Source organism: Bacillus sp. EB106-04-02-XG92 (assembly GCF_058791995.1).
The window spans coordinates 1-115,343 of the sequence record NZ_JBYTEA010000009.1; the positions used below are offsets into that span (position 1 = coordinate 1).

Sequence of the window (115,343 nt, forward strand, 5' to 3'; positions counted from 1 at the left end):
CTAGTAAACACCTTCCACACAATGAAGTGTATGAACTGTATTCTTTACGGTGGCAAATTGAAATTATATTTAAAACATGGAAGTCTATTTTTAAAATTCATGAAGTGAAACCTGTGAAACTGGAACGATTTCAATGTCATTTATATGGGCAATTAATTGGTTTGTGTTTGGTAGCTAGCATTACATATCGAATGAGAAGACTTATATGGGAGAAAAAACAAAAAGAGGTTAGTGAGTATAAGTGTACATATATCGTCAAAATTTACTTCTCTAGTATACACGACGTGCTTTTCACAACCTTTCAACATCCTGTATCAGTGCTAACCAGGCTCTTTCAGGATCTTGTCAAAAACGGACGAAAAGCACGAAGGTATAAGTGTCGTACACCGTTCGATATCCTTAGTATCACTCAAGAATGTACGAAAAGACTTCACAAAGCCGTATAAAAAATACGAAATCCAGAGAGTCTTATTTGAGTATGTCCAAAACCGTACGCTTCTACTCCCTATTGTAAAAAAATGAGTCCGATGCCAAAAAGCATCGGACTCATTTTTTAAACTTGATGGCTATGGCCCATATAGGCAGCTTATTTACATAATTATCGTTATTGGAAGTTGCTTTTACGTAGTAATTTTCTCTAATTTGGATCATAAAGTATTTTTTGGGATGATTATATCATTAAACATTCTTTCAAATAGTTCTAAAGGGATTGTAAATTTCGTTGTCTTTTCATTTTTCCAATATGTTACAATTTCTACTTGGTTTCCCTTTTTTTCAACTTCTAATAGAGCATTTTCTCCTTTATTTCTGACTGAGACAAAACGGTTTCCATTGTTCTTTTCCTTGTTTTTGTAGTCGTAATTTATCAAAATAGCCCCACCTTTTTTTCTTTATTTTATCATTTTAATAACGCGTTGATGAGAAAAAATTACTGTATATGGTATTCATGTAAAGTTAACATAACGTCCTATTATCGGTAGCAAACTTTTACTAGAATCCTTGTCTATACAGGTATTCTTCTTTTTTGTCTGTTTATTTGGTATACACGATTTTATACATTGTTGATATAGCGGGGATCCTGGGGATCCGCGCTCTTCTTTTTTTGCATAAAATCTTGTATAAATTTGATTATGATTGTTTTAAATCATAGTATATGTTGATGTGAAAAAAAGACGAGTATATGCTTAATTTGTCTAAATTTTTTTATGTATTTTTGTTTATTTTTTGTTATGTTTATTTTAAGTGTTTTTTATTTATATTATATCGCCGATATATCGCTTATAAAAATAGAAAGAGGTGGTAGCGATGGCCGATATGGGTGATACAGAAATTGAATTGTTAGAGGGAATTCCTAAGGAATTAAAAAGTCATGATATTGCTAAAACATTTGGAATTGCTGAAAGTACAGTTAGGAAATATGCCCAATCTCTTGAGAAAGCAGGGTATGTTTTTCGAAAAAATGAAAATAACACAAGGATTTTTACGGATATAGATGAGTTAACGTTTAGAGATTTGATTCAAGCTAGAAAAGAAGCTGGAGTAAACCTTGATATGGCGGCTTCCGTAGCAGTGATACGAAGACAGAAGCAAAAATCACCGATACAAATCGTGCAACCATTGATAAATAAGGAATCAAAAGATGATTTGATTTCGCACAAAATGCGATATGAGATTCAGAAATTAGCAAATTCATTTCAAAAGCAAATAGAACAAATTGAAGAACAAAATCAAATGATAATTTCTAAGTTGCAAGCATCTGCAGAAACTGAAGTTGAAATAAAAAAACAGTTATTGGAATCTCAAAAAAGGGAAAAAGAAAAAGATCAACAAATTGAAGATATGCAAAAAATGATTGAATATATTTCAGAGAGAGATATAGCTTTTGATAAAAAGATTGAAGAAATTTATCAAGAAGCTAAAAAACCTTGGTGGAAGAGATGGTAAGACACAAGGTTTAATATTTGTTGTATTTTACTCTTTTTAACAAGTTGTTTTGAATAGCAGAAAAACAAAAAAGTTTATCTTTTTTTATAAAATGGAAGTAAAAAGAAATGTGTGTATCTATGGATAATAAAGGAGATGATTATACTGAAGATCTTTTTCTATTTCTTAATTATTCTGTTATTTCTTGTGGTTGATTACTTTTGGTTAGAAGATGAGAGTAAAAGATGGGGATGGTTTAAAAATAGAAGTAAAAAGCAAAAAACAATCATTTTTACTCTTGTTCTTCTCTTAACTTTCATAGGATACATACTTCTTGATGCTAAATACTTCCTTTCGTAAGTTAAAAGAACCCAATTTTTTTGAGAATTTAATAGTTTATATCATCCACTTTAATAAGTGGGGTTATGGTAATTAGTGAAGTATATATTTTGAATAGAAACCTATACCTAATATTGATAATATATAATTACAATTAGAACTGAGTAATTTTTTGTTTATAAAATAGGGAGGTTTATTATAAGGAATGGATCATATTATTGCAAATAGTAATTTTGATTTAAAAATATATTATGTTTTACTACAAATAGCTTCATTGTTAACTTTTAAAAAGATTGTGTTGATTGAAGAAAAGAAAAACCAGTTAATAATACAGATACAAAAAGAAAAGAAAATTACTAATAATCCATATAAATTGTAACGCAAAATAAAAGACGGCTTTTAAGTCGTCTTTTATTTTGCAAATATGCTTAATTTTTTATAAGGTCTATAAGTTCTTTATTTATATTGTTTTGAATGTATACTTTCCTTACTGATTTTGAGGATATTAGGGAATTTGGCGTGAAGTCAATGTTTAAGGGGAAATGATAAAAGTTATCCTGATATTGATAATTTGATTATACTTAGTGAGTTTTACAATGTAACATTAGATGATCTGATAAAGGGAAATGATAGTTTCAAAAAAAAAATAAAGATTGATGATAAAAATTACGTTAGTTTCTATATAAGTTTTACCTTAATATTTGTAGGGATATGTATAAAATCATCATTAATCTTTGGATTAGGAATTTTATTACCAATATTTTATGATAGTTTTAAAAAAATGATTAGCTCTATTATTGGTGAATTTAAGTCAATAATTAAAGGGCATTGAGTTGTTTACATAAAAGTTTACTTTCGTATTAAAACATTTTAGAAGGAGAAAATAAAGAGACGTCTTTGTTTTAAACAAAGACGTCTCTTTATTTTTAAGTACAACATAATGTTACTTTATTTGTATCTTTTTCACGAATTTTCAAATTTCCTTTTTTATCAATTTTATATGGAATGTCATTATCTTCTAGTTTTTTTAGTAAATTATTATTTTCTTGTACATTTCTCTCCCAAATAATATATGTTTCATTTTTTGAATCATTAAAATATATAACTCCAGCTAAACATAAAAATAGAATTATTAATGTTGAAATTAAAATATAAGTTTTTTTCATGATTTGTCTATTCCTATTCTTTTATTTATTGGTTGGTCCATAATAACCATCCTTCTGGTTGTTTTATATATTTTAGCAAACCATTTCTTATATCTTGTCTAAGATTATCAGCCATAGCTTGTTCCAATAAAGAATAACCATTAGCTACTCGCCAGTTATACATATCTCGTCCTTTTTGATTGTTATAATAATCCATGTCATGTAATTTTTTTTCTGTCATATTATATCTTTCATGATTGTCTGCTACAATTTTAGCATTTGAACACCCTATACTTTTACACATAAGAGCATTCCAATATGCATGTCTAAATGCATCACCTTTTCCATTGTTTAGACTATCTTTGGAGTAATATGCAGTAGCCATATTAATTGCTGCTTGAGCATTTATTCTAGCTTTACCACATTTATATGATCCAATTTTATTAAGACATGCTTGCATTTCAGCACTTTTCCCTAATGCATTAGCAATACTGCCGCTATATTGAATATCAGTGTTTGGATTCTTTTTATTCAAACGTTTTAATTCTTCTAACCTTTTTTCAGCTTCAAGATCTGAATTGATTTTACCTTCTTCAATTTCAATAACTAATTGTTCAAATGCTGCCATATCAAATGATTCTATGCCTGCTGGAACTTCTTCTGTTGTTTCAGCGAAAACATTTAATGTTGTAAAGCTCATACATAAACATATTAATACCCCAATTATAGATTTTCTTACTATCATTTTTATAAACCTCCTACGTCATATTCCTTGTTCTATTATTCTTTTAATTTACCTCGTCAAGAAAAAATTTTACAGAATATTCGTTCTTCTAACAAGTCTGTTTTATTATTAATCTTTTTGTTAAAATAAACATATAATAAGATATTAGTTAACTAGATGAATTGTAAACTTTATGTATATAATATTCTGAATATTATTTATTTCGGAAGTTCTAATAGGGGTACCGCCACATTGCCATCAACCTAAGAAAACAGGTCACCCCCAAAACAATAAATATGCTTTTTCGTTACAAGAAAGCCTAAAAATTTCGTTCTGGGGGTGTAATAAAATTTTAGCTTGATGGGCATGGGGTTAATTCACTATGTTAAAGAAAATGATGTTTATGTTAATGGCTCTTGCACTAGTTTTTGTCCCAACTCTCGCTTCAGCTGCAACTATGGAGGATGGGAAAAAATACAACGCAACACACGAGGAATTAGAAGCTCAAGTTAAAGAATTAGAATATATTTTTTCAGTACTTATGATAAAGGATGATAAAACGGGTAAATACGTTCTTAATAAAGAAGAATTAGCAAAATCGTCATATAATAATGAAGAAAAAGCAGCTATTATTGCTGGTGTTTATGTGATGAATGATGAAGAAATCCCATCAAATATGTACTCAAGTAACGTTTGGGAAAGATGTTGGCAGGATGCTTTAGGGATTGGCAAATCATATTTTAATCAAGTAAAGTCGTATCTCAAAAAAGAAGATTACTGGGGAGCATTAGGAATGCTTTCATTGCTTGGGCTATCAGTAAATCCCGCGGTGTTATTTGCTTTTGCTGTAACTTGCGGACCCGCTCCAGCTTATATTGCACCTAATCCTGCTGAATAATTAATCTGGCACCTTGTAAGAAAACTTACCAAAATAAGAATCTCTTTTGTAATCTATTGATGCAAAAGAGATTCTTTTATCTTTTATATCAGTTCTTTTTAAAATGTGAAAATATAAATTGGATTATGTTGATAAAAAGGGTATTTGAATTAAGTCAATCTTTTATATGATATGCTTATTCTATACGCATTAATTTTCAAGTGAGGAGTGGATCAGTTATCACTATAATAGAGAATATATATAATGCTTCTATATTATTAATGTTTTTATCTACTTTTAGTTTCTATCTGTATTTACGAAAGATAAAAAGAGAAAGAAAACTCACTGGTTTCGAGTTTACAATGTTTATCGTAACACAGGTTGGTTACATTCTTTGGGGAATCTATATTATTTATATAAACTTTGGATGATATTTTTTGTTTTATGAAAAAAAGGCTATTAAAAAAGGGTTTGAGATAAATATCAAACCCTTTTAACTATATATAATTATTTCACTGCCTCTTTTAATTCTTTTCCAGCCTTAAAAGCAGGTGCTTTTGAAGCCGCAATTTGCATTTCTTCACCTGTTTGTGGGTTACGTCCTGTACGTGCAGATCTTTCGCGTACTTCAAATGTACCAAATCCAAGAATTTGTACTTTCTCTTCATTAGCTAGTGCACATGTTATCGTATCTAATACGGCTTGTGTTGCTGCAGCTGCATCCTTTTGTGTAAGTTCTGCTTTTTCTGCTACTACTTTTGTTAATTCTGTCTTATTCATTTTTTGCACCTCTTCATATGTAATTAGGTGACTATTATAACGTGTGTATACTTATGATGCAATTAATAATGTGCATAGAAAAAGTCTCCTAGCAAAAGCCAGGGAACTTTTTCTGTGTGGTAGTAAGAAAGCAAATCATGTTCATCGTACAAACTATATTGTAACATCTTCATTAAATGATTAAAAGTACCTATTCTAGATGTTCTGCTTGTTTCCACATATATTGGTATGGAATTTCTAGAAATTTAATTGAACAACAATAAACTTCAAGAAGTTTATTGTTGTTCGCCTTTTAATATAATTATATAATCATTATATACAGTTATCTATTGTGTGTGAACTACAACTAAACAAGAGGTGCAAACACTAGCAATATCAAAGGAATGGTTCCTTTGGCTTTATTATTATTTCTAACCAGTGATATATTAGCCTAAAAAGGGTTAGTGTAAAAAACAACCAACTGGTCCTATTTAAAAGGAGATAATTTATACATGTTAGAGACTCTTGAAATGAGAAAAAACAATACGAAATACAAATACATACATAGAAAAATATACAAAAATACTATAATTCATTTTTGTTTGCAATCTCGCTTATTTATTTTCTCTATTTCATTATTAATGATTATTCTCTTTCAGCATATCTATTACTTTCTTTCATTATCGGTTTTACTCTTTGGAGCATAGGCCGAGCTATACATCTAAAACTCTTATATGAGAAAAAGGGAAAACGAAAAGTCATGAATATAGAAACAATAAACGAAATGAAAAAAAATAAATATATGTGTCCAGGAAGAAAAGAACGTTATATTAAAGATTATAATGCTTCCAAAAATGAACTAGAAAAAATAATGACTTACGCTAAATTTAGCTTAGAAGCTAAAGAAAGAGAAAACGAGATAAAAGACGATAAAGGAATTTAGATATATAATTGTAGTATGACATGCAGAAAGTAGCTAGGAATGTAAAAAATATAAGGAGGGGTAAACATGAAATCAACAGGTGTTACAAGAAAAGTAGATGAATTAGGGCGAATTGTTCTTCCGAAAGAGTTAAGAACAACGTTAGGAATTGCAGAAAAAGATCCTGTAGAAATATTTGTAGAAGATGAAAAGATCATTTTAAAAAAATACAAATCTTACGATGCTTGTGTAGTAACTGGTGATATTTCAGATAGAAATATATCATTAGCAAATGGTCAAATCGTTCTTAGTCCTGAAGGAGCTAAACTTTTAATTAAGGAGATTCAACAGCAATTAGTTAAATAAGGGCATTCTCCTTAGTACAATACAAAGAAAAAGGCATCTATATAGATGTCTTTTTCTTCAGGCTGTGGAGAAAGTCTTCTCCACAGCCTGTTTTTGTGTCTGAACCTCTTTTTATATGTCAACACTGAGAAAAAAGAGGAAAAGGAGAGATTTTTTATGAAGGGTGCTTTAAAAAATCATCGTGATGAGCGTGTATCTGTTTCTGTAGAAGAATTGGTTCCACAAGATCATTTCCTTCGTGCGATTGAAGCGACAATTAGTTTTGATTTTATTGAGGAGAAGCTACGCCCTTATTATTGTGAAAACAATGGACGTCCGTCTATTCATCCTATCGTTTTATTTAAGATGATGTTTATTGGATATTTTTACGGTATTCGTTCTGAGCGTCAATTGGAAAAGGAGATTAAAACGAATATTGCCTACCGTTGGTTTTTAGGATTTTCTCTATCAGATACTATTCCCGATCATTCTACAATCAGTTGGAATCGTCGCACTCGTTTTATTCATACAAATATTTTCGAAGAAATTTTTGATGAGATTGTGAGGCAAGCAACGGAGCACCAGATGGTGGGAGGACGTGCACTGATGACAGATTCTACACATATTAAGGCCAATGCCAATAAAAATAAATTTGTACATAAATATAAAAAAGAAAAGGCAAAGTTTTATATAGATGAGCTAGAAGCTGCGGTAATCGAAGATCGTAAGGTACATGGAAAAAAGAATTAAAACCTAGAAAGGAAAGTGATACCCCTACAAAAAAAACTCGTATAAGTACAACGGATCCAGATAGTGGATTTTTAATGAGAGATGGAAAACTAAATGGTTTTCATTTCTTGGATCATCGTACGACTGATGCGAAGTACAATATTATTACAGATACCTATGTAACGGCTGGAAATATGGCAGATTCCGAGCCATATTTAGCACGCCTCCAAGCTCAGATTGAAAAATTCGGGTTCAAAGTAGAAGCTGTCGCTCTTGATGCGGGTTATTTTACAGGATATATCTGTAAGGAATTATCAGAACGGAATATATTTATGGTGATGGGGTATCGCCGATTTGGAAAACGAAATAAAGAAGTACCAAAAAGCCAATTTAAATATGTAGAAGAAATGAACGTATTCGCTTGTCCAATGGGATGTATTTTAGAATATGTAACAACGGATCGTGAAGGGTATCGTCAATACAAATCGAATCCAAAAGATTGCGCTGTTTGTCCGCTACGTGAGGTCTGCTTTTCAAAGAAACAAAAACAAAAAGTTATCACTCATCATATATGGGAGAAATATAAAGATATCGCTAGAAAAAACAAACTAACGGCTACAGGGAAACAGCTGTATAAAGTACGTTGTTCAACTATAGAGCGAAGCTTTGCGGATGCCAAAGAACTACATGGCTACCGCTATGCCCGGTTTCAAGGGCTGAAGTCTGTCCAAATGCAAGCTTACCTCACCGCTGCTTGTCAAAACATGAAAAAATAGCCCTCCATCTAACCAAAAAGGGGTTAGTGGCGGGCTATTTTTCTAAATTCTATGATTTTATATTGTTTTCTTTCACTAAAATCAAAAAAGATTCCGGAGTGTTAGGAACCCCCTTTAGGGTTTCCCAACACTCTTTTTTAATTCTAAGTAAAACCTAATTAACTGTGAAGTTCAATTAAAATGTCATGAACATTCGTGGATAAATAGCCATTATCTTAAATTTTGTAGGTACTTTCATGTCTCAACTTTTTGAACTAGGGGCAAGAAACCTTAAACTGCTTAGTTTATAATAAAATATCCATGAAAGTATTCTAAATAAATAGATTTATACAAAGCAAATTTATATCAATTTTAAATAACTAACACAACCATAGATATTAAAGAAATAGCATTTATATACTTATTAGTATGGGGATTTTCCCATTGTATTCCTTTTGCTTATCTTGCCAACTTTTCAATGATTGGAGCTTTAGCAGATAATTCACCAGTTGCCATATTACTCATAAAAGATGCCCCATAAATAGTAATGGTATCCCCAACTTGAATATCCTCAAGCACTTCAGGAGAAACAGTGGCAGAAACAGTCAGGCCTTTACTAGAAATTTGGACTGTTTCCTTCGATTTATTGATTACACTTCCAGTGTGCATTTTATATTGTTTTTTTAGAGCATTTTTTTCATTTTCTTTTTGAACAATAGCATATTTAGCTGTAGCTGGATCACCTGGTATTGAGCCTATAAACATAGGAGCATAAATGGTAACGGTATCCCCAATCTTAGTATCTTTAAGTACCTCAGGGGAAGAAACGATAGCGTATACACTTGAGTTTTTACCAGAAACCACCAATCCACTTTCCGTTTTTTCAATTACTTTACCAGAAAGTTTTTGGTGTTGATTCAGAGCATTTTGTTCTTTTTTATCGGATTCTGATATAGATTTCGATTTATCTAGACTTGTATTAGGAGTCACTGTCTTACTTGTCGACTTTTCAATGATTGGAGCTTTAGCAGATAATTCACCAGTTGCCATATTACTCATAAAAGATGCCCCATAAATGGTAACGGTATCTCCAATCTTTATATCTTGTAAGATTTCAGAAGAAACGATAGCACTAACAGTCGAGCCTTCACTAGAAATTTCAATAGTGTCCTTTGATTTATTAATTACATTTCCAGTGTGCATTTTATATTGTTTTTTTAGAACGTTTTCTTCATTTTCTTTTTGAACAATAGCATATTTAGCTGTAGCTGGATCACCTGGTATTGAGCCTATAAACATAGGAGCATAAATGGTAACGGTATCCCCAATCTTAATATCTTTAAGTACCTCAGGGGAAGAAACGATAGCGTATACACTTGAGTTTTCACCAGAAACCACCAATCCGTCTTCCGTTTTTTCAATTACTTTACCAGAAAGTTTTTGGTGCTGATTTAGAAGAGTATTAGTACTTGTATAGTCTTTTTCTTTTAATTCACTATTCATTTCTCTTGACAGCATATCAGTTTTAGCAGTAAGTTGAGCAGCTTCAGCTCGTGTTATGAATCTATTTGGTTGCCAGCCGTTATCAGTACCACTAGAAATTTTTAAATCAATTAAAATATTGGCATACTTTTCTCCCCAATGCCCTTTTAAATCCTCAAATTTACTTTGGCCATTATCATTTGCTGTACTTTGTAATTTATAAGCATTTACTAGCATTGTCGCCATAGCAGCACGTGTAACCTTTCCAGTTGGATTGAAGATTCCATTTCCTTCTCCTTTAATAATGCCAGCTTTTTCAGCAGCAGCTATATAGGGAGTAGCCCAATGGTTTTGTGAATCTGTAAAGGACGGTTTCGCATCGAAGTCAATTTGTATACCCAAAATCTTTGTCATAATAGTAGCCGCAGAAGCTCTATCTAATGAATCATTTGACCCAAATATCCCATCTGGGTAGCCACGTAATACTTGTTTATCCACTAAATAATTAACGGATTGCTCTGCCCACTTTGGAACATCAGGAAACTTTTGAGTATCCGCATAAATACTAGAAGAATGGGATAATATAGCCCCTGCAAGGAGACCTGTTGTAATTAATTTGCGCTTCATAAAAATATACACCTCTACCAATCTATTGTATTACCAAATTGAAATTTTTTATTTTTATATTTATATGTTTGTGAAGATGCTGACTTTAAAAAGACATTTATTCAATTTGGTGTAACGATTATAGTTACTTATATGTATAAGTGTCAATGAATAACATTTACAAAAGTGTGTAAAATTTACATAAATGATAAAGAAAAAATGTTTTTATTAAATAAAACTTAATATCATGCTTGCTTATTAATATAGGCTTAATTATAATAAGATTGACAAAACTGGATTACAAGTGTAATATTCAGTATTGCAGTTAAATTTTAAATGTGTTTACTAGTGCAATTAGAATACAAGAATTAACTGGAATATAATAATCAAAAGTCTCAATATGCGCTATTAAGTATGATGACCTGATTATATCAGGGAATTTCTGAATAAGATTTTTGGATTGACAATAATACAATAGCGGATGGATGGCACTTGGAAGAGTATCTGGGTTTATAGAATAAACAATAGAACCATTTTTAAGAGGGGCATATACAGCTAGTTATAATCATTTATATAAGCTATTAAAAGAATTAGTTGGTAAAGAAGATATCAAGCTAGAACCATCAGCGGTAGCAGGAATGATTGGACCTATTAAATTGCATAAAGGGGGAAGAGGCTATATACAAAATACTAATTTAAAACATAAATTCAATCAAAGTACCCATATTGTTTTGGGAACGGGAGGGAGTATGGTTCCAAAAGAAGTAATGAAAGACTACTATCAAACAGGTTCTTTATTGATGGAAAGAATTTTTGATAAATAGAGACCAAGTTCAGAATAAAGACGAATGATTTATATATTATAAATAGAAAAATGAGATAAATATAAATTAATCCTTTAATATAAAAAGTTCCATGAATTTGTGAGTTTCATAAAAAAATAAATAGAATATCAAATAAAAAATTATATATTGTTATATGTATCTAAAATGTTATTTTGATGTTATTTTTGTAAGTATATGAGGGAAAATATAATCATGTATAGTATGGTTGAAATCGCAAAAGAGAACTATTTTAGTTCTTATCAATTTCTTTAATAAGTGTTTGACTTGCTCTTAAATATTGATATATCTAGGAGAATTTATAGATTTCAATTGATTATATCTAATGAAAAATGAAGCTGTTATTTCTAGGTTTCAAACTATAATAATGTACATTAATAGAAGTGTAAGGAGGTAGGTATATCTACTATAATTACGAGATATACCAAATTAAACATGAGTATTAAATTTAATAAAAAAGTAGTAGCCTTAACAGTAGGACTAACGATAGTATCCCCACCTATGGTATCGTTCGCAAAAGAACAACAATCAGTAAATAAATATCAATCTATAAACGTTAAGGGACAAGGTGAAACAGATCAACTTCAAGTATCAGACGAACAAGCTTTAAAAAGTATTGAAGAAAGTTTTAAAAGAATAGACGGACGTGGTGGAGGTACTGTCGATAATAAGAAAGTGGACAGTCTTCAAAATTCAGAAGGTATATATGAAGAAACGGGTACATTAACAGTCCCTCACAATTCAAATAGAACAAAACGTAGTCTTTCTTTTTCAGCACCTAAAGTTTCTAGTACGATAAATGGCGTTCCATTCACTGAATGGATTGTTCCAGAAGGAAACGACAATATTCGCCCTCAAAATCATATGAGTCCCAAGTATATTACAATTCATGAGACTGATAATGAAAGTGTAGGAGCAGGAGCTAAAAAACACGCTCAATACTTATATAATCAAGCAGTAGGGAGCACAGACCGCGCTGCATCATGGCATTTTACAGTAGATGATAAAGAGATTTATCAACACTTACCATTAAACGAGAACGGATGGCACGCAGGAGACGGTGATGGCTCAGGTAATAGAGAATCTATAGCAATTGAAATTGCAGTTAACAGTGATGGTGACTACAATAAAGCAGTAGATAATGCTAAGAAACTTGTAGCGTATTTAATGAAAGAAACGGGTGTATCATTAAACAACATTGTAAAACACCAAAAATGGAGTGGTAAAAACTGTCCTGCTATTATGATAAATAGTGGACAATGGGCTCCCTTCGTAAATGGTGTGGAAGGGTATTATAATAAAATTTATCAACCAACAGACGATATAACAGGAGGTTGGTATGAGTCAGCTATTCGTGATTTGAATAGAAGAGGTATTATGGCCGGAGAAGGAAACGGCATTTTTGCGCCTAATAGAGCCGTAACAAGAGCTGAGTTTGCTCAATTAATCTCTAATTCTTTAAGTCTTCCAGCTGGAGATGCAACGTTTAAAGATTTAAATGATGTAAATCCAACTTTACGAGATGGTATTAAACGTACTGCAAGTGCAGGTATCATTTCTGGTAGAGGAGATGGTAATTTTGACCCTAACACACCTATTACAAGAGAAGAAGCAGCTGTTATTGTAAATAAAGCTTTACAGTATAAACAAATAAGTGGACCATTGGCAAACTTACCATTTGCAGATAAAGATCAAATTATCTATAAGGAAGCAGTACAAAGATTATACGGTTTGAGTGTTGTAAAAGGTATAGGAGATAATCTGTATGCCCCTAAAGGAACAACAACTCGAGGTGAAACAGCGGCATTCATATTAAACATGCTTCAAGTAATTAAAACTGGTAATGTTCAAAAAGGAATTGGTACGGCTGAAATTAATGGTATTGGCGTTAATATTCGAAATGGAGCGGGAACTAACTATTCTGTTGTTAGAAAAGCAAGCAAAGGTGAAAAAGATACGGTATATGAAGAAAAGAATGGCTGGCTAAGAGTAGGTACAGATGAGTGGGTTTATAATGAACCTAGTTACATCGTCTATAACCAGAATGAAAATTAAATAGTTAAAGTAGTAATTCAGATTCTGGTTCAAAAGCTTCGGGATCATTACAATAAATCTATAAAACTTGGACATACTGATACTATTACTCTAGAAAGGGTATATCGATTAGTATCGAGGTTCTGTTACTAAGTTTGAAAAAAGCATAAACAGATTGGTAAATGAGGTACAACGTTTAAGAAGTAGCTAATAATTGTTGAAGTTCATTGTACGTTGAAAAGGCGGAGTCTCTTTGAAGACCTCGCCTTTGTTTATATAGAGCAAGAATGGTTTCATACCTTATATCGTATGTAAAGAATGACAAAGATGTTGAAATCCTGCAAATTTAGAAAAAAACTTCCATTAAGTAATAGGTCAGCTTGATAATTTCGTTTTTTACAAAGGTGAATATCAAATGTGTGTCTATCTTTAGATATAATACGACAGAGAGAATCCCATGCGCCCTGAACTTTGATGTAAGTCTCATCCAAATGGCAAGATAAACGTGCAGATTTATTTTTCATTTTCCAAATCGGATAGATGCGATTGCCATATTCATCAACCCAACGCATTTTGGTTGTAGGGTGAACTGAAATACCACGTTTTTTCAGGATTTTAGATACATCGCGACAACTACTAAAATAATATCTTTCTTGAACTGTTTTTCATTAAAATATCTCATGTCTGATTCTCCTAGATCCTGTTTTTTAGAGTGTATCTTCATGTGAAAAGCTTTGCGACTTATAAAAGTTTTGGTACAACTTTTCAAAATATTACCTAAAATTCCCCGCGCTGCTACTAGTACTTAAAAAAATGAGCAGTATTAAAATGGAATGTACCGATGATTTAGCGAGCTAGAATCTTAATCCAATAAAAAGCAAGGCCTGATAATTTCAATACAGAAAGAAGGTTGTCAAAGTTAATTCTAAAATTTGATATAATAAGTATTAAAATCCATAAATTAATATATTAAAAAACCACCTACTTAAGCCACAACATCAAAATTTTATGGTTTAAATAGGGGGTTATTTGAGTTTTTAGGAACTTACGCGTACATATTAAGATGATTTTTCGGTAGGACTCTTTTTGTAGAATTGTATCCTTAATGACGTTGACGAAATTTTTAATTTAGGATATTATGTACGTATATCATTGGAATTGGGTAGTAATTGTTTTAATACAAGCTAAGCCTATTCATTAGTGTGTATAGAAGATTTTAGGTACTTCTATGCATTTTAATGGATGGGCTTTTTTTATGTTATATCGAAATAATATATAACCCCTATAAAGTGAAAGATATAAATAACCCATACTAAAATATCCTTGATTGGAGTGAAATATATGGAAATTAAAAGGAATCTAAATAACAATGTCGTTATTACAGAGGATAAAAACGGTAATGAGATAATAGTTATGGGTAAAGGAATAGGCTATCAAAAGTCAAAAGGTGATGTAATTGATGAAAGCAAGATAAACAAAATTTTCCGCATAGCCAATCAAGATATATCAAATAAATTACAAGAACTGCTAAATAACATACCCCTGGAACACATGAAGCTTTCAGATGAAATTATTGGATATGCCCAAAGAAAATTAGGTAAGAAACTCAATGAAGGTATTTATATTTCATTGAGTGATCACATGCATACTGCAATTCAAAGGATTAAAGAAGGAATTCAGATTAAAAATGCACTGCTATGGGAAATAAAAAGGTTTTATAAAGATGAATTTCACATTGGAATGAAAGCACTAGATATTATAGAAAAAGAGACACACATTCGTTTACCTGATGATGAGGCGGGTTTTATTGCTTTTCATATCGTAAACGCTCAGTTGCATAAAGAACAGCCAATCGTACATGAAATCACGCAGTTGATTCAAGAAGTGCTGACAATTGTAAGAGTTCATTTTGGTATTGAGATTATGGAAGAATCGGTTTCCTCTTATCGTTTTATTAGTCATTTAAAGTTTTTTGCATCCCGGCTAATTACCAATAGCACATATAGTGATGAGGCTGATGAAGAGCTACTTGAGATTATTAAAAATAAGTATGTAAAAGAGTTTGAATGTGTTTCAAAGATCCAACTATTTATCCAAAAAAAATACGGGTATTATTTAAGCTCTAATGAAATGATCTATTTGACTATTCATGTATCAAAGGTAGTTCGAGAGTCGAGTAGATAGGTAAAGGAGTATTAAAGGTGGTGATGACTGTAAACATGTAATACATAGCTGGATGGTAACATTAAGTTGGCCAGACCTTCACTATTTCTGTTAATAAATACATGAAAAGATGGAGGATTGAAAAATGAGTAAATACAACGAATTAGCAAAAAAAATTATTGAAGATATAGGTGGAAAGGAAAATATAAATAGCTTAACACATTGTGTGACTCGACTACGTTTTAAATTGAAGGATGAGTCCATTGCAAATGATGATAACTTAAAAAATATGGATGGTATTGTCACCGTCATGAGAAGTGGTGGCCAATATCAAGTCGTTATCGGAAACCATGTACCACAAGTATATGATGATATTAGCGCACTAATCGACGGAGATCAACTGAATGCAACCAAACAAGTTGAGAAAAAGCCTGAAAAACTACTACATAAAGCAATTGATATCATATCAGGTATATTCCAACCAATATTAGGTATTATGGCTGCGTGTGGTATGGTGAAAGGACTAAATGCGCTGTTTGTTGCTATAGGATTATATAGCTCAACTTCGGGTGGCTCAATGGTCATTAACGCAATCGGTGATGCTTTATTTACTTTTCTACCATTATTTTTAGGTTATACTGCAGCTAAAAAGTTTGGTTTAAAGCCCATGTTAGGCTTAGTTGTAGGGGCTATTATGTGTTATCCAAGTATACAAGCTAGTGTTGTTTCTTCAAGTACTAGTGCAATGTATACATTATTTCAAGGTTCTATGTTTAAATCGCCAGTTTACATTGACTTCTTTGGCATACCTTTAATTTCGATAAACTATACAGGTACAGTTATTCCTGTTATTTTAGCTGTATATTTCGCAGCAAAATGCGAAAAAGTTTGTAATAAGTTTGTACCTGATTTACTTAAATTCTTCTTTGTTCCAATGCTTACAATATTAATTGCATTACCCGTTGCATTTATTGTAATTGGACCACTTGCAACCTTTGCTTCAACAATTGTTTCTGAATTTGTATTTGCAGTTAGAGACTTTAGCCCATTGTTTGCTGGCATCATAGTAGGAGCAACGTGGCAAATATTAGTTATATTTGGTATACATTGGGGGTTCATACCTGTATATCTAAATAATATTATGACTATGGGATACGATAACGTGATGATGCCTTTCTTTGCTTGTACTTTCGCAACTGCGGGAGTTGTCCTAGCTATATTATTTAAAACAAAAGACAAGAAATTGAAGGAAATGTCTTTACCGAATTTCTTATCCAGTATATTCGGAGTAACAGAACCAGCTATTTATGGAATTCTATTACCCTTAAAGAAACCATTTATTATTAGTTGTATTGCTGGTGGTATCGGTGGGGGATTCTATGGATTCTTTAATTTAAGAAAGTTTATGGCTGGTGGAATGGGTATTTTTGAATTACCTGCAATGATTGAACCGGATGGAGCAATGGGGAATTTAATTGTTGCGGTTATCGGTATTGTAATTTCAATGGCAGTTGCATTTATATTAACGCTGATTGTATATAAAGAGAAAGAGACTGCTGATGCAGGTGTGAATGAGTCTCAAATTGAAACTAGCCAAGATGAAAAGAAAAGTAGATTAGAGAAAGAAATAATTGAAAGCCCAATTAAAGGGGAAGTGCTGCAATTAAAAGATATAGAAGATGCGGCTTTTTCATCAGGTGTATTAGGTAGTGGAGTTGCAATTGTACCTGCAGAAGGAGTGGTTGAGTCCCCTGTAAATGGGGAAGTAACAGCGTTATTCCCTAGTTTACATGCGATTGGTATTACATCGGAGAATGGAGTGCAGATTCTGATTCATGTTGGTTTAAATACAGTTCAATTAGAAGGTAAAGGGTTTAAAGCTTATGTAAAGCAAGGCGAAAAGATAAAGAAAGGTCAACGATTGTTAGATTTTAGTATTGAAGAAATAGAACAAGCTGGTTACAGTGTTGTTACTCCAATAGTTATTACGAATTCCGCAGATTATTTGGAGGTTGCGGAGAGTAAGGAAGGTAACGTGGATAGAGGATCGAAATTAATTACAGTTATTTTTTGATACCAAAGACGGCCTAGTTTAGGCGAAAAAGTTATCTATACACGGTTATTAGGAATAATACTTCGATATTGGAGGAATGTGTGATGAAATTTAGTGATGATTTTTTATGGGGTGGGGCTACCGCAGCAAATCAATGTGAAGGGGGCTATAACGAGGGTGGGAGAGGACTTTCGAATGTGGATGTATGCCCAACAGGAGAAGCTCGATCTTTAGTAATTACAGGACAGCTGAAAATGTTTGATTTTGATGAAAATTACTATTACCCAGCTAAAAAAGGCATTGATATGTACCATCATTTCAAGGAAGATATTCAATTATTTGCTGAAATGGGCTTTAAGGTTTATCGAATGAGTATTGCTTGGACTAGAATCTTCCCATTAGGCGACGAAGAAAAACCAAATGAAGCGGGACTTCAATTTTATCAAGATTTATTTGAAGAATGCCGTAAATATAATATAGAGCCGCTCGTTACCATTACTCACTTTGATTGTCCGATGCACTTAATAAAAAAATACGGTGGTTGGAGAAACCGTAAAATGATTGATTTCTATATACAACTATGCCAGGTCATTTTTAAAAGATATAAGGGTTTAGTTAAATACTGGTTAACGTTTAACGAGATTAATATGATTTTACATGCTCCATTCATGGGGGCAGGAATTTATTTTGAAGAAAGTGAGAATAAAGAAAAGATAAAATATCAAGCTGCACACCATGAACTTATTGCAAGTGCAAAGGCAACTAAACTGGCTCGTGAAATTGATGAAAATTATGTAGTCGGCTGTATGTTTGCAGCAGGGAGTGTGTATCCTTATAGTTGTAATCCCAAAGATGTTTGGGAAGCTACAAAATTAGATCGGGAAAGTTATTTCTTTGTTGATGTACAAGCAAGAGGAAAATATCCAAACTATGCTCTGAAAGAAATGGAACGTAATGGGACGATGCCAATAATGGAAAATGGGGATGAAGAGCTCCTCGCAAAATATACAGTAGATTTTATTTCCCTTTCCTATTATAACAGTCGCTGTGTTAGAACAGATAGCGATGGAAGAGATAATGCAGAAGGAAATTTATTCGCATCAACCAAAAATCCTTATTTGAAGTATAGCCAATGGGGGTGGCCTATCGATCCGTTGGGGCTAAGAATTACTCTAAATCATGTCTACGATCGCTATGAGAAGCCATTATTTATTGTAGAAAATGGGTTAGGGGCAAAGGATGAAGTGGACAAAAATGGTTATGTGGAAGATGATTATAGAATTGATTATTTAAGAGAACACATCCAAGCGATGAAAGATGCCATTCAGATTGATGGGGTTGAAATTCTAGGATACACAACATGGGCACCTATAGATTTAGTAAGCGCAGGATCTGGTGAGATGGACAAGCGATATGGATTTATTTATGTTGACCAAGACAATAAAGGAAATGGAACGCTAAAAAGAAGTAAAAAGAAGAGCTATTATTGGTATAAAAAAGTTATTTCCACGAATGGGGAAGATTTAGATTAAATAGCGTAGATCGTGTAGTTACAGGGTTACAGCAATGATGGAAGAAATTCTTCGTTACTGTACAAATATGGATGCTACAAAAAGGAAAATTTAAAATATACAAAAAAGAATCCCTAATTTAAAAGGATTCTTTTTTGTTCGTAAAAGCATTTCTTGAGATAGGACCACATTTTAAGAGCCCTACATAATTAACTGGCTAAATACCTAAAGATGTATTAATTATATAAATAGGAGAATATAAAAGCGAAAGTTTAAACTAAAATCTCATGAACAATTTATGATAAATTGCCATAATCATAAATTTTAGAGGTACTATCATGTCTTAATAACGGGATATGATAGTCTAAACTTCTGTTAATTTTTTCGTTTTTATGTTAATGGGGATAGGAAAGTATTCTACAAATATAAAATAAGATTGACAACAATAGATTACAAGTGTAATATTCAGTTAAGATTACACTTGTAATCAATGGAGGTGAAATTTTAACTTATGAAAGAATTACCTAAAATTTCTGAAGCTGAATTAGAAGTTATGAAAGTACTGTGGTCGAACTCTCCACAAACGGCAAATGAGGTAATTGAAGCGTTAGAGGTGAAAATGGATTGGAAACCCAAAACGATTCGAACGCTGATTAATCGATTAGTCCATAAAGAAGCAGTTGCTTATCATCAAGATAAAGGGCGTTTGTACTCTTATTATCCTTTGGTATCGCAAGATAGTTATTTACAAGTAGAAACGAAATCTTTACTTAAACGTTTCTATGGTGCAGCATTTAAGCCCTTGCTAGTAAATTTCCTGAAAGAAGAAAAGCTGTCTTCAGAAGACATTAACGAACTTAAACGTATCCTGGATGAGAAGACTGAGGAAAATCAGAGGAAGGATAGATCATAATGATAGAAATGTTTATTAATGTCTATCTGCCTCATTTTTTCGATTGGTTGATAGAGACATCTATTATGGCTAGTATATTAGTGGGCCTAATCTTATGTATCAAGGTCTTGTTTAGAAATAAGTTAACTCCACGTTGGCAATACATGCTATGGATCATATTAATAGTAAGACTTGTATTACCTTGGTCGCCAGATAGTTCCTATAGTATCTATTCTGTTCTTACTTACAAGAGTGATGATGCATTCATTTCTAGCCAAAACCATGTAGCTAGTTTTCTTTCAAAAGAACGTATGCAAGAATTGAAAGGTATAGACAATAAAAAGGTACTCACACAAGAAGATACTTATACCTCAAGTTCAACACAAACTGATCAGGCAAACAAGACACAAACACACAATAATGAAAAGCAAGATGATGAAACGATTTCATTTTATACAGTCTTTATATGCATTTGGCTTTCTGGCGTTATCCTGCTAAGTGTTGCTACTTTTGTAATGAACAGGCGTTTATTACTTTACATAAAAAAACAACCTGTTATTACAGATGAGAAGATTGTCCAGATTTTTGAAAAGTGTAAGCAATCTATGTCTATTCAACGGAATATTCCTCTATTTGTATCTGGAAAGGTTTCCAGTCCAACGGTGTTTGGATTTATTCGCCCCAAGTTGTTGTTATCCAGTGTACATATGAAGATTTTAGATGAACAACAATTACGATATATTTTTTATCATGAATTAGCTCATATCAAGCGAAGAGATGTTGGTGTGAATTGGCTTATGCATGGGTTACTCATTTTAAATTGGTTTAATCCCATTCTATGGTATGCCTACTCATGTATGCGGGAAGATCAAGAACTAGCATGCGATGCATTAGCTCTTACATGTATAGATTCAGAGGAACAAATTGCGTATGGACATACTATTATTAGTCTATTGGAACACTACTCAAGTTATTATCAAGTACCAAGTATAGCAAATTTTAGTAAAAACAAGAGAGCGCTAAAAAGGAGAATTCTAATGATTAAAAAATTCCAAAAAAAATCATATCGTTGGTCTGCGATAGGGGCTGTGGCAGTGATTGCAGTATCATCTGTATCCTTATTAAACGCCCGTGCTGATCAGCCGACTAACCCTGGGAAACAACAAATAGAAGTGAAAAATAATATGAAAGAATTAAAAACACGAACGGATGATCCTATACAGCGAATTGTAGAAAAAATGATTGGTACAAAAGAACAAGCAGAAGCAGAATTTATTGTTTCAGAAGGAGAGTATAATACTTTACTTACAGAACTTGGAGTAGCGCGAAATCTGTTTACGAAGGAAGAATTTGAGCGGTTTATTAATTTGGAAACGGAATGGAATATTTTGTATAAAAAAGTAAAATTAGCAGGAAATCCTGAAAAGTTAGATCCAGAAGACAAAAAAAAATATGAGAAAAATAGTGAAGAAATTGGACCATTTAGACAGAAAATTTATTCGCATTTTAGATTAACTAAAAAGGAAGCACAGAAATATGTTGATTTTCCAATTAAGACCCCAAGTTATGTGGTTAAAGGGTTTAAATTAACTGGAGAAGGTGTTACAACACCGATGACTACTGGAAAAATGAATCCCGATTTTATTTATGAATATCAAAATGAAAGTAAAGATAATGTATATATTGTGCACCAATCTGCAGTTACTGATGATGCAAAAAAATTCTCGAATAAAAGAGCGGAGTATAATGAAAAGGTAACAAATTATGAATTAGAAGGTACAAAAATAACCTTAGTTGAAAGTATTAATTCAGAGGAAACCTATAAAGAAATGCAAATGATTGTTCCTGCAAAAGGAAAGAATAGCGCTTATCAAGTCTTTATTATTGCAGGTGATTTAAGTAAAGAAGAAACAGAGAAAATTATGCTGTCCTTTCTAAAATAATAATAGAGTCTCAGAATTCCGTTTAAATGGACTAAACTAAGAAGAGGGTATTATGTTCAATATACAGCATATATCCTCTTTTCTTATACATATTAGAATAGTAATACAGATATTGAAAATCATGCTAATGATACACGTAGTTATATATAACTGAAGCAACTCCTTTATAAAAAAGTAGATACTTCTATTCCTAAAACAATGATAGGAATAGAAGTATCTACTTTTTGAACCTAGGACAAGAAACTCTAAACTACTTTGCCAGTAATAATACAATAAAACCAGAGATACAAAAACATCCTGCATGGTTCAAACATGCAGGATGTTTTTGTATCTCGTAGTATCAATTAGGTCACGTTAGTCAGTGGAGAATGTATAAAGATGCTTTACAACGATTTCAACCTTTCAACCACCCTTTTCTATAAACCTCTTGCGATCACTACAAACAAATTAAGAGTAAAAACTGATTCCCCCTTAGTTTACAGGAAATCAGCTTTTTCTATGTGAAAAATATCTTAGCGTACGCTAAGATATTTTTGGAAGTAAATACCCTCTGTGTTTCTTTTTGATTAATATATTTACTGAACTTTCCTGCACAGATGCTCCTTCAATCCTATTATAAAAGCGATTTTGAAAGTAAGTAATTTGTAAGTAATGGGTAAGAAAAAAGAAATTCTCATTGCGTATGATAAAAATATAAAGAGGAATGAAAGGGGAAAAAGGTATGACCTATTTATGAAAAATAAAACAGTAACGAGAGTGTTTTAAGGAAAAGAAGTAATTTCTATGATTAACATACATGTGGAAAAAGAGGAGTATATCGTGTGTTATGACTCAATAGCATTTGTGAAAATAATATTAACTAAGATGATTGCAAATTCCCCCTGTTTTTATCTGAATTTTCCAATTTGATTATTTCAACTTTATGAAGATAGTAGCTAGAAAATTTGTGTGATAGTATTTTAAATAGAAAAAAAAGACAATTCTGAAAAGAGGGTGTAATTTGGATGGTTTAACTATTGTAAATTTTAGGGTTAGATAGCTATTAATGGATTATTTTCATTGAGTAGAGTTTTAGCTTGTAGAATATGAAAATCAAAGAAAGTTGTTCAGATAAATTAATGAAATATTATCGTTTTTTACTGTGGTTGTAATGACGATATAACTAGAAATCATTTAATTTGTCCACGTTTATAGGTAAAAAAGATTATTTAGGGTCAGAAGTGAACGTATAAAAACTAAAAATAAATATATTTGAATGCATAAATTATACCAAAGATATTGAATTTTATAGTTATTGAAGTTTGAATACTATTAAATTTCGGATGGATATATGTAGAGTTATAAATTATGTGCAAAAAAGAGGTATTGTGTACACCAAAACATCCGTTTTAGTAAATTTAAGGAGCACATTTTATGAAAACTACCGATTCAAAAGGCCTATTAGGAAATAGGGTTTATTTACAAGTTTTCTCTGCCTATTCATTGCTTATGCTTGGTGTTTTTATTGATATGTTAGCGATTATGACTATAGTTGGGTTTGAATGGGAAGTAGATCCTACTATGATTGGATTGATCCCTGTTGCATATGCACTTCCTGGAATTATTTTTGGCTCATGGGCAGGTGTTATTGCAGATCGTTTTAGAAAAATTCCAATTATGATGTTCTGTAATTTGATGGTTGGTTTAATAACAATTGCTCTTTTATTTGTACAAAATATCCACTGGCTCTTAGTAGCATTAATGATTCGTTCCATTTTTATTGTTTTCTATTATCCTGCACAACAAACACTAACAAGACAGATTGTATCCCCAGATTTGCTTACTAAAGCAGTAAGTATCAACGGAATAGTAGAGCAGGGTACCAAGATAGTAGGCCCACTTATAGGGGGCATGTTGCTGAGTTGGTTTCAGCCAGAGTTCTGCCTCATTATAAGAGCTATAAGTTGTTTATTAGCTACGTTAGTTCTGATACCCACAATAAAATTCAAAGAAACTATATCGAAAGAACTTGTTGAAAAGCAAAAGCAAAGCACTTGGGCCGCTTGGGTACAAGGGTGGGGCTATGTGTTATCTAATCGGATAATATTATCAACTATGATTTTCGTTACAATAGCCATGGCAGTATTACAATTAGTAGACTCACAATTCCCGACTTTATTTAAGAGCTTATTCCCACATGATAAAAGTAAAATGGGATATATCATTTCTATTATTGGTCTTGGCGGAATACTTGGTGCATTACTAACTCAGAAATTAAAACAATTTCAATATGGTTGGGTAGTATGTGGAGGCATGGTTTTAATGGGAATTGGTTTTGGGGGGATTGGTTTGATAACGCCCGGTACGGTCTTCGTTTTGGCCTATCTGATTAGTTTTATCGCTGGTATTGGAAGTGGGCTGATGCTTGTATCTAATCAAGTCATTTTACAAATAGAATCTGATCAAGATCAAGTAGGAAGAGTATTTGGTATTCAAAGCAGTTTAACAAACGCAGTTCTAATTATTTCTCCTGCTATGAGTGGTCCATTAGTGCATTTGTTTGGAGTAACTCAACTCTATGTTTATGGCGGGATTGGGCTTGTTGTCATTGGAGTAATTGGAGTTTCACTGCAGAAATATTTATGGGCTAAACATAAACACGAACCTATAAGAGTAAATAATTTTTGAAGGGAAGATTTTTTATGACCAATGAGGAATGTTTTCCATTAAGTCACCCGCAGCGAAGAATATGGTATACAGAAGTTATTCATTCTGATAAAGGGATATGTAATTTAAGATTTTTATTTAAACTTCATCGAAAAATGAATTATTCAAAATTAAACCAAGTTGTGAATCGTGTTATCAGTGAAAATGACGGTCTGTGCATTAGATTAAAAGAAAATGGGCATCAGGAACCTAAACAATATTTTATTAAACATGAAGAACAAGAATTTGAGTTTTTCGATTTCAGTAATGTGGAGAATTCAGATTTGCTTGAGGAATGGATTGAGCAGAAAACAAAAGAAAGGTTTACATTATTTAATTCAAATTTATACTATTTCGCTTTAATAAAATTAAACGATAATGAATGTGCAGTCTTTGGAAATGTTCATCATATTATCATGGATGGTTTATCAATTCAAATATTTACTGAGCAGATTGCAAAATATTATTATGAAATGCATAACGAGACTGAGGAAGGCGAAATTAAAAATTCATATGTTCAATTTCTGGCCAATGAACAAACATACTTGAATAGTAGTCGCTTTCAAAAAGATCAAAAATTCTGGTTAGAGGAATTTAAAACACTTCCATCTGCAACCGGATTGAAACCCTATAATACGTACCAAGTTAGTACCAAAGCATCACGCGAGACGTTTATATTATCGGAGCATTTGAAGAGAAAAATAGAGTTATTTTCCCAAAATTACAAATTTAGTTTATATACTCTTTTTGTCGCTGCTTTCTCGTTGTCCATGTATCGGTGGACTTCATCGCTTGATATTGCATTAGGAATGGCTTACGGCAACCGTATGACTAAAATGGAACGAAAATTGATTGGAATGATGGTGAGTACAGTTCCTTTAAGAATGGGTATTAATCCAGAAGAAGAAGTGCTTTCATTTATTGGTAGGGTGTCCAGAAAACAAAGTAAATCATTAAGACATCAGAAATATCCATTTGATTTATTATTAAAGCAGATTAATAAAGAGAATAACAGCAATGTGAGACTTTTCGGAACTACGATTGATTATAGGGATCGTGATGAAAGTGGTGACTCACTATGGATTGCAAACCGTGAAGAGGTACAAGATTTTGCAGTGCATATTGAAAATCTAATTGATATAGACTCTTTACATGTACATATTGATTATCGTGAGGAGCTATTTTCTAAGGAAGAGATAAAACGCTTTTTTAACGTTATGTTATCGATAATGGAAAACACTTTTGAAAACCCAAAGCAGAAGGTAGCTGAAATCGAAATTATTTCTGATGAAGATAAAAGAAAAAGTTTAGTTGAGTTCAACAATCCTAAGTTGGATTTCCCACCTCGGGAAACTCTGCATGAATTGTTCGAACGACAAGCAATGATTTATCCAAACGCTATTGCAGTTACGTATGAAAAAGAAAAAGTTACTTATAAGGAGCTTAATGAACGTGCAAATCAGTTAGCTCATTATCTGCAGAAAAAGGGGATAGGACCTGATACTTTAGTTGGACTGTGTGTTGAACGTTCTCTCGAAATGATTGTAGGTATTTTAGGGATTTTGAAGGCTGGTGGGGCTTATGTTCCACTTGATCCAACATATCCAGAGCAGCGACTTCAATATATTTTAGAGGATGCTAGCATTCAGTTATTCGTAACGCAAGAAAGTTTAAAAGAATTGAAATGGTTACCAGAAAATGTTGAATCGATTTGCCTGGTTCGTGATCAAGAAGAGATTGGGAAAGAAAGTAAGACCTTGCCGGTTTCTGATGTGAATTCCCAAAATCTAGCTTACGTAATCTATACTTCGGGATCAACAGGGAATCCAAAGGGCGTTATGATAGAGCATCACAATGTCATTCGGTTATTTAAATCGACGGATTGTTGGTATCAGTTTAATGAAAAAGATACTTGGACGCTTTTTCATTCTTATGCATTTGATTTCTCAGTATGGGAAATTTGGGGAGCATTATTATATGGTGGAAAATTAGTTGTTGTTCCGTACTGGATTAGTCGATCGCCAAAAGATTTTTATCAATTATTGGTGGAGGAAGAAGTCACAGTTCTAAATCAGACACCTTCCGCATTTCGACAATTAATACGAGTGTGTGAACATGAAGATAAGAATAAAAACTTGCAGCTGCGTTATGTGATATTTGGCGGAGAAGCGTTAGAACCCATTAGCTTGTTACCGTGGTTTCAAAGATATGGGGATAAAGAACCACAGCTAATTAACATGTATGGAATTACAGAAACTACAGTTCATGTTACGTATTATCCAATTACTCTAGATGATGTGCATCATGCTTCGAGAAGTAATATCGGAAAACGGATTCCAGATTTAGAAGTGTATATATTAGATGCTTATCAACAACCTGTTCCTATAGGTGTAGATGGTGAGCTTTATATTGGCGGGGCAGGGCTTGCGCGTGGGTATTTAAATAGACCTGAATTAACAGCAGAGCGCTTTATATCTCATCCATTTAGTAGTGATCCGAAAGCAAGATTATACCGGACAGGAGACTTAGCGAGGTATTTGCCAGATGGTAATCTGGATTATCGTGGAAGAATTGATCATCAGGTTAAAATACGTGGTTTCCGAATTGAGATTGGGGAGATTGAGTCTACTTTAAATGCATATGCATCTATAAAAGAGGCAGTTGTAATTGTAAGAGAAGATCAACCGGGTGATAAACGATTAGTAGCTTATGTTGTAGGAGATGGAAATGTAGGTGCGTGGAGAGAGTATCTTAAAGCGAAACTACCGAGCTATATGGTACCTTCAGGATACTTGAAGATGGAAGCCATTCCACTTACAGCTAACGGCAAAGTTGATCGTGAGGCCTTACCTATGCCAGAGGAAAAGCAGATTAATAGTGAATGTGTTGGCCCTCGGAATAGTAATGAAAAGATACTGGCTACAATTTGGAAGCAAGTATTAGGTATTAAAAAGGTGGGAATCTATGATAATTTCTTTGAAATTGGTGGCGACTCGATTCTCAGTATTCAAATCATATCTCAAGCAAGTCAAGTAGGGTTAAAACTTACTCCAAAGCAAATGTTTGAATGCCCAACTATTGCCGAGCTGGCACAAGTGGCTATAGAAGCGCAGGGAGTACAAGCGGAGCAGGGGATTGTGACAGGAGATGTGCCTCTTACTCCAATTCAGTACTGGTTCTTCGAGCAAGAACATCCACATCCAGAGCATTGGAATCAATCAATGCTTTTAAGAGTAAAAGAGAGATTGGATGTGAAGTTACTAGAGGGAGCAATATTAAATTTAATCAAACATCATGATGCTTTACGTTTTCGGTACGAGCAGTTACCAAACGGAACATGGAGGCAGAGAAATGAAGGGACTGATGAGCTGTCAGTACTCCATGTTGTAAAACGGAACAAAGTTAATGAAAAAGAGTGGAATAAGATAATACAAGAAGAGATGAACATTAATCAAGATAGTTTCAATTTAGTTACTGGTCCGTTAATGAGAGTAGTTTACTTTGAGGATAACTTGACTGGAAATGATCGAATATTCTGGGTGATTCATCATTTAGTAGTAGATGGAGTATCGTGGAGAATTCTATTGGAAGATTTACAGGTGGTATATAACCAGATGAAACAAGGTCAAGGAATTCGCTTACCTGCGAAAAGTACATCTTTTAAAGAATGGTCTGAACGACTCCAGACATACAGTGATTCGGGTATTTCAAAAGAAGTACAGGATTATTGGAATGAACAAGTAGAAAAAGAAACGATGACAATTCCAATGGACTATCCAATACAAGAAACAACAGAAGAATCGATTGATCAAGTGACGAGGACTTTAGGAATAGAAGAAACACATGCATTGTTACACGAAGTTCCAGTGACTCATAAGACAAGGATTGATGAGGTACTATTAACGGCATTAGGACAAGCTATCGTCGATTTTACAAATCAGCAAACGGTTTCTATTCATCTAGAAGGACACGGAAGAGAAGAGATGATTGAAGGTATTGATTTATCACGGACAGTGGGCTGGTTTACGAGTATTTATCCCGTTCATCTCAATTTTCAAGGAACTCAAAAACCTATAGAAGGGTTAAAGGCTGTCAAAGAACAATTGCGTCGAATTCCGAATCGCGGAGTTGACTATGGTATTTTACGTTACTTGAATAAAGGGTTAATTCCGGTTTATCAGCAAAAGCCTTCAATAAGCTTTAATTATTTGGGCCAATTTGATCAGGTGTTTTCAATGGAGTCTTTGTTTATGCAAGAGACAGGGTTTACATTTTTAGATCATGCTCCAGATTCCAAACCATCTCATCTAATTGATGTTATCGGAATGGTGAAAGATGAAAAGTTACATTTTGTTTGGATGTATAGTAGGGAACAGTTTTCTAAATTAAAAATTCAAGTAATAGCAGATGGTATGTTAAGGCATCTTCGCCAACTTATAAATAAACCAACAACAGAGTCTGCTTTTACGGTATCAGATTTTGCTGATGCAGAGGATCTTACGGAAGAAAGCTTGAGTAAAGTATTACTTAAATTAACAAAGAAGAGGGTGTAAAAATGGGAGACGTTATTGATATATATGGTTTATCACCTTTGCAAAAAGGAATACTGTTTCATACTTTATACGATCAAGATGATGAATATTCTTTTTCCTATATTGTACAAGTAGGTTTCTTGCTCGGGGGGCAATTGGATGTTGCTACTTTTGAAAAAGCTTGGAAATATGTTATTCAACGACATGAGGTTCTGCGCTCAGTATTTGTTTGGGAGGAAGTAGAAAAACCTCTACAAGCAGTTTACGAACGTCTTCCTTTTACTATTCATCAAGAGGATTGGAGTACCCATTCGCATGAGGAGAAGGAGAAGAAATTACACCAGTTTTTGATTGCAGATCGTAGGAAAGGATTTTTATTGGATGAAGCACCATTGATGAGAGTTACTGCGATTAAAGAAGCAGAAGGGGAAACGAGAATTATTTGGACACATCATCATATTTTGCTAGATGGTTGGAGTGTTTCATTGGTCTTTAGTGAAGTGATGGAAGTTTATCTCAAGATGATAAAGGGAGAATTGTTGAATCTTCCTAAATCTCTTCCTTATAAAAAATATATCCAGTGGATAAATAAACAAGATCAAAGTCAAGCAGAGGAATTTTGGAAAGAAGAATTAAAAGGGTTCTATGCACCTACGCCATTAGCGATGGAAAGAAAGGATCAAGGGCAGGAGAAGGGCTATGGAGAGTGTGTTTATCAGGTATCTGAGGAACTCACTGAGAATTTACAAGAGTGGGTACGAAATAGTCGATTAACATTGAATACGTTAGTACAAGGTGCATGGGCTTATTTGATGAGTAGGTATAGCGGTGACAGTGACGTCGTATTTGGCGTAACTAGCGCTGGACGTCCTACTGATTTAATGGGAGCAGGGAATATGGTGGGGCTATTTATTAACACATTACCTACCAGAATTCGATTAACGGATAATACATCAGTAGTAGATTGGCTTCGTAAAATACAAATGAAAGAAATGGAACGAAGACAGTATGAGTATAATTCGTTGATAGATATTCAAGGCTGGAGTGAGGTTCCGCGAAATAGCTCCTTATTTCATACCTTGTATGTGTTTGAAAATTATCCAATTCAAGGTGAGAGAAATGATGATTTAAGATTACTAGATGTTAAAAGCACGGAACAAACAAATTATCCTTTAACACTCATTGTAATGCCCGGTAAGAAAATTACTTTAAAGTTGATGTATGATCGAAGCTTTTTTAATGAAGAAACAATAAATCGGATCCAGAATCACTTATTGCAAATATTAATTCAGATGACGAAGAGCCTAGATTCAAAACTATTTGAAATTACTCATTTAACAGAAGAAGAACAGATACAGTTACTAGAGGAATGGAATCATACTCAAGTTAATTATTCGGCTGAAGGCATGGTTCATACAATGTTTGAGGAGCAAGTTAAAAAAACGCCGGAAGCAATCGCGGCTAGTTACGAAAATGAACAAATTACCTATAAAGAGTTGGATAAGCGTGCAAATCAGCTAGCTCATTATTTACAAAAGCATGGTGTAGGCCCAGAGTCTCTAGTTGGTGTATATATGGAACGTTCATTACAAATGATGATAGCGTTATTAGGTATTCTAAAATCAGGAGCAGCGTATGTTCCACTTGACCCTACTTATCCAGAGAGTCGGCTTCGATATATATTAGAGGATGCTGGAATCGAAGTACTAGTGACGGAAGAAAATTCTAAAAACTTGTTTGTATCTGAAAATATAGAAACGATTTGTATGAATAAAGATTACACTGCAATTGAAAAAGAAGAATCAACCCCATGTATAAGTGGTGTAACAGGAGAAAATTTAGCGTATGTTATGTATACTTCAGGATCTACAGGGAATCCAAAGGGAGTAATGATTGAGCATCATTCAGTAATTAATTATCTAGAATGGATGCAACATAAATATCCACTTTCTGAAAAGGATGTGGTCTTGCAGAAAACGCCATTCTCATTTGATGTCTCTGTTTGGGAATTGTTTTGGGGCATTCACGTTGGTGCAAGTGTATCTTTCTTACCTCCAGGTGGAGAAAAAGATCCTTCTATTATAGCTGAAGTTATTAAACAACATCAGGTCACTATAGTTCAATTTGTACCTTCGATGTTATCTGTTTTCTTAGATCAATTCAATCATATTGAATTGAACATGAATTGTTCCTCTGTACGCCATGTATTTTCTGGTGGAGAAGAACTAAGTTCAGGGTTAGTTAGACGATTTCAACAGAAATGGAATTATAGTGGACAAGTGAAATTAACCAACTTTTATGGACCAACTGAAGCCACTATTTATGTGAATGCATTTGATATTCAGCCTAATCAAGAATTTGTTTCTATTGGGCAGCCAATACAGAACACGCAATTATATGTATTAGACCAAAATCAACGCTTGCAATCAATAGGAACTGAGGGTGAGTTATATATTGGTGGTGCTGGTTTAGCGCGTGGATACTTAAATCGTCAGAATCTTACTGCTGAAAAATTCATTTCGCACCCATTTCGATTGGGGGAACGACTATATCGAACAGGAGATTCAGTAAGATATCTAACTGATGGAAATATAGAATTTATAGGTAGAATGGATCATCAAGTCAAAATGCGTGGTTTTAGGATTGAATTAGGAGAAATTGAAGCAACTTTAGAAAAATGTTCGTTTATTAAAGAGGCTGTCGTATTAGTTAGAGAAGATCGTCCAGGTGATCAACGATTGGTTGCATATGTAATAAGCGATGGAAATACCCAAGAGTGGAGAGAGTATTTACAAAAACAATTACCGAATCATATGATTCCAGCGCACTTTATAGAGTTAGAACACTTTCCGCTTACTCCGAATGGGAAAATCGACCGAAAGGCCTTGCCAGCACCTGATGAGCAAGCTATTGAAGATTTAAATGTGCTACCTCGGACACCATCGGAAGAGCTTATTGCCTCGGTTTGGAGTCAAGTGTTAGGAACAGAAAATATTGGCATTCAGGATTCCTTCTTTGAACGTGGTGGGCACTCACTACTTGCTACTCAAATCGTCTCTCGATTGCAAGAACTGTTCCAAATTAAAATTCCATTACGTGAACTTTTCAAGAACGATACAGTGGAAGCATTGGCGAAACGAGTGGATCATTTACGAAAAGAAGATAAAAAACGAGAGGTTGCTCCTCTTGTACCTATGAAACGAGAAGAAGTTATCCCACTTTCCTATGCGCAGAAACGTCTATGGTTTATTAATCAATTAATGCCAAATAGTGCTATGTACAATATCCATGCAGCGTGTCGCTTAACAGGTGAATGGTCAATTGAAGCATTGGAGGTCGGATGGAATCAATTGTTGGAGCGTCATGAATCATTAAGGACGACAATTCTAGAACGAGAGGGTGAACCTTTTCAACAAGTTCAATCTCATGTATTCAGACATATTCCTCAAACGAATCTAACAGATCTCTCTTTGGAAGATAGGGAAAGAGAAATGAAACGCCTCATTCAAAACGAAGCTGAGGAACCATTTCATTTTGGACAAGGTTCTCTGATTCGAACACGATTATTGAAAGTGGACAGGGAAGAATGGATTCTCATTTGTACGATGCATCATATTATTTCAGATGGATGGTCAATGGGAATCTTACTTGAAGAATGGATGGCTTTTTATGAAGGAGCATTAAGCGGCAAACCGGCGGAATTGAAGGAGTTATCTATCCAATATGCAGATTTTGTCATGTGGCAGAAGGAATGGCAAAAAGAAGAGAATTTGAATCAGCAACTTCAATATTGGAAGGAAGAATTATCTGGGGAACTACCGGTTTTACAATTACCGATGGATCGTCCTCGACCTGCAGTTCAAACTCATCGTGGTGCAAGTCAGTCCTTAATAGTGGCGAATTCCCTACAGGAAAAGCTCAAAGATTTAAGTCTGCAAGAAGGATGCACTTTATTTATGACATTGATGGCAGCGTACCAAAGCTTCCTTTCTCGTTATACAGGACAGGACGACATCATAGTTGGAAGCCCAATCGCTAATCGAAATGTGAAAGAGATTGAGGGATTAATAGGATTCTTTGCAAACACGTTAGTTTATCGAGCTGATTTCAGTGAAAATCCGACGTTCCAAGAACTTTTGTCGCAGGTAAGAAAAAAAGCGCTAAAAGCATACGAGTATCAGGACATCCCATTTGAGAAAGTGGTAGAATCCGTAAAACCGGAACGGAATACAAGTCATTCACCAATATTCCAAACTATGTTTACTTTACAGAATACGAAACAAGAGTTTGTTCAGCTATCTGAAAGACAAATGGAACTCATGGAAAGCCATGCTTCTGTTGCCAAATTTGATTTGAGTTTATTTGCTTCTGAGACGGAAGAAGGATTATCACTAACCTTTGAATATAATACTGATTTGTTTAATGATACAACCATTGAACGGATGGCAAGTCATTTTAAACATTGGTTAAATCAAATTGTCTCTCATCCAAAATGTGTACTATCAGAACTGAATATGTTATCGAAAATAGAATATAAGCAACTATTAGAGGAATGGAATAAATCGGGTGTTATAGATATGGAAGAAAGCACAATTCATACAATGTTTGAAGAACAAGTGGAAAAAACACCAGAAGCAATTGCAGTAGTGTGCGAAGATGAAGAACTAACATATCGAGAGTTGGACGAACGCTCGAATCAGTTGGCACATTATTTACAAAAAAATGGTGTAACATGCGAATCATTGGTTGGGATTTGCGTTACACGTTCATCCGAGATGATTGTCGGTCTCTTAGGAATTATGAAGGCGGGAGGAGCATATGTCCCAATTGATCCAACGTATCCGGAAAGTCGACTGCAGTACATTTTAGAAGATGCTCAAATAAAGGTACTGGTGACACAGGAAAAGTTACAACAAAAAATGGTTATACCTAAATTCGTTGACGTGATTTGTATTGATGGTAATCGAGCAGAAATAGAACAAGAAGTAACTACGGTATGTATGAGTGAAGTGACGGCCGATAACTTAGCCTATATTATCTATACTTCAGGTTCCACTGGAAATCCAAAGGGAGTAATGATTGAGCACAGGAATACAGTAACAATGATTCATTGGGCGCATCACACGTATTCTCGAAAGGAATTAGCGGGAGTGTTAGCTTCAACTTCGCTATCTTTTGATTTATCCGTTTTTGAAGTATTTGTTCCCTTAACGATGGGTGGTAAGGTGATTGTCACTGAAAATGCTTTACATCTAGAGAAGTTGTCTTCCAAAGGTGTAACTTTGGTTAATACTGTGCCATCGGCAGCGAAGGAACTGGTTCGAACAAAAACAATACCTTCTTCGGTAAAGGTGATGAATTTGGCTGGAGAACCATTGCCATATTCGCTTGTTCAAGGTTTATACGAGATAAGTACGATTGAAAAGGTGTACAACTTATATGGACCGTCCGAAGATACTACGTATTCCACGTATATGGAATTAGAAAAGGGTGTCATGCATAGGGTACCACCAATTGGTAAACCAATATTCAATACAGAAGTATATGTACTGAGTGCCGAACAAAAAATGGTTCCAATTGGTGTAGTTGGTGAGCTATACATTGGTGGATCAGGGTTAGCACGTGGATATTTAAACCGCCCTGACTTAACGCAAAATTGTTTTATATCGCATCCGTTTAAAGAAGGAGATCGAGTATACCGGACTGGAGATCTAGTAAGGTATTTACCAGATGGAAATTTGGAGTATGTTGGACGAATCGATCATCAAGTAAAAATTCGTGGGTTCCGGATTGAACTAGGAGAAATTGAAGCGGCATTACAAAGGCATACATTAGTTAACGAAGCTATTGTGATGGTGCGGGAAGATTATCCTGGCGATCCGCGTTTGATTGCCTATGTTGTAGGAGACGGGGATGCTCAAAAGTGGCGTGATTATCTCAAGAATCAACTACCAAATTATATGATTCCAGCCTATTTTGTTGGATTAAATGCATTTCCACTCAATCCTAATGGGAAAATTGATAGGAAGGCCTTACCAGCACCAGAGAGACAGGAGATAGCAAGTGGTTATATTGCTCCTCGTACGTCTACGGAAAAAACAATCGTTTCGATATGGCATGAAGTTTTAGGTATGGAAAACATCGGAATTCAAGATTCGTTTTTTGAAATTGGTGGCCATTCACTACTCGCTACGCAAGCTGTTTCCAATCTTAAAGAGGCTTTTGGAATCGAGATACCATTGCATGATTTATTTATGTTTCATACGGTGCAGCAATTGGCGAAACAGATTGATCAATTGCTCTATAACAAAGATCAAGAAATGCAGAATGATAGTAAGGAGAATGTAAGTCTTCAAGACTATATTCAAAAAGAAGCAGAAGTCAGTAATGATGAAGAATTACTAGAACTGCTTAAGCAATTAGAAGAGCTATCAGAGGAAGAAGCACAAGGGATATTCGAGAGTAATTTGATTGAGGAAGGGGTAAAAAAATGAGAAGTGATTTACTTGCAAAGCTGAGTTCACTTTCTCCTGAGAAGAGAGCATGGCTTCAGGAGCAAATGCAAAAAAAGGAGAATAAAGAAGCACTCCCGTTGTCTTATGCACAAAAACGTTTGTGGTTTATGGACAGGTTTAACCCAAACAGTTCTTTATATAATATTCCAACAGTATGGCATTTAAAAGGAAATTGGATACCTGAAGCATTAGAGAAGGGATTCAATCGACTCATTGAACGTCATGAATCATTACGAACTGTTTTTAAAGAAATAGGAGAACAGCCTGTGCAACAAATTGTCGAATTCCTTCCTAGATCATTACCTGTAAGGGATTACTCTCAACTTCCTCTAGAAGTAAAAGAAAAAGAGGTAGATAGTTTAATTGCGAGAGAAGCGCAAGAACCATTTGATTTAATGAATGGTCCTTTAATTCGTAATCAGCTTGTTCAATTAGAGAAGGATGAATGGTTATTACTGTGTACGATGCATCATATTATTTCTGATGCTTGGTCCATTGGTATATTCATGAATGAATTACTTGCTTTCTATGAAGAAGAAACGGGCGGAAATCCTGCTAAATTAAGTTCATTATCCATTCAATATGCAGACTTTGCGAAGTGGCAAAAGGAGTGGTTGCAAGGTGATGTGCTAAATCGTCAGCTTACGTATTGGGAGGAAGAATTGTCTGGTGAGCTTCCTATCTTACAACTGCCAGTGGATCGACCTCGACCGGTTAAGCAGACTTACTCTGGGGCTGCGTATCATGTAATTTTTCCTTATAAATTGCTCAGTCAATTGAAGGATATAAGTCGACAAGAAGGATCTACTTTATTTATGACTTTAATGGCCGCATACCAGAGCTTTCTTGCTCGTTATACGGGACAAAAAGATATTCTAGTTGGTAGTCCGATTGCAAATCGGAACCATAAGGGAGTAGAAGGATTAATTGGTTTCTTTGTTAATACGTTGGTTTATCGATCAGATTTGAGTGGCACCCCTACTTTTCGGGAGATTTTGAACCAAACAAAGAAAAAGGCGTTAAAAGCTTACGAATATCAAGATATACCATTTGAAAAAGTGGTAGAAGCTGTGCAACCTGAACGAAGCATGAGTCATTCCCCTATATTTCAGACCATGTTTACGCTACAGAATATAAAACAAGAACGACTAGATTTGCCTGATAGAAGTATTGAAATGGTAGAAAGTAATATGTCTATTGCTAAATTTGATTTGAGCTTAACTGCCTATGAAGTGGAAGAAGGTCTATTTGTCTCATTTGAATACAACACGGATTTATTTGATAGTAGTACCATTGCACGTATGGCAGGACATTTTGAGAACTGGCTAAAGGAAATCACGTATTATCCAGATGAATCATATACAAAGCTGTCAATGTTATCGGATACCGAGCAAAAACAACTCCTAGAAGAATGGAATGATACGGACGTAGTTTATGGTCATGATTGTATGATTCATGAGCTATTTGAGCAGCAAGTTGCACGGACACCTGATGCAGTGGCGGTAGTTTATGAGGGTGGAAAGCTAACGTATCAAGAACTTAATGAAAAATCGAATCAATTGGCACATTTTCTACAAAAACGAGGTATCGGACCTGAATCATTGGTCGGTATATGTATTGAACGTTCTCCTGATATGATTATCGGTCTCTTTGGGATTTTGAAGGCAGGTGGGGCTTATGTCCCACTGGATCCAAGTTATCCTGAAAATCGCCTGAGATATATTTTGGAGAATTCACAAATTCAAGTGCTGTTAACAAAAGAGGCACTACAGGACTGGTTACCTAAAGATATTCAAGCAATTTGTTTAGACCGGGATCAAGTAATGATTTCTAAAGAGAGTAATTTAGCTCCGGTGAGTGGAGTAACAGCAAATAACTTAGCGTATATCATATACACTTCGGGTTCGACAGGAAATCCGAAGGGAGTAATGATTGAACATCATTCGGTTATCAACCGTCTACAGTGGATGCAGAAAAAATATCCATTATCTGAGGAGGATATAATCCTACAAAAGACACCGTTTTCGTTTGATGTTTCTGTCTGGGAATTATTTTGGTGGTCATTTGTAGGGGCACGTGTTTGTTTGCTTCCACCAGGCGGGGAGAAAGATCCTGCGGTGATTGAGGAGTATATTGAACGATATCGTGTGACCACCATGCATTTTGTTCCGTCGATGTTATCTACTTTCTTGGATTACATGGAACAATATAACTCAAAAAGGAATGTTTCGTCTTTAAATCAGGTTTTTACTAGTGGAGAAGCATTAAATACGGAACAGGTTCGCCGGTTTAAGGGGGTATTTTATGATGTTCAGCAAACAAAGTTAATTAACTTGTATGGTCCTACTGAAGCGACTGTGGATGTGACTTATTATGATTGTGATTTAGAAAAAGAACCAATACTTATTCCGATTGGTCGTCCGATTGATAATACAGAGTTGTATGTGTTAGATCAATATCAACAAGTGGTCCCGATTGGTGTGGCAGGGGAACTTTACCTTGGAGGAGTAGGATTGGCACGTGGCTACTTAAATCGACCAGATTTAACTACTGAACGTTTTATTCCGCATCCCTTTAAGGACGGGGAACGATTATATCGAACGGGTGACTTGGTGAGATATATGAATGATCGTAACTTAGAATATATTGGAAGAATAGATAACCAAGTCAAAATTAGAGGATTCCGAATTGAATTGGGAGAAATTGAAGCAGCTTTACATGATCATTCATCTGTAAAAGAAGCAGTCGTGTTGGTGAAGGAAGATCGACCAGGAGATAAGCAGTTAGTAGCTTATGTAGTGGGCGAAGGGGATACTGGAGAGTGGCGTGAATATCTCAAGAAGCAACTGCCACATTATATGGTTCCAGCATACTTTTTTCAAATTGAAGGTATGCCACTCACTCCAAATGGTAAGGTGAATCGGAAATCCTTACTGGAACTAGAAGAACAGTTCGTAAGTGAAGATATTACTTCATCACGAACACCAGTGGAGGAGCTTATCGTTTCCGTTTGGAGCCAAGTGTTAGGAATAAAAAATATTAGTGTTCAGGATTCCTTTTTTGAAATTGGTGGTCATTCACTACTAGCTACTCAAGTAGTGTCACGTTTACAGGGAATTTTTCAAATCGAATTACCAGTACGTGAACTATTTGAATATACAACGGTGGAGTCACTGGCAAAGCGATTAGATCAGTTACGTAAAGGAGATAAAAAACGAGAGATTCCGCCACTAATACCAATGAAACGGGGAGAAGCTATTCCACTATCTTATGCCCAACAACGCTTATGGTTTATTGATCAATTTACACCTAATAGTGCCCTTTACAATATGCCAATGGTATGCCGCCTTACAGGGAATTGGCTACTTGAAGCATTGGAAACGGGATGGAATCAACTAATAGAACGTCATGAATCACTGCGGACGGTCTTTCACGAAGTGAACGGTCAACCCGTACAGCAAATTGAACCGTATGCTTTTCAATCAATTCCGAAAACGGATTTAACTATGCTTTCTTCTGAAGATCAAGAAGAAGAAGTTAAACGTTTAATTCAACAAGAAACAGAAGTGCCATTTGATTTAACAGAGGGTCCATTAATCAAGACAAGTATTTTGCACGTGGGAGAAGAAGAATGGATACTCCTTTGTACTCTACATCATATCATTTCAGATGGATGGTCAATGGGAATCCTACTTGAAGAATGGATGGCATTTTATGAGAAAGCAACGGATGGAAAGGTAGCGGAACTTGAACCATTACCGGTTCAATATGCCGACTTTGCTCAGTGGCAAAAAGGATGGCTAAAGGAGGAGGTGCTTGATCAACAACTCCAATATTGGAGGGAAGAATTGTCTGGGGAGCTTCCTGTACTCCAACTTCCTATGGATCGCCCGCGTCCCGCAATACAAACACATCACGGGTCGACATACACTCTGGTTCTGCCAAGCACGCTACATGATAAATTGAATGAACTTAGTCGAAAAGAAGGGGCTACACTCTTCATGACGCTTTTAGCTGCATATCAAAGTTTTCTATCTCGTTATACGGGACAAGAAGATATTCTGGTCGGAAGCCCAATTGCGAATCGGAATTATAGAGAAATTGAAGGACTAATTGGTTTCTTCGTTAACACGCTGGTTTATCGAGCTAATTTGAGTGGTAGACCGACATTTCAAGATGTACTGTATCAGGTTCGTCAAAAGGCATTGAAGGCGTATGAATATCAAGATATTCCATTTGAAAAAATTGTAGAAGTTGTGCAACCGGAGCGAAGTACAAGTCATTCGCCAATCTTCCAGACTATGTTCATCTTGCAAAATATGAAACAAGAGTTTCCGGTATTATCTAGTAGAAGTATTGAAATGATAGAAAGCCATAGTCCAATTGCAAAGTTTGATTTAAGTGTAATGGCAGCTGAGACGGAAGAGGGATTACTTTTTACTTTTGAGTACAATAAGGATTTATTCAATGCTACTACTATTGAACGGATGGCAGGACACTTTGAGAAATGGCTACATGAAGTTTCTCATCGCCCACAAAATCCGTTGCATGACCTGAGCATGCTATCAGAACCCGAGCGTACTTTGTTATTAGAAACATGGAATGACACTGTAATGGAAATGTCTCATCAGGGTCTTGTTTGCGACAGATTTGAGGAGCAAGTAGCAATGCATCCTGATGCGATTGCGGTAGTTGATCAAACAAAACAGTGGACTTATGGTGAACTGGATAAAAAAGCAAATCAGTTGGCAAATGTTTTACAGCGAAAGGGAGTAGCTCCAGAGTCAGTGGTAGGAGTTTATCTTCCGAGGTCAGCTGAGCTGATAGCAAGTTTACTAGGCATTTTAAAAGCTGGAGGAGCTTATGTCGTTTTAGATCCGTTATATCCAAAATCAAGGTTAGAATACATGATTGAAGATGCGGGAATTCAATTTGTAGTGACGGCAGAAGGACAAGAAGGACATTTCGCACACGTCGAAATGGTGAGGTTAGAAGAGTTAACGGTGGAAAGCGTAATCGCACCTACACGTCAAATAAATCCAGAGAACTTAGCCTATATTGTCTATACCTCTGGTTCTACAGGAAAACCGAAGGGTGTCATGGTTGAATATCGGTCATTAATGAATATGGTTTCTTGGCATCAGGAAGTTTATCATATTTCAGCAGAGGATCGTGCGACTCAGATTGCAGGGGTTGCTTTTGATTCGGCTGTCCAGGAGATTTGGCCGTATCTAACTGCTGGCGCAGCGCTCTACTTGTCAACAGAGGAACTGAGAATTAATCCAGAAGCACTAAGAGATTGGCTCATTGATTCACGAATAACAGCTAGCTTTGCACCTACACCTATACTGGAAAGGCTCTTGAAATTATCTTGGCCAGATAAAACGGATCTTCGTTTTATCATTACTGGTGGGGATCAATTAACGCAGTATCCATCTAACAATATTCCTTTTGCGGTAATTAATCAGTATGGTCCATCGGAAAATACCGTTGTTACCACAGATTGTTATGTACCCGTAGGAGTGACAACAGGTACGCCATCGATTGGTCGACCGATTGCGAATACAGAAGTTTATGTGTTAGATTCTCATCTTCAGTTAGTACCAATTGGTGTAATTGGAGATCTCTATATTGGAGGGAAGAGTCTTGCACGTGGATATGCTAATCGTCCGGATCTTACAAAGGAAAAATTTATTCCACATCCTTTCAAGTCAGGAGAACGTCTCTATTATACAGGAGACAAAGCAAGTTATCTTTCTGATGGTAATCTCCAGTTCCATGGACGTATAGATGACCAAGTGAAAATTCGTGGTTTCCGGATTGAGTTGGGAGAAATAGAAGCTGTTTTGCAGGCACATTCTTCTGTGAAAGAAGCAGTTGTATTGGTACGAGAGGATCATCAAGGTGATAAGAGATTAGTAGCTTATGTAGTTGGTGAAGGAAGTGTCCATGAATGGCGAGAATATCTACAAACACATTTACCAAATTACATGGTTCCAACAAACTTTATTGAGATGGAATTTTTACCACTTACACCGAATGGAAAACTTGATTTGAAGGCATTGCCTATACTTAGTGAACAATCCGCTGAAAATACTGTATACCCAAGAACTCCGCTGGAAGAACTTATTGCTTCAGTGTGGAGTCAAGTGCTAGGAATAAGAGACATTGATGTTCAGGATTCTTTCTTTGAGCTCGGTGGTCACTCTCTACTTGCTACACAAGTGGTCTCACGCTTACAGGAAGTCTTTCAAATCAAATTGCCAGTACGTGAACTGTTCGAATATTCAACGGTCGAGGCATTATCGAAACGAATAGATCAGTTACGTAAGGGGAGCGAAAAACGAGAAATTCCATCATTGGTGCCGGTGGAACGCGGAAATAATATGCCACTATCTTATGCCCAACAGCGTTTATGGTTTATTGATCAATTTGCACCTAATAGTGCACTTTATAATATGCCAATGGTATGCCGCCTTACAGGGAATTGGTTACCAGAGGCATTGGAGTTGGGATGGAATCGGTTGATAGAGCGTCATGAATCTTTGCGGACTGTATTTTATGAAGAGGATGGCCATCCTGTGCAGCAGATTCAACCGTACGTTTTCCGTCCGCTTCTGCAAATGGACTTAACTAAGCTTTCATTAGAGGAGCGAGAAAGAAAGTTGGAGCAATGGATTCAAACTGAAGTCGAATCTCCATTTGATTTAGAACAAGGGCCATTGTTCCGTGGGAAACTCATAAGAATTTCAGAAGAAGAATGGGTTCTTTTGTGTAATATGCATCATATTATCTCGGATGGATGGTCGATGGAAATCTTGCTTCAAGAATGGATGGCATTTTATGAGAATGCGATTGGTGAAAAACAAGCAGAGCTGGAACCACTACCAGTTCAATATGCCGATTTTGCTCAGTGGCAAAGAGAATGGTTGAAAGATGAAGTACTATATCAACAACTTGCATATTGGAAGGAAGAATTATCTGGTGAGTTACCAGTCTTAATGTTGCCCATGGATCGTCCGCGTCCGCCAGTGCAAAACCATCATGGATTAACTCATAATGTTTTGTTATCGCGCTCATTACTGGACAAATTAAACGAACTAAGTCGTCAAGAAGGGGCCACACTTTTCATGACCTTATTGGCATCGTATCAAAGTTTCCTTTCTCGTTATACAGGACAAACGGATATTATTGTTGGCAGCCCAATTGCAAATCGAAATTATCAAGAAATTGAAGGACTGATTGGTTTCTTTGTCAATACATTGGTTTATCGAGCTGATTTAAGTAATGCACCGGCATTTCAAGAGTTGTTGTCTCAAGTGCGGATAAAAGCATTGAAGGCGTATGAGTATCAAGATGTTCCGTTTGAGAAAATTGTAGAGGTTATCCAACCTGAACGAAATACAAGCTATTCTCCGATTTTCCAAACCATGTTTACTTTGCAAAATGCGGGACAGAAGCTACCAGAACTACATGGAAGAAATATAGAAGTAATGGAAAGTAATGCTCCAATCGCTAAGTTTGATTTAAGTTTAACTGCTGCAGAAGTGGAAGAGGGTTTATTACTTACTTTTGTTTATAGAACTGATTTATTTGATAGCTTAACTATTGAATCCATGGCTGAACATTTTGGGAACTGGTTGAATGTAATCGTGGAGAATCCTGATAAATCATTAGCTAAGTTGCCTATATTAACAGGATTACAGCAAAAACAGTTGGAAGAGTGGAATAATGATGCTGTAGCATATCCGCAGGAAAGTACGATTCATCAGCTGTTTGAAGAGCAAGTAAATCGTACACCTGATGCGGTAGCAGTGATAGATGAAAAACAGCAGTTAACATATCGAGAGCTGAATGAAAAAGCTAATCAATTGGCCCACTATCTTCAGCAATGTGGGATTGGGACTGAATCATTAGTTGGACTTTGCTTTGAGCGTTCAGTTGAGATGATTGTTGGTATTATGGGGATCTGGAAGGCTGGAGCAGCATATGTTCCATTGGATCCATCATATCCGGAAAGTCGCATACGATATATTTTGGAGGACACTGGAATTCAAGTATTAGTTACGAATGAGTCATTAGAAGGTTGGATACCTAAAGAAGTCAAGGCAGTTTGTCTAGATAGGGATCAAGCAATGATTTCAAAAGAAAGCATTCTTTCACCAAAATGTGAAGTAACAGGAGAAAACCTAGCGTATGTTATCTATACTTCGGGATCGACGGGGAATCCAAAGGGTGTCTTGATACAGCATCATTCTGTAATAAACTTGTCGCATGGTTTACAAAAAGAGGTTTTCGAACATGAGATACGATCTAACATGCACGTCGGTTTAAATGCGTCAATTGCCTTTGATGCATCTATTCAGCAATTACAAATGCTATTATATGGTTCAAGTTTGTATATTATTCCAAATGAAGTACGAAGTGATCCGGAGCAGTTTGTAGCTTATATTAGGGAGAACAAGTTAGAAATCTTTGATATAACACCTTCATTACTTCAATTACTTTTAGATGTCGGATTGTTAGAAACGTGCGATGGTGTTCATGTTCCGAGTAAGGTACTGGTTGGTGGCGAAGCGATTATGCCTTCATTATGGGAACAGCTAGTAGAGACTGATAAAATGGAGTTTTATAATGTATATGGTCCTACAGAATGTACGGTTGATGCAACCTGCTATCATATTAAAAAAGATAGTAAGAGAGTAACAATTGGGCGTCCGTTGCCGAACGTTCAAACTTATGTATTAGATAGAAATAGGTTGCCAGTTCCAGTTGGTGTGATGGGGGAACTTTATATCGGAGGAGCAGGTCTAGCAAGGGGGTACTTGAATCGTCCAGAGTTAACATCCGAACGATTTATTTCACATCCATTCAAAGAAGACGAGAGGTTATATAGAACGGGTGATCTTGTGAGATATCTTCCTGATGGTAATATAGAATACTTAGGAAGAATGGATAATCAAGTGAAGATTAGAGGATTTCGAATTGAACTTGGAGAGATTGAGTCGACCTTACAGGAGCATTACTTAGTAAAAGAGGCAGTTGTAATGGTTAGGGAAAATCAGTCGGGAGATAAGAGGCTGGTAGCTTATGTAGTGGGCGAAGGCAGTTTAGAAGAATGGCGAGAGTATCTTAAAACAAAACTGCCAATCCATATGATACCTTCCTACTTTGTCGAAATGAAAGAATTACCGCTAACCATAAATGGAAAGATTGATCGGAAATCGCTACCTATACCAGATTATCAAGGAACACAAGAAGGATACGTGGCCCCAAGAAATGAACGTGAACATAAGCTTTCTATCATTTGGGAACGTGTGCTAGGTTCAAAACGTATTGGTATGAATGATAACTTCTTTGAAATTGGTGGAGATTCAATTCTTAGCATTCAGCTTGTCTCGCGTGCGAAGCAAGCTGGTTTACAATTGACACCAAAACAAATATTTGAACACCAAACGATTGCTGAGTTGGCGCAAGTAGTCAAAGAAGAACAAGGTGTACAAGCTGAACAGGGAATTATAACTGGAGAGACGATACTTACACCTATTCAACAAAGGTTTTTTGCACAAAATCATCCTAACCCACATCATTGGAATCAATCCATGTTCTTTAGAACGAAAGAGAAATTGGACATAGGATCACTGGAAAAGGCGGCAGGTAACCTTCTACTTCATCATGATGCTCTGCGTTTAAGATATGAACGTTTACCTAATGGGGTTTGGAAACAGTGGAATGAAGGAATAGAAGAACAATTGATGCTTACTGTCATTTCATTAGACGAAGTGCCGGAAGCTGATTGGCATCAGGTTATTCAAAAAGAGATTAATGTTGCACAAGAAAGTTTGAATTTACATGATGGTCCGTTAATGAGAATGGTGTATTTTGATGAAGGTGAGCACGCTGGCCGATTATTTTGGACAATTCATCATTTAGCCGTGGATGGTGTTTCTTGGCGAATTTTATTGGAAGATTTGCAAACAGCATATAAGCAAGTAGTCCAAGGGCAGAAAATTCAATTACCTATGAAGAGTACATCTTTTAAAGAATGGTCGGAGAAATTACATCATTACGCTGAAACTGGACTATCAAAAGAAGTGCTACATTACTGGGATGAGCAGGCTGAACAAGACGTAGTTAAATTGCCGGTAGATGGTACTATAAGTAATCCAGTAAGCGCAGTAACTGAGGAAATTACTGTGGTGTTAAATGAGAATGAGACCCGTATGTTATTGCAAGAAACTTTAAGCACTCACCGTGTCCAAATCAATGAAGTATTATTAGCAGCATTAGTACAAGCTACGGCAGCATGTACGGGGCAGCCGATATTGAGCGTAGATTTAGAGGGACATGGTCGAGAAGAGATTATTGAAGATGTTGATTTATCGAGAACTGTGGGATGGTTTACAAGTATTTACCCAGTTCATTTAAATATTACTAGTGCTAATACGCCAATTGCAGCATTAAAAGCAGTTAAAGAACAAGTTCGCAAAATTCCTAATAAGGGTGTTGATTATGGGGTGTTGCGTTACATGAACGCAACAATGTGTGAGCAATTAAGCTCCCAATATACACCGTCTATTAGTTTTAACTATCTTGGACAATTTGACCAAATGTTTTCTAGCGATGCAATGTTTATTCCGGAGAACGAATTTAAGCGTTTAGATCATGCTGCCGGTTCCAAGCGATCGCATGTAATTGATGTAATTGGGGTTGTAACGGATGGAAAACTTCAGTTCACTTGGGTATACAATGTTGGACAATTTGCCAAATCAACGATTCAAAGTATTGCACAGAATATGCTATATCAACTGAGTACATTGATTCAATTTTCAGATAGAGAATCTGCACTGACCATTTCGGATTTTGCAATGGCTAATCTTAGCCAAGAAGGTTTGACAAATGTACTAAACAAAATGCATCGCGGAAAGAAGAATCAGATTACCGATTTATATCCACTATCACCTTTGCAAGAAGGTATGATTTTCCACACATTGCATGACCAAGGGGATGAACATGTTGCACCGTATATAGTGCAATTGAGTTTTATGATTCGAGGAAAAATGAATATTCCTACATTTGAGCAGGCGTGGAAATCTGTAATTCAGCGGCATGAAATTTTTCGTACAGCATTTGTATGGGACGAAATTGAAGAACCTGTACAAGTGGTGTATGAAAATATCCCATTTAAAGTGAACAAAGAAGACTGGCGTACAATGACAAGTGAAGAGATAGAGGAAAAAAGAAAAGTCTTTTTGGCATTAGATCGAAAACTAGCCTTCCAATTTGATGAAGCACCATTGATGCGGGTAACAGTCATTCAAGAAGGTGAGGAAGAATATCGGATTGTTTGGACCCATCACCATATTTTACTGGATGGATGGAGTTTACCATTAGTATTTAATGAATTACTTACAGTCTATCAGAAGAGAATGAATGGAGAAGCTGTGAAGTTACCTAAGTCCTCACCATATAAGAAATATATCCAATGGTTAAGAGAGCAAGATAAGGAGCGGGCGGAACAATTCTGGAGAGAGAAGCTAAAAGGTTTTACTGCGCCAACTTTGCTGGGCTTAGAAAGTAAAGAGGAAGAAAAAGGTTACACAGAGAAGGTTACGTATTTATCAGAAGAGCAGACTCAAGCGTTACAAGGATGGGCGAAACGCAATAAACTTACTTTGAGTACAGTAATTCAAGGTGCATGGGCATATCTCATGAGCCGATATAGTGGAGAAAATGACATTGTTTTTGGTGTAACAAGCTCAGGGCGTTCTACGGAGATTATTGATGTTGAAAACATCGTAGGTCCTTTCATTACAACGTCACCGACGCGAATTCAATTGATGGATGATATAAAAGTAATAGATTGGTTGCAGAAGATACAAGAGGAAGAGATAGAAAGAAGACAATATGAGTATGCTTCTTTGACAGAGATTCAGGGGTGGAGTGAAGTTCCTAGAGGAACACCGCTGTTCAATAGTTTATATGTGTTTGAAAATTATCCGGTGAAAGAGGAGTCTTCAGGAAATCTGGAAATTGGTGAATTGGAAGGAGTAGAACAAACCCACTACCCATTAGGGTTGGCTGTAGTTCCAGGACTCCAGTTATCGTTAAAGTTAATGTATGACCGTAGTAAGTTTAATAAATTAACTATTAAAAGAATGTTGGGTCATTTACGCCAAGTATTAATGCAAATGCTCAAAAACATTGATCAAACTCTGTCGGAACTTGTATATATTACGGAAGCTGAACAAAGGAAAGTTTTGGACGAATGGAATGATAATACAATATCCTATCCACGTGAGAATGTAATTCATCAACTATTCGAAGAGCAAGTGAATCGTACACCAGATGCGGTGGCAGTAGTGGATGAAAAACAGCAACTAACGTATCGGGAGCTGAATGAAAGAGCTAATCAATTGGCCCATCATCTACAGAAATATGGAATTGGAACAGAGTCATTAGTTGGCCTTTGCTTTGAGCGTTCAGTTGAGATGGTTGTTGGTCTCATGGGAATTTGGAAGGCTGGAGCAGCCTATGTTCCATTAGATCCATTGAATCCGGAAAGCCGCCTGCAATATATTTTAGAAGACACGGGAATTAAAGTGTTAGTTACAAATGAGGTATTACTAGGATGGATACCTAAAGACATCAAGACAGTTTGCCTAGATAGGGATCAAGCAATGATTTCTCAAGAAAGTAAACTTTCACCAATATGTGAGGTTACAGGGGAAAACTTAGCGTATGTTATCTACACTTCCGGTTCGACAGGGAATCCAAAGGGGGCATTAGTACAGCACCATTCTGTAATAAACTTATCATATGGTTTACAAAAAGAAGTTTTCCCACATGAGATACCTAATAATATGAGAGTCGGTTTAAATGCGTCAATTGCCTTTGATGTATCTATTCAGCAATTACAAATGCTACTTTATGGTTCAAGTTTATATATTATTCCAAGCGAAGTGCGCACTAATCCGGAACAATTTGTGTCCTATATTAGGGAGAATGAGTTGGAAATGTTTGATATGACACCTTCATTACTTCAATTACTTATAGATGGAGGTTTGTTAGAAACGAGCGCTGACGTTCATGTACCAAGCAAGATATTGGTCGGTGGAGAAGCAATTATGCCGTCATTATGGGAACAGCTAGTAAAGACTGATAAAATTGAGTTTTACAATGTATATGGTCCTACAGAATGTACGGTTGATGCAACATGCTATCATATCAAAAAAGATAGTAAGAGGGTAACGATTGGCCGTCCGTTGCCTAACGTTAAAGCTTATGTATTGGATAAAAATATGTTACCTGTTCCAGTTGGTGTAACAGGGGAGCTATATATTGGTGGTGCAGGTATAGCGAGAGGATACTTGAATCGTCCAGAATTAACAGCCGAGCGATTCATCCGGCATCCATTTAATAAAGAAGAGCGTTTATATCGTACGGGAGATTTGGTTCGTTATTTACCTAATGGTAATTTAGATTACTTGAGAAGAATTGATAATCAAGTGAAAATTAGGGGCTTTCGTATTGAACTTGAAGAGATTGAAGCGAATTTAGAGAGGCATCCATTGGTAAAAGAAGCAGTAGTTTTGGTAACAGAGGATAAATTAGGAGAGCAGAGATTGGTTGCTTATGTAGTTGGAGATGGTAGTATGCATGATTGGCGTGAATATCTCAAGACACAAGTACCGAATTATATGGTTCCCGCACACTTTATTAAGGTAGACGAGATTCCTCTTACAACGAATGGAAAAGTTGATCGAAAGGCATTGAACAATTTAACTATTCAAAGAGAAAATAACTTCTCTACACCAATCATTCCAAGGGATGAAATTGAATATCAGTTGATTAAAATCTGGCAGGATGTCTTACAGATAGAAGATGTGTATGTAAATGATGATTTCTTTAATAGAGGAGGACACTCTCTCCTTGTAATTAAATTAGTTTCAAAAATTAGGGAGAAGTTTGGAAAAGAAATTAAAGTGTCTACATTGATTAAGAATCCAACAGTGGAAGGAATCGCATGCCTTATTCGTGATAAGCATGATATGACGAAATCAGTAGCAGCGCTAGTTCCACTACAAGAATCAGAAAAAAGACCTTTCTTCTGCGTTCATCCGTTTATGGGGAATGTATTCTGTTACATTCAACTAGCAAGATTACTTAAGAACCATTGTTCATTTTATGGTTTACAGAATCCTCTTATAGAAAAGGGAGAAATTGATGAGTTGACCTTGCCGGAACTAATTCAACTTTACATTGAAGAAATAAAAAGTGTTCAGCCAGAAGGCCCATATCGTCTTGGAGGATGGTCTTTAGGCGGTGCAATTGCTTATGAAATCGCAACTGTGCTAAAGAATCAAGGTGAGGAAGTTGAGTTGTTGGTACTCATGGATACTAAAGTACCTTCAAAGCAGGACTATAAAACGAGTGAGGATATGCTCTCATATATATCTAAGCATTTCATTCCTAGAGATCTTACTGAGCAGGAAGAAGGCCTCGTCCATCAACAAGATATGCTTGTGGAGCGATTAATTATTGAAGGCGTACTCCCACCTGATGCAGATCTTATGAATTTGAAGCAAGTTATCAATGGTCATAGGAAATGCCTGAACATAATGGCAGAGCATGACTTGATACCATACTTTGGGGAAGTTATCTACTTTAGTGCTGAGGAGGGAAAAGAGTTGTTTACAGATTGGGGACCTTTATTAAAAGGAAGAGTAAATAAGTATTCTGTCCCTGGATCACATGAAGAAATAGTGAGCTCCCCGGCAGTTGAAAAGATAGCTAAGTACCTATTAAATGAATTTGAAGGGATAAAAGAAACATCCCTTTCATTAACTGAAAAGTAGAGAGTGCAAAAGATGCAACCCTATGAACGAAAAGGGCAGCCCAATAACTGCAAATAAAGTGTAGGCAATAATGAATATATCAAGAGTATTACTTTTTAAGAGGATAATGGAAAAATTACTTGATAGAGACATAGAAACCTATATGAGTTGCTCATAGAATGATGTAAATGCTCTCCATTTTTTGTAATAGAAGCTAATGCTTTGATGATATTACTGAGGAAAGGTGTATATTTTCATTGATATGTAAATATGCACCTTTTCTATTGTATTTGCAATTTATTGAACTACTCACCACTTAACGTCCTTACGGACTGTTTGAAGTGGGAGATTCCTGCGAACACCGGTGTATCCACCGGTTATCTTAGCAGGCTCTACCCGTAGTCCCTACGGTGAAAACATAAGTATCTTGTACGTTGACTCACCACACTACCTACTTTAGCTTGGTTTTCGCAACTTCGGCAAGTATGGGGCGAAAGAACGTTGAAGATTTTACGGTTGCAACGTTTTTCTGCAACCAACCTCATATCTTCAGTTTTCAAAGAGCAATCTGTACAAGTAAATGATAGCAAACATGTTGGCTTATGCCAACCGACATTCATCTCCCACCTAAAATTGGTGTTTCACACCTTCACATTTTTGAGGAAGGAGTCTTCTGTCGGAAAACGATAAAGTTAATTTGAATTTATGTAACGCACATATATGAAGCCATCCTTTAAAAAAGGAAGTGATTTATCATACACATTCAAGCTGTGAAAATACCAAAGAATATTGAAAGTCATTTGTTTAAGCAACTTAGTAACTTGGTTTCAAATGAGAAGAAAGAACGAATGAAGCGTTTATTAAACTCATGCGACATTAATAGGACCCTGATAGGGGATTTACTAATCCGATCTCTAATCTGCCAAAAGTATAAAATTAATAATGAAGAAATTAGATTTATATATAATGAGTATGGAAAACCTTTTGTTGAAAATTTTTCTGACTTTCATTTTAATCTGTCACATTCAGGAGAATGGGTGGTTTGTACTACTGCTAATTTTAATGTGGGTATTGATATAGAAAAGGTTTCAGAGATAGAGGCTCTTAAATTAGCAAATGAATTTTTTTCAGAGGAAGAATTTTATGATATATCTAATATAAATTCTGATGAACAAATTAATTATTTTTATGATTTATGGACATTAAAAGAAAGTTATATAAAAACGATTGGAAAAGGGCTTTATAACCCGTTAAATTCATTCTCTATAAAAAAAGAGTCACCAACTTTAATTTCATATAAGTATATACCTCAAAACTTTTACTTTAGACAATATAACATTGAGCCAAATTATAAGATATCTGCTTGTGCAACAAGGGATGAATTTCCGCAAGAGATAATAATTAAAGACATTTATTCAATTTGCCAAAATATATACAAATTTGAAAGTAAGGAGAAAATCAATGCAGAAGACTAAACTTTTTTGCTTTCCACATGCTGGGGGATCTGCGTTTAGTTACGCAAAATGGAAAAATCAATTTAATCCATATATTGAGGTAGTCCCGATAGAGTTAGCTGGTAGAGGATATAGAATTGAAGAAAACTTGTACCAAAGTATGGAAGAGGCAGTAAATGATGTCTACAATAAAATAGTTATGCAGATAGATGATTCGCCCTACATTCTATTCGGGCATAGCATGGGAAGTTTGATTGCCTATGAAGTAGCAAGAAAAATAAAAGATTCTAAAAACGTATCGCCTGAATTTCTTGTTTTGTCCGGTAGAAATCATCCAAATAGTAAAATAAAAAATATCCGACATAATCTTTCTAATGAGCAATTTAAAAGAGAAGTTATTGCAATGGGAGGTACACCATCCGGGGTACTTCAATCAGAAGAATTAATGGAGATTTTTCTCCCAATTCTAAGAGCAGATTTTAAAATTGTCGAGACATATATTCATGACAATAATATACAACCATGTGATATTGATTTTCTTATATTTAATGGGGAAAATGATGAATTTACTACATATGATCAAGTAATAAAATGGGAGCAATATACAAGTAGAACGTGTACTCTTCATTCTTTTGAAGGTAATCATTTCTTTCTAAATGAAAATATTGAAGAAATAGCAAAGAGTATTATAAGAAAGTTAGATTCTAAAAGATTATCAAATAGTTTTTAGAGGTTTTCTAAGTATATTCATGGCTAAGGAACAAAATATTAAATATGAAAAATAAAGGAACTGCTGAAATATCATTGAATAAGGGCATTGAAGCCTAAACGAACTTTTCAAAGGCAGGAAAAAAGACTCATTGAATCGTAAGAGTTACTTCCCGTATTTATCTAAAAAAGTGATGCAACTTATTTGCATCACTTTTTAAATTTTTACCAGAGAGTAATTTAGTTAATTAGTAGAAAAAGGAAGGGGGCAATTTGGCCCCTTCCTTTTTCTCATACATAACGCTTGTTGACAACTTATGAAATAATAGCATTCATCGCTATTAAAATATAACACTAAAAGTAATTAATTAGATATGTAATTGTGCATACATTGTACTATTTCATGAATGGGAATAAAACTATTTATCTCTTTCGGGCTAGGAAACAAATAGACTCAGGTATACTTAGGGTAAGAGCACCCAAAGATGGGCTCCGTTTCCTATTTCCTATCCTACATTAACATTCTAAGCAAATTCCTTCTCTGTCAAACAATTCATCCATTAAATAAAGATAAATCCGCCATACGTATCGCGTAGCATGAAACGTTCTTAATATCATTTGGAATATATTTAAATATACTTCTGATACTATAACAGATCTAAAATTTCTCTACTGGTATATAATTACATATCCATTTCGTAATTTAGTATTTGAAGGAGGCGGGGTAAAAGGGATCGCTTTTATCGGTGCTATCCGCGCACTAAACGATGAAGAGATTTTGCCAGAAATACAACGATTTGGGGGACTTCTGCAAGAGCGATTACTGCATTACTTTTAGGTCTTTCCATTCCATTCGCAGATGTCGTAAAAATCCACAAAGATATGAATTTTAAAGCATTAAAAGATCATGATTTTTTGTTTATTCAAGATAACATTCGTCTATTTTTTGATGGTTTTGGCATTTATAAAGGGGATTTCTTCACTGAGTGGATAGGTGCGATAATTGAAAAATGGACAGGGAGTAAGGACACAACCTTTCAGCAGTTATATGACAAAACAGGAAAAGACGTGTTTTTCCAAGGAACAAACGTTTCTACACATCAGCTTCGCACGTTTTCTCGTGAGACTACGCCTGATGTCCCGTTAGTAGTTGCCGTGCGGATTGCGATGTCCATCCCATTCTTTTTCAAGTATTTTGTTCCTAAACAACAACCTGAGTCTGTAAAAATAGTGTCTGCTGAAGTACTACCAACAGGTACGAATATCACATTTGAACGTGATTCTTCTGGAGATGATGAAGAAATAAAACGTCAGATAAAAACAATTGATAGTGTAATTCTTATGGATGAAAAAGGGAAAACATATAAGTCAACGTTGAAGGGGTACTCAAGTGCTGGGAATAATGGGAAAACAATTAAAGTGAAAACGTTTGATGTTACTACTTTTGATAATGTGAATCATTTTAAAGTGTTATTAAAAGATGCTGATGGAAAAGATATTGTAATCGGTTTAGCTCGTGAAGAAAAAAATAAAGTATATGATAGAAAACGCAAACTTCTAATCAAAGGAGGCTTGCGTTTTTTAACTAACTTTTTTCCACTTTTCCTCATTAACCAATAGAAAGAAGACCGTTATTTCGTTTTGGGGTGTTATAAAATGCTTAAGTTGATGGGCATGCGATGATGGTGAGGTACCGCCACATTTTAATGAAAATATATACTAAGCAAATTTTGAAACAAAAAAGCGGATTTTTACCCAGCTAAGAGTACATCGGCTCGTTAATATTTAGCAGTAATTTCTTATTCATTTATGTATAAAGATCTTACCGTTATCGCTACCTTTGTTAGAATCCAGTTTTACATAGAATGCTACCAAAAAATTGAAAAAATAAATTTAATTGCTTGAAAATTCATTTTAAATGATTTATATTTTTATTAAATGATAGATTTATCTATCAAAAATGACTTTATACAAAGAAAGGTGTGATTGAGATTGTAAAACGCCAAATTGCTGGAAAGCCTTTAGGTGCAGCAGCATTGAAAAGATTGGGAAGAAATGAGTGAGCTTATACAATAAAGAACGCTATAAATTTAAGTAGTGCTTGAAACCCTTGAATTGGATTATTTGGTAAAAACATCGAAACTCATTGAAATATTTTCTCGTCTAGTAACTAAATTAATTTTAAGAGATAACTAATGAATTGAAAAAATCCATTAGTTGTTATCGTGTCTTGATGAAAAACGTAAAAATAGACAAGAGAAAATCCTGAAAAACCTATTCACAAAGTATGGTATGAAGGCAAGCTAGTAAGGGGAATTCAAAATTATTGGATAAAAGCGAGGTAAATAATATGACTTTTGAAGAAAAATTACAAGCATATGCAGAACTTACGGTGAAAATTGGTGTCAATATTCAACCAGGGCAATATTTATTAGTCAATACATCAGTGGATGCATTGGATTTCGTCCGTTTAGTTGTAAAAGAGGCCTATAAGGCTGGGGCAGGTCGTGTTCATGTTAATTTTTCGGATGAGAAAATAGATCGTGCATACTTTGATCATGCCTCAGATGAAGAATTTAATCGTTTCCCAGAATGGATAGTCAAAATGAATGATGAGCTAATCGAACGTAAAGGCGCACTATTAATAATAGATGCTACAGACCCTGATAAATTTGCAGGTATTTCAGCTGATCGTCTAGCTACCTATCAAAAGGTATCAGGAGCTGCTCTAGAAAACAATCGCAACGCCGTAATGAAGGATTTAATAGCTTGGTCGATGGTAGCAGTTCCTTCATCAAAGTGGGCATCCAAGGTGTTCCCGAATTTAGCAGCTGAGGAGCAAGTACCAGCATTATGGGAGGCTATTTTTAAAGTTGTTCGTATCGGTGAAGGCAATGCTGTTGAAAAATGGCGTGAACATGTAGCAAATTTAGAATCTCGTGCGGTCCTACTGAACAATAAAAAATATGCGAAGCTTCACTATACAGCACCAGGTACTGATTTAACAATTGCATTAGCACCAGAGCATAAATGGATTACTGGAGGTGGTAAAACCCCAGATGATACTATCTTTATGGCTAATATGCCGACGGAAGAGGTTTATACGTTACCGATGAAACAAGGTGTAAATGGCTATGTAAGCAATACAAAACCATTAGTTTACCAAGGGAATATTATCGAAGGCTTTAAACTGACATTTGAAGAAGGAAAAATTATTAAAACTGAAGCACAGAGAGGACATGATTTATTACAGGAGCTTATTAATGTGGATGAAGGCGCTTGCTATTTAGGTGAGATAGCACTTGTACCACATGAATCGCCAATTTCAGCATCGGAGATTTTATATTTTAATACATTGTTTGATGAAAATGCCTCGAACCATTTAGCGATTGGTAAAGCTTATCCAACTTGCTTAGAGGATGGAAGGGATTTAGAAAACGATCAACTCGAAACGTTAGGTGCAAATATTTCAGTAATACATGAGGACTTTATGATTGGCAACAGTGAGATGGACATCGATGGTATTTTACCAGATGGAACTGTAGAGCCAATTTTCCGTAAAGGTAGCTGGGCATTTTAAGTTTTTAATTTTAAGAAAGGAGTATATGAAACGATTATTAAGCATAATTGGTGCAACTATATAGGTGCTTCATATGTTTTTGCTCAGATTGAAAATTACCTCTTTAATTAGAAGTAAAATGCATTCAAAGGAGATAGGCCAATGAATTTCTGGGAAGTCGTTTTGATAGTTGTGAATTTTAGTCTATTGAGTTGGATACTGTTAGTAGGCAGAGAAACGAAAAAGTGGTCTAAATTAGCTACTTTGGTTGCTGTTGTAATGGTTACAGTTCAGCTATTGGTAGAAGGTTTTAGATGGCAGATGATTCCGGCATATGTATCCCCAGTTATCTTGATTTTATGCTATTTATTAGCTGGGCGGAAAAAGGGCTTTAGAAGCCGGGGTATATTCATAGTTAAAACTTTGTTGTTGTGCATCTATTTGTCAGTAGCAGTTGCGCTCCCCTTACTTATGCCAGTATTTTCATTTGAAGAACCAACTGGCCCACATAGGGTCGGTACGAAACTATATCATTGGGTTGATCGTCAAAGAAATGAACCATATTCGCAAAATCCAACTGATCGCCGCGAACTGATGGTGCAAATTTGGTATCCTGCAGCTGAAAAAAGCAAGGGGGACCAAGAACCTTATATTCGTAACATAAATGAGCTCTCCAAGGGATTGGAAAAAACATTGTCCATTCCTGCATTTGCATTCAGCCACTTGGAATTGGTAAAATCTCACTCGTTTATGGATTTACAACTCTCAGACTCAGAGAATCATTATCCTATATTACTTTTCTCTCATGGTTTTAATGGTTTTCGTAATCAAAACACGTTTGAAGTTGAGGAGTTGGCTAGTCAAGGCTATATTGTTCTAAGTATCGATCATACCTTTGATACTGCAGCTACCGTCTTTCCAGATGATCGAGTTGCTTACGTACAGCCCTTCAATTTAACTGATGACGCAGGGGATAGCCACATAAAATTATGGGAGGAAGATGTCACCTTTGTGCTTAATCAGATAGAGAAACTTAACCAAAACGATGAGACCGGCTTCTTTACAGGAAGGCTTGATATCTCACGAATTGGAATGTTTGGGCACTCTTACGGTGGAGCTACCGCAGCACAAATACTTGCAAAAGATTCTCGTGTTAAAGCAGCTATCAATATGGATGGCGCTTTGTATGGGGAAATTTTACCTGAAAGTGGGATTGGAAAACCATTTCTGCTCATGAGTGCAGTAGAGCCTGATGAAGCAGATCCCGATAAAGTGACGGAACGATATGAGCGTGGGTTAGCTGGCGGTGGTATGTCAATGGTCATTCCTCATACAGATCATACAAGCTTCACTGATTTACATTTGTTCTCCCCACTGTTACAGAGCCCAGGTGAAAATCCAAAGGAAGTTCATCGCATTATAAATGAATTCAGCCTGGCATTTTTTGACCAGTATGTAAAACAGAAGGATGACGGCTCAACCCTTAAAAGGCTGATGACCAAATACCCGGAAGTGAATTTTAAAGTGAACCGATAACTTTATGCAGAAAGTACCATTTCCTTTAGCTTTTGTATGTATTACATAAAAAATTAATTTCTTCATCGTCATCTAAATAATGAAATGCTAAAAATGAAACATTCAAGTACTATCAGTTTCAGTAATATAATTCTTTTGTAAAGCTACATTCAGCAGCTGGACACTTTGTTTGGGATTGTTTATCATAATATCAAATGATATATTTATCTATCAAAAAATGAAGACTTTATATAGAAAAAGGGAGAGATTGACGATGAAGAAAGACTTATCAACGTTAAAGGAAGCGAGATTTAATGCAATTCTTGATTCGGCTACTATATTGCTTGTTGAAAATCCTACTGCTTCGATGAATGAAATTGCGGAATATGCGGGAATTGGCATTGCTACACTCCATCGCTACGTCGAAAGCAGAGAGAAATTGATGTTGTTCTTGGGCCATCGGGCTATACAACTGGTAAGTGATACCGTAAACCAGATCCCACTGGATGAGGAAAGAAGCGAAAACTATATTCCAGAACTCATTGAAGCATTAATCCCTTTAGGTGACAAAATCTATTTTCTAGGTCATGATGCATCTGTATTTAACAACAAAGAATTAGGTGAAGCTGAAGAGAAGCTGAGGGAACCTATACGACGCGTTATTGAGTTGTTACAACAAAGAGGTTACTTTCAGCAAACGGTTAGCAGCGAATGGATTTTGAATACGCTTTATGCCCTAGTTTTTCATACCTGGGAACAGGTACATGAAGGAAATGTGGCTAAAAAATCTGCTGCAGAGCTTGTTTTAAATACATTTTATTATGGTTTCAAAGCTAAGGATGGGTTAAGAAGGGAGTGAACTGATATAAATCCATGATAATTAAAATCAATAATATAGAAAGCGAAAAGGAGGGCTGGGAAATGAATCAAATCTCTATTGTAAAGGCTGTTCATCAATCCATGGTGGGCGCCCAGCTAAATGTAATGGCATTGGAATACATGGCGTTTGCACTTGCAGGATCTGAGGAGAAGAACGCAGTCGAAGGGACTTTTTGTAAGCTATGGCGGAAGGGGAACAACCGTTTTAGTCATCAATACGCTTATGAAGCTCAAATGGATGGGAAAACTCTAGGGATGATTACTTGCTATCCCATCCCCGTTTTAAATCGTCTTGCTTGGCCCACTTTTAAACAGCTGCTTTCATTCGGAAAGTTGGACTTTGTTTTTTATAATATTCTGAATATCAAAATGCTTTATTCCATGATTACCTTGAAGGAGGGAGAAGATGACGAGTTTCACATCGGAACAATCGCCTTATTGCCTGAAAGTCGAGGACTGGGGATAGGTACCAGACTACTTGAGTTTGCCGAGGAACAGGCTTCACTGCAAGGCTTTGCCAAATGCTCTCTAACGGTAAAGAAAGAGAACCAACTTGCCATTAAATTGTATCAGAGGTTAGGCTACCAGATTACAAGTGAAATCAGTAAACCAAAGTTATCGTTGTACAGAATGGTCAAAAACATAGGACGTTACAACGTTTTATAAAAAAGTTGTAACGTATTAGGGCAGTACTAATGGTACCGTCACATCAATCCAAGATTAAAAATTTTTAGCTAAAAAGACAACAATATTATGTAAGATATGTATACTCCATACAATCCAAAATGCTGAAATTTTAGTATGTCCATTTTCTTTTTTCTGTGTATAATTCCAATAAGAGTATGCAAATACCCATCCCATAATTCCAGCATATAACATATAAGTATAGCCAAAACTGTGGCTCAATCCAAATATACAAGCTGAAATAAAGATAATTGATTTATTGTGTTTTTCCATACCGGGAATTAATCTTAAAATCCAAAATACAAACATTTGATATAGAGCGGTTTCTAATAAAGGTGCAAGGACTATACCATCGACTATTTGAACTGATAAATCTTCATCTTCAATAGGATTTTTTTGTATACTTCCCGGTAGAAAGCTAGTTAGCATTGGTAACAAGAAAGATGCAAAAGTCATGACTAGTATAAACCATGGTGTTTTTAAATGATATAAATAATGTTGTATCTTCTGAATCATTGTTATATTCTCCTATTTTACATTTATAATATACTGTCTATTAATTTTTAGAATAATAGAATTCAAAATTATATATAATTACTTCTATCTATACGTGCAGATTTTTTACATACCTCAACTGTACCAAAACCAAGAATATATACTTTCTCTCTATTTGCTAGAACGTTTGTTAACGTATCTAATACAGTTTGTGTTCTTGCAGCTACATTCTTTTGTGTATGCTCTGCTTTTTCTGCTACCACTTTTGTTAATTCTGACTTACTCAGTTTTTGTAACTCTTTTTATGTAAATAGGTGAGTTTAAAACGTGTGTATACTCATGATGCAATTAATACGGTACACAGAAAAAGCCCTAGCAAGAGCTAGGGGACAATTTCTGTGTGGTAATAAGAAAGTAAAATGTGTTCATCGTACAATTCACATTGTAACATCTTGATAAAATAATTCAAGGTGTCAATTCTAGATGTTTTGTTTGTTGAGGCGTTTCCACATCGACATCAAGCTAACATTTTGATGGTCCCAAATTGAAAATTTCATCTTTTTGTAGGTGCCCATAGGAATTGAGCCCGTTTTTCGTGTTGGGGTAGTTCTGAATTCTTAAGTTGCCGGGCATGGGGGACCGCCTTCATTTTGGAAAAAACACACTAAGAGTATGCAAAATTTTATACAGTTTTTTGACTAATCCTGTAACAAATGAGAAGCTTAAAACCGCGCTATCATAGAAATGTATAAAAAATGCATAAATCTATAGAACAAAAAAGAGGATCTTTTGTGAGATTAGGGTTCTTCCTTTTTTAAATAAGGTGTTATGTCTACAAATCTTATATAAAAAAAATTAAAGAAAAAGTGGATGATAATTGGAATAATTAGACTGCGATTTAAATTGTAAAATGTTGTCATGACTATTGTAGTAGATATAATTGCAATCATAAAACACAAAATATATTTGATTAAATTAATGTCTGTAAAACCTGTAGTAAACCATATAGGCAAATGCCACATTCTCCACCAAAAACCGATAATTATTGAAGATTTTATGGAAGAGCGAAAAAATTAGTTATTATAATCAAATTTGATTTTTTAAAAAATGGGGAGTTAAGTAAACCTGATGAATATAATAGCCCAGCTAATATTCCTGAGTATGTTATAAATGATATTGCTACTTGGGTGCAAGGAAAATCGAAATAAAACTGATAACTATATTTTTAATAGCTATTTTCGGTTCTTAAGATAGAATCATTTTTAATTCCTTGCTTGATGGGTATGGGGGGACTATTTCAAAAATCCAATAGCAATACTTTGAGTTTTAGAGGATACTAATGTTGAAGAAAATAAAGAAGAAGTATGAAATTAGTGTATTGACTTTATAACGTATAAAAAGACACTTTAAAAAGTGCCTTTTTATACGTTGACATACAATAAAAGAAAATGTAGTGATTAATCAAAATATGTTGGATGCTTCTTGATTTACTTTATTATAACATTGATATAGAAAATTTTAAATGCAATTTTACATATATATAGATTAAGTTATATTGGTGAATATTACCCATCATTTTCTTTTTGTTTTCATAATTTATTATTTTAATTTGCAATAACGATAATCAGTTAGCAAATTAGAAACATATAAATAATCCTTATTAAATTATTTTTATAGAAAAAATAAATAACTATTCAAAAAACTGTGCATAAAAACCTGAATTATAACAAGTTTTTAGCACAGTTTTTTTATTTTATGCCTTTCATTAAAACTTGAATCTTTGGAGCCATAAAATATAAAATTACACTTAAAATGATTGAAAGGCCACCAATCGCACCGAAATAAATAATTTCTGTTCCAGGATTATATAATCGAACTATTTGAGCATTTATAGCTTGTGCAGCTGCACTAGTTAAGAACCATAGACTCATTGTTTGAGCAGAGAAGGCAGCTGGTGCTAATTTGGTTGTAATTGATAGACCTACAGGTGATAAACAAAGTTCCCCGATTACTACTAACAGGAAGCTAATCGCTAACCACATAGGGCTTACAAGGGATTCTGTACCATGGATATATGCAGGGATAATCATAACTAAGAAAGATAAACCAGCAAATAATAAACCAATAGCAAATTTATTAGCCGTACTTGGTTGACGTGAATTAAGCTTTACCCATAACCAAGCAAATACTGGTGCTAACAAAACAATATAAATAGGGTTTAATGATTGAAACCATGAAGATTGCAGTTCAAACCCGGCCAATTTTAATTGAGTACGCTGATCAGCATATGAAGCTAAAATGATAGCTCCTTGTTCTTGAATGGCCCAAAACATTGTTGCAGCAATAAATAATGGTATGTAAGCAATTAAACGAGACTTTTCAGTTTTTGTAGTTTTTGGGCTACGATACATAAAAATAAAGTAACCAGTTGGAATGAGAATACCTAAAATACTTACTAATAAAGTAAATCGATTAATAGTTAAAATACCTGTTGGTATCGTTAAAATACAAAATAGTACTATAGCTATTGTACCAATACTAAACTGTTTAATAACTTTTTTTCTTTCGATGTCTGTTAAAGGATTTGGGACTTGTGTTCCTGCTAAACCAAGGTTTTTCTTTTTTGTAAGAACAAAAATAATTAAGCCCAATAGCATACCAATTGCAGCAACACCAAAACCTAGGTGGAAGTTATACTTTTGACCAAGTGTCCCTATAATAAAAGGAGATAAAAGAGCTCCTAAATTAATACCCATATAGAAAATACTGAAACCTGAGTCACGTCGAGTATCTGTTTCACTATATAAATCACCAACAATGCTAGATACATTAGGCTTTAATAAACCTGTACCTAGTACTAAAAATACCATAGATATGAATAAAGTACTTATAGTTCCTGGTAGTGCTAAAATCAGGTGACCTATCATAATTAAAACTCCACCCCAAAAAATCGTTCTACTTGAACCTAATAGACGATCTGCAATCCAGCCACCAATAATGCCAGACATGTAAACGAGAGATCCATAGATGGCCATAATTGACGCTGCGGTCGCATGATCCATCCCTAAACCACCTTGTGAGATTGAATAATACATGTAGTAAAGTAATATTGCTCTCATCCCATAGTAAGAGAATCGCTCCCAAAACTCTGTAAAGAATAGGGTAAACAGCCCCTTAGGGTGTCCGAAAAAACCGCTTTGCGGAACAGTACGAATAATATCGCTTTTACTAAGCTTCTCCATACGAATGCACTCCTTATATTTAAATATAACAATACTAGATTAGTATAAACCAATAATTAGAAAATTAAAATAAAAATTTACTTAGTTAATTATTAGAATTTTTATAAAAAACAAATTTTGTGTTGCTTTTAATTTGGGTTTTATTTATATTATTTAATGTAGATATATTGATTGAAAATAATGATAGTGTATAAATATTAATACAAAATGTAGGAGGATTTATATATTGTTAATGAAAGAAGTTGCTATAGAAGATATTTATCAGGAAATATTAGATGGAAAAAGAAATAAATTCCCTCCAAATACATGGAAAGAAGATATAGATAATAAAATGGCGCGAAGGGTAATAACATATTTGCTTAACAGTATTTTAAAATGGAATAAGGAAGACATAAGAAAAAAATGGAACACAAAATTAATTGTAAAATATAGGCTACGGGGATTACTCAAACATAGGTATGAAAATAGCCCTTTTAAAGCAATAAATGATTTGTACCCAAATCAATTCAAAGAATGGGAATTTGGTATGACTCCTTTAAATTATTGGACTAAAGAAAAAGCATTAACAATTTTGAAATGGATTATTGAGGAAAAAGAGGGCCTTTCACAAGAAAAGCTCTTAGGAGTATACGGGAAAAAATGGTTGAAAAAAAATAAGCTTAGCGCACCTCTGGCTATGTATTGGAATAGTAGCCCTTATGCAATGATTAATGATCTTTATCCAAGACGTTTTAAAGAATGGGAATTTGGTATGACTCCTAATAACTTTTGGACTAAAGAAAAAGCATTAGAAGCATTGAAATGGACCATTGAAGAAAAAGAGAGATTAACTCCTAAACAATTGCTTGATATATACAATATAAAGTGGTTAAAAACCCATGGATTAGCATCAGTATGTCAAATGTTTTGGGGGAATAGTCCGTTTAGAATGATTAATGATTTGTATAGAGACCGTTTTAAAGAATGGGAATTTAAAGTTACTCCTGTTGGATATTGGTCTAAACGTAAAGCATTAGAGGCGTTAAGGTGGACTATTGAAGAAAAAGAAAAATTGGATGAAAAACAGCTATTAAAAGTATTTAATCAAAAATGGCTAATAAAACAAAAATTATTGACACCGTTAAAACGCTATTGGAAAGGAAGTCCATATGAAATGCTTATTGCTCTATATCCAAATCGTTTCTCAAAAAATATGTTAAAAGGATATATTTAAAAGTAATGATTAAGTTCATAATTATTGAGAAAGTTTATGATATAACATTCGGTTATTAATTTGGAGGAAGACACCTTAAAGGTGTCTTTTTTATACTAAAAAAGAAAAATATTAATTTGTGTAAAAAACTTCAAAATACTAAAGGGATTTCTATTCATAATTAAATAAAATTATTCATTAATTGTTTTATCTCTTTTCCTATTAGAACCAAATTTTTGCTAATTGTGATACTCCTTTTATTATCTCTTCTTCGCATAAATTACCAAATCCAAGTTGAATATGCGGATATTCTGGTGAATATTCCGAGAAATATTTTGAACAAGGATATACTATAATGCCGTGATCATGTGCTCTTTCAATTAGCATTTTTTCACTCATTTTTGTTTTCACTTCAATAATAACGAAAATGCCGGAGCTACCACCTTTAATCTTGACATATTCCTTAAAGTGCTTTGATAATTCCCTAGTTAATAGATTCATTTTACGTTTATACAAAGATTTCATCTTTCTTAAGTGCGAGTACCAATATCCTTCATTCATAAAAGTTGCCAATGTACGCTGATGAATAGATGAGGATGTTTGTTCAAGCAAAGGGAGTATCTTTTTATATTCATGTATTAGCCGCCTAGGCAAAACCATATAACTGACACGGATAGAGGGAAGGAGTGCCTTTGAAAAAGTTCCTAAATAAACCACTCTATCATTGGAATCTAAGCTTTGAAGAGACGGTATAGGTTGATGGATATATTGAAATTCACTATCATAGTCATCCTCAATAATATAGCCTTCCACCTTTTTTGCCCATTCAAGTAACTTTAGTCTTTCATTGACAGGGATGGTCACTCCATAAGGAAAGTGGTGAGTAGGAGTGACATATAAAAGTCTAGAAGGCGATTTTAAAAGAAGATCGACTTGAATGCCACGTTTTTTTACAGGAATTGGATCAATACTAAATGATTGAAGAACAAAAATTTCCCTTGCCACGTCATACCCAGGATCTTCTACTGCCATATAATGATAGTCTGTCTTTAGCATCAGTGACAAAAGTAATAACAAATGTTGTGTACTACTACCAATAATAATTTGTTCTGCAGAAGTATTCACTCCTCTTGATTGAAATAAGTAATCTGCTAGTGCTTTCCTTAATTTAATGTCGCCTTGTTTTTCTCCGTATGAAAACATGCTAGAGTCTTTAATAATTTTGTTTGTAATCATTCTCCATTTTTTCAAAGGGAAGTTTTCTTGATCCACTGTCCCAATCTTAAAATCAATAGTTTTCATGGCAGTATGATTTGTTTCATGATGCAGTTCTCTGATAGGTTCAAAATTTAGTGTTTCATCCGATATAATAGCCTCTACAAAAAATCCTTTTTTGTTTTCACTTCGAATATATCCTTCCGATTGCAGTTGTTCATAGGCAACCTGGGTTGTGTTTCTGCTGACCTTTAATTGGGTAGCGAGTTGTCTAATGGATGGCAATTTTTTACCTTGTTCTAATTTACCAGATAAAATCTGAGTTCGTATATATTGATAAACTTGTTGATACATAGGATTTTTACTTTTTCGATTTATGTTAAATATTAGTTCCTTCATTATTTGAATACCTCATCTGTCATTTGTATTTATTGTAAACTGTCCCTTTTAGAAATGACAGTATAAATAAATAATGAATTTATAAAAAATTTAATCTAGGAGAAAGTTTATGACAATATTTATGTACATATTTTGTTTGATTGTATGGGGACTCAACTTTATTGCAGTAAAAATTCAAGGAACTCCTGTCAGCTTAGAACTATCCTTAACTTATCGTTTAGTTATGACAGCTTTTTTGTTTTTGATTCTTATTTGTTTCCTTCGACCAAGAGGGATGCCAACAAAAAAAGATATTTTATTTATAATGAATTTTGGTATATGTAACTTTGCATTAAGCTATTTATGCCTTTATTACGCTACAATTTTGAGTTCTGCAGCAATTGTAACGTTAATTTTTTCATTAAAGGTGATTTTGACCCCAATCGCTCTTCGAATTTTTTTAAAAGAAAAGTTACATTCACACGTTTTGGTTGGAGGAATTTTAGGTGTATTAGGAGTATGCATTCTTATCTATCCGAATTTAAATAATTTTCAAGGTTTTAATGATATAAAAGGAATTATGGTCGCAATCTTAGGTACGCTTCTTACAGCAACAGGTGATGCGAGCTCGGCACAAAATGCAAAACACAAGGTGAATCCTATCTATGCAAATGCAATTGGATTTACAGTAGGTAGTATATTGATGGGGGGAATTGTATTATTTCAAGGGGAAAAAGTTACGTTTCCCACATCATTTTCATATGTAGGTATGTTGCTATATTTAACTCTGTTTGCTTCTTTTGTAGCATGGTTATTCTATTTGAAGCTTGTAGAAAAAATCGGAGGGGCTCGAAGTGGGTATATGGTGGCGCTATTCCCTGTAATTGGAGGAATAGCTTCCGTTTTAATCGGTGAGTCAGATCCATCCCCGTATTTGTTTATTGGTTGTTTTTCTAGCTGTATTGGAGCTGCTATCGCATTAGGGTTTAGAACTCAAAAGCAAGATTCGAAATTAACTCTAAAAAGAGTTAATTAAGATAGGAATAAGTGTAATGGATTAGAAAATAGAGTCCATATATTTTTTGTTATTTATATATGTATTGTGAAGGCTCTTTTGCAAAAAAAAAGACGTCATAAGGCACTCAAAAACTGTGTAGATAAGGATTTGTTTTTTCTGATTTAAAGAAAGTATGTATCAGCACCCTTGGGAGTATATCTTAATATTCGTTCAATTTAACATTGAAGTGGATACAAAATTGCAGAGATAACATTTAGAAAGTGTACAAGAAGTATGTTAGTTTATCGAAAAAAGCCCTACAGGGGACGTAGGGTAAGTCTAAGGGTATTGAAGAATTGTCGATTCTAAAAGTAAAGGACTTCTTGGAATAAAGTTTAGCACATAATCCGCTAAAACCTTATATAATAATGTTACAGAAATGTGAATTACTGATTCTAAAGCACCGGCATTTAAAGCTGGAAAAGAATTAAGAGAAGCAGTGAAATAATTATACATAGTAAAAAAGGGTTTGATATTCATATCAAACCCTTTTTTCATTATTGGTTTAGTATAATTGCTCATCGTGGCTTCTTAACAAGGGTTTAGAAACTAGATATTTTTCAAGTACTACAATCTAAAACTAATAGTTTTCTTTGTTTGTGGTATTCACTTTTCCTAGCTTAACGGACATGGGTGCACTATATCATAAGAAGAAAATTAGATGTTTAGTATGAAATAAAATTAGTATCAATACAATCTTGGTCCTTTAAGGAAACCAAATTAGAGAGCAACATATCAAAGAGTATCCTGTGATATAACTAAGTAGAATTCTAAACAAGGGGATGATGAGATGAATAAATTGAAGGGGAAAGTTGCATTAGTAACAGGGGCTAGTAGGGGAATAGGACGAAGTATTGCCTTACATTTGGCACAGGCTGGTGCGTTAGTTGTAGTGCACTATAGTAAAAGAAAAGAAGAAGCAGAAAGTGTAGTGGATAAAATTAAACAAGATGGCGGTGCCGCATTTGCAATCAGTGCAGATTTAAGTACTTTGAAAGGCATTAATAACTTGTATTTAATGATGGATCAATCTCTTCAAAAACATATAGGTAATACTTCATTTGATATTCTTGTAAACAATGCTGGAATTGGGCAGATTTTAACGTTAGAGGAATCTACAGAGGAGTCTTTTGATGAGGTTATGAATATTAATGTGAAGGCTCCATTTTTCATTATCCAAAAGGCTTTGCCACGTTTAAAAGATGGAGGACGGATTATCAATATTTCATCATTTGTTACACGAGTAGCCTCTCCAAGTGTTTTTGCCTACAGTATATCTAAGGGGGCAATTAATACACTTACTCATACTTTAGCACAACAACTTGGTGTTCGTGGTATTACAGTAAATGCAATTCTCCCGGGTATAATTAATACAGAAATGAACGCTGAGACATTGGGGAATAAAGATGGCCAAAAATATGCTGCAGGTTTATCGACTTTTAATAGATGGGGAGAACCAAATGATATAGCTGATATTGTAGGTTTTCTTTCTTCATCAGACAGCCGTTGGATAACTGGTGAGTTAATCGATGCAAGTGGTGGATCTTGCTTATAATGCTAGAGGAAAAGCCAAATTAAATTGAGTTGGATTTGCAATTCTATTTTTTATTTGTTAAATAATCGAACTACGCACCATTTATTAGATCTGACAAAAGTCACCTTGAAACGAGTCCAAGTATTGAAATTCAATCAAGTTAGAGAACCAATTATGCTGTAGTAGGATTAATGGTAAATGCAAATAGTAAAGATGCAATGAATATGCATAATTTCATATATAAATAGGTACTTTTTGTTAACTCTTTCACAGGGAACAAAATGTATGAAATTAGTATGATAGAATCAATTTGTATTTAATATAAAGGGGATGATTGAATGCTAAAAAGAATGATCGTAGGGGTTTCATCATTAGTAGTTGGAGCAACAGTTGGTTTAGCGACAGATGTATCTGCAGCACCTGCACCACCATTAACATCATTAAATGTAGTAAAAGTTGAATCTCAATTAGGCGGAGTTGAATTTATTGGTGCAAACAATTTAAGTACGGTTAAAGATCATGGAGGAAGCTATTTATACATTTATACAAATGAAATGGGATATGGTAGAAATCCAATTGCTCAAATGAGTGGACAAAAACTAAAAAAAGTAGATTCTAAGATGATTGATATTAATGGTGATAGAACAGTTGATGGATGGGAATATAAATGGGATGCTTCGGGACAGCAAAATGGACAATTCAAATATCAAAACACATCTACAAATGCACCTTGGAATACATTATCTACTTCATTAAATATTAAATAAGCTAACATAAGAATTTAATGTTAATTTTTGGTTGGTTGCAATATTTAATGTTTAGATAACTAAAGGAGTCTACGTTTTTTGTGGGCTCTTTTAATGTATTGAAAAGACATGTGCAAATTGATAAGCTATTTTATCTAATTATCACGATGTATGTTTACATAATGTTATTTCCGTAAACAAATTTTTAGTTAATAGTGTGAGTAATTAAGGAAATAAATCTATTGAAAAATCATGAAATATCAAAGGAGTCTTTCAGCATAATAATCTAAAACTATATATTTATGAATTTTTACAATATTTTTAGCCAACATTAAGTCACAAATCATACGATTTTCTTACAAAATACTATAATTTGATTAGTAATAGTAGTGAAAAAAACATTAAACATAACTAGGTAGTATAGCTAATGTTATTTTTTTACATAATTTGTTTAATAGTATGTACATCGTTATTATTCAATGTAACTAAAATAATTTAAAAGGAGATAGGAAGTTATGTTTAAAGAAAAAATAAATAGAAGACTAAAAAAGATTGTTATAATTACTGCGGCTTGCACCATGATGTCAATGTATGGAGCACCAATTTCTAGTACAGAGGCAGCAATCCGATCTCATGCTCCATCTGTTTATGTAACACCACAAAATACTGCTGCTTCAGATATTATTAGCATAGACTGGTCACCAGTCCAAACAGCACCTTATACGTATTGGGCTGTGCATAACTGGAATCAGGGGGGAGAGGGTGGTGGTTATGCTGGCTTCCAACAACAAAGTGGTTTTGATCAAACCGGTAAACGTACTCTTCATTTTGCGCTTTGGGATCCAATAGCATCAAACCAAGCAATAAAAGCTGAATATTTATCTCCGACTTCAGAAGCCAGTAGATTTGGTGGAGAAGGAACAGGTCTGAAGGTACAAACAACTTATAATTGGAAAGATAGTGAATGGTATCGAATGACTCTACGTTCTTGGCAAGAAGATGGCCATACAAAGTTTGGCCAGTGGATAAAAGATAATAAATTAAATCAATGGAAGTTAGTTGCTATTATGGATCATCCAGTTGCGAATGTTGCATTTAACTATGGTCTATCGATGTTTCAAGAGGACTGGGCTGGTAATGGACAAGATGTAAGAGAAGCACGCCTTAAAAATGGATACAGTAGAAAAGTTTCAGATCAACAATGGAATTCTTGGAATAATCAGCGTATCTCTGGGCAACATGATACGTCCTATCAATACGATGGAGGAGCAACTTCAGAATATCTCTGGGTTAAGGCAGGAGGAAATACTCAATCAACTATTGGTAATGGAAAAAGTTTTAATATAATTCAGCCTAGTCAACCTGAAATGGGAATTTTGGATTTTGATATTCAAAATATTCGCTTTGAAGATGAGAAATTAAATGTTTCTTGGAAATTGAAAGAACAAAGTACTCCACAATTTAAAGGGAAAATTGAAATCTATAACAATGAAAAGTTAATGGGACAACCTTTGAAAGTAATTGATAATATTAAGTCCTACCAAACTGAGGTAAGTCAAACTATGCAATTGCCTCAAACGGCTTTTGCTAAAATTACATTAACAGACATATTTGATCGAACTGTAGAGAAAAAAGTAGGAATTACAAATGGAAATTCTGATATTTTAGTAGGGAACCAATTTGCATGGTCCCTAAAAGGATATAGTGATCGAGAAATTGCAAAAGTAGATTATAATAAAGCGGCAGAAGAGTTGAAAATCAAATTGGAAGCTGGTGTACCGCATTCTTACTTCAATAGCACATATGCAAGTATTAAGGTCCAAAACTCATCTGGTAGCGTATTATACAATAAGGAAATCGTGGGGAATAGACAACAAAATACCGAAAGCCAAACTGTGTCTGTAAAAGTGGGGGATTACATTGAATTAACTCATATAGAAGGAGACGCAGTAAAGGAAAAGACACGCGCAACATTAACGAATCTTGAAAATAACAAAAATGAGACTTTTGGAAAGACAGCAAGGTATCTGTTTACTAAAGAGGGATTAAAGAAAGTTGAAAAAATGCCAGAGACAACAATTCTAGATGGACAACAATTTGCATGGTCATTAAAAGGATATAGTGATCGAGAAATTGCAAAAGTAGATTATAATAAAACAGCAGAAGAGCTGAAAATCAAATTAGAAGCTGGTGTACCGCATTCTTACTTTAATAGTACATATGCAAGTATTAAGGTCCAAGGCTCATCCGGTAGCGTTATGTACAATAAGGAAATCATGGGAAATAGACAACAAAATGCTGAAATCCAAACAGTACCTATAAAAGTGGGAGATTATATAGAATTTACTCATATAGAAGGGGAAGCAGCAAAGGAAAAGTCGCGAGCGACTTTAACTAACCTTGAGAATGGAAAACAGGAATATATAGGTAAGAAAAGAACATATCAGGTCACATCCACAGGATTAATAAGACAATAGATGTTTAAAAAAGTTAGGGGAATCCCCAACTTTTTTATTATGGTTACAGTAAAATTTTCGAAACCGAACAAGTACCAGTCAAAATGATCAAACAATTGAAACAAGAAATATTGGGAAAGCCAAATGAGATAAAAATAGATAGAAAGACTACTATAGGGGGTACCACCCACATCCATCAACTTAAGGAGAATAAATGCCATCAAAACAAAAAAGCCCCACATTTTTCTTGAAAATAAGTTGGGGCTTTTGAAACAGAAAAGTATATTTTTAACTATGAAAACTACGATGAATTTTTCCTTTTTTTCCTACTTATTAAATTCAGCAAGTAAAATTTTTTTAAAAGGATTAGGACTGCCAATTCTACCTAAACTATTCCAATTGACGACCAACGTATGCTTGCCTCCAAGTTTGCCTCCAACAAGAGTAGTAAACCCTAGAATGCCACCTGTGTGTCCCCATATCGAGACACCACTTTGAAGCTTGGTTTCATAGATTCCAAGACCATATCCATCGATTCCCTCTTTTCCTGTAGGCACTGTAGTAAGCATTTGTTTTAGTTGCTGTTCTTTCAGTAATTTGCCACCGAGCAAGCAAGAGAAGAATTTGTTTAAGTCGTCAGCAGTAGAAATCATATCTCCAGCAGAGCTAGCTGCACTAGGGTTATAATAAGTAACGTCTTTTAGCTCACTTGCTCCGTCTGGTTGGACATATCCACGGGCATGGTTAGTGCCTGGAATAACACTTGAGTTGCCTGGTAGGAATGTATTCGACAATTCAAGTGGTTCAATAATTCGATTTTCAACCTCTTCCGCATAGCTGTTTCCAGTTACTTTTTCAATAAGGATACCCAGTAATACGTATCCTGTGTTTGAATAAGACCAGCCCTTTCCTGGAGCAAAGTCTGGGGGAAGAGAGATCCCAATCTTCACTAACTCTTCAGCCGTATACGATTTTTTTGTATCCGTAAAATCAACGTCTTTTGACCTTGAGTATTCAGCGATACCACTTGTATGGTTCAATATCTCCCGGATAGTAATCTTGTTACCATCATATCCATTTCCTTGAATGACACCAGGCAACCAGTCTTCGATGTAGTCGTCTAGCTTCAGGCGATTCTCTCCAACTAATTGAAGTACAACTGTTGCGGTGAACGTCTTCGTCACACTCCCAATGCGAAAGCGAAAATCTGTTTTCATTGGTTTCTTGGTTCTCAGATCCGCTATTCCAGCGGCATACCCCCATGTTTTTCCACCCTCAGAAGTTTTAGCAAGTATCCCCGGGTATCCAAGTTGCAATGTATCCCGCATTGCTTGCTTGACGGAAGTATGATCTCGTTGCGTATTTGTTTGTAACGAACTAGATACATTTTGAGTGGGCTCTGCTTTTACAATTGAGGTTGGTGTTGTATATAACAGGGAACTTCCAGCTATTAAAAGGGCCAGACTTGCACATGTAATTTGACTACGTATTTTCATATGGCATTCCTCTCCTCTATTCATATTGTATAACTATTTGCTTACTGTTCCTTACTTCCTGACAAGACTTAGGGAAAGGCCCTCACGCATATAGATTAAAGCCCCAGTACAAAGGTATCTATTAATACCAACAATTTGAGCCAATTAAATCTCGATCCCTTCTACAACAAAATTATTCAAAGGTATGAAAGCATATTATGTACCCTTAGTTATTGTTAGGATTAACACAACATGAGACATAGCCCCAACCCATATTTTACTTTATTTATCCATGATATGTATTGAGAAAGAATGTAAATTCGAATCCTTTCCGTACCCAAACTATTGATCGTTTTTTCACCTATTATAATTAGTTATTTAGAATTACATAATAAAAAACTGTAAAAAAATAACGAGTTCCTTAACGAACAGGAAGTGGGTGAAAGATATGTCTAAACGCACAATTATCTTTTTTTTGATATGGTGACCCCATCGCAATCAAACTAAGGTTTTGAAGTACCCACTAAATGAGATTTTTCTTTCTCTACAGTTAGTTATTTTGAGGAGTCAGCTTATTTTTTGTTTTTGGGGTGTTTACTTTTCTTAAGTTGATGGATGTGGTGCGGTACCCCTATAGGAAGTAATTAATCGTACGGAGTTAGATGGGATATTAGAAAGAGAAACTTTAATGGAACTGTTGTTTAGGACTTTGTTTTTGAATTAGAAAGCCCTTATGAAGTAATTGTTTAGGTGGATATTCTTAGTGGCTCGATTAAGTGTATATAAAAGAAGGACAGGAGAGGAACACCCATGAATCTGTTTGTAGCTCTCCTGATTTTTTTGTAAAAAACCCACAGAAGTCAGTGAGTAGATAGCATTAAATAATCGTAATGCATCTACCTTATCTATTTATTGGGAGTATCTCTACCGTGAAGTGACCCGTATTTATTTATGATAGGAATACGAGTTGGGTTTTTATCAAAATTAACCTGTTGGAAAACTTGGTAAAAACCCCTAATATAATACAAATACAAATGCAACTAAATAGGCCTTATCTTTAGATTCGTCCTTTTGCGATACATCTTCACTTACTGTTATATACTGGTTTTTTAAACATACTTTTTTTCAGGTTTTATACTTTTGGAACCTTTTGGATATAAGCATACGTACAATACCTGCAATAATAATGATTAAGCTTGGAATAGTTATCAAATAGCTTTCGTTCTCATAACTATATTCTTATTGTCAGTCTTGATGTAATTTATGTATAAAGTTAGATAGTCTAAGAGATTTCCTACCGTTGTTGTTTAATATAAAATATTTAAATATATTTTTGTTATTATACAAGACGAATTGGAAAATTTAGAGAGTGATACTAACATACACAATATTTAAGTATTATTCTAACCTCTCAAATACATTCATATTGTAAGAATTTTAGAATATATGAGATAATAGCGCGAAGAAGAGAGGTGAAGACATGCCTACAATTATATATCTTGTTGGATTACCCGCAAGTGGAAAAAGCTCGTATGCAAAGATGCTTCAAAAACAATACCGTGCTGCAATCGTCTCGACAGATGAACTTCGCCAAACGTTGTTTTATAGCGAAACGAAACAAGGAAAGACGGGAATGGTATACAGATATGCAATGGAACGTGTTCGTGAGCACTTAGAGGATGGTCGTAACGTCATTTTAGATGCGACAAACATTGAAAGGGAATTCCGTGTGAAAGCACTGCATCGTCTACGTAATATACCAAATCTAGAAAAACGATGTTATGTGGTGAACACACCCTATAAGGAATGTCAGAAGAGGAATCAAGAGCGAAAACGAACGGTGGAAGAACGGATACTAGAAAAAATGTACAAAAAGGCTGAGTTCCCCGTAAAAGCGGAAGGATGGGACCAAATCGAAATTCTGCATACACCAGGTTCGTACAATATATCCAAAAATGAATTTCAAGAACTTCTGACTGGGTATCCAAGTTATGAAGAATTCTACGAAAGACTAAACGCTATCTCGTTCTTTTCTGACATGTTTCAATATGACCAAGGAAACCCCTATCATTCCTTACCATTATGTCAACATACGTATATGGTCTATGCACATTTAACTGAGAATTATGTAGGAGAAGATTTGTTTCTACTACAAACTGCTGCAGTACTTCATGATACAGGGAAACCGTTCTGCCGTGTATTTAAAAAGCTGAAAGGCTATCATTCGTATTATGGTCACGAATATGTCAGTACCCATATCGCTTGCCACTTTTTAATGGAACTTGGTTTCGAATGGGAGTTTATTGAGAAAGTGTTAATGATAACCGAGTTTCATATGAAGATGTTACATGGCGGGGAAGAGGCAATGCGTGAAATCTACCATTACTGTGGTGATGAGGTGTTGACAAAACTATACTTTTTCCGTGATGCAGATGCATTTGCGAAGTAGAGAGGTGAGAAGAATGCTTGTGAAATATCCGCGAACATTGCACGTCCCTTGGTCGATTGGGGTAACAAGTGATGACCGCGTTCTTCAGAATATGGACGGGTTTCAAAATCAGGAAGTGGTGGTACTGGAAAAATTAGACGGTGAAAATACATCCTTATATAAAGACGCTATGCATGCTAGATCGTTATCAAGCATGCATCATCCTTCGCGTACATGGGTAAAGACATTACAAGGGAGTATAGGCTATAGAATTCCAGAAGGTTGGCGCATTTGTGGTGAAAATGTATATGCCTGTCATAGTATTCACTATACAGAACTTACATCCTATTTTTATGTCTTTTCTGTATGGAATGAAAAGAATGAATGTTTATCGTGGGATGAAACAGTTGCATGGTGTGAAAAGCTAGGCCTTGTGCACGTTCCTGTGTTATACCGTGGTCCCTATAATGAAAAAGCGATTCGTTTATGCTATAGCGGAAAATCAATCTTTGGCAGCATTCAAGAGGGCTATGTACTTAGGTTTACGAAAACATTTCACTATGATGATTTTTCACAATCGGTAGGAAAATTTGTTCGAAAAGATCATGTACAAACAAATAAGCACTGGATGACACAGACGGTTCTCCCAAATCAATTAGCAAAATAAAAACACACAGTTCCAAATGGAACTGCGTGTTTTTTCGTTTTCTAACATCTTTTGACGTTCATGTATGGTGATTCATATGAGAGAATACAACCGCCAAACATGGAAAACTATTAATCCATTAGTTTTTATTCGTAATTTTTAAAGTATCTAACACGACTTTGGTTGTGTCTGCAATAAGTTTATCATCGTATTCTGCATCTTCTTTATCATGATTAGAAAGGATGGCAAGAACAATTGGCTTTTTATTTGGTGGCCAAATAATTGCAATATCATTCCTTGTCCCATAAGATCCTGCACCAGTTTTATCAGCTACTTCCCATCCTTTTGGTACGCCTGCACGAATTAATTTATCCCCAGTTGTGTTTCTCTTCATCCAATCTACTAATAGTTCACGTTTCTCAGATGGTAGTACAGTTCCTAATGTAAAAGATTGAAGTGTCTTAGCGATTGCTTCTGGTGTACTCGTATCATGTGTTTCTCCTGGATTTACTTCATTTAATTCAGGTTCAAATCTCTCGGAATTAGTAACAGTATCACCAATTTCCCTCAATATTTTTTCAAATGCGGATGGACCACCTAACTTTTTAAGAATTAAATTATGTGCCGTACTGTCACTATATCGAACAGAAGCATCTGCAAGTTCTTTTAACGTCATTCCTGTATCCAAATGCTTTTCAGTAATTGGATTATAATTAGAAAGGTCTTCTCGCTTATACGTAATCCTTTCATCAAGAGCTTCTATTGAGTTCTGACGTAAAAGAGCTCCCGCAGCTAATGATTTAGATGTAGAGGCAAATGCAAAGCGATCATTTGCATGGTAAGCAACGGTTTGATTCGTACCTGTGTCCAGTGCATAAATACCAAGCTTAGCGTTATATTCTTTTTCAAGTTTAGCAAAAGAATCATTACCAGTATTTTCTTGTTTAATTTGATTTGTTTGTTTCGTTTGTTTAGGTGATTCAGATGGAATATTACTATTGGAACAGCCTATTAGTGTAACACATGATAGTAATACGACAGGTGCAATCTTTTTGTAATGTGAAATGGTAAAGAACTTGTTTAAAACGAACATAAATTTTTAACCTCTTTCAAGAATATATGGATTTTGTTTTGGTGTTTTAAATACCGATGTTATTTAAAGTGTGTATAAGATAACAATACGTTTGAAGTTGAATTTTAACAGGTTAAGCAGAATTAAAACGTTTAGACGAATGAACAGACGCTGTTTAGATTGTTTCTTTTTTAATTACACTTGTAATCGTTCACCTGTGAAAGTATTAAACTCGTAACATTTAAATGCAGTATTTCAATACACACTTTTTTACATCACTTTACTTTTGGTAATAATATGTCCTTTCATATTTTTAGGAATACACGTAATAGACACTCTAAGTAATAAATTTGTTCCATTTTAAGAATAGGAAGAACTTGGTGAACGATAAAGAAAATACGATGAATTGCAAATAAAATCTATACGGAAATCTAGTAGCATATAGTCCATTGCATATGAAAAATTCCTCAATGCTATCTCTCAAAAAAATTATATTTCTTGGCCTCATAGACTGTATTTTCAGAAACATTTCAAGCGTGTAAGAAAAATGAAAGATAATTCAATATGAGAAAAACAACCATACTACTACAATGAAAAACAGAAACATGTTTAAAAATTCTGAGGTACAATAACAAGTTATTTTAGTGTTTAATACATTCGAACAAGTATGGAAGCTTAAATAAGAAAAGCTGAAACAAATTAGTAATGCGTAGTACATTACTCGTATTTTGAATAAGTCAAAATATAGACAGGCATTAGTTATCAAATCTCATTCTTAGTCGATAAAATTGGAGGAAATTTCTCATATGAAAATAGTAGAAGTAAAAGAACTTAGTAAAGAATACACAGGAAATGTTTCACACACGGCACTTTCAAATATTAATTTAACAATAACAGAAGGAGAATTTGTTGGGGTCATGGGTCCTTCGGGTAGTGGAAAAACAACGTTATTGAATATGATATCTACTATTGACTCGCCAACATCAGGTAATGTATTTATTAATAGTAAAAATCCATATCAGCTTTCGATCAATGATTTGGCCTTATTTCGCAGACAGGAATTAGGGTTCGTCTTTCAATCCTTTAACCTGCTGCATACATTAACAGTAAAGGAGAATATGGTTCTTCCGCTTGTATTAGAAGGCATGAATGTGAAAAGAATAAATAAACGAGTAGAATCTATTTCTGAAAAATTAGGTATTAACGAAATTTTAAATAAACGAACATATGAAATATCAGGAGGACAAGCGCAGCGAACAGCGATAGCTCGTGCACTCATTCACTCTCCTAAATTAGTTCTTGCCGATGAACCGACAGGGAACTTAGACTCTAAATCCTCTCAAGATGTAATGGAGATATTAACACTATTAAATAAAGAAGAAAAGGCAACAATGATGTTAGTAACGCACGATCCAGTTGCTGCTAGTTACTGTGATCGCATTATATTTATTAAAGATGGACAGTTATACAATGAAGTTTGCTGCAACGGTGATCGCCCACTATTTTATAAAAATATTGTGGAAAGTCTTTCTAGGTTAGGAGGTAATAAAAATGACATTTCGACAGCTCGCATTTAATAATGTTATACGGAATAAACGAATATATCTTGGGCATTTTTTTAGTAGCACATTTGCGGTAATGATTTTCTTCACTTATGGTTTACTTGTCTTTCATCCAAACCTACAAGGCGAACTGACTCATGTAAGCACCATATTGAGTACGTTTGGGAAGATAGGATTTCAACTATCATATTACTTAATCTTTGTCTTTTCATTCTTATTTATTTTCTATTCAGTTAGTGCCTTTTTAAAAAATAGAAAAAAAGAGTTTGGATTATTAATGTTACATGGAATGTCTCATCGGCAGCTTCATCAATTAATTTTTTTCGAAAACATGTTGATTGGAATTCCTTCTATACTGGTAGGAATTGGGCTTGGGATAGTTTTTTCTAAATTATTTTTACTAGTTACAGGGTACTTATTGGGAGTAGGACATAGGTTAGCATTTTACTTTCCATTAAAGGCTATGGGAATAACAGCTATCTCCTTTTTTGTTCTATTTCTACTTATTTCATTATTTACATCGAAAATGATGAAAATAAATGAGCTTGTAGAACTCATAAAATCAGAGGAAAAACCAAAAGCTGAGCCGAAAGTTTCCGTCTGGATATCCATGTTGGTACTTATTTTATTTGGGGCAGGTTACTCCTGTGTGCACCACAGTATCGTTGCAGTGAATTACATGGATTTAAATCGATTGTTACTACTTGTAGGGGTAGGTGTCTTATTAATTGTTTTTGGAACCTTCTTTTTCTTTAATCAATTGTGTGTATATGTGTTATATACTTTAAAAAATAGAGAAACTACATTCTTTAAAAGAACCAATCTTCTTGTTATTTCAGAATTGATGTATCGAATGAAAGATAATGCGAGAACATTCTTTATCGTTACAATTATATCTGCTGTTTCTTTTACAGCAATTGGAGTTTGTACAGCTATTGGAAATCCAGAACTAGCAAAACATGAGACCCCATATGCATTTACGTATCGATCGGATAAGGGGAATATACAAGAAAAAGCCCATATTGAAGAGATAAAGAAGCAATTAAATGAATATGGATTTTCTTATGAACTTGTTGCAACAGAATTTAAAAGGACACTAAACGGATTGGCGTTAATTAATGTATCTACGTATAATGAATATGCAAAACAATTAGGGTATGAAATAGAGAAATTAACAAATGAAAATGATAGCATTGCTATACGACAAAATAAGAACGAGAAAAGCGCGGAGGATATAAAAACTTTTGAAATAATACATGGTGAAATAGAGGTCCCACTCTCTGTGCAAAAAACAATTTATATCCCAGAATTATCGTTAATCGAAAAGCCTATTATTGTCTCTGATGATGTTTATAATAAGGTCAAAAATGCTCAACAAGAAAACGTACTCCGAGATTATACCATATACGGTTTTATCGTTAAAAATTGGTCTGAAACGAATGAAGTTTCTACTAAACTTATGAAGATTATTGGTAAGAATCAAGAGGATTATTATATGTTTTCATCTTTGTATTTAAGATGGCTTGAATTGAAACAACAAAACGGATTACTTTCTATCTCAAGTATAATGGTGGGGATTGTATTTTTCGTATTTACGCTAAGCTTTTTATATTTCCGTCTATTTACTGATTTAGAACGTGATCAAGAGCAATATCAAATGATTTCAAAATTAGGATTAAGTCAAAGTGAGTTAAAGCAAATCGTGACAAGACAAATGATGCTACTATTTTTCTTACCGATTATAGTGGCTATGGTTCATAGTAGTTTTGCATTTCTAACGTTTCATCAATTAGGACAAACAGTAAGTAAGGAAATGTCCGTTATTCAAAGTTCAATTGTTGTATTAATAAGCTTTATTTGTATACAAATTATTTACTTCTTTATTATTAGAAATCACTATTTAAAACGCATATATACAAAAATGTATTCATAGAAAAAGAATGCATTTAGAAGAGAATTTTTTTACAACAATAACTTTAAAGTAAATATTGTAATTGTCTATAAGAAAGTAATAAAAACACTCGAATTGAGTGTTTTTATTACTTTCATTTATTATTTATCTGGTACATAACAAGTGTTGTTATCCATATAGCATTTCTCTATCTTTGTTTTAGTATTACCTTTTTTATCCCTATAAAAAACCTTAACTGTTCCCTTTGCACCATTATAATCAAATTCATATGCATTAGGGTATTTGTCTCTAACCCATATCAATCCTGAACCCGCACTTGCAGGCATTGCTGAAATAAGTAAAGCAGATGTTAAACTTAGCGCCCCAACGACCTTTTTAATTTGTGACTTTGACATAAAAAAATAACCCTCTATTTTTTTATTAACCTATTAGAATAATATATATTTAATAGGTTAATGGAATGGTAACATATTCCACCTGCGTTTTGTATTCATTAAACTTGATAAATAAATATATAAAAATTCTAAATATGTAATTTGATATTAAATATTACAAAATATAAAATTAAATTATACATAATGATATTATAGTAAACTAGATTGTTTGAATATGATAGTATTATTGTTGATTTTCTATTTAAATGGATGGAAATAGAAGTAGAAATGTATACCGTGTGAGGGAATAATACATCGGGTTTTTGTTTGAACTTTTAAAAGAGAGTGAAAGAGCAATTAAGCGTGAGTATTCAACATATGTGCTAAGAAAGCAAGTGTATAAAAGATAGCAGAAAATCCATTTTTCGCTGTGGTAAGATCGAGCATAGGTCTAAAAAGTAAAAGTATAGTAAAGATCCTCTTGATAATAGCATCTTTTCTTTTTTAATTTATATTGAATATACATTAATCATACTATATTCTTGATTAATTCTTTAAATTTTACTGTGAGAATTTATATTTTTGTTATAAAAAAATAGGCAATCCTCTTTATAATGGATTGCCCAATCAAATGAATTAAAACAAATAACAGACAGACCGATTATACTATAAATTTTAATATAAGTATATACAAATTATAAATATTTTATTACCAACTATTAAAAGCTAGTTATTCTATTATTAAATATACATTAACACGATTTTCAGTACTGGTAAATATAATTAAGTAAAAGTTAATTAATAAATCAACCTTATACATAAGTTAATTACAATAATGCGAAATTATAATTTTTTTGTAAATATTATACAATTTTGTAAAAGACATTCATTGACACTTGTGTATATAAGTAACTATAATCGTTACATCAAATTGAATGCATGTTAATATAATTTCATCATGATTATAAGCATGTAAATATAAAAATATAAAATCTCAATTTGATTAATACGATAGAATGGTAGAGGTGTATATTTTTATGAAACACAAATTCATCGCAACAAGTATCCTCGCAGGAGCAATATTATCTTATTCTTCTAATATTTTAGCAGATACTCACAAATTTCCTGATGTTCCAAGGTGGGCAGAGCAATCCGTTAATTATTTAGTGGATAAACAAGTAATAAGTGGTTACCCAGACGGAAATTTTGGCTCAAATGATTCACTAGACAGAGCTTCCGCCGCAACAATTATGACAAAAGTTTTAGGTATACAAATTGACTACGATGCAAAACCATCTTTTACAGACTCACAAAACCACTGGGGAACACCTTATATTGCCGCAGCAGAAAAAGCTGGCATTATTAAAGGCGAAGGTAATGGTATCTTCAATCCATCCGGAAAAGTAACGCGCGCTGCTATGGCGGCAATGCTAGTAAATGCGTATAAACTTCAAAGTACAGCAAATGATAATGGCCAAAGTAAATTTGACGATTTAACAGGCCATTGGGGTGAAAGGTTCGCCAATATTTTAATTGATTTAAAAATCTCCGTTGGTACTGATAACGGTTGGCAACCAAATAGATTCATAACACGCGCTGAAGCTGCTCAACTTACTGCAAAAACAGATATGATGCAACTAACTCCAAAGAATGTTTTAAAGGAAAAAGAGATTATTACTGCTACCTCATATGAAGATTTGAATTTAACGGTGACTTCTAAAATTACAGCTCAAGAGATTGATAGTTTTATTGCAAAATATCATTCAGATAGTCCATTAGTTGGACATGGGCAAGATTTTATCAATGCGCAAAATCAATATGGCGTGAATGCTCATTATTTAGCGGCGCATGCGATTTTAGAATCTGGATACGGTAAATCAGAAATTGCATATCAAAAACATAATCTATTCGGATTACGTGCTTATGATAGAGATCCATTTAAATATGCAAAATACTTACCAACGTACGGCGACAGTATTGCTTATAACGCTAATTATGTACGAGAAAGATATTTAGAAGAAAGTGGTATGCATTATAACGGACCAACGTTAGCTGGTATGAACGTGAAATATGCATCAGATAAAGGCTGGGCAAAAAAAATTGCGGGTATTATGGAACGTATGAAACCATTCCGTGCAGAAGACTATACATATGCAAAAAAATTACCAAAGAGCCCTGAAACATTAGATGTTGAGGCATTATCTAATGAAATACCGTATAAAATGTATGCAGATGGTTCGAGCGCAAATATAGTATCATCAGCTGCTTATTACTATGTACCTTATCCATTTGATTTGAAAATTAAAAGTAGATCAGATGTAGATGTAACGCAAAATAATGTTGGTACACTAAATCCTGGAACAAACATCTTTATTTATCGTGAAGATCCAAATGGATGGGTCGAATTCTCTTTTGACGCTAATGGGGAAAAGTACTGGACATTAAAAAGTAATTTAAGCATGTAATCAAAAAGCTCTACTTTACTATTCTTAATTGTTAGCTTTTAATCTCATATAATTAAGAGACAAGTTTTTTATTTTCTTAAAATATATTTATGTATACAAAAAGTTAGAGAATTATTTTCTCTAACTTTTATCCGATAGTATATGGAATTAAAAAGATGGTGGGGTTACTCCGAATATAACAGTGACTTTGTTTAAAGAAGTGTTTTCCCATTTATGCTTTGCATATGGTGGGATTTTAACACTATCACCTGTATTGAGAAGTAAAACCTCATCATTTAAATATAGTTTTACTTGTCCTTCCATAATAAATGCTATTTCTTCACCTTTATGTGCCACAGGTTCTATAGATGAAGCGGTTTGAGGTAACAGATTCATTAAAGCCAATTCTAGTGATCCATCTAAATTGGGAGATAATAACTCATACGAAACATTTCCACTTTCAGGGAAAGTTATTTTTTTTCTTTGATTAGCTCTTACAACTAATTCTTCTGTATTGGTATCTTCTAAGAAAAAATTAAATAAAGGAATATTTAATGCAACAGAAATTAATTTTAGTGTTTGTAATGATGGATTCGTGATTCCTTTCTCAATCTGACTTAACATGGAAGGTGTTATATCAGCTAATTCAGCTAACCGTTTACTAGTTAATCCGGCATTTTTTCTAAATGCCATAATTTTTTGACCAACATTAATATTGTTCATATGTGTAATCCCCTTTAAATAAGTAAAAAACATTAAATTATAGTTAATTTTATTTACTTATACTAAACATGTTGTTAATATATACTTAATTATAATAAAGTATGATTAAATTTCCAAGCACCTGCATAGTTGTGAGAATAATAAATAAAAGGAGAAATGATTAGGATTATTCTTCTTGTATGTTTTTAGGTATGATGACCAGATTACATGAGGGTATTTTCGTACAAGATATTGGGATTGATAATAAAAAAATGGCTGATAGACTGGCAGTTAGAATAGCATCTGGGTTTGTAGATAGAACATTAGAACCATTTTTAAACGGTGTATATACAGCTAGTAATAATTATTTGTATAAATTATTAAAAGAATTAATAGATATAGAGAGAAAAGACTATATGCAAAAAACGCTTTAAAACAAAATTTGAATCAAGTTACACATATTGTATGGGGAATAGTAGAAAGTATGAGTTCAAGAGAAGTAATGGAAGAATAGTATCAAACAGGTTCTCGATTAATAAAAAGAGTTTTTAATAAGGAAAGGACAACTCAAGAGTAAACATCAATGCTTTATCTTGAATTACTCACCACTTAACGTCCTTACGGACTGTTTGAAGTGGGAGATTCCTGCGAACACCGGTGTATCCACCGGTTATCTTAGCAGGCTCTACCCGTAGTCCCTACGGTGAAAACATAAGTATCTTGTACGTTGACTCACCACACTACCTACTTTAGCTTGGTTTTCGCAACTTCGGCAAGTATGGGGCGAAAGAACGTTGAAGATTTTACGGTTGCAACGTTTTTCTGCAACCAACCTCATATCTTCAGTTTTCAAAGAGCAATCTGTACAAGTAAATGATAGCAAACATGTTGGCTTATGCCAACCGACATTCATCTCCCACCTAAAATTGGTGTTTCACACCTTCACATTTTGAGGAAGGAGCCTTCTGTCGGAAAACGATAAAAATTATTAAGGAAGTGAGAACATCATGAAATCAGCTTTAAATAATATTATGATCTCTTTGATTTTTGCATTAGGAGGGGGCATTGCACTTTTGTTTAATTTAATGGGAAATCAAGATTGGATCTTAAATTGGGTGGGAGTATTACTGGCATATCTATCTTTGGCCATTTTAATAGATCTATCAAATAAAAAGGTGTATTATAAAATATTCCCTAAAATACTATACAGAACTTTGTTTATTTCCTTTAATGCTGCAGTATTAGGAATAGTTGTAGGGATAACATACCAACTATTAGGAAAGTGGAATGCTACTATAATGATGTACTATTGGTTGATAATTTTATTATTATATTTAATTACTATAATAACATTAGTTGTCTTGATATTTTTAGATCTTAATAATCAAAAAAACGGTTTCCTATACAAGTTTATTATAATTTTAAACATTTTCCTTACATTAGGGCCAGTGTTATATCCATTAGTTCTAACTATTATTGGAAATGGTATGAGCAGTAGTGCAGGAAATTAATAGGGCTTATCCAGATTATTAAAACTACTAACAAAGGCAAAATGAGTTTGGTTAAATAACATATAGCGGAATAATAGGATAGAAAGAAGAATTATGGTATGAAAATTAAGCTAAAGAAAAAAAGAATTTTATGTGTATTGTTAGCTATTACATTAGTAGCAATAGGTTATTACATGTTTCAATCTATAACGAATCCTAAGCTAGTAAATGCAGAAGAGGAAAACAGTGTACAACAAGTGAGCAGTCTTCCTAAAAATGAATTTAGAAAATTAATACCTAATCGTTTTGATGGTAAAGAAAGAAAAGTTGTATATTTAACTTTTGATGATGGACCAGGAAAATATACAGCTAACCTATTAGATATATTAAAAAGAAATAATGTGAAAGCAACATTCTTTTTAATTGGTGACAATGTGAAAAGGTTCCCAGATTTAGTGAAACGAGAACATGTAGAGAGTCATTATGTTGGCATGCATAGCATGACACATGATTTTAAAAGGTTATACACCAATAATGAATATGTTAAGGAAATGAAAGAGGATCAATCTTTAATTAAAAATGTTATTGGAAACTCCCCGAAATTAACACGGCCACCATATGGATCAATGCCTGGCTTAAATGAATCACTTCGAAATCAAGTGGTCGGAAATGATTTAAAAGTATGGGATTGGACAATTGATTCTTTAGATTGGAAATACAATAAATTAGCCGTTGAAGTAGCAGCCGCAAAAATTGTGCAAAATGTATTGGCAGGTGCGACATCTTCAAAAGAAATTGTTTTAATGCATGATATTCATCCCCAATCTGTCGCGGCAGTTCCAGCAATTATAAAAGGATTAAAAGAAAAAGGTTATGAATTTGAAGCTTATAATGAGAATGATCATTTTCCAATAAACTTCTGGCATGATAATCGTATATAAAAAGATATGTATTAGTAAAAAAGGAAATCAGAATGGAATAAGCAATTACTATAGGGTTTTAATATTAGCAGGAGCGTGTTTAGATAAATAGATGAAAACACGTTCTTTTTAACGGACTATATTTAAATTTAGATTTAAATATGAACTTTCTTATTTTAGAAAACTTTATACGGTTTTTTAATAGATATAAACAATTAAATGTCTTTTATTTATGTAAATGAAATTATTTAATCATAATATAACAATGGAGTGGAGTTAATTGTCGTTTTTTAAAAACAGTAAAATTGGTACAACATTAAATGTATTAGTAATTATAGCAAGTGTGGCTTGTATAATATTATCTATCCTAGGATTTATTGGCCTGAAAAAAGGGGAGCATGCATCTAATACGATGTATGAAGATAGTTTATTACCAATTCAGTGGATAGGAGCTATAGAGTCTAATTTTTATCTAATCAATATGAATGTAAAGGAAACTATTCTATCAAAAGATCAGGAAAGAATAAAGGAGCTTTTGGCAGAAATAGATGTAGCTCGTACTGAAACTGATCAGTTAATAAAGAAGTTTGAGTCTAGAGTTAGTTCTAATAAAGAAAAAGAATTGTATACAACATTTCATGCAGTATTTAATGAATTAAGAACACAACTGAGGAAAGTACAAGATTTGGGACAATCTAATAATGAAGAAGCATATGCTTATTATCTGAAAGAAGTTGACCCTAATATGAAAAAGGCAGTACAGGCTATTCGTGAGCTCATTCAGGTTAATAATAATAATGCAGATCAATTACAAAAAAATAATACAGCCAGTGCAACAAATACTATAATGCTGTTTGTTAGTATCTCTATTATAGCAATCGCAATCGTTATTTTTATAGGATATATCATTAAAAGTGCAATTAGACAACCAATTGTATTATTAGAAAGAGATATGGAAAAGGTATCTGCAGGTGATTTAACGATACGTACTTCTTATAAATCGGATAATGAATTAGGAAGTATTGTAAGGTCTTTTAATAGTATGCTGGATAACTTACAACAATTAATTGGAGAAGTAAAAATCACAACGCAAGAGGTCATTTCTTCTACCAATGGAATGTTGCAAGATACTAAAAGAGCATCTCATATATCAAGAGAGGTAGTTCAAACTATATCCGAAGTTGATAAAAAAATAGAAGGACAAGTTACTAGTATACAAGAAAGCTCTTCATCAATGGAAGAAATTGCGACTGGCGTTCAAACTGTAGCTGAGTCTTCAGCAACGGTTACAGAAGTGGCGGTCACAACAACAGAACAAGTAAATTCTGGTAGTGAAGTAATTAAACAATCTATCCTTCAAATGAATAGTATTCATGAGGTTGTTGAAGAAACATCCACAGTAATAGAGAGACTTGTTATGCGTACACAGCAAATTGATAAAGCTCTGGATGCGATCACTAATATTGCTGAACAAACAAACCTCCTTGCCTTAAATGCTTCAATTGAAGCTGCACGTGCTGGAGAAAATGGAAAAGGATTCGCAGTGGTAGCAGCGGAAGTTGGGAATTTAGCTGAACAGTCTAAAGCATCTGCAGATGAAATTAATCATTTAATACTAGCCATTCAACAAGATACAAAAGATACAGTTGATGCAATGCAAAAAGGCCAACAAAAAGCGTCGGAAGGAAAAGAAACAGCTAATAAAGCGGATCAAGCATTCTCATCTATTATGGTAGCTATTAATAAAATCACTAGTCAAATTCAAGAAGTATCTGCAGCGACAGAAGAAATGTCTGCCGGCACAGAAGAAGTAAACGCCTCTATGTCGAGTGTTTCTGAAACCGCAACGCAAGTAGCTAAGGAAACAACTCAAACGGTACAATCAATCCAATCACAGGCAGCCTCAATTGAAGAAATCTCGAATCAATCTAACAAAATAAAAGAAAAAGTAGAAGCATTATCAGAATTAGTTTCGAAATTTATTATTTAGAAACAGGGCAAAGAGAAATAAATATAATAAATATGATATAAGAGTATTGAACTACTCACCACTCAACGTCCTTACGGACTGTTTGAAGTGGGAGATTCCTGCGAACACCGGTGTATCCACCGGTTATCTTAGCAGGCTCTACCCGTAGTCCCTACGGTGAAAACATAAGTATCTTGTACGTTGACTCACCACACTACCTACTTTAGCTTGGTTTTCGCAACTTGGGCAAGCGTGGGGCGAAAGAACGTTGAAGATTTTACGGTTGCAACGTTTTTCTGCAACCAATCTCATATCTTCAGTTTTCAAAGAGCAATCTGTACAAGTAAATGATAGTAAACATGTTGGCTTATGCCAACCGACATTCATCTCCCACCTAAAATTGGTGTATCACACCTTCACATTTTTGAGGAAGGAGTCTTCTGTCGGAAAACGATAAAAATGACCATTGTGAATTTTATAAATACAGTGGTCTTTTTTACTTATATTATCTAATTCACCTGGATACTCATGGCAGAATTTAATAGAGATTGATTGTATTTTATACATAAATCATTTTATAAATATCCACATTAATTTTCTTGGAAAGCATTATTGAAGTTTTTCCATAGAATGACAAGGTCATAGTTTTAACCTATAAAAATATATTGGAATTTTATGTATTTAAAAGGCGGGAAAGGAATGAAAATTGTGAAATGCATATTAAAGCCATTACTATAGAGGAAATTTATCAGGAGATATTAGATGGAAAAAGAAATAGATTCCCAAGAAATACTTGGAAGTCAGATGAAAACAATGATATGGCTAAAAGAGTAACAAGGTATTTAGTAACAAATATTTTAAAGTGGAACGAAGAAGAGATTAAACTGCATTGGGGTAACGCATTAATTGTGAAGTACCGACTACATGGCTTATTGAAGCTTAAATATGAAAATAGTCCGTATGCGATGATTAATGATGTATATCCGAACCGATTTAAGGAATGGGAATTTAAAATGACACCATTAAATTTTTGGACGAAAGAAAAAGCCTTACAATTATTAAGATGGATAATTGAAGATGAGGAAAAACTATCTCCACAAAAACTTTTGCAAATTTATGGGCAAAAATGGTTAAATGAACGGCGACTAAGTGCACCTTTACGGGTGATTTGGGATGGTAGCCCATACGCGATGATTAATGACTTATACCCAAACCGATTTAAAGAATGGGAATTTACTAAGGCTCCTAATAATTTTTGGACGAAAGAAAAGGCATTACAAGCATTGAAATGGACAATTGAAGTAAAAGAAAAGTTAAATCAGGAACAATTGAAAAATATTTACGAAAAAAAATGGTTAACGCAATTGGGATTAAGAGGGGCCATACAATTGTATTGGAATGATAGTCCATATGCAATGATCAATGATTTGTATCCAAATCAATTTAAAGAATGGGAATTTACTAAGGCTCCTAATAATTTTTGGACGAAAGAAAAAGCGCTTGATGCATTAAGATGGACAATTGAGGAAAAAGAAAAGCTGACAGATAATCAATTATTACAGAAATATACAATGGATTGGCTAAAAAGGCATAGATTATGGACTCCATTACTAAGATACTGGAATGGGAGTCCATATGCAATGATTAATGATTTATATCCAAAAAAATATGAAAAGCATTCATTTAGAGGTTATACAAATAAATCTTAATAAATAATTATGTATCCTTGTATTTCCTATTTAAAGTCATTGTTAGAAATAACTACCTGGACCTGTATCAATATGAAGGAATTGTCCACTTGATAAATTATACTTAGGCTGTATCTTTACTCTAGTTGTATGGCTGCATCCTCCAGTACCAGGATAAATTGATGAAAATATAATAGGAAGTTGAAATACTGTTGAATCTAAAATACAAATACACTTGAAAACATAAGTTTGGATTAGTCCATGAGAAAAAATTTACCTTTATAGAAATGTGTGATTATTCCCAAAAAGTATACTAATTGATATGTTTTGATTAGAATTTCCCTATAAAAATAGTTGAAAATGTAAATTCAGACGTATTTTGAACAAGGTTTTTCAAATCTATTATTTTGTAGTTTTATATTTCTTTTATCTAAGGTTTATAAGGAAATATTCTTATTAAAATATAGTTTTTGATATAAATAAAATTAGTTGTCTATTAATTATTAAAAATAATTTAGAGTTATCGTCACCACATAATAATATTTAGTTACTGTATGATAATTTTAATTATTTTTTAATGTGCATAACATTATTTATGTTAACTATTTCAAGTATTAACTACCATAAGTTATAGAAATTGCTTAGATGAGTACTCTTATATTAGAAAAGTATAAAGAATATACCAAGTCAGACTTCATTTGAAAAATATCTAACTGTATTCCAAATCCTTCAAAAAAAGGGTACGTTTGTTAAGGGAGTAATTATTATAGAAATGAAAAATTTTTCTGAATTTTAAATTTATTTTAAAGGAGATGAAAAAATGGTAGAAAAAAGAACGATATTCACCGTTATATGTGCATGTGGGATTGGGTTTGCAAGCTATACTAATTGTATTTCAGCAGCAGCTATAGACAATGACACATTAATAAATAATGGACACAAAATCAATTCTTCTATTATAACAAACTCTTCTCAAGTATCCGCTGTCGCTAAGGAGATGAAACCTTTTCCTCAACAAGTAAATTACTCAGGAATTTTAAAACCGAATCATGTTTCACAGGAAAGTTTGAATAATGCAGTTAAAAATTATTATAACGATTGGAAGAAGAAGTATCTAAAGAATGATTTATCTTCACTTCCTGGTGGGTATTATGTTAAGGGTGAGATTACGGGAAACCCAGATGGGTTTAGACCATTAGGAACTTCAGAAGGACAAGGATATGGGATGATTATCACAGTTTTAATGGCAGGACATGATTCAAATGCTCAGACTATTTATGATGGCTTATTTAAAACAGCAAGAGCTTTTAAAAGTTCCATAAACCCAAATTTAATGGGGTGGGTTGTAGCAGATGACAAGAAAGCACAAGGGCATTTTGATTCTGCAACAGATGGAGATTTAGACATTGCTTATTCACTTCTTCTTGCTCATAAGCAATGGGGATCAAGTGGGAAAATCAATTATTTAAAAGAAGCTCAAAATATGATTACAAAAGGTATTAAGGCCAGTAATGTGACAAAAAATAATGGTTTGAATTTAGGGGATTGGGGGGACAAAAGTACATTTGATACTAGACCATCCGACTGGATGATGTCTCATTTAAGGGCATTCTACGAATTTACGGGAGATAAAACTTGGCTTAATGTTATTGATAATCTCTACAATACTTATACAAATTTCACAAATAAATATTCACCAAAGACAGGATTGATTTCTGATTTTGTTGTAAAAAATCCACCACAGCCTGCACCGAAAGATTTTTTAGATGAATCAAAATATACTGATTCATATTACTATAATGCGAGTCGTGTACCACTCCGAATTGTTATGGACTATGCAATGTATGGAGAAAAGAGAGGTAAGGTGATTTCTGATAAAGTTGCTACATGGATAAAGGGTAAAACAAAAGGTAATCCATCTAAAATTGTAGACGGCTATAAACTAGACGGAACAAATATCGGTGATTATCCAACAGCGGTATACGTTTCGCCCTTTATTGCCGCTGGTACTACTAACAGCAATAATCAAGAATGGGTAAATAGCGGTTGGGATTGGATGAAGAATAAAAAAGAGAGTTATTTCAGTGATAGTTATAATCTTTTGACCATGTTGTTTATAACAGGTAATTGGTGGAAGCCGATTCCAGATAAAAAACAGATACAAAGTCCAATAAATTTAGAAGTCCAACCTGAATTGAAGGAACAGGATTAAGATTGTATAAATATCAAATTTAAAATTTGATATCTTTTAAAAATATAGATAAGCGATTAGTAGCAACTTATATAGTAAAAAACGTAGGAATTTATAATTTCTACGTTTTTTACTTATAAGACAACTATATCGATTAGATAATTATTGGAGGATAGAAATATAATAATGTACCCGTAGGAAGTTGATGTAAATAAACTTCAAAACTTTTCAATATATGATTTTACTGCTTGTAATAAAAACTCTTCTTGCCCCATACCAGATTCAGCAGCCATTTGAATTACTTTTTGCTTAAAGTCATGATCTGCATGAAAAGTTAATGGCTCTACATTACTTTTAAAATAAATACCTTCAACATGAGGGAGTATTGAGCCTGACTTCATATGTGAATATAAATACTTAATCTCTTCTTGGAACTGTAATGGATCTACCTGTAAAATAAATGGTTTAATTTCCAATCTGATGATATCTTGTGTAGTAGTTAATCGCATATTTGTGACACCAAGCTCTTTATAAAATAAATTTATTAGATTATAAGTAATAGAATTAAATAACTGAGGTTTTTTAAATGTAAAAGATAAATAGCCTCGCTTCGTAATTACTGTGTGTTTTTTGAAGGGTTCAAGAGAATAACCATGTTCTTTATAAGCTGATAATGAGAAAATTTCTTCATCCTCTGTAAGAACCTTCCCATCTGATCCATTAATTTCTATTACTCTAGCTTTTTTTCCTGTATGTTGCTGTATTAATAATTGATATAAGTAAATGTCCGTATCCTGAATCTTAGTAATGAATGTTTTACGTTCTTTTGTTGTAGCTTTTTCGTAATTAAGCTGGAAATTTTCTAGTTCTTCTTCATCAATGACATATACTTGTTTACCCCGCTTTTCTACCATCGAGGCTTTTAATTTTCCAGATTTAATATATGTAAAGATTGTGGAGGGTGCTATGTTTAGAATTTCTGCTGCTTTTTTTGTACTTAATCCTTTTATTACATCTTTATTCATTAACCGTTCAATATCTTCTAAATAGAATATTTTACTTCCGAATTGCTTCCAATTATCTTTATATACACATTCTATAAGGCCTTCTTTTTCTTTCTTTAGAATGGTCTGAACGGTAACTCCCATTAAATCTGCTGCTTCTTTTGTTGTTACTGTGGGTTTTGTAATAAACAGTAAATCTTGTGTCATGAAAGTATACCTCCTTATTTACTCTCTATAATTCATAAAGTATATATATATCATATCAGATTCTTAATTAGATATAAAATATGATTTGAATATAAAATAAATTATCATTATAGCAATATGTAAAAGTGGTTTATAACTTTATTTTAATTTTAGATAAAGTCTGATGATTATTTATATATAGATGTTTTATCAAAGTGTATAAAATTATGATAAATGTTTATCTATATAGTAAATAATTATAGAAAATTACATGTATAACTAAATAGAGAAGAATATAGACTTATTACAGAAATAATATGATTATTAATTTCTATAATTGATGTAAGTGATATAAAAATCATAGTATACTTAATAAATATACTAAAGATTAAAATCTATACAAGAAGAGGTGATGTATAGGTATGGATAATAAAAGTCAAAACGAAAATTTACCTATTTTAAAAAGTCAAAGAGAATTTAAAGATATATATTTAGACAATATAAAAGGTATATCTTCATTTATGTATAACAATCGTTATATGAATGATTTGGAACAAAAGATAGAGGATGCAGAAAAAGAAGGAAAGGGAAAATATGCTTTTCTAGGTGATCTTGAAGTGATATATCATTTTGTAAATTTGCAAAATGATATGGATGAAAAGAAAAATAGAAAGGATGGTACAAAAAAGAGTTATGTGTCTGAGATACTATCATTTTGCGAATGTATGGTGCAGCATGCAGAAGAGTTTGAAGTGAATGGGGAAGAAGTTCAGCGAAATGCTTCCTTATTAAAAACATTACAGCCTTGGCATATTCGTAAATTTAATTACTGGTTAAAAAATATACAAAATGGTCGAGGTGGGAATACGTATGCTGTTGCAACTTTGGCGAAGAAAACGGTATTGATTCGTTCTTTTTTAAAACATCTTCATGTATTTGGGTATATTGAAAAACCACTTCATGAAGAATTACAGCGTGCAAATGTAAATGAAAAAGATCGGCCGAATCGAGATTTATCCTATGAGGAAGTCATGAAAATATTAGGTTTTTATAAAGAAAGAGGACATTTAATAAACTATACAATAATACTTGCATTAGCTAGTACTGGTGCACGTATTCAGGAGTTGTGTACTGCAAGAGTAAAAGATTTACACTATGATGGAAAGTATTGGTTAAAGGTTAGGGGGAAAGGGGACAAAGTGCGTGAACTTTTCGTTTCAGAACATTTATACCAATGTATTTGTGAGGTGAGGAGAAGAAGGGGTTTCCAAACGGTATTGGAAAAAGGGGATGAGAGTCCGTTATTTATAAATCAAAGAGGAAATGCATATAACTCTAAAACATTATCAAACCAAGTAACAGATATGATAAAGAAGACAAACTTAGAGTTCTTACAATATCGTGAAAATCCAGTAACCGCACATACATTTCGACATGCTTTTGCAATTATGGCAGTAGAACAAGGAAATGCAGATTTATATCATTTAATGCAAACACTTGGTCACGAAAATATTCAAACCACAAAAATATATTTAGAAAAGCATATGAAGCGTAAAAATAACGTTGGATCTGCTTTCGCTGATATGTTGATATGAGTTTTATAATAATTATAGCTGTATTTAATTGTGTGTTTTTTACATAATTAAATACAGCTAATTCTCTTTTATTTTCAATTAATATGAGTCATTTATCAAATGTAATTAATTGAAGATTAAAAAATTCCTTCTATTTTGATGATATGCATAACTTCTATTGCAGCATTTTTTTAAAAGCTGTTTGTAATGATTTTAATCCAAGCATATGAGGGAACCGAACCATGTGCATCAAACCAATATTTTGAAGTATCTCACATTTGTTTTCTTAGGTTAATGGGAATGGGCCGGTATCCCATGTATGGCGAACAACTAAACTGGCTTCCTTACATCTTATGTCCGAAGCCAGTTCATCTCTCACATCCTTCCTTCGCATTCCTTGAGGAAGGAATCTTCCTGGCTAGATTTATAAACTTAACTTATTGAGCTTAGGGTGATACTATCATTACAATTTTGATAATTGATTGACCACACTTTCTAAAAATTGCTCTACCTTTTCTTTTGTAGTATCCGGCGAATGATAACCAATTGTAAATGTAAGTCTCCCATTGTAAGAACTTGCACCCATTGTAAAAAATGGTGCATACATAATTGGTGATGTTATATACCCGTCCTGAGCTTGAACTTCACCAAACTTAATAGGTTCATCAGCTATTGATCCGAAATTAGTAAGTAACGGTAAAGCCATTCCCATTTGTAAAGCCAGTTCGTATTGCTGTTTATACATTTCCTTCACTACAGATAGCTTTTTACTTGCCAGTAACTCCATTCCTGCAGCTGAAGAAAGACCTGGATTTTGAGATTTTATTGTATCCATTGATTCTTTGACTCGAACTAAAGTTTGACTAAATGAGTCATCATTTTCCATTTTAATCACTGGCATTTCCATCCCAGATAAGTTGCAAATTGAACCAGTTGTATGATTAGGAAGATATCGGCGTAAATCAATTGTTAAACCAATCATTTTTTCTGCTGTGCGAGGTTCTGCATACACAGCAAAATGTGATAAAGAGCGGAAGTATGCAGTCATGATGGCATCATTTAAGGTAGCTTGTTGTATTTTTGTCCATTGGGTTAAACGTAGAGTTTGCTCATGGCTTAACCGTCGAACGGCCATTTTGGGATAAGTATTTTTATTAGGTTGAGATGGAAAAGACCATAATGCTGCTTGTTGTTCTTGGCTGGGCCGATACGCACTTTTGATGTCTATTATTCCAGTATATTCGAATACAGGTGATTGATCTCGAAAACCGTCATTTTCTTCATTAAATCTCTTTATAATTTCATCCTTAGACCGCCCCAGAGAAAGTTGAGTATAAATTGCTCCCAGTAAATTAATATATTCCTTGACTCCAGCACCATCTGAACAAAGGTGAGATAATTTCATAACTAACATATTTGTTGAAGTACCTTGTAATAATTTTGTCTGAACCATTGGCCCCTGAATAAGATCTCCAGATTGCTTAATAAAATCTATTGCCATCGTTTCAAGATTTTGATCATTTCCTTTTGCAAAAAAACAAATTGGTGAGTTAGTACTAGATGAATGTTCCTCCCAGTAAGGTATATCACTTTCTACAAAACGGCTGTTTAAAACGGGCTGTAATTGTAACGTTATCCTTACTGATTGTTCAAGTACCTTTTTCGATATACCTATAGGAAAATAAAGAACGGCATTAATTTGTTGATTTGCGGAATAAAGACCTAGTATATAATTCATTCGATCTTGAGGTGTTACTGAATATTTCCTTTGTTCCATAATTTTCTCCCTCTTTTCAAGCTATTTTTGGTAACAATCTTGTTTTTCATAGGATTGTAATTTTTTCAAGAATCCATAATGTTTTCTTATCAATTTTTTAATATTTCACTTATGAAGGTATGTTTTTCGTAATGATGAATGTTGTTATTGGTATTAATAACATTCATCAATTTTGTTTAGTTTTAGTATAATTTAACAAACATAATGTAATTTTGTTTGGTTATACATAAACATTTTACATAAAAGTTTGTAAAAAATCCACTGAAATAATCGTGTCATTTTTATCTTTTTTCGACAGTATCTCCTATCTATTTACTAGCGCTATCCCACCATTAAACAAATTAAGTGGGGAGTCTTCGGACATAAAATATAAACTATGTGACTTCTAATCTTACAAAATTGTAAGATTAGAAGTCACATAGTTAGATAGAAGTCATTAACTTATGAAAAAATTTCATCTATAATCCAGATATAAATCATTTATGAAAGGAGTATTTTAATGAAAAAAATTATAAGTTATGCGGTGGTTATTGCCATTTTTATGGGGATAGGATTAGGAGTAAAACGTTATGTGCAAGGTCCAGGACAACCAGTCGATGGAATTCTAGTTAGTGGTACTGCAGCTGATGTAGAAAAAGTCAAAAAAGAATTTAAAGACGATATAAAGCAATCTATAGACTATAAAGTTAAGTACGTCGCTACAATAAGAAAGACCCAATTATCAAAAGAAGATAAGAAACAAAATGATACAAATGAAGAATTTGAAATCAATACTACAGAATATGCAGTTATCAATAGTTCTACCGCGGTAAAATTATTTAATAAGGGACTTCTAAGAGCTAGAAAAGATCCGAATTCAGCGTCTACTATTTCTGAGATGGTGAGAGATAAAAATAAAGTATCTAGTGATCAGAATCTATTATTTTCTTATGCGGGTGATAATCCTACGGTTGATAATTTTGAAAATAACCAGTTGAATTTGAACGGTAAGATGGTACCTGCCCAGCATGTTAAGCAGCAAATTTGGATTGGGTATGACCCCATGAACCTTGTTATTCTAAAAGACCAAGACTATAATGCAATTTCTGAATCAGAGTCAATAATGAAATTAATTCAATTTAAAAAACGTGATTTTGATTATAAAAACAAACCAGAAGTAAACAAAGTTTTACAAGATATTGATAAGGTCTCACCGAATAATCAGCATAAAATAAACTTTGTAGAGGTACAAGACTAATTTAAAATGAAAATAAGGTGATATGAATGGAAATCGTAAGAATAGAGGATGTCGTCAAAAGTTATGGTGAAGGTAATAGTAGGGTAGATGCTTTGAAGGGCATAAACCTTACAATACATCAGGGAGAATTTGTTTCAATAGTAGGAGCTTCTGGATCAGGTAAAAGTACATTGTTGCATATTTTGGGAGGATTAGACCGCCCAAGTTCAGGAAAAGTATTTATTGGAGAGAATAATATTTATAAATATCCAGATAATGAACTTTCGATATTTAGAAGAAGAAAAGTTGGCTTTATATTTCAGTTCTTTAATTTAATTCCTGTATTGAATGTGCAGGAGAATATAGCTTTACCCACTTTACTGGATAATGAACCTATAGATAATTCTTATATGGACGAAATTATTGAAATTCTGGGACTTCATGAAAGAAGAAATCATTTACCATCAGAATTATCAGGAGGTCAGCAACAACGGGTTTCGATTGGGAGAGCACTTATAAATCGACCGCATTTGATTTTAGCTGATGAGCCTACAGGGAATCTTGATACTCAAAATACAAAAGAAGTCATGGATTTATTAAGATTGACGGCAAAAAAATATAATCAAACTATTGTATTGATTACTCATGATTTAAAAATTGCATCAACTTCTGACCGTATTATTACAATTGAAGATGGCCAAATCATTTCCGATCAGTGGCTAGCCACAAATAAGCCTAAGACGGGAGGAAACTAATTTTGATTGGTAACTATAAACAATTAAGTAGGAGATACTTAAAGGGGAATATGAAACGTACAATTTTAACTTTGATCGGAATCATACTCTCTGTAGCGTTAATTTCTACAATCGGCCTATTTATGAAGGGAACTCAGATTTCTCAAATTGAGAATACGAAAAAGAGGCTAGGGTATTCTTTTCATGCTGTTGTATTAAATTACGATGAATCGATATTGAAAAAAATTAAATATAACCCGCAAATTGAATCGTTTGGTTTAATGTCACAAGGAGAAACAGTCCAAGTCGGAGAGGCTGCTGTACAAATGAATTTTGCTGATGAAAACGCCTTGGAGTTTTTAAAACACAGTGTTATTAAGGGGAGATTGCCATCTAATGATCAAGAAGTTGCTATTGATCCATGGGTATTACCTTATATAAAAGATAATATCCAAATAGGTGATTCATTCGAATTAAATGAAAAAAAATACAAATTGGTAGGTTTTCTAAGTGATAGTGTATATACACAGGAAAATAAAGTAGGACGGTTACTAACCTATAAGAGTAAGTTTAGCACTGGGGAAGGAAAAATATTAGTCGGAATTAGCCCGGAAGCAAATTTTAATGAGGTTTTAGAGGGAATCAAGACTATTTCCGGAGAGAATAATATTAATATAAGTGAAGAATTAATTCAATTAGAGAAACCAGGTTACAATAATTCGATTATGGCCACGCTAATTATTACTATCAGTATTGTTGTGATAGCGACAGTTGTTGTGATTTACAACGCTTTTCAAATTAGTGTCGTGGAACGGACGAGACAGTTTGGATTGTTGAGAAGCATCGGTGCAACACGAAAGCAAATTAGACAAATCGTGCTGAGAGAAGCTACTTTTCTGGCTGTTATCGCTATACCATTAGGAATTATATGCAGCTTAATAGCACTTGCATCTCTTCAATTCACTTTTTCACTTTTAATGGAAAATAGTAAAGGAGTCTCCATATTCCATGTTGATTGGAAGATTTTATTGATTAGTTCAATTATTACCTTCCTCTCTGTAATAGCGTCAAGTTTGTACCCAGCTTATTTTGCAGGAAAAATTTCCCCATTGTTAGCAATCAGCAGTAGGTTGTCAATTAAAAAGGAACAAATCAAAAAACAAAAGAATTACATATTGAGAAAACCTGTATCTTTTCCTTTGAACATGGCTATGAAAAATGTGAAGCGCAATAAAAATCGTTATACCATTACAATTTTATCAATCATTATAAGTAGTGTGTTATTTATTACTTTTTCGTATTTAATGAATGTTGCATTTGCATCTAAATCTTTTGATAAGTTATCTGTTACATCGGATATTACAATTAAGCTAGCGGATAATAATTCAGATCATTTAGCTGAAAGTGAACAAGTTTTGCGTCAATTGAAATCACTTGGAAATATATCTAATGTAAACGAAAAGAAGAATAGATTTGAAACTAAATTAAAGGATGTAACTCAATCTTCTGCGACAGTTAAGGAAATAGAAAACACGATTGGAAAAAGATATTCCATTGCAATTGTAAATAATTATCAAGAAAATAAGACTAAAAAAGAAGAAAAACTTACTTTACAAGTACTTGCATATAGTTTTATCATAGTCATTTCTTTAATTAGTAGCGTTAATATCCTCAATACTATAACTATAAGTATCATGACTAGACGAAAAGAATTGGCTGCTTTGAAATCCATTGGTATGTCACAAAAAGATTTGAAAAAAATGATTACCTATGAAGCTCTGATTTACGGTTTTTCTGGAAGTTTACAAGGAATCTTTTTTGGTTGTATATTGTCTTATATTTTATATTTAGCTATTTCTGATAAGTTGAAAATGGCATGGACGATTCCTTATGAGGCTTGTATCATTACGTTTGTTTCAGCTTTAATAATTAGTTATTTATCAGTCTTAAATCCATTGAAAAAAATTAAACAAGATAATATTATTGATACTATCAGAGAAGAATAATATTATAGGCCTGGCTAGATTATAGTCAGGCTATTGTAATTGAAGAATAAACTAGGGGAAGAAAAAGGAGAGGGCATACTTGAATAAAAAAATATTACTAGTTGAAGATGATGAAGCTCTTGGCCTAGCCATCGAATTTTCATTAAGAAATGAAGGTTATGAGGTAATTAGAGCGTGCAGTGTACAAGAAGCAAAATACCAGTTTGTTCACAATACATTTGATTTGTTCATCCTTGATATTGGTTTACCAGATGGTAATGGTTATGACTTATGTATATATTTTAAAGGACAAAATGAAAAATCAATTATTATTTTCTTAACTGCACTAGATGAGGAAGCAAATGTGGTAATGGGGCTAGATATAGGCGGAGATGATTATATAACCAAACCATTTCGGGTTAGGGAACTCATGGCTAGAGTGAAAGTACAATTGCGCAAACAAGCAACGCTTGAAACACCTCCTCAGATTTTAAGGTCTGAGAATATAAGAATCGATACGAATCTAGTCAAGGTCTATAAAGATTGTGAAAGTATTACATTGACGAATTTAGAATACAAGCTTCTATTGAATTTCATGATGAATGCTCACAAAGCTATTAAAAGAGATGAGCTCTTACTAAAAATAACGGAAGGAGATAATGTCTTTTTTGATGAAAATACGTTATCTGTATACATTAAGCGTTTAAGGGATAAAATTGAAGACAATCCTCAAAAACCGCAGTTTATCGTTACCGAAAGAGGATATGGTTATCGTTGGAGTAAGGATGTGATTGGGTGAGCAAAATAATGAAAAATACTGAAATAAAAAGCTATATGACGATACTAACCGTTCTTTTATCTTTATTTACGATTTACCAATTTATTACTCAGCAATTATTCTATGATCATTTAAAACGCGATTCTATTGCAACCTGGGGGGAAATCACCGCTAGATTGGTTGAGCAAAATCCTGAAAATGAATCCGAAATTATGACAGCCTTAACAAATCATTCGTCTCATTCAAGTGAATATCAGAAAAAAGGGACCGAAATCCTAAAACAGTATGGATTATATGAAGACTTGGAATCAAAATTTTTTCCTCACTTAAATAACTTAATTATTGATCACAATCAATTCATTATTTGGGGATTGATTGCTTTTGGGTTGTTGCTTTTTTTGGCAAACTACATGCAACAAAAAATTATTTTTAATAAAATTAGCCAGCTTACTAGGGCTGCAAAAAAAATAATCGAGGGAGATTACTCAGTTGTCATTAATGAAAATAAAGAAGGGGATTTCGCGAAACTGGCAATTTCATTTCGCTCAATGAAAGATATCATTAGAAAAAACATGCAGGATTTGCTTGAGGAAAAGCAATTTTTAGGAGAAATGTTGCAGGATATATCTCATCAGTTAAAAACACCGCTCTCAACTATTTCTATCTATAATGAAATGTTATTAAGTGAAAAACTATCACGTGAGCAAGAAGTTCAATTATTGCAAAATAATGATATTCAAATATCTAGAATGAATGTCTTGATTCAGAATTTGTTAAAAGTAGCAAAAATTGATGCAAAAGCTATTTCGTTTGATAAAGAGCCAGGTAATTTAGTAGATACGACTAAGGAAGTTCTAAATCGCTTGCAAAGCATGATAAGTGATAAGAATATATTGATTGATTGGCATGTACCGAGAGAAATAGTCGTTATTTATGACAAATTATGGATGCAGGAAGCTTTATTAAATCTGTTGAAGAATGCAATCGAACATTCTAAACACGGTGGTAAAATAATGATTCAGGCCAAAAATTCTCCAATTTATACAGAACTAGTGATCCAAGACTTTGGCGAGGGAATCTCAGCTGAAGAATTACCTCATATTTTTGAACGATTCTATAAATCAAGTAGTTCTAAAAAGCACGGCTCGACCGGAATTGGGTTGGCACTTGTCAAAGCTATTATTGAGGCACATCACGCCTTAATTACAGTTGAAAGTGAAAAAAATGTTTATACAAAATTTACAATTACTTTTATGAAATTGTAATAACAGTTGGGTATATATTTTAATCTTTTTCATATAAAGGGGTTTGTTATGTTTAATAGATTGATGTATTTTCTTTTGTCTGAGAAAGAAATAGTTGATACTGTGAAAAATTACAAGGAGGAAAAAATACACGTTTCCATAATAAAAGATTTTTTAGCGGATTTAATTTTAATAAGAACTTTTATATTTTTAATGTTTGTTCCAATATCAACTTTTGTTTTTTCAATTATAATTTATGGAGCTGTTTTCTTTTTATCTGGTATTAAGATTACTGTTTGGGGCATCACTATAATGTTATTGGTTCCAATAACATTACTTTTCTATATGAATATAACTAATACATCAATTATTATTACTGATTTAGTGAGGAAATTTTTATTAACCATAAAATATCTAAATCCATTTTACTCAATATTAAATAAACCTTGGATATTTATATTGGAGGTATTATTTGGTTTTTTATATGTCTTTGTACTATCTTTATTTTCTATTTGGATAGTATTACATTCATTAGAAATAGATTTCTCTGAATTTAGTTCGGAGGACAATCGAAGTTTCCAATTTTCAATTGTTATTTTGCATACAGCAATTTATTTGTTTATAAGAGTTCATGGCCAGTATTGTAAGACAACTAAGCAAAAAATTAAAAAGCTGAAAATGAAATTTTATTTATGATTTTGTTCTATGATTGCAAGTATTGTATATATATTTGAATCACTCTTTAATTATATGAATGGAATTCAAGCAATTTATTTTATATTTGTTTTAATGATTGCTTTAGAAAGAACAGTGACACATTATAAGAAATTTATAGATTTTTTAGAATCTGAAAATTTGTATGAAAAATATTTTTAGAGAGAAAAGTCTTTTGAAATACAAAAAGTTATACCTACTAAGTACTGGGCGAGTAAAAATACGCTATTCTTCCGCTTGAATCATATGAGTGAGCCCGAATGGTGATACATGAAAAAAAGACCTCCCGAATTCGCATACTAAGTGAACTGTATCCTATAAAATAGATGGTTAAAAAAACTGAAAAAATCAAGCACTTAAAAGCATGATATATTAGTCAAGTGAAAATTTTCACATAGAAGCACCAACACAACTTAAAGGATTACATAGTATGGGAACGACTGCATCAAGTGTTGATTTAATGTGGAGTCCATCTGACGATAATATTGGTGTAGACCATTACGATATTTATAGAGAAACAGAAGGATTAATGAAAAAGATTGCAACATCCACTACGACTTCTTATTTGGATAAAAACTTAGTTGCTAATACTACTTATAAATATGTAGTGAAGGCGGTTGATGTAGCTGGAAATGAATCTGTACAGAGTGATACATTCACAATTACTACAAAAACTGAAAACGCTCCATATGAAGCATGGGATGCAAAGAAAGCATATAAAAAGGGAGAAAGAGTTCTACACGAGGGAAAAGTGTATGAAGCAGTCCAGAATTATCAAGGAAATGGGGATCCAAACTGGATTTATGCTTTATCATTATGGAAAACAGTGTAAGCTTTACCTGAATATAAACTAAGAGATAATTGGCTTTGATGTAATAAGAAAACTTTGAGAAATCACTTTGCTCTTTATAAAAAAGACGACGTATTCAGCGTCGTCTTTTTTTATCTATTATATGTTTTAGGATGTTACTAGGTAAAATGAAGTATAAATCATTTCCTATCTACATTGCTATACTATTGAACTGTTTTTTTATAAGTCCAAAAGTCAACGTGGAGATTGCAAGTACTCATAAAGGATATTTAGCTAACTGTTCACCCCAAGGTGATAAATCAGTCTCAATAAATCCTGCTTTTTTATATACAAATTTAGCTGTAAGGTTTTCAGGAGCATATCCAATCATGATTAAAGAAATATTTGTGTGATTATTACGTTTTATTTCATCAATAACTAGATATATAGCTTGTTTACCTATACCTTTTCCTTGAAATCTTTTATCAATCATAAGTCTATAAATCCAATAATTATTATCATCAGGATCAATCCCAAACATAGTAAATCCTATCATTTTTTCATCAAGATAAATACCTTTTGCATAGAAATTATCTAAAAATTGAACTTCTGCGATTGAATAGAGGTTGGATGCAATAAATGTTTGTTGTTCTTCTTTAACAGACAGTTTAGTTGCTTCTTTCCAATTACTTTTGTCAATTGGCTTTAAATATAATTTCTTCAACTTTATACTCTCCTTCGATTATTGAAGAGGAACACGTAGTTTATAGGCTAGTGAAACGTTATCCTCTTGATTTTTTGCCCAATCAAATAAAAATATTTACTCATTGACAACGCCTCCTTAAAGGTACAATTAAAAACACGTTATTATATTCAATATAATTATATTCTTTCTCTATAAATTCTTTTCCTGTTGAATAAATCCTATTTCTTAAATACTCAATATTAATATAAGAGGGTTTTATATTTGAAAGTTACGTGAATTATTGGATAATCTTGAGAAAATATTAATTTAATTAAAAAATAACATTTTTTCAATTTCCTGTAATTATAATTAAAGGGTGTTCTGTTAGCCTTATACAGATGTATCCGTTGATTGATTCCATGTATGAATCTAGTTTGGCTATCAATAGAATATTCCACATACCATTGAAAAAGGGGGAAGGTTTATGCAAAGAATTTTTAAATTCCTGTTCATATCCGTTTTTTCTTTAATTTGTGTTTTGTATGTTGAAACGAACGCTTTTGCGGCACCAGCATACGATGGAGTTGTCAACATGAAGCAGCCGTCAGGCGAATCTTTTGAGGGCACATTACATGGTGATGAATGGTTCCATTGGATAAGTACAAAGGATGGTGACGTACTTTTACAAGATCAGAAGGGATATTGGAATTACGCTGAGCTTACATCAGATGAACTGAAATTGACGGGGAAAAAATATAAAATTGATAAGAAGCCTTCGATGGCGGTAAATGAGAACAATTTGAACAAATGGATAAAGAATTACAACCCTCAAGCAAAGAAAAAACAGGAGTACATGAATAAATTACAAATAGAAGCACCAAAAAATATAGATGGAACTGTCACTCCAGTTTTAGGAAATAAAAAATTACTTGTTTTGTTAATTGGGTTTACAGATGTTGATATTGCATATAACGATAACGATTGGAGTAATAAATTCTTTTCTACAAATCAAAAGTCAGTAAAGAATTATTATAATGAAGTAAGTAATGGAAAAGTACAAATCACTCCAACTTCCGAAACATATGGTACGCAAAATGATGGGGTAGTTAAAGTAAAATTAGACTACGCTCATCCGAGTACATCGGGAAAAAGTATGGGAACGGTTATAACAGATGCATTGGCTAAAGCGGATCCCCAAGTGAATTTTGCTAGTCTTGATACTAATAATGATCAAATCATTGACTCCAAAGATGGTTTCTACATTGTAACTGTTCTTGCTGGTAATGAACAGGCTAGTGGCGGTCCACTTCCAAATATTTGGGCACATCAGTCATATGCTCCTAATACAAATCACGATGGTGTTACAGTATCAGGCATGTATACAGCGCAAGGTGAAAAACAATATGGTCATATGGCGACAATTGGTATACCTGCTCATGAGTTAGGACATTCTTTTGGTCTTCCAGATCTATATGGTGACAATAACCGTGTGGGTAGTCTAAGTATAATGGGGAATGGGGCTTGGAATAGTCTGCCAGGAGAAGAGTATGGAACTACGCCAGATCATATGGATGCTTGGTCCAAGGTAAAACTAGGCTTTGTAACGCCAAATGTAGTAAATACCAGCAACAATTTTACTCTAAATGCGATCCCAAATAACTATAATGTGTTAAAGATTCCTTTAAAGGATAATACGTATTTTTTAGTTGAGAATCGCGCAAAGGTTGGGTATGATGCGAGCTTACCAACTAATTCTGGTGGTATTGCGGTTTGGCATATTGATGAATCCATGAATAATAATTCCAGTGATCCTCATCCTTTCATTGATATAGAACAATCCATCAGTGAATACCAAGACCCTTTCTATTACACGAATCAAAATCATGCTGCTACCTTTAGTCCAGACACCAATCCGAATAGTAATACCTACACGGGAGAAAAATCAGGAGTAACAATTACAACAACAAGTACAAGTAATTCTGCTATGAATGTAGCAGTCACAACAAAAGAAGTTAGTTTAATTCCGCAAACAAACTGGACACTAAAATATGTAGATAGCTATAATTGGTACAATTTAGGTACGTATGCCTTTGATGGAAACAAAGACACATTTTGGCATACAAATTGGAGCCCAGTAGCTCCAATGCCGCACGAGATTCAAATTGATTTAGGGGCAACCTATAACCTCTCTAAATTCAGCTACCTGCCAAGGCAAGATGGCCAAATAAACGGAACGATTAAGGATTATGAGTTTTACGTAAGTAGTGATGGAGTGAATTGGGGAACAGCTGTATCCATAGGTGCTTTTTCAAATAATACTAATTTGAAAGAAGTCAGCTTTGCAAACAAGACAGGTCGTTATATTAGACTACGTGCATTAAGCGAGGTAAACAATAATCCATGGACAAGTGCAGCTGAAATCAATGTATTTGGAGTGGCTCAATAGTATAATGGTGAGGGGATTTATTTAAATCATTGATAAGCTATTTCAGAAGGTTATCATACGCTGAGAGTTTCGTTCAGCCTTTGATAACCTTCTTATTTTGCTAATATATAAATAAACACAGATTGATAAAATTCACCTGCTTATCTTAGTTTAGCCTAAATGTAAAACTTGTTCCAATAGAATTAGGTGTAGGGAATGTAATAAAGCAATATCCTGATCATGATGATGTAGTAAATGATGCGATAGGTACCATCTTAACGTTAATAAGATAATATTAGGCTGATAGTGCTTCCATTTGAACCATACAACTTTTTAGTAATAGTCTTTAGTAAGTCCAAAATTAGAGATTACTTATAATTAACTTGAAATTTTTGTATCAGAACCTCAACTTCTATTTATTATAGTTTTTAAAATTACTATTTACATATAATTTACATTAGTGTACTATTTGTCTAGTACACTAATACAGAGGAGTAAAAAAATGAAAACTGAGTTTTCTCCTAATATCCCCATTTATGTTCAGGTAATGGAATACATCAAGAAAGAAATTGTAACAGGACGGTTGGCGCCAGGTGAAAAAATTCCTGCTGTACGTGAATTAGCGGGGGAATTACAAGTGAATCCAAATACAATTCAACGTACATTTCAAGAGCTAGAGCGGGAAGGTGTTGCTGAGACACGTAGAGGAACAGGAAGATTTGTAACAATGAATGAAGAAAAAATCAAAGAGCTACGCAAAGAAATGGCTAAAGAGTTGCTTGATAATTTTATAGATGGAATGAATAATTTAGGTTTTATGGAAGAGGAGATTCTCTCAATACTCCATTCTTCTTTGGAAAAGAAAAAGGAGGGGAATGAATGGAGGAACTATTGAAAATTGAAAATCTTTCGAAAGTATATGATTTAAAAACAGTGATTCAAGATGTAAGCTTAACAATATCAGAAGGGAAAATTATCGGTCTTGTTGGTGAAAATGGTAGTGGTAAAACAACATTATTAAAAATGATATCTGGTTTACGTTACCCTTCTAAAGGAAGTATTACAATTAAAGATAAAAAGGTGGGATTAGAAACGAAAAAAATCGTTTCATTTATGCCCGATAGTCCTGTTTTTGAAAAATGGATGACTGTAAAAGATGCCTTGTTGTTCTATCGAGATATGTATGCCGATTTTAACTTACAACAAGCAATAGAATTAATAGCTAACTTTAAAATCCCGCTAGAGGAGAATATAAGCATCTTAACAAAAGGGAAAACAGGGATATTGCAGCTAATATTAACCTTTTCAAGGAAAGCAAAGGTATATGTACTAGACGAGCCATTGGGTGGAATTGATCTTGTTTCTAGAAAGCATATATTAGATTTAATTCTTAACTTTTATTGTGAAGATAGTACCATTCTTATTTCGACTCATTTAATCGAGGAAATTGAAAATATATTTGATGAGGTAATCTTTTTAAAAGACGGGAGTATTGTATTGCATGAAAATGTAGAAGAAATTCGTTTTCATCATGGAAAAGCAGTACATGAGTTATTTAAGGAGGTTTTTGGGAAATGAATCCGCTTTTTCGTTATTTATTTAATTGTAATAGAAAAAAGATAGCCGTCTTTTATTTTGGATTTATTACTATTTCGTTACTTCTTTTATTTAATATGATGGGAATATCGAAGGTTACAAATCAGCTTACAAAGGATATAACATTAGGTATATTTATTTCAATAATAGGTAGCACTGCATTTTTACTGATTTTAATAGCTTTGCCTTCTTTCAATAAAATGCTAAAAAATACTATGATACGTTATACAGCCATCTCAGGAAAAAAGTATATATATGCAAATTTATTCTTTTTCACGTTAATGTTTATTCTTTTACTAGTAATAGGCTTAATTTTTCTATACTATTTCTCCCAGAGTACCTACGGTGGAAAAGTAGACGGGGGATACCAACAGGAGTTTCATGAGTTATATGCATATGGATTTATTCATCACATACTTTCTGTTTTATTATGGGGAATCGATTTCATGAGTATATTAATCTCCTGCTATTTCATCATGGTAATTACAAAGCTGATTCCTATAAAGTCATCAAAGGGTAAGATGGTTTTAACTGTTATTTTCTTTGCTTTATTTTTAACAATCCAAACATTTGTACTGGATTTATTAAGTAAATTAGAGAAATATGTAATCCCTATAAAGAGTACGGGATTTATAGATAAAAATGGTTTTATTGACACATCACTGTATCCTAGTGAAGGATTTACTATTTTAGATGTATGTTTTACTTGCTTATTCATAATTGTCCTAGCAGCTATTACAGGGCGTATGATTGATAAAAAATTAGAAATATAAAGATTCACTTTAAAGGTAGAGTGTATTTAGGAGGAACAAATGAGGACAACTAATCCAATATTAAAAAAAGAAAAATTTCATAAAGAGAAGACAAATGCTTCTATGATGACTATTGGTGGAACGATGGCCAAAACATTCATTTTGCTTATCTTACTTCTTACAGCGTCTGTCTATTCATACGTACAAATGACACAAGGGACAATGAAAATACCTGTGTTAATTGGAATTATAATAGTTACTCTAATTGTCGCATTTGTAGTTATATTCATTCCTCGCATATCACCAATTTGCGCACCGATTTACGCAGTATTACAGGGTATTTTATTAGGAAATATTTCAGCATATTATACAATGCGATTTGGTGATTCTATCGTTTTAACTGCCGTATTATTAACAATTTCGATTTTATTTGCCATGTTAGTGTTATACGCAGCGAGAATAGTAAAAGTGACTAAAAAGTTTCGTGCGGTTGTAACGGTTGCAACACTTGGAATTCTTATTATGTATTTTATTGTTTTCTTACTGGGCATCTTAGGGGTAACTGTTACATATATTCACCAAGGTGGGACAATTAGTATTATCATTAGTACGATTGTAATTATTGTTGCTGCATTAGATTTATTACTAGATTTCGATTCAATTGAAAATGGTGTTCATAGTGGAGCACCAAAGTATATGGAATGGTACAGCGCAGTAGGGCTTATGATGACATTAGTATGGTTATACTTGGAAATTCTTCGTCTTGTTTCTTATATTATGAAAAACAAAGACTAAAAAACATCCTGCATGGTTCAGACATGCAGGATGTTTTTGTATCTTATATTATCAATTGGATTTATATAGACAGTTACAAATGTATGAGTTCAGCCCACACTTATAAATATAATCTTCCTTTGTATTCAGTATGGGAGGGATTGGATATGCTGAAGAGCAGTACACTTTAGATGTTAGTTTATCCATACCAAATACTTAATCAGAGAATTTTGTTGCTCTAGCAGATATTGAATATGAAAATTTAACAGGTACATTTGTGAAAAGGGATAGACTTGGTCCAAGTATTGAATACTCACATACATATTGTCTATAGAGTTGATAAAAGTAATGATAAAAATAAAGGCAGTCGATAGTTAAGGAATTATATCTTACAATAATACCAGAGTTATTTAGAATATGTTCAAAGTTTTAAACAGTGTGTTGAAATTACATACCGTAAAAGGTGTTTATCGGGAATTTTATTTATAAAAAGAATGTATTTTTCAAAAGTTATGTAAAATATAATCATGTATCAAATAGTGAAAGTAGTAACTGATTTTATAGTGAAAAATGTTGAATTATCTACAGATATATTTCTTTTAGTACCCATTTTCTTGTCTCGATATATAGACAAGAAAATGGGTACTTTTTTAAACAAGGATACCAAAGTGGATACTTTGTAAAAGTAGCGAATACTAATTAAATGTGAACTTAAAATTTGATTCTCTATTGGGGTAGCACCACATCACTATTAAGCTAAGCTTATAAAAAGTCAACTTTAGGCGAGATTGTTTCTTTTTTCTAAAGAGCAAGTGTAGGTGATTGAAAGATTGGCATACGAAATAAACCCAAGCGGGTTTCACTTTTTTAAATTAAACGGCTTGATTATCAGACATGGTACAATTGTAGACGACACCTAATATATCAAAGACCGTTTTTTTCTTATATCGATGAGATTTCCGCCCGTTTTGCTGTAGAAGATTGAGCAGGAGAAGTAACACGTTTGATAGCTCTTGGGTATCTTTTTGTATAGTTTGGAATAGAAGAAAAAAATAGTCTTTAATCATATATATGACTTTATACTCACTAAGCTCTCGTTTTTTCTTCATGAGGCGCAATTGGCGCATTTGAAACATGGTAGAAGAACAGAGTAGAATGGGAATCAATTTACCATATAAATGGCACTCTAGGCGTTTTCTTTTTATATTTTTACATTCATCAATTCCAAAGAATGATTTCCATCGTTTCACCAGGGGTTAGACCAAACATCATTTGTTTCATATCAAGCTGGATATATTCAGTTTGCTTTTTTAATCTACTATTGTTAAAGTATTCTGGTTCAGGGTTCTTGATATAAATCCGTGTATTCAACTTCAACCGCGAGATATAGTAAGCCTCTTTATCATGAATAATTTGTAAGTCTCCTAAATCGAATTAACCAAGATCACGTAAACACAAATCGCCTGCCTCTACGGTTCCAAGGCAGGTGGTACCCAAGTTTGAAGAGATTGGTGAACACAGCCATTCTCAAATTCATGCAAGGCATCAGTAACGCATCTTCATTCAATATAAAGTATTCCCCATTAGAACAGATCAAACCATCGATATTTAAATCTCCGAAAGATACTTGTCGGCTTGTAATAAAGTTTGACCCGAAATATCTAGAAATCTGCATTTTACGTTAAATAGGAGGAATCCGTTTTGAAAAAAGTTAATCAAGATGGATTCCTCCTATTTAAAAAGTTTTCTGTTTTATAAAATATCCGATTAAAACCCACTTGAAATCACTTAATTTTACAGTGTAACTATCTTAACCATATTTTATATCCATGGAAAAGTTATATTTATTAAAAACATCAATAAAGCTTATGATTTTGGGAATAATTTATATATTATTTTTACTGGTGAGTTTCAAATGTATTCTAAGAAGCACTTTGTAATGGAGTAAATCATTTGTTGTTAATAGTGAGAATTCTATCTCAATATATTTTTATTGACTGCAATTTTCTTTTGAATTATAGTAGTAATACCTATCACAACTATTATGGGGGTTAACATGGAACATTTAATTAATACATTTGAAGAAATTGGTTTTTCAAAAAATGAAGCAAAAGTGTATATGACGTTACTGAAGGAACCATCTATAAATGGATATGAAATTAGCAAAAAAAGTGGTGTACCACGTTCAATGGTTTATGCAGTTATCTCAAAATTAGTAACTAAGGGAGCAATCACAGAGTTACGAACCGAACCGCCAACCTATATTCCATTGGCTGTAAAAAAGCTGATTATTAATCAAAAAAAGCAAACAGAGGAAACACTTAGCCTTTTAGAAAATGAATTACAAGCTATAGAAAAACCAGTGGAAGTTAATGTTATTAAGCATATTGAAGAGCGTATGCATATCATTAGTGCAATGCAAAAATTAATAGAGGAAGCAAATGAAGAAATTTGGTTATCCGCATGGGAGGAGGAATTAGGTGAATTACGTCCTTCTGCTGAATTACAACGAGAAAAGGGAATTCAAATATATTCATTGTTATTTACGGAGCAAGAAACACCATCTTTCGGGAATGCTTTTTATCATCGCCACTATGCCGGTGCTATTGAAGAACAGAGGATGGGGCAAAGATTAACAATTGTTATTCAGGATAATCAAGAAGTTTTAATAGCAAGCTTTATTAATGGTCAAATTCCACTTGCTATTCAAACTACTGATCCAATGTTGGTTTTACTAGCCAAGGAATATATTCGACACGATATGATGATGAAAGTTGTTGGAGATCATTTTGGTAAAGACCAGATTGATTCGTTATGGCAAGGTAATGACTTATTGACTTATATTGTTCAAAATGTGAAGAAATGAGGTTAGTTTATTATGTATGTAGAGGTTTTTTTTCTTGGGATACTAATTGCTTTATCACCAGGACCTGATTTTGTAATAGTTATGAAAAATAGTTTAGGCATAGGTAGAAAGCACGGTATAGCTACAGCACTAGGTATTGCCAGTGCATTAATTATTCATATAGCCTATACAGTTTTAGGCTTTACCATCATATTAGAAAAATGGCCAGTTATCTTTAACTTTATTAAGCTTTTAGGAGCCATCTATTTATTATGGTTAGGTTGGAAAGGTATTCGTTCGAAAGCAGAACCAGAAAGTTCTAATGAAATACATGTTGAACAAAGTTCAAAACGCTCTTTAGGTCAGGGATTCCGTGAAGGATTTTTGTGTAATCTATTAAATCCCAAAGCTCCATTATTCTTTTTAAGTGTATTTTCACAATTCATTGGAACTAACACACCAAATTGGGTGCGTTGGATATATGGTGGTGAAATTATAATTGTAGTGGGAATTTGGTTTACTTTATTAGCGATATTAATTTCAAATAATTACTTTAAAAAAATCTATCAAAAAAATATGCATTGGTTTGATCGTGGCTTAGGAATTATCTTAATTATATTTGCGTTTACTATTGGAATTACTGCATTTTCAATCTAAAAGGAGTTAAATAAAATGACAATATTACTATATGAAGAGAATAGTTATTTAAAAGAATGCGATGCAGAAATTATATCAATTGATGGAAGATTTATTGTATTAAATCAAACCATTTTTTATCCAGGTGGTGGTGGACAACCTTGTGACTTTGGGAAAATTCAGCAAGGAAACGAAATATATGAAGTATTAAAAGTAAAAAAAGTAGAAAATGAAATCATACATGAACTTGATCGTCCACTACTCGATTCACAACAAGGAGTTACACTACAAATCGATTGGGATTGGCGTTTTCAAAATATGCGTTATCATACATTATTACATGTAATTTCAGGGTATTTATATAAACATTACAATGCTTTAGCTACTAGTAGTCAAATCGAAAGGGATCATGCAAGATTAGAGTTAGCGTTTTCACCAGAAATTATAGAAGATATACCCTTTGAGGAACTAGAACAATCTTTAAAGAATTTATTAACGATATCGCATGATGTTTACACGAAAATAATTGATAGAGAAGAAGCAGAGCAAAGAGATGGAATCATTAAAACAGTTATCAGCTTACTTCCATCATCGCTTAATAAAATTCGACTCGTTCAAATAAATGACATTGATGAACAGGCTTGTGGAGGAACGCACGTTAACAACACAACTGAAATCGGGAATTTTTCAATCCTTAAAATCCAAAATAAAGGTGCTAAGAAAAAAAGGATTAAAATTGAACTTCACTAAGATGAACTTCTGATTTCGTTACAATTTGAATTATAATATTTAGACATAATGTAACGGATTATATTTTCGCTTAAATTATTGTCAAATTTATTATTACATTAACCAATCCAAAGCTACTTGATACCCCAAAATTTCTCGTTTTGGGGTATTTGCTTTTCTTAGGTTGATGGGTATGTGGCTGTACCCCATTGCCATCAACCTAAGCTTTTGAGATATCCCCCATAACGAAATTTTCACCTTTTACAGTTATTTATGAGAATTCAGCTCATTTTTTCGTT

Annotated in this window: 69 protein-coding genes and 10 pseudogenes; 59 read left to right on the forward strand and 20 right to left on the reverse strand. The window is 33.6% G+C overall.

What is annotated here, in order from left to right:
* Positions 1 to 446 (forward strand): transposase (locus tag AC3WVA_RS20505; protein ID WP_270757138.1); only part of this gene is annotated, 446 nt, incomplete at its 5' end.
* 201 nt (positions 447 to 647) lie between these two features.
* On the opposite strand, the gene AC3WVA_RS20510 is transcribed toward AC3WVA_RS20505, so the two are convergent.
* Positions 648 to 869: a hypothetical protein gene (locus AC3WVA_RS20510; RefSeq protein WP_429604229.1), complete on the reverse strand. Its 222-nt coding sequence runs from the start codon at positions 867 to 869 to the stop codon at positions 648 to 650.
* A 445-nt stretch (positions 870 to 1,314) separates the two neighbouring features.
* Between AC3WVA_RS20510 and AC3WVA_RS20515 the strand changes: the two genes are divergently transcribed.
* Both AC3WVA_RS20515 and AC3WVA_RS20520 read left to right on the forward strand, forming a co-directional pair.
* Entirely contained in the window at positions 1,315 to 1,944 is a 630-nt protein-coding gene (locus AC3WVA_RS20515) for a helix-turn-helix domain-containing protein (protein WP_492322127.1), read from the forward strand.
* Positions 1,945 to 2,467: 523 nt separating this feature from the next.
* On the forward strand, positions 2,468 to 2,641 hold the full coding sequence (locus AC3WVA_RS20520) for a hypothetical protein (RefSeq protein WP_417902927.1): 174 nt from the start codon (positions 2,468 to 2,470) through the stop codon (positions 2,639 to 2,641).
* Positions 2,642 to 3,188: 547 nt separating this feature from the next.
* Here the strand turns inward: AC3WVA_RS20520 and AC3WVA_RS20525 are convergent.
* Both AC3WVA_RS20525 and AC3WVA_RS20530 read right to left on the reverse strand, forming a co-directional pair.
* Positions 3,189 to 3,428, reverse strand: coding sequence for a hypothetical protein (locus tag AC3WVA_RS20525; RefSeq protein ID WP_417902926.1), 240 nt, complete (start codon positions 3,426 to 3,428; stop codon positions 3,189 to 3,191).
* Positions 3,429 to 3,453: 25 nt separating this feature from the next.
* On the reverse strand, positions 3,454 to 4,152 hold the full coding sequence (locus AC3WVA_RS20530; protein WP_492322128.1) for a DUF6973 domain-containing protein: 699 nt from the start codon (positions 4,150 to 4,152) through the stop codon (positions 3,454 to 3,456).
* A gap of 361 nt (positions 4,153 to 4,513) precedes the next feature.
* Here AC3WVA_RS20530 and AC3WVA_RS20535 point away from each other — a divergent pair, with 361 nt between their 5' ends.
* The gene (locus tag AC3WVA_RS20535; RefSeq protein WP_341014252.1) at positions 4,514 to 5,029 is read left to right on the forward strand and encodes a hypothetical protein; all 516 of its coding nucleotides are present in this window, start codon (positions 4,514 to 4,516) and stop codon (positions 5,027 to 5,029) included.
* 218 nt (positions 5,030 to 5,247) lie between these two features.
* Positions 5,248 to 5,439, forward strand: coding sequence for a hypothetical protein (locus AC3WVA_RS20540; protein WP_413927681.1), 192 nt, complete (start codon positions 5,248 to 5,250; stop codon positions 5,437 to 5,439).
* Positions 5,440 to 5,515: 76 nt separating this feature from the next.
* Here the strand turns inward: AC3WVA_RS20540 and AC3WVA_RS20545 are convergent, their stop codons facing one another.
* Positions 5,516 to 5,788, reverse strand: a complete 273-nt coding sequence (locus tag AC3WVA_RS20545; RefSeq protein WP_098521744.1) for an HU family DNA-binding protein — start codon at positions 5,786 to 5,788, stop codon at positions 5,516 to 5,518.
* Between the two features lie 739 nt (positions 5,789 to 6,527).
* Here AC3WVA_RS20545 and AC3WVA_RS20550 point away from each other — a divergent pair.
* The 3 genes and pseudogenes from AC3WVA_RS20550 to AC3WVA_RS20560 form a co-directional block, all read left to right on the forward strand.
* Positions 6,528 to 6,710 carry an ArsR family transcriptional regulator gene (locus tag AC3WVA_RS20550; protein ID WP_227601653.1) on the forward strand — a complete coding sequence of 61 codons (183 nt, stop codon included), beginning with the start codon at positions 6,528 to 6,530 and terminating at the stop codon, positions 6,708 to 6,710.
* A 66-nt stretch (positions 6,711 to 6,776) separates the two neighbouring features.
* Complete coding sequence (locus tag AC3WVA_RS20555) at positions 6,777 to 7,055, forward strand: AbrB/MazE/SpoVT family DNA-binding domain-containing protein (protein WP_195756540.1); 279 nt, start codon at positions 6,777 to 6,779, stop codon at positions 7,053 to 7,055.
* Positions 7,056 to 7,211: 156 nt separating this feature from the next.
* Positions 7,212 to 8,580, forward strand: a pseudogene (locus tag AC3WVA_RS20560) (IS1182 family transposase); the annotation flags it as partial.
* A 397-nt stretch (positions 8,581 to 8,977) separates the two neighbouring features.
* Here the strand turns inward: AC3WVA_RS20560 and AC3WVA_RS20565 are convergent.
* A complete protein-coding gene (locus tag AC3WVA_RS20565) occupies positions 8,978 to 10,627 on the reverse strand; it encodes an S-layer homology domain-containing protein (protein ID WP_492322129.1) in 1,650 nt (549 codons plus the stop codon).
* Between the two features lie 617 nt (positions 10,628 to 11,244).
* Between AC3WVA_RS20565 and AC3WVA_RS20570 the strand changes: the two genes are divergently transcribed.
* A complete protein-coding gene (locus AC3WVA_RS20570) occupies positions 11,245 to 11,430 on the forward strand; it encodes a hypothetical protein (RefSeq protein ID WP_492322130.1) in 186 nt (61 codons plus the stop codon).
* Positions 11,431 to 11,883: 453 nt separating this feature from the next.
* On the forward strand, positions 11,884 to 13,503 hold the full coding sequence (locus tag AC3WVA_RS20575) for an S-layer homology domain-containing protein (RefSeq protein ID WP_492322131.1): 1,620 nt from the start codon (positions 11,884 to 11,886) through the stop codon (positions 13,501 to 13,503).
* A gap of 175 nt (positions 13,504 to 13,678) precedes the next feature.
* Here the strand turns inward: AC3WVA_RS20575 and AC3WVA_RS20580 are convergent.
* Positions 13,679 to 14,164 (reverse strand): annotated as a pseudogene (locus AC3WVA_RS20580) (DDE-type integrase/transposase/recombinase).
* Between the two features lie 659 nt (positions 14,165 to 14,823).
* Between AC3WVA_RS20580 and licT the strand changes: the two are divergent.
* The 16 genes and pseudogenes from licT to AC3WVA_RS20660 all read left to right on the forward strand — a co-directional run bounded on the left by licT (position 14,824) and on the right by AC3WVA_RS20660 (position 59,394).
* Positions 14,824 to 15,666, forward strand: coding sequence for a BglG family transcription antiterminator LicT (gene licT, locus AC3WVA_RS20585; RefSeq protein ID WP_195756544.1), 843 nt, complete (start codon positions 14,824 to 14,826; stop codon positions 15,664 to 15,666).
* A gap of 124 nt (positions 15,667 to 15,790) precedes the next feature.
* Entirely contained in the window at positions 15,791 to 17,719 is a 1,929-nt protein-coding gene (locus AC3WVA_RS20590) for a beta-glucoside-specific PTS transporter subunit IIABC (protein WP_492322132.1), read from the forward strand.
* 83 nt (positions 17,720 to 17,802) lie between these two features.
* Entirely contained in the window at positions 17,803 to 19,230 is a 1,428-nt protein-coding gene (locus tag AC3WVA_RS20595) for a 6-phospho-beta-glucosidase (RefSeq protein ID WP_492322133.1), read from the forward strand.
* A gap of 490 nt (positions 19,231 to 19,720) precedes the next feature.
* Positions 19,721 to 20,122: a BlaI/MecI/CopY family transcriptional regulator gene (locus tag AC3WVA_RS20600; protein WP_097841328.1), complete on the forward strand. Its 402-nt coding sequence runs from the start codon at positions 19,721 to 19,723 to the stop codon at positions 20,120 to 20,122.
* Complete coding sequence (locus AC3WVA_RS20605; protein ID WP_492322134.1) at positions 20,122 to 22,044, forward strand: M56 family metallopeptidase; 1,923 nt, start codon at positions 20,122 to 20,124, stop codon at positions 22,042 to 22,044. The genes AC3WVA_RS20600 and AC3WVA_RS20605 overlap by 1 nt, the downstream gene beginning before the upstream one ends.
* Positions 22,045 to 23,457: 1,413 nt before the next feature.
* Positions 23,458 to 24,711: an MFS transporter gene (locus AC3WVA_RS20610; RefSeq protein WP_098521740.1), complete on the forward strand. Its 1,254-nt coding sequence runs from the start codon at positions 23,458 to 23,460 to the stop codon at positions 24,709 to 24,711.
* A gap of 14 nt (positions 24,712 to 24,725) precedes the next feature.
* Positions 24,726 to 29,282: an amino acid adenylation domain-containing protein gene (locus tag AC3WVA_RS20615; RefSeq protein WP_492322135.1), complete on the forward strand. Its 4,557-nt coding sequence runs from the start codon at positions 24,726 to 24,728 to the stop codon at positions 29,280 to 29,282.
* Between the two features lie 2 nt (positions 29,283 to 29,284).
* Positions 29,285 to 35,755 (forward strand): amino acid adenylation domain-containing protein, encoded by a 6,471-nt coding sequence (locus AC3WVA_RS20620; protein WP_492322136.1) that lies wholly within the window; start codon positions 29,285 to 29,287, stop codon positions 35,753 to 35,755.
* Entirely contained in the window at positions 35,752 to 50,634 is a 14,883-nt protein-coding gene (locus AC3WVA_RS20625) for a non-ribosomal peptide synthetase (protein ID WP_492322137.1), read from the forward strand. The genes AC3WVA_RS20620 and AC3WVA_RS20625 overlap by 4 nt, the downstream gene beginning before the upstream one ends.
* 749 nt (positions 50,635 to 51,383) lie before the next feature.
* A complete protein-coding gene (locus AC3WVA_RS20630; RefSeq protein ID WP_098521806.1) occupies positions 51,384 to 52,088 on the forward strand; it encodes a 4'-phosphopantetheinyl transferase family protein in 705 nt (234 codons plus the stop codon).
* The gene (locus tag AC3WVA_RS20635; RefSeq protein WP_098521805.1) at positions 52,075 to 52,797 is read left to right on the forward strand and encodes a thioesterase II family protein; all 723 of its coding nucleotides are present in this window, start codon (positions 52,075 to 52,077) and stop codon (positions 52,795 to 52,797) included. The genes AC3WVA_RS20630 and AC3WVA_RS20635 overlap by 14 nt, the downstream gene beginning before the upstream one ends.
* Before the next feature lie 660 nt (positions 52,798 to 53,457).
* A pseudogene (locus tag AC3WVA_RS20640) lies at positions 53,458 to 53,966 on the forward strand (patatin-like phospholipase family protein); the annotation flags it as partial.
* A 1,159-nt stretch (positions 53,967 to 55,125) separates the two neighbouring features.
* Positions 55,126 to 56,355 carry an aminopeptidase gene (locus tag AC3WVA_RS20645; RefSeq protein WP_098521807.1) on the forward strand — a complete coding sequence of 410 codons (1,230 nt, stop codon included), beginning with the start codon at positions 55,126 to 55,128 and terminating at the stop codon, positions 56,353 to 56,355.
* Between the two features lie 141 nt (positions 56,356 to 56,496).
* A complete protein-coding gene (locus tag AC3WVA_RS20650; protein ID WP_098521804.1) occupies positions 56,497 to 57,870 on the forward strand; it encodes an alpha/beta hydrolase family protein in 1,374 nt (457 codons plus the stop codon).
* 253 nt (positions 57,871 to 58,123) lie between these two features.
* Positions 58,124 to 58,708, forward strand: coding sequence for a TetR/AcrR family transcriptional regulator (locus AC3WVA_RS20655; protein ID WP_128975406.1), 585 nt, complete (start codon positions 58,124 to 58,126; stop codon positions 58,706 to 58,708).
* Between the two features lie 62 nt (positions 58,709 to 58,770).
* The gene (locus tag AC3WVA_RS20660; RefSeq protein WP_429604462.1) at positions 58,771 to 59,394 is read left to right on the forward strand and encodes a GNAT family N-acetyltransferase; all 624 of its coding nucleotides are present in this window, start codon (positions 58,771 to 58,773) and stop codon (positions 59,392 to 59,394) included.
* Between the two features lie 54 nt (positions 59,395 to 59,448).
* Here the strand turns inward: AC3WVA_RS20660 and AC3WVA_RS20665 are convergent, their stop codons facing one another.
* The 3 genes and pseudogenes from AC3WVA_RS20665 to AC3WVA_RS20675 form a co-directional block, all read right to left on the reverse strand.
* On the reverse strand, positions 59,449 to 59,928 hold the full coding sequence (locus AC3WVA_RS20665) for a CPBP family glutamic-type intramembrane protease (RefSeq protein ID WP_429604463.1): 480 nt from the start codon (positions 59,926 to 59,928) through the stop codon (positions 59,449 to 59,451).
* Positions 59,929 to 60,008: 80 nt separating this feature from the next.
* Positions 60,009 to 60,194 (reverse strand): annotated as a pseudogene (locus AC3WVA_RS20670) (HU family DNA-binding protein); the annotation flags it as partial.
* Positions 60,195 to 60,755: 561 nt separating this feature from the next.
* Positions 60,756 to 60,971 (reverse strand): annotated as a pseudogene (locus tag AC3WVA_RS20675) (CPBP family glutamic-type intramembrane protease); the annotation flags it as partial.
* Positions 60,972 to 61,013: 42 nt separating this feature from the next.
* On the opposite strand from AC3WVA_RS20675, the pseudogene AC3WVA_RS20680 reads away from it, so the two are divergent.
* Positions 61,014 to 61,115: pseudogene (locus AC3WVA_RS20680) on the forward strand (alpha/beta hydrolase); the annotation flags it as partial.
* Between the two features lie 540 nt (positions 61,116 to 61,655).
* On the opposite strand, the gene AC3WVA_RS20685 reads toward AC3WVA_RS20680, so the two are convergent.
* Positions 61,656 to 63,149 carry a peptide MFS transporter gene (locus tag AC3WVA_RS20685; RefSeq protein ID WP_492322138.1) on the reverse strand — a complete coding sequence of 498 codons (1,494 nt, stop codon included), beginning with the start codon at positions 63,147 to 63,149 and terminating at the stop codon, positions 61,656 to 61,658.
* Positions 63,150 to 63,375: 226 nt separating this feature from the next.
* Between AC3WVA_RS20685 and AC3WVA_RS20690 the strand changes: the two genes are divergently transcribed.
* Entirely contained in the window at positions 63,376 to 64,362 is a 987-nt protein-coding gene (locus AC3WVA_RS20690; protein WP_071758613.1) for a DUF4046 domain-containing protein, read from the forward strand.
* A 201-nt stretch (positions 64,363 to 64,563) separates the two neighbouring features.
* On the opposite strand, the gene pdxR is transcribed toward AC3WVA_RS20690, so the two are convergent.
* On the reverse strand, positions 64,564 to 65,955 hold the full coding sequence (gene pdxR, locus AC3WVA_RS20695) for a MocR-like pyridoxine biosynthesis transcription factor PdxR (RefSeq protein WP_492322139.1): 1,392 nt from the start codon (positions 65,953 to 65,955) through the stop codon (positions 64,564 to 64,566).
* 109 nt (positions 65,956 to 66,064) lie between these two features.
* Between pdxR and AC3WVA_RS20700 the strand changes: the two genes are divergently transcribed.
* From AC3WVA_RS20700 to AC3WVA_RS20715, 4 genes are all read left to right on the forward strand, one after another.
* Positions 66,065 to 66,970, forward strand: a complete 906-nt coding sequence (locus AC3WVA_RS20700; protein WP_492322140.1) for a DMT family transporter — start codon at positions 66,065 to 66,067, stop codon at positions 66,968 to 66,970.
* Between the two features lie 811 nt (positions 66,971 to 67,781).
* Positions 67,782 to 68,546, forward strand: coding sequence for an SDR family oxidoreductase (locus tag AC3WVA_RS20705; protein WP_097841345.1), 765 nt, complete (start codon positions 67,782 to 67,784; stop codon positions 68,544 to 68,546).
* A gap of 317 nt (positions 68,547 to 68,863) precedes the next feature.
* Positions 68,864 to 69,292 carry a DUF4879 domain-containing protein gene (locus AC3WVA_RS20710; RefSeq protein WP_098346578.1) on the forward strand — a complete coding sequence of 143 codons (429 nt, stop codon included), beginning with the start codon at positions 68,864 to 68,866 and terminating at the stop codon, positions 69,290 to 69,292.
* Positions 69,293 to 69,786: 494 nt separating this feature from the next.
* The gene (locus tag AC3WVA_RS20715; RefSeq protein WP_492322141.1) at positions 69,787 to 71,748 is read left to right on the forward strand and encodes a DUF3472 domain-containing protein; all 1,962 of its coding nucleotides are present in this window, start codon (positions 69,787 to 69,789) and stop codon (positions 71,746 to 71,748) included.
* A 305-nt stretch (positions 71,749 to 72,053) separates the two neighbouring features.
* On the opposite strand, the gene AC3WVA_RS20720 is transcribed toward AC3WVA_RS20715, so the two are convergent.
* Positions 72,054 to 73,223 (reverse strand): serine hydrolase domain-containing protein, encoded by a 1,170-nt coding sequence (locus tag AC3WVA_RS20720; RefSeq protein WP_492322142.1) that lies wholly within the window; start codon positions 73,221 to 73,223, stop codon positions 72,054 to 72,056.
* 1,459 nt (positions 73,224 to 74,682) lie between these two features.
* On the opposite strand from AC3WVA_RS20720, the gene AC3WVA_RS20725 reads away from it, so the two are divergent.
* Positions 74,683 to 75,651, forward strand: a complete 969-nt coding sequence (locus AC3WVA_RS20725) for an AAA family ATPase (protein WP_429604470.1) — start codon at positions 74,683 to 74,685, stop codon at positions 75,649 to 75,651.
* 13 nt (positions 75,652 to 75,664) lie between these two features.
* A complete protein-coding gene (locus AC3WVA_RS20730) occupies positions 75,665 to 76,297 on the forward strand; it encodes an RNA ligase family protein (RefSeq protein WP_429604471.1) in 633 nt (210 codons plus the stop codon).
* Between the two features lie 118 nt (positions 76,298 to 76,415).
* On the opposite strand, the gene blaIII is transcribed toward AC3WVA_RS20730, so the two are convergent.
* On the reverse strand, positions 76,416 to 77,369 hold the full coding sequence (blaIII, locus tag AC3WVA_RS20735) for a class A beta-lactamase BlaIII (protein WP_429604472.1): 954 nt from the start codon (positions 77,367 to 77,369) through the stop codon (positions 76,416 to 76,418).
* 785 nt (positions 77,370 to 78,154) lie between these two features.
* Between blaIII and AC3WVA_RS20740 the strand changes: the two genes are divergently transcribed.
* Together AC3WVA_RS20740 and AC3WVA_RS20745 are read left to right on the forward strand one after the other, a co-directional pair.
* On the forward strand, positions 78,155 to 78,925 hold the full coding sequence (locus AC3WVA_RS20740; RefSeq protein WP_195757083.1) for an ABC transporter ATP-binding protein: 771 nt from the start codon (positions 78,155 to 78,157) through the stop codon (positions 78,923 to 78,925).
* A complete protein-coding gene (locus tag AC3WVA_RS20745) occupies positions 78,900 to 80,843 on the forward strand; it encodes an ABC transporter permease (RefSeq protein ID WP_195757084.1) in 1,944 nt (647 codons plus the stop codon). The genes AC3WVA_RS20740 and AC3WVA_RS20745 overlap by 26 nt, the downstream gene beginning before the upstream one ends.
* A gap of 119 nt (positions 80,844 to 80,962) precedes the next feature.
* Here AC3WVA_RS20745 and AC3WVA_RS20750 read toward each other — a convergent pair whose 3' ends face one another.
* Positions 80,963 to 81,217 carry a hypothetical protein gene (locus AC3WVA_RS20750; protein WP_048528538.1) on the reverse strand — a complete coding sequence of 85 codons (255 nt, stop codon included), beginning with the start codon at positions 81,215 to 81,217 and terminating at the stop codon, positions 80,963 to 80,965.
* A gap of 1,016 nt (positions 81,218 to 82,233) precedes the next feature.
* On the opposite strand from AC3WVA_RS20750, the gene AC3WVA_RS20755 reads away from it, so the two are divergent.
* Positions 82,234 to 83,661: an S-layer homology domain-containing protein gene (locus tag AC3WVA_RS20755; RefSeq protein ID WP_227601682.1), complete on the forward strand. Its 1,428-nt coding sequence runs from the start codon at positions 82,234 to 82,236 to the stop codon at positions 83,659 to 83,661.
* A 147-nt stretch (positions 83,662 to 83,808) separates the two neighbouring features.
* Here the strand turns inward: AC3WVA_RS20755 and AC3WVA_RS20760 are convergent, their stop codons facing one another.
* A complete protein-coding gene (locus tag AC3WVA_RS20760) occupies positions 83,809 to 84,363 on the reverse strand; it encodes a helix-turn-helix domain-containing protein (protein ID WP_001059816.1) in 555 nt (184 codons plus the stop codon).
* Between the two features lie 179 nt (positions 84,364 to 84,542).
* Between AC3WVA_RS20760 and AC3WVA_RS20765 the strand changes: the two genes are divergently transcribed.
* From AC3WVA_RS20765 to AC3WVA_RS20785, 5 genes are all read left to right on the forward strand, one after another.
* Positions 84,543 to 84,776 (forward strand): serine ammonia-lyase, encoded by a 234-nt coding sequence (locus AC3WVA_RS20765; RefSeq protein WP_492322143.1) that lies wholly within the window; start codon positions 84,543 to 84,545, stop codon positions 84,774 to 84,776.
* Between the two features lie 573 nt (positions 84,777 to 85,349).
* Complete coding sequence (locus AC3WVA_RS20770; protein WP_088314991.1) at positions 85,350 to 85,853, forward strand: DUF3902 family protein; 504 nt, start codon at positions 85,350 to 85,352, stop codon at positions 85,851 to 85,853.
* A gap of 98 nt (positions 85,854 to 85,951) precedes the next feature.
* Positions 85,952 to 86,773, forward strand: a complete 822-nt coding sequence (locus AC3WVA_RS20775) for a peptidoglycan-N-acetylglucosamine deacetylase (protein WP_071758605.1) — start codon at positions 85,952 to 85,954, stop codon at positions 86,771 to 86,773.
* A gap of 259 nt (positions 86,774 to 87,032) precedes the next feature.
* The gene (locus AC3WVA_RS20780) at positions 87,033 to 88,742 is read left to right on the forward strand and encodes a methyl-accepting chemotaxis protein (RefSeq protein WP_157410505.1); all 1,710 of its coding nucleotides are present in this window, start codon (positions 87,033 to 87,035) and stop codon (positions 88,740 to 88,742) included.
* 692 nt (positions 88,743 to 89,434) lie between these two features.
* The gene (locus AC3WVA_RS20785; protein WP_429604130.1) at positions 89,435 to 90,430 is read left to right on the forward strand and encodes a DUF4046 domain-containing protein; all 996 of its coding nucleotides are present in this window, start codon (positions 89,435 to 89,437) and stop codon (positions 90,428 to 90,430) included.
* A gap of 54 nt (positions 90,431 to 90,484) precedes the next feature.
* Here the strand turns inward: AC3WVA_RS20785 and AC3WVA_RS20790 are convergent.
* Positions 90,485 to 90,658: pseudogene (locus AC3WVA_RS20790) on the reverse strand (IS4 family transposase); the annotation flags it as partial.
* Positions 90,659 to 91,229: 571 nt separating this feature from the next.
* Between AC3WVA_RS20790 and AC3WVA_RS20795 the strand changes: the two are divergent.
* Positions 91,230 to 92,621: a family 8 glycosyl hydrolase gene (locus AC3WVA_RS20795; RefSeq protein WP_429604131.1), complete on the forward strand. Its 1,392-nt coding sequence runs from the start codon at positions 91,230 to 91,232 to the stop codon at positions 92,619 to 92,621.
* Positions 92,622 to 92,818: 197 nt separating this feature from the next.
* Here the strand turns inward: AC3WVA_RS20795 and AC3WVA_RS20800 are convergent, their stop codons facing one another.
* Positions 92,819 to 93,811, reverse strand: a complete 993-nt coding sequence (locus AC3WVA_RS20800; RefSeq protein ID WP_429604132.1) for a helix-turn-helix domain-containing protein — start codon at positions 93,809 to 93,811, stop codon at positions 92,819 to 92,821.
* A 401-nt stretch (positions 93,812 to 94,212) separates the two neighbouring features.
* On the opposite strand from AC3WVA_RS20800, the gene AC3WVA_RS20805 reads away from it, so the two are divergent.
* A complete protein-coding gene (locus AC3WVA_RS20805) occupies positions 94,213 to 95,385 on the forward strand; it encodes a tyrosine-type recombinase/integrase (RefSeq protein ID WP_492322144.1) in 1,173 nt (390 codons plus the stop codon).
* A 442-nt stretch (positions 95,386 to 95,827) separates the two neighbouring features.
* Here AC3WVA_RS20805 and AC3WVA_RS20810 read toward each other — a convergent pair whose 3' ends face one another.
* On the reverse strand, positions 95,828 to 97,141 hold the full coding sequence (locus AC3WVA_RS20810) for a condensation domain-containing protein (RefSeq protein WP_492322145.1): 1,314 nt from the start codon (positions 97,139 to 97,141) through the stop codon (positions 95,828 to 95,830).
* A gap of 499 nt (positions 97,142 to 97,640) precedes the next feature.
* On the opposite strand from AC3WVA_RS20810, the gene AC3WVA_RS20815 reads away from it, so the two are divergent.
* The 7 genes and pseudogenes from AC3WVA_RS20815 to AC3WVA_RS20845 all read left to right on the forward strand — a co-directional run.
* The gene (locus AC3WVA_RS20815; RefSeq protein ID WP_098131279.1) at positions 97,641 to 98,378 is read left to right on the forward strand and encodes a lipoprotein BA_5634 family protein; all 738 of its coding nucleotides are present in this window, start codon (positions 97,641 to 97,643) and stop codon (positions 98,376 to 98,378) included.
* Positions 98,379 to 98,404: 26 nt separating this feature from the next.
* Entirely contained in the window at positions 98,405 to 99,112 is a 708-nt protein-coding gene (locus AC3WVA_RS20820) for an ABC transporter ATP-binding protein (protein WP_098131280.1), read from the forward strand.
* Positions 99,113 to 99,114: 2 nt separating this feature from the next.
* The gene (locus AC3WVA_RS20825; RefSeq protein ID WP_492322146.1) at positions 99,115 to 101,097 is read left to right on the forward strand and encodes an ABC transporter permease; all 1,983 of its coding nucleotides are present in this window, start codon (positions 99,115 to 99,117) and stop codon (positions 101,095 to 101,097) included.
* A gap of 79 nt (positions 101,098 to 101,176) precedes the next feature.
* Positions 101,177 to 101,875, forward strand: a complete 699-nt coding sequence (locus AC3WVA_RS20830; protein ID WP_097841374.1) for a response regulator transcription factor — start codon at positions 101,177 to 101,179, stop codon at positions 101,873 to 101,875.
* Between the two features lie 8 nt (positions 101,876 to 101,883).
* The gene (locus tag AC3WVA_RS20835) at positions 101,884 to 103,119 is read left to right on the forward strand and encodes a HAMP domain-containing sensor histidine kinase (RefSeq protein ID WP_195756635.1); all 1,236 of its coding nucleotides are present in this window, start codon (positions 101,884 to 101,886) and stop codon (positions 103,117 to 103,119) included.
* A 48-nt stretch (positions 103,120 to 103,167) separates the two neighbouring features.
* Positions 103,168 to 103,974, forward strand: a pseudogene (locus AC3WVA_RS20840) (hypothetical protein).
* Between the two features lie 235 nt (positions 103,975 to 104,209).
* Positions 104,210 to 104,644 (forward strand): annotated as a pseudogene (locus tag AC3WVA_RS20845) (fibronectin type III domain-containing protein); the annotation flags it as partial.
* A 235-nt stretch (positions 104,645 to 104,879) separates the two neighbouring features.
* Here the strand turns inward: AC3WVA_RS20845 and AC3WVA_RS20850 are convergent.
* A complete protein-coding gene (locus AC3WVA_RS20850) occupies positions 104,880 to 105,326 on the reverse strand; it encodes a GNAT family N-acetyltransferase (RefSeq protein ID WP_097841376.1) in 447 nt (148 codons plus the stop codon).
* 445 nt (positions 105,327 to 105,771) lie between these two features.
* Here AC3WVA_RS20850 and AC3WVA_RS20855 point away from each other — a divergent pair, with 445 nt between their 5' ends.
* From AC3WVA_RS20855 to AC3WVA_RS20875, 5 genes are all read left to right on the forward strand, one after another.
* Positions 105,772 to 107,733, forward strand: coding sequence for a M6 family metalloprotease domain-containing protein (locus AC3WVA_RS20855; protein WP_492322147.1), 1,962 nt, complete (start codon positions 105,772 to 105,774; stop codon positions 107,731 to 107,733).
* A 481-nt stretch (positions 107,734 to 108,214) separates the two neighbouring features.
* The gene (locus AC3WVA_RS20860; protein WP_098096823.1) at positions 108,215 to 108,607 is read left to right on the forward strand and encodes a GntR family transcriptional regulator; all 393 of its coding nucleotides are present in this window, start codon (positions 108,215 to 108,217) and stop codon (positions 108,605 to 108,607) included.
* Complete coding sequence (locus AC3WVA_RS20865; RefSeq protein WP_492322148.1) at positions 108,592 to 109,290, forward strand: ATP-binding cassette domain-containing protein; 699 nt, start codon at positions 108,592 to 108,594, stop codon at positions 109,288 to 109,290. Before AC3WVA_RS20860 ends, AC3WVA_RS20865 begins: the two co-directional genes overlap by 16 nt.
* Positions 109,287 to 110,081 (forward strand): ABC transporter permease, encoded by a 795-nt coding sequence (locus tag AC3WVA_RS20870; RefSeq protein WP_492322149.1) that lies wholly within the window; start codon positions 109,287 to 109,289, stop codon positions 110,079 to 110,081. The genes AC3WVA_RS20865 and AC3WVA_RS20870 overlap by 4 nt, the downstream gene beginning before the upstream one ends.
* A gap of 39 nt (positions 110,082 to 110,120) precedes the next feature.
* Positions 110,121 to 110,855, forward strand: coding sequence for a Bax inhibitor-1/YccA family protein (locus AC3WVA_RS20875; RefSeq protein ID WP_492322150.1), 735 nt, complete (start codon positions 110,121 to 110,123; stop codon positions 110,853 to 110,855).
* 851 nt (positions 110,856 to 111,706) lie between these two features.
* Here the strand turns inward: AC3WVA_RS20875 and AC3WVA_RS20880 are convergent.
* Positions 111,707 to 112,328: pseudogene (locus AC3WVA_RS20880) on the reverse strand (transposase); the annotation flags it as partial.
* Positions 112,329 to 112,890: 562 nt separating this feature from the next.
* On the opposite strand from AC3WVA_RS20880, the gene AC3WVA_RS20885 reads away from it, so the two are divergent.
* From AC3WVA_RS20885 to AC3WVA_RS20895, 3 genes are read left to right on the forward strand one after another with little or no spacing between them, the layout of a single operon-like run.
* Complete coding sequence (locus AC3WVA_RS20885; protein WP_492322151.1) at positions 112,891 to 113,700, forward strand: TrmB family transcriptional regulator; 810 nt, start codon at positions 112,891 to 112,893, stop codon at positions 113,698 to 113,700.
* 12 nt (positions 113,701 to 113,712) lie between these two features.
* The gene (locus tag AC3WVA_RS20890) at positions 113,713 to 114,336 is read left to right on the forward strand and encodes a LysE family transporter (RefSeq protein ID WP_429604143.1); all 624 of its coding nucleotides are present in this window, start codon (positions 113,713 to 113,715) and stop codon (positions 114,334 to 114,336) included.
* Positions 114,337 to 114,351: 15 nt separating this feature from the next.
* The gene (locus tag AC3WVA_RS20895) at positions 114,352 to 115,065 is read left to right on the forward strand and encodes an alanyl-tRNA editing protein (protein WP_429604144.1); all 714 of its coding nucleotides are present in this window, start codon (positions 114,352 to 114,354) and stop codon (positions 115,063 to 115,065) included.
* The last annotated feature ends 278 nt before the right edge of the window (positions 115,066 to 115,343 follow it).

Coding starts and splice junctions, on each gene's coding strand:
- AC3WVA_RS20545 (WP_098521744.1), bottom strand. CDS start 5,788: ATGAATAAGACAGAATTAACAAAAGTAGTAGCAGAAAAAGCAGAACTT.
- AC3WVA_RS20745 (WP_195757084.1), top strand. CDS start 78,900: ATGACATTTCGACAGCTCGCATTTAATAATGTTATACGGAATAAACGA.
- AC3WVA_RS20785 (WP_429604130.1), top strand. CDS start 89,435: ATGCATATTAAAGCCATTACTATAGAGGAAATTTATCAGGAGATATTA.
- AC3WVA_RS20660 (WP_429604462.1), top strand. CDS start 58,771: ATGAATCAAATCTCTATTGTAAAGGCTGTTCATCAATCCATGGTGGGC.
- AC3WVA_RS20890 (WP_429604143.1), top strand. CDS start 113,713: ATGTATGTAGAGGTTTTTTTTCTTGGGATACTAATTGCTTTATCACCA.
- AC3WVA_RS20525 (WP_417902926.1), bottom strand. CDS start 3,428: ATGAAAAAAACTTATATTTTAATTTCAACATTAATAATTCTATTTTTA.
- AC3WVA_RS20590 (WP_492322132.1), top strand. CDS start 15,791: ATGAGTAAATACAACGAATTAGCAAAAAAAATTATTGAAGATATAGGT.
- AC3WVA_RS20600 (WP_097841328.1), top strand. CDS start 19,721: ATGAAAGAATTACCTAAAATTTCTGAAGCTGAATTAGAAGTTATGAAA.
- AC3WVA_RS20800 (WP_429604132.1), bottom strand. CDS start 93,811: ATGACACAAGATTTACTGTTTATTACAAAACCCACAGTAACAACAAAA.
- AC3WVA_RS20750 (WP_048528538.1), bottom strand. CDS start 81,217: ATGTCAAAGTCACAAATTAAAAAGGTCGTTGGGGCGCTAAGTTTAACA.
- AC3WVA_RS20550 (WP_227601653.1), top strand. CDS start 6,528: ATGAATATAGAAACAATAAACGAAATGAAAAAAAATAAATATATGTGT.
- AC3WVA_RS20655 (WP_128975406.1), top strand. CDS start 58,124: ATGAAGAAAGACTTATCAACGTTAAAGGAAGCGAGATTTAATGCAATT.
- blaIII (WP_429604472.1), bottom strand. CDS start 77,369: ATGTTCGTTTTAAACAAGTTCTTTACCATTTCACATTACAAAAAGATT.
- AC3WVA_RS20870 (WP_492322149.1), top strand. CDS start 109,287: ATGAATCCGCTTTTTCGTTATTTATTTAATTGTAATAGAAAAAAGATA.
- AC3WVA_RS20720 (WP_492322142.1), bottom strand. CDS start 73,223: ATGAAAATACGTAGTCAAATTACATGTGCAAGTCTGGCCCTTTTAATA.
- AC3WVA_RS20875 (WP_492322150.1), top strand. CDS start 110,121: ATGAGGACAACTAATCCAATATTAAAAAAAGAAAAATTTCATAAAGAG.
- AC3WVA_RS20515 (WP_492322127.1), top strand. CDS start 1,315: ATGGGTGATACAGAAATTGAATTGTTAGAGGGAATTCCTAAGGAATTA.
- AC3WVA_RS20730 (WP_429604471.1), top strand. CDS start 75,665: ATGCTTGTGAAATATCCGCGAACATTGCACGTCCCTTGGTCGATTGGG.
- licT (WP_195756544.1), top strand. CDS start 14,824: ATGGAAATTAAAAGGAATCTAAATAACAATGTCGTTATTACAGAGGAT.
- AC3WVA_RS20570 (WP_492322130.1), top strand. CDS start 11,245: ATGATTGGACCTATTAAATTGCATAAAGGGGGAAGAGGCTATATACAA.
- AC3WVA_RS20765 (WP_492322143.1), top strand. CDS start 84,543: ATGTTTTTAGGTATGATGACCAGATTACATGAGGGTATTTTCGTACAA.
- AC3WVA_RS20635 (WP_098521805.1), top strand. CDS start 52,075: ATGCAGAAGACTAAACTTTTTTGCTTTCCACATGCTGGGGGATCTGCG.
- AC3WVA_RS20605 (WP_492322134.1), top strand. CDS start 20,122: ATGATAGAAATGTTTATTAATGTCTATCTGCCTCATTTTTTCGATTGG.
- AC3WVA_RS20595 (WP_492322133.1), top strand. CDS start 17,803: ATGAAATTTAGTGATGATTTTTTATGGGGTGGGGCTACCGCAGCAAAT.
- AC3WVA_RS20530 (WP_492322128.1), bottom strand. CDS start 4,152: ATGATAGTAAGAAAATCTATAATTGGGGTATTAATATGTTTATGTATG.
- AC3WVA_RS20705 (WP_097841345.1), top strand. CDS start 67,782: ATGAATAAATTGAAGGGGAAAGTTGCATTAGTAACAGGGGCTAGTAGG.
- AC3WVA_RS20665 (WP_429604463.1), bottom strand. CDS start 59,928: ATGATTCAGAAGATACAACATTATTTATATCATTTAAAAACACCATGG.
- AC3WVA_RS20535 (WP_341014252.1), top strand. CDS start 4,514: ATGTTAAAGAAAATGATGTTTATGTTAATGGCTCTTGCACTAGTTTTT.
- AC3WVA_RS20805 (WP_492322144.1), top strand. CDS start 94,213: ATGGATAATAAAAGTCAAAACGAAAATTTACCTATTTTAAAAAGTCAA.
- AC3WVA_RS20770 (WP_088314991.1), top strand. CDS start 85,350: ATGAAATCAGCTTTAAATAATATTATGATCTCTTTGATTTTTGCATTA.
- AC3WVA_RS20755 (WP_227601682.1), top strand. CDS start 82,234: ATGAAACACAAATTCATCGCAACAAGTATCCTCGCAGGAGCAATATTA.
- AC3WVA_RS20610 (WP_098521740.1), top strand. CDS start 23,458: ATGAAAACTACCGATTCAAAAGGCCTATTAGGAAATAGGGTTTATTTA.
- AC3WVA_RS20865 (WP_492322148.1), top strand. CDS start 108,592: ATGGAGGAACTATTGAAAATTGAAAATCTTTCGAAAGTATATGATTTA.
- AC3WVA_RS20835 (WP_195756635.1), top strand. CDS start 101,884: ATGAAAAATACTGAAATAAAAAGCTATATGACGATACTAACCGTTCTT.
- AC3WVA_RS20855 (WP_492322147.1), top strand. CDS start 105,772: ATGCAAAGAATTTTTAAATTCCTGTTCATATCCGTTTTTTCTTTAATT.
- AC3WVA_RS20760 (WP_001059816.1), bottom strand. CDS start 84,363: ATGAACAATATTAATGTTGGTCAAAAAATTATGGCATTTAGAAAAAAT.
- AC3WVA_RS20555 (WP_195756540.1), top strand. CDS start 6,777: ATGAAATCAACAGGTGTTACAAGAAAAGTAGATGAATTAGGGCGAATT.
- AC3WVA_RS20575 (WP_492322131.1), top strand. CDS start 11,884: ATGAGTATTAAATTTAATAAAAAAGTAGTAGCCTTAACAGTAGGACTA.
- AC3WVA_RS20860 (WP_098096823.1), top strand. CDS start 108,215: ATGAAAACTGAGTTTTCTCCTAATATCCCCATTTATGTTCAGGTAATG.
- AC3WVA_RS20895 (WP_429604144.1), top strand. CDS start 114,352: ATGACAATATTACTATATGAAGAGAATAGTTATTTAAAAGAATGCGAT.
- AC3WVA_RS20620 (WP_492322136.1), top strand. CDS start 29,285: ATGGGAGACGTTATTGATATATATGGTTTATCACCTTTGCAAAAAGGA.
- AC3WVA_RS20565 (WP_492322129.1), bottom strand. CDS start 10,627: ATGAAGCGCAAATTAATTACAACAGGTCTCCTTGCAGGGGCTATATTA.
- AC3WVA_RS20795 (WP_429604131.1), top strand. CDS start 91,230: ATGGTAGAAAAAAGAACGATATTCACCGTTATATGTGCATGTGGGATT.
- AC3WVA_RS20740 (WP_195757083.1), top strand. CDS start 78,155: ATGAAAATAGTAGAAGTAAAAGAACTTAGTAAAGAATACACAGGAAAT.
- AC3WVA_RS20645 (WP_098521807.1), top strand. CDS start 55,126: ATGACTTTTGAAGAAAAATTACAAGCATATGCAGAACTTACGGTGAAA.
- AC3WVA_RS20715 (WP_492322141.1), top strand. CDS start 69,787: ATGTTTAAAGAAAAAATAAATAGAAGACTAAAAAAGATTGTTATAATT.
- AC3WVA_RS20615 (WP_492322135.1), top strand. CDS start 24,726: ATGACCAATGAGGAATGTTTTCCATTAAGTCACCCGCAGCGAAGAATA.
- AC3WVA_RS20710 (WP_098346578.1), top strand. CDS start 68,864: ATGCTAAAAAGAATGATCGTAGGGGTTTCATCATTAGTAGTTGGAGCA.
- AC3WVA_RS20725 (WP_429604470.1), top strand. CDS start 74,683: ATGCCTACAATTATATATCTTGTTGGATTACCCGCAAGTGGAAAAAGC.
- AC3WVA_RS20520 (WP_417902927.1), top strand. CDS start 2,468: ATGGATCATATTATTGCAAATAGTAATTTTGATTTAAAAATATATTAT.
- AC3WVA_RS20685 (WP_492322138.1), bottom strand. CDS start 63,149: ATGGAGAAGCTTAGTAAAAGCGATATTATTCGTACTGTTCCGCAAAGC.
- AC3WVA_RS20650 (WP_098521804.1), top strand. CDS start 56,497: ATGAATTTCTGGGAAGTCGTTTTGATAGTTGTGAATTTTAGTCTATTG.
- AC3WVA_RS20815 (WP_098131279.1), top strand. CDS start 97,641: ATGAAAAAAATTATAAGTTATGCGGTGGTTATTGCCATTTTTATGGGG.
- AC3WVA_RS20820 (WP_098131280.1), top strand. CDS start 98,405: ATGGAAATCGTAAGAATAGAGGATGTCGTCAAAAGTTATGGTGAAGGT.
- AC3WVA_RS20775 (WP_071758605.1), top strand. CDS start 85,952: ATGAAAATTAAGCTAAAGAAAAAAAGAATTTTATGTGTATTGTTAGCT.
- pdxR (WP_492322139.1), bottom strand. CDS start 65,955: ATGAAGGAACTAATATTTAACATAAATCGAAAAAGTAAAAATCCTATG.
- AC3WVA_RS20810 (WP_492322145.1), bottom strand. CDS start 97,141: ATGGAACAAAGGAAATATTCAGTAACACCTCAAGATCGAATGAATTAT.
- AC3WVA_RS20885 (WP_492322151.1), top strand. CDS start 112,891: ATGGAACATTTAATTAATACATTTGAAGAAATTGGTTTTTCAAAAAAT.
- AC3WVA_RS20625 (WP_492322137.1), top strand. CDS start 35,752: ATGAGAAGTGATTTACTTGCAAAGCTGAGTTCACTTTCTCCTGAGAAG.
- AC3WVA_RS20700 (WP_492322140.1), top strand. CDS start 66,065: ATGACAATATTTATGTACATATTTTGTTTGATTGTATGGGGACTCAAC.